116 protein-coding genes, 4 tRNA genes and 2 pseudogenes (1 of these 122 running past the window's edge) are annotated in these 109241 nt (G+C 70.1%); 96 read left to right on the forward strand and 26 right to left on the reverse strand.

The annotated features are described in order from the left end of the window. Nucleotides 1-592 precede the first annotated feature (592 nt). From ACZ5Y0_RS03405 to ACZ5Y0_RS03445, 9 genes are all read left to right on the forward strand, one after another. On the forward strand, nucleotides 593-1561 hold the full coding sequence (locus ACZ5Y0_RS03405) for a complex I subunit 1/NuoH family protein (RefSeq protein WP_469126963.1): 969 nt from the start codon (nucleotides 593-595) through the stop codon (nucleotides 1559-1561). After that, complete coding sequence (locus tag ACZ5Y0_RS03410) at nucleotides 1561-2184, forward strand: NuoI/complex I 23 kDa subunit family protein (RefSeq protein ID WP_469126964.1); 624 nt, start codon at nucleotides 1561-1563, stop codon at nucleotides 2182-2184. The genes ACZ5Y0_RS03405 and ACZ5Y0_RS03410 overlap by 1 nt, the downstream gene beginning before the upstream one ends. After that, nucleotides 2181-2819: an NADH-quinone oxidoreductase subunit J family protein gene (locus ACZ5Y0_RS03415; protein ID WP_469126965.1), complete on the forward strand. Its 639-nt coding sequence runs from the start codon at nucleotides 2181-2183 to the stop codon at nucleotides 2817-2819. Before ACZ5Y0_RS03410 ends, ACZ5Y0_RS03415 begins: the two co-directional genes overlap by 4 nt. Next, nucleotides 2819-3214, forward strand: coding sequence for an NADH-quinone oxidoreductase subunit NuoK (nuoK, locus tag ACZ5Y0_RS03420; protein WP_469126966.1), 396 nt, complete (start codon nucleotides 2819-2821; stop codon nucleotides 3212-3214). The genes ACZ5Y0_RS03415 and nuoK overlap by 1 nt, the downstream gene beginning before the upstream one ends. After that, complete coding sequence (locus tag ACZ5Y0_RS03425) at nucleotides 3211-5205, forward strand: NADH-quinone oxidoreductase subunit 5 family protein (protein ID WP_469126967.1); 1995 nt, start codon at nucleotides 3211-3213, stop codon at nucleotides 5203-5205. Before nuoK ends, ACZ5Y0_RS03425 begins: the two co-directional genes overlap by 4 nt. Before the next feature lie 6 nt (nucleotides 5206-5211). Beyond that, nucleotides 5212-6786: a complex I subunit 4 family protein gene (locus tag ACZ5Y0_RS03430; RefSeq protein ID WP_469126968.1), complete on the forward strand. Its 1575-nt coding sequence runs from the start codon at nucleotides 5212-5214 to the stop codon at nucleotides 6784-6786. Continuing rightward, nucleotides 6783-8300: an NADH-quinone oxidoreductase subunit N gene (locus tag ACZ5Y0_RS03435; RefSeq protein ID WP_469126969.1), complete on the forward strand. Its 1518-nt coding sequence runs from the start codon at nucleotides 6783-6785 to the stop codon at nucleotides 8298-8300. Before ACZ5Y0_RS03430 ends, ACZ5Y0_RS03435 begins: the two co-directional genes overlap by 4 nt. 183 nt (nucleotides 8301-8483) lie before the next feature. Next, nucleotides 8484-9344, forward strand: a complete 861-nt coding sequence (gene htpX, locus ACZ5Y0_RS03440; RefSeq protein WP_469126970.1) for a zinc metalloprotease HtpX — start codon at nucleotides 8484-8486, stop codon at nucleotides 9342-9344. Beyond that, a complete protein-coding gene (locus ACZ5Y0_RS03445; RefSeq protein ID WP_469126971.1) occupies nucleotides 9341-9733 on the forward strand; it encodes a YccF domain-containing protein in 393 nt (130 codons plus the stop codon). Before htpX ends, ACZ5Y0_RS03445 begins: the two co-directional genes overlap by 4 nt. Before the next feature lie 209 nt (nucleotides 9734-9942). On the opposite strand, the gene ACZ5Y0_RS03450 is transcribed toward ACZ5Y0_RS03445, so the two are convergent. Continuing rightward, nucleotides 9943-11199, reverse strand: a complete 1257-nt coding sequence (locus ACZ5Y0_RS03450; protein ID WP_469126972.1) for an APC family permease — start codon at nucleotides 11197-11199, stop codon at nucleotides 9943-9945. 166 nt (nucleotides 11200-11365) lie between these two features. On the opposite strand from ACZ5Y0_RS03450, the gene ACZ5Y0_RS03455 reads away from it, so the two are divergent. Further along, the gene (locus ACZ5Y0_RS03455; protein WP_469126973.1) at nucleotides 11366-11632 is read left to right on the forward strand and encodes a GlsB/YeaQ/YmgE family stress response membrane protein; all 267 of its coding nucleotides are present in this window, start codon (nucleotides 11366-11368) and stop codon (nucleotides 11630-11632) included. 107 nt (nucleotides 11633-11739) lie between these two features. On the opposite strand, the gene ACZ5Y0_RS03460 is transcribed toward ACZ5Y0_RS03455, so the two are convergent. After that, complete coding sequence (locus ACZ5Y0_RS03460) at nucleotides 11740-12228, reverse strand: YajQ family cyclic di-GMP-binding protein (protein WP_062640209.1); 489 nt, start codon at nucleotides 12226-12228, stop codon at nucleotides 11740-11742. A gap of 227 nt (nucleotides 12229-12455) precedes the next feature. On the opposite strand from ACZ5Y0_RS03460, the gene ACZ5Y0_RS03465 reads away from it, so the two are divergent. Beyond that, nucleotides 12456-12537, forward strand: a tRNA-Tyr gene (locus ACZ5Y0_RS03465). A 294-nt stretch (nucleotides 12538-12831) separates the two neighbouring features. Here ACZ5Y0_RS03465 and ACZ5Y0_RS03470 read toward each other — a convergent pair. Then, nucleotides 12832-13110: pseudogene (locus tag ACZ5Y0_RS03470) on the reverse strand (hypothetical protein); the annotation flags it as partial. Nucleotides 13111-13208: 98 nt separating this feature from the next. Here ACZ5Y0_RS03470 and ACZ5Y0_RS03475 point away from each other — a divergent pair. After that, the gene (locus tag ACZ5Y0_RS03475) at nucleotides 13209-13421 is read left to right on the forward strand and encodes a hypothetical protein (protein WP_469126974.1); all 213 of its coding nucleotides are present in this window, start codon (nucleotides 13209-13211) and stop codon (nucleotides 13419-13421) included. 15 nt (nucleotides 13422-13436) lie between these two features. Here the strand turns inward: ACZ5Y0_RS03475 and ACZ5Y0_RS03480 are convergent, their stop codons facing one another. Together ACZ5Y0_RS03480 and ACZ5Y0_RS03485 are read right to left on the reverse strand one after the other, a co-directional pair. After that, nucleotides 13437-14093, reverse strand: a complete 657-nt coding sequence (locus tag ACZ5Y0_RS03480; protein WP_469126975.1) for an NAD(P)H-binding protein — start codon at nucleotides 14091-14093, stop codon at nucleotides 13437-13439. Nucleotides 14094-14164: 71 nt separating this feature from the next. Further along, nucleotides 14165-15427 carry an amidohydrolase family protein gene (locus ACZ5Y0_RS03485; protein ID WP_469126976.1) on the reverse strand — a complete coding sequence of 421 codons (1263 nt, stop codon included), beginning with the start codon at nucleotides 15425-15427 and terminating at the stop codon, nucleotides 14165-14167. Nucleotides 15428-15677: 250 nt separating this feature from the next. Between ACZ5Y0_RS03485 and ACZ5Y0_RS03490 the strand changes: the two genes are divergently transcribed. From ACZ5Y0_RS03490 to ACZ5Y0_RS03515, 6 genes are all read left to right on the forward strand, one after another. Next, a tRNA-Thr gene (locus tag ACZ5Y0_RS03490) sits at nucleotides 15678-15750 on the forward strand. A gap of 46 nt (nucleotides 15751-15796) precedes the next feature. Then, nucleotides 15797-15869: transfer RNA gene (locus ACZ5Y0_RS03495), tRNA-Met, on the forward strand. Between the two features lie 87 nt (nucleotides 15870-15956). Continuing rightward, a complete protein-coding gene (gene rpmG, locus ACZ5Y0_RS03500; protein ID WP_003948671.1) occupies nucleotides 15957-16121 on the forward strand; it encodes a 50S ribosomal protein L33 in 165 nt (54 codons plus the stop codon). A 115-nt stretch (nucleotides 16122-16236) separates the two neighbouring features. Beyond that, nucleotides 16237-16689: an FAS1-like dehydratase domain-containing protein gene (locus tag ACZ5Y0_RS03505; protein WP_469126977.1), complete on the forward strand. Its 453-nt coding sequence runs from the start codon at nucleotides 16237-16239 to the stop codon at nucleotides 16687-16689. A gap of 1 nt (nucleotide 16690) precedes the next feature. Then, on the forward strand, nucleotides 16691-17119 hold the full coding sequence (locus tag ACZ5Y0_RS03510) for a MaoC family dehydratase (protein WP_469126978.1): 429 nt from the start codon (nucleotides 16691-16693) through the stop codon (nucleotides 17117-17119). 147 nt (nucleotides 17120-17266) lie between these two features. Continuing rightward, on the forward strand, nucleotides 17267-18322 hold the full coding sequence (locus ACZ5Y0_RS03515) for a UDP-N-acetylmuramate dehydrogenase (protein ID WP_469126979.1): 1056 nt from the start codon (nucleotides 17267-17269) through the stop codon (nucleotides 18320-18322). Between the two features lie 355 nt (nucleotides 18323-18677). Here the strand turns inward: ACZ5Y0_RS03515 and ACZ5Y0_RS03520 are convergent, their stop codons facing one another. Together ACZ5Y0_RS03520 and ACZ5Y0_RS03525 are read right to left on the reverse strand one after the other, a co-directional pair. After that, nucleotides 18678-19709, reverse strand: coding sequence for an adenosine deaminase (locus tag ACZ5Y0_RS03520; RefSeq protein ID WP_469126980.1), 1032 nt, complete (start codon nucleotides 19707-19709; stop codon nucleotides 18678-18680). A 124-nt stretch (nucleotides 19710-19833) separates the two neighbouring features. Continuing rightward, the gene (locus ACZ5Y0_RS03525) at nucleotides 19834-21060 is read right to left on the reverse strand and encodes a pyridoxal phosphate-dependent aminotransferase (RefSeq protein WP_469126981.1); all 1227 of its coding nucleotides are present in this window, start codon (nucleotides 21058-21060) and stop codon (nucleotides 19834-19836) included. 281 nt (nucleotides 21061-21341) lie between these two features. Here ACZ5Y0_RS03525 and ACZ5Y0_RS03530 point away from each other — a divergent pair. The 12 genes from ACZ5Y0_RS03530 (at nucleotide 21342) to ACZ5Y0_RS03585 (ending at nucleotide 36370) form a co-directional block, all read left to right on the forward strand. Further along, nucleotides 21342-21414: transfer RNA gene (locus ACZ5Y0_RS03530), tRNA-Trp, on the forward strand. 108 nt (nucleotides 21415-21522) lie between these two features. Continuing rightward, nucleotides 21523-21810, forward strand: a complete 288-nt coding sequence (secE, locus tag ACZ5Y0_RS03535; protein WP_073491905.1) for a preprotein translocase subunit SecE — start codon at nucleotides 21523-21525, stop codon at nucleotides 21808-21810. A gap of 79 nt (nucleotides 21811-21889) precedes the next feature. Next, nucleotides 21890-22792 (forward strand): transcription termination/antitermination protein NusG, encoded by a 903-nt coding sequence (nusG, locus tag ACZ5Y0_RS03540; RefSeq protein ID WP_469126982.1) that lies wholly within the window; start codon nucleotides 21890-21892, stop codon nucleotides 22790-22792. 169 nt (nucleotides 22793-22961) lie between these two features. Continuing rightward, on the forward strand, nucleotides 22962-23396 hold the full coding sequence (rplK, locus tag ACZ5Y0_RS03545; protein ID WP_006383482.1) for a 50S ribosomal protein L11: 435 nt from the start codon (nucleotides 22962-22964) through the stop codon (nucleotides 23394-23396). 99 nt (nucleotides 23397-23495) lie between these two features. After that, on the forward strand, nucleotides 23496-24221 hold the full coding sequence (rplA, locus tag ACZ5Y0_RS03550; protein ID WP_356560339.1) for a 50S ribosomal protein L1: 726 nt from the start codon (nucleotides 23496-23498) through the stop codon (nucleotides 24219-24221). A 130-nt stretch (nucleotides 24222-24351) separates the two neighbouring features. Next, the gene (locus tag ACZ5Y0_RS03555; RefSeq protein ID WP_469126983.1) at nucleotides 24352-25266 is read left to right on the forward strand and encodes an SCO4651 family lipoprotein; all 915 of its coding nucleotides are present in this window, start codon (nucleotides 24352-24354) and stop codon (nucleotides 25264-25266) included. A gap of 109 nt (nucleotides 25267-25375) precedes the next feature. After that, nucleotides 25376-26203, forward strand: a complete 828-nt coding sequence (locus ACZ5Y0_RS03560) for an SCO4651 family lipoprotein (protein ID WP_469126984.1) — start codon at nucleotides 25376-25378, stop codon at nucleotides 26201-26203. Nucleotides 26204-26488: 285 nt separating this feature from the next. Continuing rightward, nucleotides 26489-27019, forward strand: a complete 531-nt coding sequence (gene rplJ / locus ACZ5Y0_RS03565; protein WP_469126985.1) for a 50S ribosomal protein L10 — start codon at nucleotides 26489-26491, stop codon at nucleotides 27017-27019. A 111-nt stretch (nucleotides 27020-27130) separates the two neighbouring features. Further along, complete coding sequence (gene rplL, locus ACZ5Y0_RS03570) at nucleotides 27131-27514, forward strand: 50S ribosomal protein L7/L12 (protein WP_152784543.1); 384 nt, start codon at nucleotides 27131-27133, stop codon at nucleotides 27512-27514. Nucleotides 27515-28091: 577 nt separating this feature from the next. Beyond that, the gene (rpoB, locus tag ACZ5Y0_RS03575) at nucleotides 28092-31577 is read left to right on the forward strand and encodes a DNA-directed RNA polymerase subunit beta (RefSeq protein ID WP_469126986.1); all 3486 of its coding nucleotides are present in this window, start codon (nucleotides 28092-28094) and stop codon (nucleotides 31575-31577) included. Between the two features lie 97 nt (nucleotides 31578-31674). After that, on the forward strand, nucleotides 31675-35574 hold the full coding sequence (locus ACZ5Y0_RS03580) for a DNA-directed RNA polymerase subunit beta' (protein WP_469126987.1): 3900 nt from the start codon (nucleotides 31675-31677) through the stop codon (nucleotides 35572-35574). A gap of 313 nt (nucleotides 35575-35887) precedes the next feature. Next, on the forward strand, nucleotides 35888-36370 hold the full coding sequence (locus ACZ5Y0_RS03585; protein WP_469127492.1) for a DUF1707 and DUF4190 domain-containing protein: 483 nt from the start codon (nucleotides 35888-35890) through the stop codon (nucleotides 36368-36370). Between the two features lie 495 nt (nucleotides 36371-36865). On the opposite strand, the gene ACZ5Y0_RS03590 is transcribed toward ACZ5Y0_RS03585, so the two are convergent. Further along, nucleotides 36866-38170 carry a hypothetical protein gene (locus tag ACZ5Y0_RS03590; protein WP_469126988.1) on the reverse strand — a complete coding sequence of 435 codons (1305 nt, stop codon included), beginning with the start codon at nucleotides 38168-38170 and terminating at the stop codon, nucleotides 36866-36868. A 126-nt stretch (nucleotides 38171-38296) separates the two neighbouring features. Here ACZ5Y0_RS03590 and ACZ5Y0_RS03595 point away from each other — a divergent pair, with 126 nt between their 5' ends. The 5 genes from ACZ5Y0_RS03595 (at nucleotide 38297) to tuf (ending at nucleotide 44004) form a co-directional block, all read left to right on the forward strand. Then, nucleotides 38297-39391, forward strand: a complete 1095-nt coding sequence (locus ACZ5Y0_RS03595) for a glycosyltransferase family 2 protein (protein ID WP_469126989.1) — start codon at nucleotides 38297-38299, stop codon at nucleotides 39389-39391. Nucleotides 39392-39644: 253 nt separating this feature from the next. Further along, nucleotides 39645-40016, forward strand: a complete 372-nt coding sequence (rpsL, locus tag ACZ5Y0_RS03600) for a 30S ribosomal protein S12 (protein WP_003948652.1) — start codon at nucleotides 39645-39647, stop codon at nucleotides 40014-40016. A gap of 3 nt (nucleotides 40017-40019) precedes the next feature. Continuing rightward, nucleotides 40020-40490: a 30S ribosomal protein S7 gene (gene rpsG / locus ACZ5Y0_RS03605; protein WP_030788318.1), complete on the forward strand. Its 471-nt coding sequence runs from the start codon at nucleotides 40020-40022 to the stop codon at nucleotides 40488-40490. 39 nt (nucleotides 40491-40529) lie between these two features. Beyond that, nucleotides 40530-42656 (forward strand): elongation factor G, encoded by a 2127-nt coding sequence (gene fusA, locus ACZ5Y0_RS03610; protein WP_469126990.1) that lies wholly within the window; start codon nucleotides 40530-40532, stop codon nucleotides 42654-42656. A gap of 154 nt (nucleotides 42657-42810) precedes the next feature. Next, complete coding sequence (gene tuf / locus ACZ5Y0_RS03615; RefSeq protein WP_363089027.1) at nucleotides 42811-44004, forward strand: elongation factor Tu; 1194 nt, start codon at nucleotides 42811-42813, stop codon at nucleotides 44002-44004. Between the two features lie 99 nt (nucleotides 44005-44103). Here tuf and ACZ5Y0_RS03620 read toward each other — a convergent pair whose 3' ends face one another. Next, nucleotides 44104-44412: a hypothetical protein gene (locus ACZ5Y0_RS03620; RefSeq protein ID WP_469126991.1), complete on the reverse strand. Its 309-nt coding sequence runs from the start codon at nucleotides 44410-44412 to the stop codon at nucleotides 44104-44106. Between the two features lie 180 nt (nucleotides 44413-44592). Between ACZ5Y0_RS03620 and ACZ5Y0_RS03625 the strand changes: the two genes are divergently transcribed. From ACZ5Y0_RS03625 to ACZ5Y0_RS03640, 4 genes are read left to right on the forward strand one after another with little or no spacing between them, the layout of a single operon-like run. Then, nucleotides 44593-45000, forward strand: coding sequence for a hypothetical protein (locus ACZ5Y0_RS03625; protein ID WP_469126992.1), 408 nt, complete (start codon nucleotides 44593-44595; stop codon nucleotides 44998-45000). 1 nt (nucleotide 45001) lies between these two features. Beyond that, entirely contained in the window at nucleotides 45002-46348 is a 1347-nt protein-coding gene (locus ACZ5Y0_RS03630) for a WXG100 family type VII secretion target (RefSeq protein ID WP_469126993.1), read from the forward strand. Nucleotides 46349-46377: 29 nt separating this feature from the next. Next, nucleotides 46378-46902 (forward strand): hypothetical protein, encoded by a 525-nt coding sequence (locus ACZ5Y0_RS03635; protein ID WP_469126994.1) that lies wholly within the window; start codon nucleotides 46378-46380, stop codon nucleotides 46900-46902. Nucleotides 46903-46904: 2 nt separating this feature from the next. Then, the gene (locus tag ACZ5Y0_RS03640; RefSeq protein ID WP_469126995.1) at nucleotides 46905-47378 is read left to right on the forward strand and encodes a hypothetical protein; all 474 of its coding nucleotides are present in this window, start codon (nucleotides 46905-46907) and stop codon (nucleotides 47376-47378) included. Between the two features lie 34 nt (nucleotides 47379-47412). On the opposite strand, the gene ACZ5Y0_RS03645 is transcribed toward ACZ5Y0_RS03640, so the two are convergent. Genes ACZ5Y0_RS03645 through ACZ5Y0_RS03665 form a run of 5 tightly spaced genes read right to left on the reverse strand, consistent with a single transcriptional unit; the run spans nucleotide 47413 to nucleotide 52089 of the window. Further along, nucleotides 47413-48714 (reverse strand): YrhB domain-containing protein, encoded by a 1302-nt coding sequence (locus tag ACZ5Y0_RS03645; RefSeq protein WP_469126996.1) that lies wholly within the window; start codon nucleotides 48712-48714, stop codon nucleotides 47413-47415. Nucleotides 48715-48717: 3 nt separating this feature from the next. Continuing rightward, complete coding sequence (locus tag ACZ5Y0_RS03650; protein ID WP_469126997.1) at nucleotides 48718-49020, reverse strand: YrhB domain-containing protein; 303 nt, start codon at nucleotides 49018-49020, stop codon at nucleotides 48718-48720. Next, a complete protein-coding gene (locus tag ACZ5Y0_RS03655; RefSeq protein WP_469126998.1) occupies nucleotides 49020-50741 on the reverse strand; it encodes a putative T7SS-secreted protein in 1722 nt (573 codons plus the stop codon). The genes ACZ5Y0_RS03650 and ACZ5Y0_RS03655 overlap by 1 nt, the downstream gene beginning before the upstream one ends. After that, nucleotides 50741-51466, reverse strand: a complete 726-nt coding sequence (locus ACZ5Y0_RS03660) for a hypothetical protein (RefSeq protein WP_469126999.1) — start codon at nucleotides 51464-51466, stop codon at nucleotides 50741-50743. Before ACZ5Y0_RS03660 ends, ACZ5Y0_RS03655 begins: the two co-directional genes overlap by 1 nt. A gap of 29 nt (nucleotides 51467-51495) precedes the next feature. Continuing rightward, nucleotides 51496-52089, reverse strand: coding sequence for a hypothetical protein (locus ACZ5Y0_RS03665; protein WP_469127000.1), 594 nt, complete (start codon nucleotides 52087-52089; stop codon nucleotides 51496-51498). A gap of 535 nt (nucleotides 52090-52624) precedes the next feature. Here ACZ5Y0_RS03665 and rpsJ point away from each other — a divergent pair. The 31 genes from rpsJ (at nucleotide 52625) to truA (ending at nucleotide 70178) form a co-directional block, all read left to right on the forward strand. Then, the gene (rpsJ, locus tag ACZ5Y0_RS03670; protein ID WP_003948644.1) at nucleotides 52625-52933 is read left to right on the forward strand and encodes a 30S ribosomal protein S10; all 309 of its coding nucleotides are present in this window, start codon (nucleotides 52625-52627) and stop codon (nucleotides 52931-52933) included. Between the two features lie 16 nt (nucleotides 52934-52949). Next, nucleotides 52950-53594, forward strand: a complete 645-nt coding sequence (gene rplC, locus ACZ5Y0_RS03675; protein ID WP_073491919.1) for a 50S ribosomal protein L3 — start codon at nucleotides 52950-52952, stop codon at nucleotides 53592-53594. Between the two features lie 8 nt (nucleotides 53595-53602). Then, nucleotides 53603-54259, forward strand: a complete 657-nt coding sequence (gene rplD / locus ACZ5Y0_RS03680; protein ID WP_363172336.1) for a 50S ribosomal protein L4 — start codon at nucleotides 53603-53605, stop codon at nucleotides 54257-54259. Next, on the forward strand, nucleotides 54259-54678 hold the full coding sequence (rplW, locus tag ACZ5Y0_RS03685; protein WP_469127001.1) for a 50S ribosomal protein L23: 420 nt from the start codon (nucleotides 54259-54261) through the stop codon (nucleotides 54676-54678). The genes rplD and rplW overlap by 1 nt, the downstream gene beginning before the upstream one ends. A 38-nt stretch (nucleotides 54679-54716) precedes the next feature. Next, nucleotides 54717-55553 carry a 50S ribosomal protein L2 gene (rplB, locus tag ACZ5Y0_RS03690; RefSeq protein WP_366059593.1) on the forward strand — a complete coding sequence of 279 codons (837 nt, stop codon included), beginning with the start codon at nucleotides 54717-54719 and terminating at the stop codon, nucleotides 55551-55553. Nucleotides 55554-55565: 12 nt separating this feature from the next. Beyond that, nucleotides 55566-55847, forward strand: coding sequence for a 30S ribosomal protein S19 (rpsS, locus tag ACZ5Y0_RS03695; RefSeq protein ID WP_363089032.1), 282 nt, complete (start codon nucleotides 55566-55568; stop codon nucleotides 55845-55847). Nucleotides 55848-55888: 41 nt separating this feature from the next. Beyond that, on the forward strand, nucleotides 55889-56236 hold the full coding sequence (gene rplV / locus ACZ5Y0_RS03700) for a 50S ribosomal protein L22 (RefSeq protein WP_006130776.1): 348 nt from the start codon (nucleotides 55889-55891) through the stop codon (nucleotides 56234-56236). After that, nucleotides 56236-57072: a 30S ribosomal protein S3 gene (gene rpsC / locus ACZ5Y0_RS03705; protein ID WP_252545591.1), complete on the forward strand. Its 837-nt coding sequence runs from the start codon at nucleotides 56236-56238 to the stop codon at nucleotides 57070-57072. The genes rplV and rpsC overlap by 1 nt, the downstream gene beginning before the upstream one ends. Nucleotides 57073-57077: 5 nt before the next feature. After that, complete coding sequence (gene rplP, locus ACZ5Y0_RS03710) at nucleotides 57078-57497, forward strand: 50S ribosomal protein L16 (RefSeq protein ID WP_004927269.1); 420 nt, start codon at nucleotides 57078-57080, stop codon at nucleotides 57495-57497. Then, entirely contained in the window at nucleotides 57497-57721 is a 225-nt protein-coding gene (gene rpmC, locus ACZ5Y0_RS03715; RefSeq protein ID WP_003998824.1) for a 50S ribosomal protein L29, read from the forward strand. The genes rplP and rpmC overlap by 1 nt, the downstream gene beginning before the upstream one ends. Then, nucleotides 57721-58008 carry a 30S ribosomal protein S17 gene (gene rpsQ / locus ACZ5Y0_RS03720; RefSeq protein WP_009327090.1) on the forward strand — a complete coding sequence of 96 codons (288 nt, stop codon included), beginning with the start codon at nucleotides 57721-57723 and terminating at the stop codon, nucleotides 58006-58008. Before rpmC ends, rpsQ begins: the two co-directional genes overlap by 1 nt. Before the next feature lie 135 nt (nucleotides 58009-58143). Beyond that, the gene (rplN, locus tag ACZ5Y0_RS03725) at nucleotides 58144-58512 is read left to right on the forward strand and encodes a 50S ribosomal protein L14 (protein ID WP_003998823.1); all 369 of its coding nucleotides are present in this window, start codon (nucleotides 58144-58146) and stop codon (nucleotides 58510-58512) included. Between the two features lie 2 nt (nucleotides 58513-58514). Then, a complete protein-coding gene (rplX, locus tag ACZ5Y0_RS03730) occupies nucleotides 58515-58838 on the forward strand; it encodes a 50S ribosomal protein L24 (RefSeq protein ID WP_033272457.1) in 324 nt (107 codons plus the stop codon). Next, nucleotides 58838-59395: a 50S ribosomal protein L5 gene (rplE, locus tag ACZ5Y0_RS03735; RefSeq protein WP_451526990.1), complete on the forward strand. Its 558-nt coding sequence runs from the start codon at nucleotides 58838-58840 to the stop codon at nucleotides 59393-59395. The genes rplX and rplE overlap by 1 nt, the downstream gene beginning before the upstream one ends. Nucleotides 59396-59400: 5 nt before the next feature. Continuing rightward, complete coding sequence (locus tag ACZ5Y0_RS03740) at nucleotides 59401-59586, forward strand: type Z 30S ribosomal protein S14 (RefSeq protein WP_003948630.1); 186 nt, start codon at nucleotides 59401-59403, stop codon at nucleotides 59584-59586. A 210-nt stretch (nucleotides 59587-59796) separates the two neighbouring features. Further along, nucleotides 59797-60195, forward strand: a complete 399-nt coding sequence (gene rpsH / locus ACZ5Y0_RS03745; RefSeq protein WP_073491923.1) for a 30S ribosomal protein S8 — start codon at nucleotides 59797-59799, stop codon at nucleotides 60193-60195. A 24-nt stretch (nucleotides 60196-60219) separates the two neighbouring features. Next, the gene (gene rplF, locus ACZ5Y0_RS03750; RefSeq protein ID WP_099969705.1) at nucleotides 60220-60759 is read left to right on the forward strand and encodes a 50S ribosomal protein L6; all 540 of its coding nucleotides are present in this window, start codon (nucleotides 60220-60222) and stop codon (nucleotides 60757-60759) included. Nucleotides 60760-60762: 3 nt separating this feature from the next. After that, nucleotides 60763-61146: a 50S ribosomal protein L18 gene (rplR, locus tag ACZ5Y0_RS03755; protein WP_073491925.1), complete on the forward strand. Its 384-nt coding sequence runs from the start codon at nucleotides 60763-60765 to the stop codon at nucleotides 61144-61146. A gap of 43 nt (nucleotides 61147-61189) precedes the next feature. Then, a complete protein-coding gene (gene rpsE / locus ACZ5Y0_RS03760; RefSeq protein ID WP_013001409.1) occupies nucleotides 61190-61798 on the forward strand; it encodes a 30S ribosomal protein S5 in 609 nt (202 codons plus the stop codon). After that, a complete protein-coding gene (gene rpmD, locus ACZ5Y0_RS03765) occupies nucleotides 61798-61980 on the forward strand; it encodes a 50S ribosomal protein L30 (protein ID WP_030788246.1) in 183 nt (60 codons plus the stop codon). The genes rpsE and rpmD overlap by 1 nt, the downstream gene beginning before the upstream one ends. Nucleotides 61981-61982: 2 nt before the next feature. After that, entirely contained in the window at nucleotides 61983-62438 is a 456-nt protein-coding gene (gene rplO, locus ACZ5Y0_RS03770) for a 50S ribosomal protein L15 (RefSeq protein WP_003974249.1), read from the forward strand. Nucleotides 62439-62682: 244 nt separating this feature from the next. After that, entirely contained in the window at nucleotides 62683-63996 is a 1314-nt protein-coding gene (secY, locus tag ACZ5Y0_RS03775) for a preprotein translocase subunit SecY (RefSeq protein WP_469127002.1), read from the forward strand. Further along, entirely contained in the window at nucleotides 63996-64658 is a 663-nt protein-coding gene (locus ACZ5Y0_RS03780; RefSeq protein WP_469127003.1) for an adenylate kinase, read from the forward strand. The genes secY and ACZ5Y0_RS03780 overlap by 1 nt, the downstream gene beginning before the upstream one ends. 103 nt (nucleotides 64659-64761) lie before the next feature. Continuing rightward, nucleotides 64762-65598, forward strand: coding sequence for a type I methionyl aminopeptidase (gene map / locus ACZ5Y0_RS03785; RefSeq protein ID WP_469127493.1), 837 nt, complete (start codon nucleotides 64762-64764; stop codon nucleotides 65596-65598). A 284-nt stretch (nucleotides 65599-65882) separates the two neighbouring features. Further along, a complete protein-coding gene (gene infA / locus ACZ5Y0_RS03790; RefSeq protein WP_004927214.1) occupies nucleotides 65883-66104 on the forward strand; it encodes a translation initiation factor IF-1 in 222 nt (73 codons plus the stop codon). A 71-nt stretch (nucleotides 66105-66175) separates the two neighbouring features. Next, complete coding sequence (gene rpmJ / locus ACZ5Y0_RS03795) at nucleotides 66176-66289, forward strand: 50S ribosomal protein L36 (RefSeq protein ID WP_003998809.1); 114 nt, start codon at nucleotides 66176-66178, stop codon at nucleotides 66287-66289. Nucleotides 66290-66487: 198 nt separating this feature from the next. Beyond that, nucleotides 66488-66868: a 30S ribosomal protein S13 gene (gene rpsM, locus ACZ5Y0_RS03800; RefSeq protein ID WP_020132619.1), complete on the forward strand. Its 381-nt coding sequence runs from the start codon at nucleotides 66488-66490 to the stop codon at nucleotides 66866-66868. A gap of 64 nt (nucleotides 66869-66932) precedes the next feature. Beyond that, the gene (gene rpsK, locus ACZ5Y0_RS03805; protein WP_010354218.1) at nucleotides 66933-67337 is read left to right on the forward strand and encodes a 30S ribosomal protein S11; all 405 of its coding nucleotides are present in this window, start codon (nucleotides 66933-66935) and stop codon (nucleotides 67335-67337) included. Between the two features lie 223 nt (nucleotides 67338-67560). Next, nucleotides 67561-68583, forward strand: coding sequence for a DNA-directed RNA polymerase subunit alpha (locus tag ACZ5Y0_RS03810; protein ID WP_003966937.1), 1023 nt, complete (start codon nucleotides 67561-67563; stop codon nucleotides 68581-68583). Between the two features lie 142 nt (nucleotides 68584-68725). Beyond that, nucleotides 68726-69250 carry a 50S ribosomal protein L17 gene (gene rplQ, locus ACZ5Y0_RS03815; RefSeq protein WP_469127004.1) on the forward strand — a complete coding sequence of 175 codons (525 nt, stop codon included), beginning with the start codon at nucleotides 68726-68728 and terminating at the stop codon, nucleotides 69248-69250. Between the two features lie 73 nt (nucleotides 69251-69323). Further along, the gene (truA, locus tag ACZ5Y0_RS03820) at nucleotides 69324-70178 is read left to right on the forward strand and encodes a tRNA pseudouridine(38-40) synthase TruA (RefSeq protein WP_469127005.1); all 855 of its coding nucleotides are present in this window, start codon (nucleotides 69324-69326) and stop codon (nucleotides 70176-70178) included. A gap of 18 nt (nucleotides 70179-70196) precedes the next feature. On the opposite strand, the gene ACZ5Y0_RS03825 is transcribed toward truA, so the two are convergent. After that, nucleotides 70197-71075, reverse strand: coding sequence for a hypothetical protein (locus tag ACZ5Y0_RS03825; RefSeq protein ID WP_469127006.1), 879 nt, complete (start codon nucleotides 71073-71075; stop codon nucleotides 70197-70199). 74 nt (nucleotides 71076-71149) lie between these two features. Here ACZ5Y0_RS03825 and ACZ5Y0_RS03830 point away from each other — a divergent pair, with 74 nt between their 5' ends. The 4 genes from ACZ5Y0_RS03830 to glmM all read left to right on the forward strand — a co-directional run bounded on the left by ACZ5Y0_RS03830 (nucleotide 71150) and on the right by glmM (nucleotide 75238). After that, complete coding sequence (locus tag ACZ5Y0_RS03830; RefSeq protein ID WP_469127007.1) at nucleotides 71150-72385, forward strand: glycosyltransferase 87 family protein; 1236 nt, start codon at nucleotides 71150-71152, stop codon at nucleotides 72383-72385. 243 nt (nucleotides 72386-72628) lie between these two features. Next, on the forward strand, nucleotides 72629-73072 hold the full coding sequence (rplM, locus tag ACZ5Y0_RS03835; RefSeq protein ID WP_363089041.1) for a 50S ribosomal protein L13: 444 nt from the start codon (nucleotides 72629-72631) through the stop codon (nucleotides 73070-73072). Between the two features lie 44 nt (nucleotides 73073-73116). Beyond that, nucleotides 73117-73629 carry a 30S ribosomal protein S9 gene (gene rpsI / locus ACZ5Y0_RS03840; RefSeq protein WP_356560302.1) on the forward strand — a complete coding sequence of 171 codons (513 nt, stop codon included), beginning with the start codon at nucleotides 73117-73119 and terminating at the stop codon, nucleotides 73627-73629. Between the two features lie 250 nt (nucleotides 73630-73879). Next, the gene (gene glmM, locus ACZ5Y0_RS03845; RefSeq protein ID WP_469127008.1) at nucleotides 73880-75238 is read left to right on the forward strand and encodes a phosphoglucosamine mutase; all 1359 of its coding nucleotides are present in this window, start codon (nucleotides 73880-73882) and stop codon (nucleotides 75236-75238) included. Nucleotides 75239-75337: 99 nt separating this feature from the next. Here the strand turns inward: glmM and ACZ5Y0_RS03850 are convergent, their stop codons facing one another. Both ACZ5Y0_RS03850 and coaA read right to left on the reverse strand, forming a co-directional pair. Then, on the reverse strand, nucleotides 75338-76270 hold the full coding sequence (locus ACZ5Y0_RS03850; protein ID WP_469127009.1) for a DUF389 domain-containing protein: 933 nt from the start codon (nucleotides 76268-76270) through the stop codon (nucleotides 75338-75340). 57 nt (nucleotides 76271-76327) lie between these two features. Continuing rightward, nucleotides 76328-77317: a type I pantothenate kinase gene (gene coaA / locus ACZ5Y0_RS03855; protein WP_469127010.1), complete on the reverse strand. Its 990-nt coding sequence runs from the start codon at nucleotides 77315-77317 to the stop codon at nucleotides 76328-76330. Nucleotides 77318-77448: 131 nt separating this feature from the next. Between coaA and glmS the strand changes: the two genes are divergently transcribed. Further along, entirely contained in the window at nucleotides 77449-79296 is a 1848-nt protein-coding gene (glmS, locus tag ACZ5Y0_RS03860; RefSeq protein WP_469127011.1) for a glutamine--fructose-6-phosphate transaminase (isomerizing), read from the forward strand. An 88-nt stretch (nucleotides 79297-79384) separates the two neighbouring features. On the opposite strand, the gene ACZ5Y0_RS03865 is transcribed toward glmS, so the two are convergent. Together ACZ5Y0_RS03865 and ACZ5Y0_RS03870 are read right to left on the reverse strand one after the other, a co-directional pair. After that, nucleotides 79385-81130 (reverse strand): M16 family metallopeptidase, encoded by a 1746-nt coding sequence (locus ACZ5Y0_RS03865; RefSeq protein ID WP_469127012.1) that lies wholly within the window; start codon nucleotides 81128-81130, stop codon nucleotides 79385-79387. A 14-nt stretch (nucleotides 81131-81144) separates the two neighbouring features. Further along, nucleotides 81145-82104, reverse strand: a complete 960-nt coding sequence (locus tag ACZ5Y0_RS03870; protein WP_469127013.1) for a hypothetical protein — start codon at nucleotides 82102-82104, stop codon at nucleotides 81145-81147. Between the two features lie 218 nt (nucleotides 82105-82322). Here ACZ5Y0_RS03870 and ACZ5Y0_RS03875 point away from each other — a divergent pair, with 218 nt between their 5' ends. The 6 genes from ACZ5Y0_RS03875 to ACZ5Y0_RS03900 all read left to right on the forward strand — a co-directional run bounded on the left by ACZ5Y0_RS03875 (nucleotide 82323) and on the right by ACZ5Y0_RS03900 (nucleotide 88019). Then, nucleotides 82323-82694 carry a holo-ACP synthase gene (locus ACZ5Y0_RS03875; protein WP_469127014.1) on the forward strand — a complete coding sequence of 124 codons (372 nt, stop codon included), beginning with the start codon at nucleotides 82323-82325 and terminating at the stop codon, nucleotides 82692-82694. A gap of 52 nt (nucleotides 82695-82746) precedes the next feature. Then, nucleotides 82747-84183, forward strand: a complete 1437-nt coding sequence (locus ACZ5Y0_RS03880; protein WP_469127015.1) for an NAD(P)H-hydrate dehydratase — start codon at nucleotides 82747-82749, stop codon at nucleotides 84181-84183. 386 nt (nucleotides 84184-84569) lie between these two features. Beyond that, complete coding sequence (gene alr, locus ACZ5Y0_RS03885) at nucleotides 84570-85784, forward strand: alanine racemase (protein ID WP_469127016.1); 1215 nt, start codon at nucleotides 84570-84572, stop codon at nucleotides 85782-85784. A 159-nt stretch (nucleotides 85785-85943) separates the two neighbouring features. Then, nucleotides 85944-87197 (forward strand): alpha/beta fold hydrolase, encoded by a 1254-nt coding sequence (locus tag ACZ5Y0_RS03890; RefSeq protein WP_469127017.1) that lies wholly within the window; start codon nucleotides 85944-85946, stop codon nucleotides 87195-87197. Beyond that, nucleotides 87163-87675 (forward strand): tRNA (adenosine(37)-N6)-threonylcarbamoyltransferase complex ATPase subunit type 1 TsaE, encoded by a 513-nt coding sequence (tsaE, locus tag ACZ5Y0_RS03895; RefSeq protein ID WP_469127018.1) that lies wholly within the window; start codon nucleotides 87163-87165, stop codon nucleotides 87673-87675. The genes ACZ5Y0_RS03890 and tsaE overlap by 35 nt, the downstream gene beginning before the upstream one ends. Before the next feature lie 170 nt (nucleotides 87676-87845). Further along, the gene (locus ACZ5Y0_RS03900; RefSeq protein ID WP_469127019.1) at nucleotides 87846-88019 is read left to right on the forward strand and encodes a hypothetical protein; all 174 of its coding nucleotides are present in this window, start codon (nucleotides 87846-87848) and stop codon (nucleotides 88017-88019) included. Nucleotides 88020-88047: 28 nt separating this feature from the next. On the opposite strand, the gene ACZ5Y0_RS03905 is transcribed toward ACZ5Y0_RS03900, so the two are convergent. Next, nucleotides 88048-88596 carry a hypothetical protein gene (locus ACZ5Y0_RS03905; protein ID WP_469127020.1) on the reverse strand — a complete coding sequence of 183 codons (549 nt, stop codon included), beginning with the start codon at nucleotides 88594-88596 and terminating at the stop codon, nucleotides 88048-88050. Nucleotides 88597-88705: 109 nt separating this feature from the next. On the opposite strand from ACZ5Y0_RS03905, the gene tsaB reads away from it, so the two are divergent. Genes tsaB through ACZ5Y0_RS03925 form a run of 4 tightly spaced genes read left to right on the forward strand, consistent with a single transcriptional unit; the run spans nucleotide 88706 to nucleotide 91236 of the window. Beyond that, nucleotides 88706-89359: a tRNA (adenosine(37)-N6)-threonylcarbamoyltransferase complex dimerization subunit type 1 TsaB gene (gene tsaB, locus ACZ5Y0_RS03910; protein ID WP_469127021.1), complete on the forward strand. Its 654-nt coding sequence runs from the start codon at nucleotides 88706-88708 to the stop codon at nucleotides 89357-89359. Further along, nucleotides 89356-89886 (forward strand): ribosomal protein S18-alanine N-acetyltransferase, encoded by a 531-nt coding sequence (rimI, locus tag ACZ5Y0_RS03915; protein WP_469127022.1) that lies wholly within the window; start codon nucleotides 89356-89358, stop codon nucleotides 89884-89886. Before tsaB ends, rimI begins: the two co-directional genes overlap by 4 nt. Then, complete coding sequence (tsaD, locus tag ACZ5Y0_RS03920; RefSeq protein ID WP_469127023.1) at nucleotides 89879-90982, forward strand: tRNA (adenosine(37)-N6)-threonylcarbamoyltransferase complex transferase subunit TsaD; 1104 nt, start codon at nucleotides 89879-89881, stop codon at nucleotides 90980-90982. The genes rimI and tsaD overlap by 8 nt, the downstream gene beginning before the upstream one ends. Further along, nucleotides 90979-91236: a hypothetical protein gene (locus tag ACZ5Y0_RS03925; protein ID WP_469127024.1), complete on the forward strand. Its 258-nt coding sequence runs from the start codon at nucleotides 90979-90981 to the stop codon at nucleotides 91234-91236. The genes tsaD and ACZ5Y0_RS03925 overlap by 4 nt, the downstream gene beginning before the upstream one ends. A 21-nt stretch (nucleotides 91237-91257) precedes the next feature. Here the strand turns inward: ACZ5Y0_RS03925 and ACZ5Y0_RS03930 are convergent, their stop codons facing one another. Then, nucleotides 91258-93564, reverse strand: a complete 2307-nt coding sequence (locus tag ACZ5Y0_RS03930) for a beta-xylosidase/alpha-l-arabinosidase (protein ID WP_469127025.1) — start codon at nucleotides 93562-93564, stop codon at nucleotides 91258-91260. Between the two features lie 140 nt (nucleotides 93565-93704). Here ACZ5Y0_RS03930 and ACZ5Y0_RS03935 point away from each other — a divergent pair, with 140 nt between their 5' ends. The 3 genes and pseudogenes from ACZ5Y0_RS03935 to ACZ5Y0_RS03945 all read left to right on the forward strand — a co-directional run. Further along, nucleotides 93705-94778 carry a LacI family DNA-binding transcriptional regulator gene (locus ACZ5Y0_RS03935; RefSeq protein ID WP_469127026.1) on the forward strand — a complete coding sequence of 358 codons (1074 nt, stop codon included), beginning with the start codon at nucleotides 93705-93707 and terminating at the stop codon, nucleotides 94776-94778. An 81-nt stretch (nucleotides 94779-94859) separates the two neighbouring features. Further along, nucleotides 94860-95087, forward strand: a complete 228-nt coding sequence (locus ACZ5Y0_RS03940; protein ID WP_469127529.1) for a hypothetical protein — start codon at nucleotides 94860-94862, stop codon at nucleotides 95085-95087. Beyond that, a pseudogene (locus ACZ5Y0_RS03945) lies at nucleotides 95063-95725 on the forward strand (cellulose-binding domain-containing protein); the annotation flags it as partial. The gene ACZ5Y0_RS03940 and the pseudogene ACZ5Y0_RS03945, both read left to right, overlap by 25 nt. Nucleotides 95726-95941: 216 nt before the next feature. Here the strand turns inward: ACZ5Y0_RS03945 and ACZ5Y0_RS03950 are convergent. Next, nucleotides 95942-97102 carry a THUMP-like domain-containing protein gene (locus ACZ5Y0_RS03950; RefSeq protein ID WP_469127027.1) on the reverse strand — a complete coding sequence of 387 codons (1161 nt, stop codon included), beginning with the start codon at nucleotides 97100-97102 and terminating at the stop codon, nucleotides 95942-95944. Nucleotides 97103-97231: 129 nt separating this feature from the next. On the opposite strand from ACZ5Y0_RS03950, the gene ACZ5Y0_RS03955 reads away from it, so the two are divergent. From ACZ5Y0_RS03955 to groL, 4 genes are all read left to right on the forward strand, one after another. Then, nucleotides 97232-98122: a polysaccharide deacetylase family protein gene (locus ACZ5Y0_RS03955; protein WP_469127028.1), complete on the forward strand. Its 891-nt coding sequence runs from the start codon at nucleotides 97232-97234 to the stop codon at nucleotides 98120-98122. Nucleotides 98123-98190: 68 nt separating this feature from the next. Then, a complete protein-coding gene (locus tag ACZ5Y0_RS03960) occupies nucleotides 98191-99135 on the forward strand; it encodes a polysaccharide deacetylase family protein (protein ID WP_469127494.1) in 945 nt (314 codons plus the stop codon). A gap of 381 nt (nucleotides 99136-99516) precedes the next feature. Then, nucleotides 99517-99825 (forward strand): co-chaperone GroES, encoded by a 309-nt coding sequence (gene groES / locus ACZ5Y0_RS03965; protein ID WP_020132158.1) that lies wholly within the window; start codon nucleotides 99517-99519, stop codon nucleotides 99823-99825. A 112-nt stretch (nucleotides 99826-99937) separates the two neighbouring features. Next, nucleotides 99938-101563, forward strand: a complete 1626-nt coding sequence (gene groL / locus ACZ5Y0_RS03970; protein WP_469127029.1) for a chaperonin GroEL — start codon at nucleotides 99938-99940, stop codon at nucleotides 101561-101563. A 208-nt stretch (nucleotides 101564-101771) separates the two neighbouring features. Here groL and ACZ5Y0_RS03975 read toward each other — a convergent pair whose 3' ends face one another. The 3 genes from ACZ5Y0_RS03975 to ACZ5Y0_RS03985 form a co-directional block, all read right to left on the reverse strand. Next, nucleotides 101772-102461 carry an ester cyclase gene (locus ACZ5Y0_RS03975; RefSeq protein ID WP_469127030.1) on the reverse strand — a complete coding sequence of 230 codons (690 nt, stop codon included), beginning with the start codon at nucleotides 102459-102461 and terminating at the stop codon, nucleotides 101772-101774. Nucleotides 102462-102536: 75 nt separating this feature from the next. Next, nucleotides 102537-103310, reverse strand: a complete 774-nt coding sequence (locus tag ACZ5Y0_RS03980; protein WP_469127031.1) for an SDR family NAD(P)-dependent oxidoreductase — start codon at nucleotides 103308-103310, stop codon at nucleotides 102537-102539. A gap of 96 nt (nucleotides 103311-103406) precedes the next feature. Continuing rightward, complete coding sequence (locus tag ACZ5Y0_RS03985; RefSeq protein WP_469127032.1) at nucleotides 103407-104075, reverse strand: MOSC domain-containing protein; 669 nt, start codon at nucleotides 104073-104075, stop codon at nucleotides 103407-103409. A 92-nt stretch (nucleotides 104076-104167) separates the two neighbouring features. Between ACZ5Y0_RS03985 and ACZ5Y0_RS03990 the strand changes: the two genes are divergently transcribed. Next, nucleotides 104168-105064 (forward strand): LysR family transcriptional regulator, encoded by an 897-nt coding sequence (locus tag ACZ5Y0_RS03990; RefSeq protein ID WP_469127033.1) that lies wholly within the window; start codon nucleotides 104168-104170, stop codon nucleotides 105062-105064. A 101-nt stretch (nucleotides 105065-105165) separates the two neighbouring features. Here ACZ5Y0_RS03990 and ACZ5Y0_RS03995 read toward each other — a convergent pair whose 3' ends face one another. Continuing rightward, nucleotides 105166-105492: a WhiB family transcriptional regulator gene (locus ACZ5Y0_RS03995; protein ID WP_469127034.1), complete on the reverse strand. Its 327-nt coding sequence runs from the start codon at nucleotides 105490-105492 to the stop codon at nucleotides 105166-105168. 379 nt (nucleotides 105493-105871) lie between these two features. Here ACZ5Y0_RS03995 and ACZ5Y0_RS04000 point away from each other — a divergent pair, with 379 nt between their 5' ends. The 3 genes from ACZ5Y0_RS04000 to guaB form a co-directional block, all read left to right on the forward strand. Beyond that, nucleotides 105872-106483 (forward strand): response regulator transcription factor, encoded by a 612-nt coding sequence (locus tag ACZ5Y0_RS04000; RefSeq protein ID WP_003948568.1) that lies wholly within the window; start codon nucleotides 105872-105874, stop codon nucleotides 106481-106483. A gap of 676 nt (nucleotides 106484-107159) precedes the next feature. Further along, on the forward strand, nucleotides 107160-107747 hold the full coding sequence (locus ACZ5Y0_RS04005) for a sigma-70 family RNA polymerase sigma factor (RefSeq protein WP_356560271.1): 588 nt from the start codon (nucleotides 107160-107162) through the stop codon (nucleotides 107745-107747). 225 nt (nucleotides 107748-107972) lie between these two features. Next, nucleotides 107973-109241, forward strand: the 5' portion of a protein-coding gene (gene guaB / locus ACZ5Y0_RS04010) for an IMP dehydrogenase (RefSeq protein ID WP_469127035.1). The gene runs 240 nt beyond the window's last position; only the first 1269 of its 1509 coding nucleotides appear in the window; its start codon is at nucleotides 107973-107975; its stop codon lies beyond the right edge, outside the window.

Raw genomic sequence — 109241 nt, forward strand, 5'->3', positions numbered from 1 at the left:
TTTTTTTTCTTTTTCTTTTTTTCTCTTCTCCTTCCTCTCTTACCCTCCCCCATCCCCCCCCCCCCCCCCCCCCCAACACCCCCCCCCCCCCCCCCACCTCCCCCCCCCCCCCCCCCCCCCCCCCCCCCCCCAGGCCCCCCAAGGACCCGCTCCCGACAGGCGGATCCCCGGAGAGCGCCTCTCCGGAGACCCCGGCCGCAGGCGGGACCACTCCCAGCGGGGCCCGCCCCACGCCGGCTCGCCGCAGCTCCGACGCGCCCTGGCATCACGCCCGCCCGGCCTTCGACGACCCGGAACGGGACCGGAAGCCCGGCGAGCCCGAACGGCAGGCGACGACCGAACCGTCCACGCCGAAGCAGCCGCCTGCGCCGAAGCAGCCGCCCTCGTCGGAGGAGCCGTCCACCGAACAGCCGGCACCGGAGGAGACTCCGTCTCCCCTCCCGGACCACAGGGGCGTTACGGACACCTCGAACGCCACGGACGTCAAGGACGTCACGGACGTCAAGGACGCAGCGGACGCCACGCCCGCCCCCGCCCCCGAGAACGACCACCCGGACAACGACACCCCCGTGAACCCCCAGGGAGGCCCGCAGTGAACGACGCTCTCGACGTCGCCCTGCGACTCCTGATCGTCTTCGTCGTCTTCCTCACCTTCCCCCTGATCATCGGTCAGACCGAGCACAAGGTGATGGCCCACATGCAGGGCCGCCTCGGCCCGATGTACGCCGGCGGCTTCCACGGTTGGGCCCAGCTCGTCGCGGACGGCGTGAAGTTCGCCCAGAAGGAGGACATCGTTCCCGCGGGCGCGGACCGCCGCATCTTCCAGCTGGCTCCCGCCGTGGCCCTGCTCCCGTACCTCCTGGTCCTCCTCGCCATCCCCGTCGGTCCCGGCGAGGGCGCCGTCGGCGAGGTCGTCGACGCGGGCATCTTCTTCGTCCTGGCCGTGATGGGCGTCGGCGTCCTCGGCTCCCTCATGGCCGGCTGGGCCAGCGCCAACAAGTTCTCCCTCCTCGGCGGCCTGCGCACCGCCGCCCAGCTCCTCGCCTACGAACTCCCGATGCTGCTCACCGCAGCCTCTGTCGCCATGGCGGCCGGCACGGTGTCCCTCCCCGGCATCGTCGACGCCTTCGAGTGGTGGTGGCTGCCCTGGCAGATCGTCGGCGCGATCGTCTTCTTCGTCGCCGGCCTCGCCGAACTTCAGCGACCGCCGTTCGACATGCCCGTCGCCGACTCGGAGATCATCTTCGGCGCCTACACCGAGTACACCGGCCTCCGCTTCGCCCTGTTCCTCCTCGCCGAGTACGCCGGAATCGTCGTCCTGTGCGGCCTGACCACCGTCCTCTTCCTGGGTGGCTGGCACGGCCCCTGGGGCGCCGACGGCCTCGGCTGGGTGTGGACCCTGCTGAAGACGGCGGTCCTCGCCTTCGTCGTCATCTGGCTTCGCGTCACCTACCCCCGCCTACGCGAGGACCAGCTCCAAAAGCTGTCGTGGACCCTCCTCGTCCCCCTTTCCCTCGCTCAGATCGCCCTCACCGGCGTCGTCAAGGTGGTGATCTCCTAGTGGCCCCCATCCCTGGCTCCGGCCTCGCCAAGGGCCTGGCCGTCACCCTCCGCACGATGACGCGGAAGACCGTCACCGAGCAGTACCCGGACGCCCAGCCCGACCTCCCGCCCCGCACCCGCGGGGTCATCGGCCTGTTCGAGGAGAACTGCACGGTCTGCATGCTGTGCGCCCGCGAGTGCCCGGACTGGTGCATCTACATCGACTCCCACAAGGAGACGGTCCCGGCGGCGACCCCCGGCGGTCGCGAACGCAGCCGCAACGTCCTCGACCGCTTCGCCATCGACTTCGCCCTGTGCATGTACTGCGGTATCTGCATCGAGGTCTGTCCTTTCGACGCCCTGTTCTGGTCCCCGGAGTTCGAGTACGCCGAGACCGACATCCGCGAACTCACCCACGAGCGGGACAAGCTCCGCGAGTGGATGTGGACCGTGCCGGCCCCGCCCGCCCTCGACCCCGGCGCGGAGGAACCGAAGGAGATCGCCGCCGCCCGCAAGACGGCCGAGAAGCTGGCTGCCGCCCAGACCACCCCGGCGACGCGGGCCGCCCCGGCCACCCCGCCCACGCAGACGGACCAGGCCACCCCGGCCGGACCGGACAACCATCAGGGAGGCGAGGCGTGACCCTCGCTCAGGCACCCCACGGCTTCCTCTCCCCGACCGGCGTGGAGATCGCCTTCCTCCTCGTCGGCCTGGTGACCTTCGGCGCCGCCCTCGTCACCGTCACCACCAAGCAGCTGGTGCACGCCGCCCTCTGGCTGGTCGTGGCCCTGGGCGGCCTCGCCGTCGAGTACCTCCTGCTCACCGCGGAGTTCATCGCCTGGGTGCAGGTACTGATCTACGTGGGTTCCGTCGTCGTCCTTCTCCTCTTCGGTCTGATGCTCACCAGGGCGCCCATCGGCCGCTCCCCGGACGCGGACTCCGGCAACCGGTGGGCCGCCCTCACGGTCGCCGTCGCCGCCGCGGCCACCCTCGTCTGGGTGGTCGTCGACGCCTTCCGCGCCACCTGGATCGACCTCGACGGTCCGGCCGCCGGCTCCACCGAGGCCACCGGCGCGAGCCTCTTCCAGAACTGGGTCCTCCCCTTCGAGGCTCTGTCCGTCCTCCTCCTCGCGGCCCTGGTCGGCGCGATCGTCCTGTCCCGCAAGGCGAAGGCGGAGCGAAGCTCTCCCCCAGTGAACTCCCGACCCACCGGCGAGAGTTCCCCATCCGCCCCGGATGCCCGGAAAAATCCGGCCGAGCAGGAAGGCGCCCGCTGATGCACCTCGCCTATCCCGCCGTCCTCTCCGCCCTCCTCTTCTGCACCGGCCTGTACGGCGTCCTCGCCCGCCGCAACGCGATCCTGGTCCTGATGTCCGTCGAGCTGATGCTCAACGCCGTCAACCTCAACCTCGTCGCCTTCGACGTCTGGCTCAGCCGGACCGCCGAGGAGACCCTGCATTCCGGCCAGGCCCTGACCCTGTTCACCATCGCCATCGCGGCCGCCGAGATCGGCATCGGCCTGGCGATCGTCCTCGCCGTCCACCGAAACCGCGGCACCGCGGACATCGACAAGCTCCGCGACACCGCCGAGGGCCACGAGAGCGCCGGGGGCACCGGGTCGGCCGACATCGACACCGCCCCCACGGCCGAGAAGGCTGAGGCCACCGCGTGACCACGACCACCCTCGCCGTCCTCGTCCCGCTCCTGCCGTTCCTCGGCGCCGCCACCGGCCTGCTCCTCGGCCGGACCGCCCCCGGCTTCGTCCGCCCGCTCGCCGTCCTGCCGACCCTCGCCTCCCTGGTTCTGGCCGCCATCGTCGCCGTACGCCAGGGCGGGGGCGCGGCCGTCGACGCGGCCACCGAGCTGACGCCCACCGGGTCCGTCCCGATCGAACTCGCCCTGCACATCGACGGTTTCGCCGCTCTCGTCGCCGTCCTGGTCGGTCTCGTCGCCACCTGCGTGCAGGTCTACTCGACGGGTTACCTGCGCGACGACCCGCGCTACCCCTCGTACGCCGCCCTCGTCTCCCTGTTCACCTCCGCGATGTTCCTCGTCGTCTACTCGGGCGACCTGATCGTGCTGCTGGTCGGCTGGGAAGTGATGGGCATCTGCTCCTACTTCCTGGTGGGTCACTACTGGGAGACACCGGAGGCCCGCGCCGCCTCCATCAAGGCCTTCCTCGTCACCAAGCTCGGTGACGTCCCCTTCCTCATCGGCCTGCTCGCCCTCGGCACCGACGCCGGCTCCTTCCGGGTCACGAAGGTCCTGGGCACGGTCGCGCACGGCGGGCTCGACCACCCGACGCTGATCGCCCTGTTGCTCCTGGCGGGAGTGGCCGGCAAGTCGGCGCAGTTCCCGCTGCACACCTGGCTCCCCGACGCGATGGCGGGCCCGACACCCGTGTCCGCGCTGATCCACGCCGCGACGATGGTCGCCGCCGGTGTCTACTTCGTCGCCCGTCTCCTCCCGGTGTTCGAGGCCTCCCAAGCCGCGATGGTCGTCCTCGCCGTCATGGCCGCGGTCACCATGACCGGTTCGGGTCTCGCCGCGCTCGCCCAGGACGACATCAAGCGGGTCCTCGCCTATTCGACGATCGGCCAACTCGCCTACATGACCGGCGCCCTCGCCGTCGGCGACCGCGGTGCCGCCGTCTTCCACCTCATCTCCCACGGAGCCTTCAAGGCGCTGCTCTTCCTCGCGGCCGGCGTGATCATCCACGCGGCCGGCACCAACTCGCTGGCCGCCATGTCCCGCATGGCCGGCCTGCGCGAACGCGTCCCGGACGCCTTCTGGACGATGACCGTGGCCCTCCTCGCGCTCGCCGCGATCCCGCCGTTCAGCGGCTTCTTCTCCAAGGAGTCCGTCCTCGGCGCCGCCGAGCACGTCTCCACCGGCCACACCGAGCACGCCCCCGCCGCGGCGGGCTGGATCGTCCTCGTCGCGGGTCTGCTCACCGCCGTCCTCACCGCCGCCTACGCGACCCGGCTGTGGCTGCTGGCCTTCCGCGGCCGCGGCGCCGAGGCTCCCGACCACGGTCGTCACCCGCTGCCCATGACCGTGGTGCTGTGGGTGCTCGCGGTCCCGTCCCTCGCCCTCGGCGCGTTCGCCTACCGCTCGCTGCCCGACTGGTTCGACGGCCGCGACCTCGCCCCGACCCTCACCACCTCCGTCCTCGGCACCGGCCTGGCCCTCCTCGGTGGCCTCGTCGTGTACGGCGCCTGGCGGCACACCGCCGCACGCGCCGCCCGTGTCCCGCTCGGCGCGGTCGCCGCGCATCCCGAGGGCGACGCCGGCCTCGTCGAGGCCGAAGCCATCGCGACCCACGCACCCGCCTACGGAGACGTGGCCTCGGCAGCCGACCCGGCAGACCCCGGACGGCTCCTGCTCGGCCCGCTGCACTGTCACGCGGCCACCGGCTTCCACCTGGACGTCGTCTACACCACCCTGTTCGTCCGCCCGGTGCGGGCCGGAGCGAGCCTCGTCCGGTTCCTCGACCGCGAGGTCGTCGACACCTACGTACGCGGCGCGGGCACCTTGCCGCGCTGGCTCGGCACCGCCGTACGGCGAATCCAGACCGGCAACATCCAGACCTATGTGAGCGCGCTGCTCGCCGGCACCGTCGTCCTGGTGGTCGCCGTCCTCCTCGTCGCCACGGGAGCGTGAGCAGGCGTGATCGATATCAGTGAGTCCGTGATGCAGTTCCTTCTGGCGTTGATCGTGGCCGGTCCGCTCCTCGGCGCGGTCGCCGCTCTGCTGCCCGCCCCGCCCGGACTGAAGGGGAAGTCACCCGAGCAGGCCGTCCTGCGGCACGGGGTCACCGTGACCGGCGCGGTCCTCATCGCCGCGATCGTCCTCGCGCTCGGCTTCGACCACACCCAGCCCTCGAAGATGCAGGCCACGACCGACATCAGCTGGATTCCCGCACTCGACGTGCGCATCCACCTCGGCATCGACGGCATCTCCCTCCCCCTTCTGGTCCTGACCGCGCTGCTGACCTTCCTGTGCGCGCTCTACTCGTACTTCAACCTGCCGACGGGCCCCAGCCCGAAGGCCTTCGTCGCGCTTCTGCTCGTCCTCGAGGCCGGCACCCTCGCCACCTTCGCCGTCCTCGACCTGCTGCTGTTCTTCCTCGCCTTCGAGATGGTCCTGATCCCGATGTACTTCCTGATCGCCCGCTGGGGCGGCGCCGGCCGGACCCGGGCGGCCTGGAAGTTCATCCTGTACACGCTGCTCGGATCCGTGGTCATGCTGCTCGGCCTGCTCCTGATCGGGATCAAGGCGGGCACCTTCGACATGGTGGCACTCGCCACTGACAACGGCCGGTCCCTGACCACATCCGTGCAGGTCATCGCCGTTCTGGCGGTCGGGACCGGGCTCGCGGTGAAGACCCCGATGTGGCCCCTGCACAGCTGGCTGCCGGACGCACACACCGCCGCACCGACCGTAGGATCGGTCCTCCTCGCAGGCGTCCTGCTGAAGATGGGTACGTACGGCTTCGTCCGCATTCTTCTCCCGGTCGCCCCCGACGGCTTCCACACCTTCGCGCCCTACCTCGCCGCCCTCGCCGTCGTCGGCATCATCTACGGCTCCCTGGCCTGCCTCGCCCTCGCCAGGCACGGCGCCAAGGGCGACCTCAAGCGCCTGATCGCCTACTCCTCCGTCGGCCACATGGGCTTCGTCCTGCTCGGCATCGCCTCCACGACCCCGACCGGCGTCAACGGCGCCCTGTTCGCCAACGTCGCTCACGGCCTCATCACCGGCCTGCTGTTCTTCCTGGTCGGCGCCCTGAAGGACCGCACCGGCACCACCGACCTGGACACCCTCGCGGCGGAGACCGGGGCGGCCCTCTACGGCAAGGCCCCCCGCCTCGGCGGCCTCCTCGCCTTCGCCGCCGTCGCCTCGCTCGGCCTGCCCGGCCTCGCCGGGTTCTGGGGCGAGATGCTGGCCCTGTTCGGCGCCTTCGACCCCGCCGACGACCTCAGCCGCCCCGCGTTCCTCACCTTCACCGCCATCGCCGCCTTCGGGACGTTCCTCACCGCGGCGTACCTCCTCGTCGTGGTCCGCCGCGTCTGCATGGGCGCCGTCCCCCCGGACGCCTCGCGCCTCACCGACATCCGTACGTACGAGTTCGCGGCCTGGACACCCCTCGTCGTGCTCACCGTCGTCGCCGGCCTCTGGCCCAAGGCACTCCTCGGCCTGACCGACCCGGCCGTGCAGCAACTCCTCGCAGGAGGCAACCGATGAGTCACCTCGCCGCCGCCCCCTCGCTCGTCCAGTCCGTCGACTGGCTCGCCATCGCCCCGCCCACCCTCACGGCGGTCGTCGGGCTCGTCGTCCTCGTCGCCGACCTGTTCGTGCCGGAGAGCCGCAAGCCGCTCCTCGGCTGGTTCTCCGTCACGGGCCTCGCCGCCGCCACGGCCCTCCTGCTGCCACTCCTGGACGGTGACCGCTCCACTTTCTGCCTGACCGGCGACACACGCGTGTGCAGCTACACGACCGACCACTTCACCCTCGTCATCCAGTTCCTGGTGCTCGGCGGAGCGCTGCTGGCCGCTCTCCTGTCGGTCACCGCCCTGAAGGACGAGCGCGGACGGCTCCCCGAGGGAGAGTTCTGGTTCCTGCTGCTGTCCTCCGCCGCGGGGGCCGCCCTCCTGCCCGCCTCCCGCGACCTCGCCACCCTGGTCGTCGCCCTGGAGGTCGCCTCCCTGCCCGCCTTCGCCCTCGTCGGCATCCGGCACGGCGACCGCAGGTCCTCAGAAGCGGCCCTGAAGTTCTTCCTGTCGTCCGTCACCGCGACCGCCGTCAGCCTCCTGGGCATCAGCTTCGTCTACGCCACGACCGGCACCCTCTACCTCACCCAGGTGGCCGACCGCATCCAGGACGTCGACGGACAGCTGCACACCCTCGCTCAGACCGGCGTCGTCCTCACCCTCATCGGGTTCGCGTTCAAGACGGCCGCCGTCCCCTTCCACTTCTGGGTCCCCGACACCTACGTCGGCGCCCCCCTCCCCATCGCCGCCTACCTGTCGGTCGTCGGCAAGGCGGTGGGCTTCTCCGGCCTCATCCTCGTCACGGTCGTCGCCTTCCCGTCGTACGCCGACGTGTGGGGCCCCGCCCTGGCGGCACTGGCCGCCCTCACCATGACCGTCGGCAACGTCGGCGCCCTGCGCCAGCAGGCCACGCGCGCGTACAGCGCCGTACGTCTGCTCGCCTGGTCCTCCGTCGGACAGGCCGGCTATCTCCTCGTCCCGATCGCCGCCGCCGCGTACTCCGACGATCCCGAGCACGCCGTCGGCTCCACCGTCGCCTACGCCCTCATGTACGCCGCCGTGAACCTGGGCGCCTTCGCCGTCGCCGCCCTGGTCGGCCGTGCGCACGACACGAACCGCGTCACCGACTACCGGGGCCTGTACGCGAAGAACCCGCTCTCCGCGCTGACGCTGGCCTTCTTCCTGCTCTGCCTCGCCGGACTCCCGCCCGGCGTCATCGGACTCTTCGCCAAGGTCACCGTCTTCTCGGCCGCCGTCGGCGCCGGCCTCGGCTGGCTCGCCGTCGTCATGGCCGTCAACGTCGTCATCGCCCTGTACTACTACCTCCAGTGGACGGCCCTGCTGTTCCGTGCCCCCGAGGGCGAAACCGGCAGGCACCCCGTCCCGGCGCCCCTCACGGCCGCCATCACCCTCACCGCGGTCCTCGGCGTCGCCCTCTCCGGCGCCCCGCAGCTCGTGCTGCGCTTCGCCGGCACCTCCCTCTTCTGAGCCGGCACCCGGACGGCCCGTGCCCGCCGCCGGGAGCACAAGGGAACCAGGGGCCCTCGTCCGGCGTTGACCAAAACGGGAGGTTCCACTGGACGTGGCACCGCGACACCAGCGGAACCGCAGATCGGAAGAGAAGATCCGCAAGCGAAGGGTTCCCCCGCCGCACGACTTGGAGGGCGTACCGTGCACCGCCGGCACAACGGGCTCAGGACCGCAGTACTCCTCGGGGGACTGTCCGCACTCATCATCGTCATCGGCAGCTTCTTCGGCCGCATGGGACTCGTCGTCGCGGTTCTGATCGCCCTCGGCACCAACGCGTACGCGTACTGGAACAGCGACAAACTGGCCCTGCGCGCCATGCGCGCCCGCCCCGTGAGCGAGTTCGAGGCGCCCGGCCTTTACCGCATGGTCCGCGAACTCTCCACCCAGGCCCGACAGCCCATGCCCCGTCTGTACATCTCCCCGACCGAGGCTCCCAACGCCTTCGCCACCGGCCGCAACCCGCGCAACGCCGCCGTGTGCTGCACCGAGGGCATCCTGCGCCTCCTCGACGAGCGGGAACTGCGCGGCGTCATCGGCCACGAGCTGAGCCACGTCTACAACCGCGACATCCTCATCTCCTCGGTCGCCGGCGCCCTCGCCTCAGTGATCATGTTCCTGGTCAACTTCGCCTGGCTGATCCCCGTCGGCCGGTCCAACGACGACGACGGCCCCGGCATCCTCGGCATGCTGCTGATCCTGATCCTCGGCCCGCTCGCCGCCAGCCTCATCCAACTGGCCATCAGCCGCTCCCGCGAATACGAGGCCGACGCCTCCGGCGCCCAGCTCACCGGCGACCCCCTGGCCCTCGCCGGCGCCCTGCGCAAGCTCGAACTGGGCACCAAGCAGCTCCCACTGCCGCCCGAGCCCCGCATCGAGACCGCGAGCCACATGATGATCGCCAACCCGTTCCGCCCGGGCCAGGGCCTCTCCAAGATGTTTTCGACGCACCCGCCGATGGCGGAGCGCATCGCCCGTCTAGAGAAGATGGCAGGCCACCAGTGAAGACCATCCTGAACGTCATATGGCTCATCCTCAGCGGCTTCTGGCTGTTCCTCGGATACGTGTTCGCGGGACTGCTGCTGTGCGTCACGATCATCGGTATCCCCTTCGGCATCGCCGCCTTCCGCATCGGCGTGTACGCCCTGTGGCCCTTCGGGTACACGACGGTCGAGCGCCGCGACGCGGGAGCCCCGTCCTGCCTCGGCAACGTCCTCTGGCTGGTCCTCGCCGGCTGGTGGCTGGCCCTCGCGCACATCGTCACCGGCATCGCCCTGTGCATCACGATCATCGGCATCCCGTTCGGCCTCGCCAACTTCAAGCTGATCCCGGTCTCGCTGCTCCCGCTGGGCCGCGAGATCGTGCCCACGGACCAGCCGTTCGCCGCACGCTGACCACGGCCAGTGGACCGGAGTTGTCCACAGTCCGCCGGTTCTCCACAGGCCGCTCCGGATGTCAGCGGCAGCCCGCACCATGGACGCATGACGAAGAACGAGCAGGCGAGGACAGCACCGACAGGAGCCCGGGCCCACGCCCGACCGAGCCCGGTGTCCCGAAGACCGGGGCGTGCCCAGACACCGATCGCGTAACGGGCTCGCGCCCCCTACCTCCGTACCGCCCCCACTCGCGCCCGCACCCCGTACGCGACGACACCCACCGCCAGCACACCCGTCCCCGCCGTTACCGAGGTCCCCGGCAGCGCGAACGCCAGGACCAGGCAGCCGAGGAGGCCAACCGCCGGCAGGGCCCGCTTCAGCGGGGCCGCATCCAGGGTCCACGCCGACGCGTTGCCGACCGCGTAGTACGCCAGCACACCGAAGGAGGAGAAACCGATCGCGCCGCGCACGTCCACCGTGGCGGCCAGGAAAGCGACCACGGCGCCCACGGCCAGTTCGGCCCGGTGCGGCACCTGGAAGCGCGGATGCACCGCCGACAGCATGCCGGGCAGATGCCGGTCGCGTGCCATGGCCAGCGTGATCCGGGACACGCCCAGGACCAGGGCCAACAGCGAACCCAGCGCGGCCACGGCGGCCCCGGCCCGGACCACCGGCACCAGCCCCGGCACACCCGCGGCACGCACCGCGTCCGCCAGCGGCGCGGCAGCACGTCCGAGATCCCCGGACCCGAGCACGGAGAGGACGGAGACCGCCACACACACGTAGACGGCCAGCGCGATGCCGAGCGCGAGCGGGATCGCGCGCGGGACGGTGCGCGCCGGATCCCGCACCTCCTCGCCGAGGGTCGCGATGCGCGCGTACCCAGCGAAGGCGAAGAACAGCAGGCCGGCCGCTTCCAGCACCCCGCCGAACCCTCCGGAGGCCCCGATGCCCAGCCGCCCGGCATCGGACTCCCCGGAGCCGAAGCACACGACGACCACGGAAGCGAGGACCGCCAGGACCACCGCCACGATCAGCCGCGTCAGCCAGGCCGACTTGTGGACGCCGCCGTAGTTCACCGCGGTCAGCGCCACCACGGCGGCGACCGCCACCGCGTGCGCCTGCCCCGGCCAGACGTACGCCCCGACCGTCAGCGCCATCGCCGCACAGGAGGCCGTCTTCCCGACCACGAAGGACCAGCCCGCGAGATATCCCCAGAACGGGCCGAGCCGTTCGCGCCCGTACACATAGGTGCCGCCCGAAGCCGGGTACAACGCGGCCAGGCGAGCCGACGACATGGCGTTGCAGTAGGCGATCAGGGCGGCGAGCGCCAGGCCGAGCAGCAGCCCGGAACCGGCGGCGCGGGCGGCGGGCGCGAGGGCGGCGAAGATGCCCGCGCCGACCATCGAGCCGAGCCCGATCACCACGGCGTCCCCGACCCCCAGGGTGCGCCGCAACCCGTCGGCCGATCCGGACTGTGTCATGGGCCGCACCCTACTGAGCCGAGGAACCACTGGGCGCTGCCAGGACGTCGTCCCAGCCAACACAGCACGAACGGGCCGTGGACGACCTGCGGACGATCAGCCTGTCCGGAGCGAGATCACAGCACCGGGACGGTGCGGGCACATCGCGGAAGGGCAGGGTCAGCACATGAGCATCATCAGCTGGATCATTCTGGGGCTGTTGGCCGGGGTCATCGCCAAGGTACTGCTGCCGGGCCGGGACCCGGGCGGCTTCGTCGGCACGACCGTCATCGGCGTCGCGGGCGCGTTCCTCGGCGGTTGGATATCGGCCCGCTGGCTGGAGCACCCCATCACCAAGGACTTCTACGACGGCGCCACCTGGGCCGCGGCGATCGGCGGATCGCTGGTGCTCCTGATCGCCTACCGCATCCTGTTCGGCAATTCACGAGACTGACCCGCCGGACGGACGGGGAGGGCGACCGCTGCCGCGGTGGCGCCCCTCCCGTCCCGCTGCCCTCACCAGGGAGTCCCAGGGAGTCCCGGGGAGTCCCAGGCCAGGTCCTACCGGTAGTTCACGAACTGCAGCGCGAAGTCGAAGTCCTGACCCTTCAACAGGGAAATGACGGTCTGGAGGTCGTCACGGCTCTTGGAGCTGACGCGCAGTTCCTCGCCCTGCACCTGGGCCTTGACGCCCTTGGGGCCCTCGTCGCGGATGAGCTTGGCGACCTTCTTCGCGTTGTCCTGGGAGATGCCCTCCTTGATCTCCGCGAAGAGCTTGTACTCCTTGCCGGAGAGCTGCGGCTCGCCCGCGTCCAGCGCCTTCAGCGAGATCCCGCGCTTGATCAGCTTCGACTGGAAGACGTCGAGGACGGCGTTCACCCGGTCCTCGGAGTTCGCCTCCATGAGGATCTTGTCTCCGGACCACGAGATCGAGGCGCCGACGCCCTTGAAGTCGTAGCGCTGGGAGATCTCCTTGGCGGCCTGGTTGAGGGCGTTGTCGACCTCCTGCCGCTCGACCTTCGAGACGATGTCGAAACTGGAGTCGGCCATGTCCTGTGGCTCCTTGATATCGGGGTGCGTATCGGATGCGTGTCGGCGTCCGTGGGGCTGTCGCCGAGCCCGGCGCAAGACGCGGGCCGCATCCGGACAAGCCTAGCCACCCTGCCCCGCCGGGGCGGTGAGGAATCCAGGTGGCGAAGCACCCCTCCCCATCGGGTATCGTTTACGTCGTTGCCGGAGAGCACCGCCGAAAAGCGGTTCGAACGGCGGCAAAACCCGGCGGTGTGCCCGAGCGGCCAAAGGGAGCAGACTGTAAATCTGCCGGCTCAGCCTTCCCAGGTTCGAATCCTGGCGCCGCCACGCTGAGTGAGACCCCCTCCGATCTGTGGAAACGCAGAGCGGAGGGGGTCTTCTTCCTTCTCAGGGCTCTTCCCCGCCCGACCGGGCTCACCGGTCGCCGGACGGGGGCTCACCCGGCTCCGAGGCCGCCCCCGAGGCCGGCCCTGACGCGATCTGCGACGTCGGCCCTGATGCCTCTCCGGACGTCAGCCCCGACGTCGGCCCTGGCGCCGTCTCCGACGCCGTCTCAGATGTCCCTCCAGACGGCCCCGACGCCGTTCCCGAGGCCTCGGGTGCCGTCCCCGGTGCCGTTCCCGACGCCTCCTCCTCCGGGCTCTTCGCGGCTCTCCTCACCTCCGCCTCCACGGCGTTGCGGGGCCTGTTCTCGTCCTTGGCGTAGTCGGTGAGGGCGGCCTGGGTGTCGCGGGCGAGGTCGCGCCAGGCTCGCCAGGCGGTTTCGTAGGTGTCGGTCTGGGCCTGGGACCAGGGGGCCGCCGTGGGCGCGCCGTAGGTGTCCCGCAGGTGCAGGACCCTGGCGTGGGCCTCGTCGGCCGCGCGCTGTTTCGCCACGAGTTCCTCGAAGGTATGTGCCACGTGTAGCGATGCTAGGGAGAGGACGGCCGTCGCGCGCGCCGAACGGGGCGTGCGTTGTCGCGCGGTACCCGTGTGGCGCACTGGGGCAGACTGATCCCATGTCCAGCCGTCGCAGAACCTGCCCCGAGTGCCGTCGGGAGATCGCCGTGGTTGCCGGACGGTTCGCCCGGCACGACCCTCCCGGCGCGCGGGAGAACGGTCGGCTGACCTCGTGCCCCGGTTCCCGCAGCACGGCCCGACTGGGTGCCGCCCAGCCGTCGTTGGACGGGTACGTGGTGTCCGACATCCCCGGCCAACTGCCCCTGTTCTGAACGCGCTCGCGGCGCTCAGTTGCCCGCGACCGACTTCACCGCCACGGGCACCGGCGTCGACCCGGAGACCAGTTCCAGGGTCAGGCCGGCCGTCGCCGGCGTGTCCAGCAGTTCCGCGAGGACGGAGGCGACGTCGTCGCGCGGGATCGACCCGCGGCCCGTTCGCGCCTCCAGCCGGACGAGGCCCTTGCCCGCGTCGTCCGTCAGTGAACCGGGGCGCAGGATCGTCCAGTCGAGACCGTCCAGGCCCTGGACGTACGCGTCGGCCTCGCCCTTGGCGCGCAGGTAGACGTCGAAGACCTCGTCGCCCCGGCGGTCGGGATCGGCACCGTAGGAGGACACGACGACGAAGCGGCGTACGCCCGCGCGTACCGCCGCGTCCGCGAACAGCACCGCCGCGCCCCTGTCGACGGTGTCCTTGCGGGCCGTTCCGCTGCCCGGACCCGCGCCCGCCGCGAACACCGCGGCGTCCGCGCCCCGCAGGGCCTCCGCGACCGCCGCCTCGGACGCCGACTCCAGGTCCAGGACGACCGGTTCGGCGCCGACGGCCCGCAGGTCGTCGCTCTGTTCGGCCTTGCGGACGATGCCCGCGACCTCGACTCCGCGTGCGGCGAGCAGACGCTCCAACCGCAGCGCGATCTGACCATGACCTCCGGCGATGACAATGCGCATGCCTTCGACCGTACGCCCGGCCGGGCCTTCCGGCGCGCCACCGGAGGCGAACGCCGGAGCGCGGCCCGCGCCTACGACAGCGTTCCGCGCCCCTGCCGCGGCAGCCCCGACTCCGCCGCCGCCGAGTCGCAGTACTCGCGCACCGCGCTCGTCCGCGCCACCACCCGCCCCCGGTGGATGACGATCCGGCTGTACGCCAGCGACAGCGCGCCCGCCAGGCGGTCGCCGCGCACGGCCAGCAGGTCGGCCGGGAAGCCCGCCTCCACGCGGACCTCGGGCAGTCCCAGGGCCGCCCGCGCGGACGTGCTGACGGCGTCGTAGGCGTCCTCGGGGCGCAGGCCGTGGCGGGAGGCCAGGAGGTACGCCGCTTCCAGGGGGTCGCCCCTGCCGACCGGGTTGGAGACGTCCCGCAGGGTGCCGCTGCCGGCCGCGACCCGGACGCCGGCCGCGCGCAGCAGTCGTACGGGAGGCGTGCCGCGGCGGTCCGTGGCGCCGCAGCCGCCCTGGGGCAGGCACACCACCGTCACGCCGGCCGCGGCGAGTCGGTCGGCCGTGCGGGTCGCGGACTCGGCGGGCAGGTGGGCGAGGGCGGCGCACGGGCCGAGGGTGACGCCGGGGCGCAGGCCGCCCGCCATGGCGGCGAACCGGGCCAGCCGGGCCGGGTCGGCGGCGTCGGTGTGCAGGTCGACGGGGCAGCCGTGTTCGGAGGCGACCTCCAGGACGGCCTCCACATAGCCGGTCGGGTCGGGGTCCAGGTCCGGGCAGCCGCCCACCACGGAGGCGCCCATCTTCAGGGCGTCCCGCAGCGTCGCGAGGCCGTCCGCGCCCGCCACCCCGGTCAGCAGGCGGGGCATCGCCACCGTCGCCAGCTCGGCCAACCCGCGCAGCGAGCGCCGGGCCTGGAGGACGGCCGCCAGCGAGCCCAGCCCCTGGACGTCGCCGACGCGGACGTGCGCGCGGGACGCGGTCGACCCGTGCGCGAGTTGCAGCAGCGCGGCCTCCGCGGCCCGGCGCTGGACGTTCTCGGGGGCGTACGAGACGGGGCCGTCGGTGTCCGCGGAGAGGGCGGTGTCGGCGTGGGCGTGGGGTTCGGCGGGGGCGGGGAGGAGGAGGTAGCCACCGAGGTCCACGCGGGTGCCGGCGGTGTGGCCGAGATCTCCCGTCAGGCTGCCGGCGGTGCCGACCGCCTCGATGCGTCCGCGGCCCAGCCGTACGTCCACGGTCCGGCCGTCCGCGAGGCGGGCGCCGCACAGCAGGAGGGCGCCCGGGTCCGGCCGCCCGTCCGGGGAACCCGGCGCACCGGACGGCGGGGGCGGCTGCGACTGGCTGGGCATCGCGCTCCAGGGTCTCGGCGGTGAGTGGCGGCTCGGTGCCCGGGGGGGTCGGACAACATCACGCAGAGTGAGTCGAGCGTAGGGCGGCGGTCCGGAGCTGTCGGGGAGGAGAGCAATAGTCGTACCGGTGTGGTCCGGTGGGCCGGAGGGGCTCAGGTGCCGTGTGCGGCCTGGGCGGAACGGGGCCTGACGGGGCCGGACAAACGGATTTGGGTGAACGGCTGCGGACCGTGTAATGTCTTCATCGCTCGCCCCAATAGCTCAGTCGGTAGAGCGTCTCCATGGTAAGGAGAAGGTCTACGGTTCGATTCCGTATTGGGGCTCTGGTGGGTGAGGTTCCCGTCGCGAGGCGGGACCTGATCCCATCAAAGCGGTGTAGCTCAGTCGGTAGAGCAAGCGGCTCATAATCGCTGTGTCACCGGTTCAAGTCCGGTCACCGCTACTGACAGTAGCCGATTGTGGGGTCGGTCCTTCGATCGGCTACTCTTTCTTGCGTATATGTCCCATCCGTTCGTCAAGGAGCACTCACGTGGCTGCCACCGACGTCCGCCCGAAGATCACGCTGGCCTGCGTGGAGTGCAAGGAGCGGAACTACATCACCAAGAAGAACCGGCGTAACAACCCGGATCGACTGGAGATGAAGAAGCACTGCCCGCGTTGCAATGCGCACACCGCGCACCGCGAAACGCGATAAATCAGGCTCGTACGTGAGGCCGTCCCCGAGTGATCGGGGGCGGCCTCACGTCGTTTGAACGACCAGTACCGGTCAGTAGAGCAGCGACGCAGAGCAACCAGGAGGTGCCGAGCCGATGGCGCTCGACCAGTCCTTCGTCGGGCGGACCTACCCGCCCACCGATCCCTATGAGGTCGGCAGGGAGAAGATCCGCGAGTTCGCGGAGGCCGTGGGGGACACCCACCCGGCCTACATCGACCCGGAGGCCGCCAAGGCACTGGGACACCCCGACGTGATCGCCCCCCCGACCTTCGTGTTCTCCATCACCTTCAAGGCCGCGGGCCAGGTCGTCCGGGATCCGCAGCTCGGTCTGGACTACAGCCGGGTGGTGCACGGCGACCAGAAGTTCGCCTACCGGCGCCCCGTGCGGGCAGGGGACCGCCTCACCGTGACCTCCACCATCGAAGCGATCAAGTCCATGGCGGGGAACGACATCGTGGACGTCCGGGGCGAGGTCCATGACGAGACCGGCGAGCACGTCGTGACCGCCTGGACCAAGCTCGTCGCCCGCGCGGCGGAGGTGGGCTGACATGACCGCGAAGATCTCCTACGACGACGTCGAGGTCGGCACCGAGCTGCCGGCCCAGTCGTTCGGCGTGACCCGTGCCACCCTCGTCCAGTACGCGGGTGCCTCCGGGGACTTCAACCCGATCCACTGGAACGAGAAGTTCGCCAAGGAGGTGGGCCTGCCGGACGTCATCGCACACGGCATGTTCACCATGGCCGAGGCGATCCGGGTGGTCACCGACTGGACCGGTGACCCGGGTGCGGTCGTCGAGTACGGCGTCCGCTTCACCCGGCCCGTCGTCGTCCCCAACGACGAGCAGGGCGCGACCATCGAGGTCAGCGGCAAGATCGGCGCCAAGCTCGACGACAACACGGTCCGCGTGGACCTGACGGCGACCAACGGCGGCCAGAAGGTCCTGGGGATGTCACGGGCGGTCGTACGACTGGCCTGAGGCGGGCCGGCCGGAGCAGGGCCGTGCGGCCCGGAGATGTCCTGACCCGAGACCGGTGGGACAAGGGGCGTCCTCCCTTGAGGGCGCCCCTCAGTCATGATGCGAGCGCGGACGGGGCTGTCGGTGACGTCTCGTAGGCTTGGGCGCGTGCTGGAACTCCACGACGCCCCGCTCGCCCCGCTGACCACCTTCCGGCTGGGCGGCCCCGCCACCAGGCTGGTGACCGCGACGACCGACGCCGAGGTGGTCGCCGCCGTGCGCGAGGCCGACGCCGACGGCACCCCGCTGCTCGTCATCGGCGGCGGCTCCAACCTCGTCATCGGCGACCGCGGCTTCGCGGGCACCGCCCTGCGCATCGCCACCAGCGGCTTCGACCTCGTCGGTACGACGCTGGAACTGGCCGCCGGTGAGGTGTGGACCGACGCCGTCGCCCGCACCGTCGAGGCCGGCCTGGCCGGCGTCGAATGCCTGGCCGGCATCCCCGGCTCGGCCGGCGCGACCCCGATCCAGAACGTGGGGGCGTACGGCCAGGAGGTCTCCGCCACGATCACCGAGGTGATCGCCTACGACCGCCGCGCCGACGAGACGGTCACCCTCAGCAACGAGGAGTGCGCCTTCTCCTACCGGCACAGCCGCTTCAAGGCCGACCCCGAGCGCTATGTCGTGCTGCGCGTCCGCTTCGCCCTGGAGGACGCCGACGGGCTGTCCGCGCCGGTCAAGTACGCCGAGACGGCACGCGCGCTGGGCGTGGAACCCGGCGACCGGGTGCCGCTGGCGCAGGCCCGCGACACCGTGCTCAAGCTGCGCGCCGGCAAGGGGATGGTCCTGGATGCCGAGGATCACGACACCTGGTCCGCCGGGTCCTTCTTCACCAACCCGATCCTCACCGACGCCGACTTCGCGGTGTTCCGCGCGCGCGTGAAGGAGCGGCTCGGCGAGGACGCCGTACCGCCCGCCTACCCGGCGGGGGAGGGGCGCACCAAGGCCTCCGCGGCCTGGCTGATCGACAAGGCCGGCTTCACGAAGGGGTACGGCGACGGGCCCGCCCGCATCTCCACCAAGCACACCCTCGCCCTCACCAACCGCGGCGAGGCCACCACGGAGGACCTGCTGACCCTGGCCCGCGAGGTCGTGGCCGGGGTACGCGAGGCGTTCGGCGTCACGCTGGTGAACGAGCCGGTGATGGTGGGGGTCGCGCTGTAGGGGCGGGCCGTGGACGCGGTGCCCCCGTGGTGGGGGGCGCCTGCGGGCCGAGGGTCTCCGATCCGTGGCCCCGGCGACCGCGGGCGCCCCCTGCCACGACGGTGGGCGCCCGGTGCCTCTCCTGGTTCTCCCGCGGCACGGCTGTTTGCCGGCCGGGGCGGCTGGAATGCGGCCGACACCCCCGCGCGGGCCCCCGACGGTCCCCACGATCGGCGCCACCTTCCTGTCCCCCGACAGCGGCGTGCCGCGTGGCGAAGGCCGAGACGGCACGCGCGCGGGCCGCGGCGGCGGGTGCCGGCCGATGGACGCTCGCCGGCCCGGCGAGCCCCCGACACCGTCCGGTGGCCGCCGCTCGTCACGAGGCCAGCCAGTCGTCCACCCCCGTCAGCAGCTTCTCCTGTACGTCCTTCGGGGCCGCCGAACCCTGGATCGACTGGCGGGCCAGTTCGGCCAGTTCCTCGTCCGTGAAGGCGTGGTACCGGCGGGCCAGCTCGTACTGGTCGGCCAGCCGGGAGCCGAACAGCAGCGGGTCGTCGGCCCCCAGGGCCATCGGAACACCGGCCTCGTAGAGGGTGCGCAGCGGCACGTCCTCGGGCTTCTCGTACACGCCCAGGGCCACGTTCGAGGCGGGGCAGACCTCGCAGGTGACACCCCGCTCCGCGAGCCGCTTCAACAGCCGCGGGTCGTCCGCCGCCCGCACCCCGTGCCCGATCCGCGTGGCGTGCAGGTCGTCCAGGCAGTCCCGGACCGACGAGGGCCCGGCCAGCTCGCCGCCGTGCGGGGCCGACAGCAGGCCGCCCTCCCGGGCGATGGCGAAGGCGCGGTCGAAGTCCCGCGCCATGCCCCGGCGTTCGTCGTTCGAGAGTCCGAAGCCCACCACGCCCCGGTCGGCGTACCGCACGGCCAGCCGGGCCAGCGTGCGGGCGTCCAGCGGATGCTTCATCCGGTTCGCCGCCACCAGCACCCGCATTCCGAGCCCGGTCTCCCGCGACGCCGACTCCACGGCGTCCAGGATGATCTCCAGCGTCGGGATCAGTCCGCCCAGCCGCGGCGCGTACGACGTCGGGTCCACCTGGATCTCCAGCCAGCCCGACCCGTCCTTCACATCCTCCTCGGCGGCCTCCCGCACCAGCCGCCGGATGTCCTCGGGCCCTCTGATGCAGGAGCGCGCCGCGTCGTACAGCCGCTGGAAACGGAACCAGCCCCGCTCGTCGGTCGCCCGCAACTGGGGTGGCTCGCCACTGGTCAGGGCCTCGCTCAGCGTCTCCGGCAGATGCACGCCGTACTTGTCGGCGAGTTCCAGCACGGTGCCGGGCCGCATCGACCCGGTGAAGTGCAGGTGCAGATGGGCTTTCGGCAGCTCAGAGACATCACGTACACGCTCCATTCCGGAATCCTGCCGTACGCCGAGGCCGTCCGGGTAGCCGTTTCCCCGAACGTGGTCCTGCTCGCACACAGCGGCGGGCCGCCTCCCGAGGGAGACGGCCCGCCGACCGCTCAGGGGAGCGGGATCAGTCCCTGGCCTCCGCCAGCAGCTTCTGGATCCGGCTCACGCCCTCGACGAGGTCCTCGTCACCGAGCGCGTACGACAGCCGCAGATAGCCCGGCGTGCCGAAGGCCTCGCCCGGGACGACCGCGACCTCCGCCTCCTCCAGGATGAGCGCCGCCAGCTCGACGGAGTCCTGCGGGCGCTTCCCGCGGATCTCCTTGCCGAGCAGAGCCTTCACCGAGGGGTAGGCGTAGAACGCGCCCTCGGGCTCCGGGCAGAGCACGCCGTCGATCTCGTTGAGCATGCGCACGATCGTCCGGCGGCGGCGGTCGAACGCCTCCCGCATCTTCGCCACAGCCTCCAGGTCACCGGAGACGGCGGCCAGCGCGGCCACCTGGGCGACGTTCGAGACGTTCGAGGTGGCGTGCGACTGGAGGTTCGTCGCCGCCTTCACGACGTCCTTCGGGCCGATGATCCAGCCCACCCGCCAGCCCGTCATCGCGTACGTCTTGGCGACACCGTTGACCACGATGCACTTGTCGCGCAGCTCGGGCAGGATCGCCGGCAGCGAGACGAACGTCGCGTCGCCGTAGACGAGGTGCTCGTAGATCTCGTCGGTGAGCACCCACAGGCCGTGCTCCACGGCCCAGTGGCCGATCGCCTCGGCCTCGGCCTCGCTGTAGACGGCGCCGGTCGGGTTGGACGGCGAGACGAAGAGGACGACCTTCGTCTTCTCCGTGCGCGCCGCCTCCAGCTGCTCGACGCTGACCCGGTAGCCGGTCGTCTCGTCCGCGACGACCTCCACCGGGACACCGCCGGCCAGCCGGATCGACTCGGGGTACGTCGTCCAGTACGGCGCCGGGACGATGACCTCGTCGCCCGGGTCGAGGATCGCGGCGAAGGCCTCGTAGATGGCCTGCTTGCCGCCGTTGGTGACCAGGACCTGCGACGCGTCGACCTCGTAGCCGGAGTCGCGCAGCGTCTTCGCGGCGATCGCGGCCTTCAGCTCGGGCAGACCGCCGGCCGGCGTGTAGCGGTGGTACTTCGGGTTCTTGCAGGCGTCGACCGCGGCCTCGACGATGTAGTCGGGGGTCGGGAAGTCGGGCTCACCGGCGCCGAAGCCGATCACCGGCCGCCCGGCGGCCTTCAGGGCCTTGGCCTTGGCGTCCACGGCGAGGGTGGCGGACTCGGAGATCGCACCGACCCGGGCGGAGACCCGGCGCTCGGTGGGAGGGGTTGCAGCGCTCATGACCCCATGTTTTCAGACGGGAAACCCGCCCGGCACACGGGTTTCACGGACTGAACAAGGACGGGCCCCGCTGGGAACATCCGTGCTGATCCGGGCGATGGCCTGGTGATCTTCCGGCTTTTCCCCCTCGGCCTCCGGCCTCGGGGGCCCTCACGGGCACTTTCCGTTCGACGGGGCGCCCCGGAACACGTACACTCCTACGTCGTTGGCCTTCAACAGCCGTGCCACAACCGGTGCACATCGAGCATCCGGTCGGATGCGGTACGTTGGGGAACGCACAAAGGGTCGTAGCTCAATTGGTAGAGCACTGGTCTCCAAAACCAGCGGTTGGGGGTTCAAGTCCCTCCGGCCCTGCTACACACTTCTTCGCCAGGATGTGTGCGCATGTACGTACAGAAATGCACCGCCGTGCGGCTCAGACCGGGCGCGGCACGGCCACGACCCGGGAACAGGTGAGGACGAATGGCGGACGCCGTGGGCTCCATCGACACGCCTGATGCCCAGGACGAGGTGCCTGAGGCGCAGAAGAAGTCCCGCAAGGGCGGTAAGCGCGCCAAGAAGGGCCCGCTGAAGCGGCTCGCGCTCTTCTACCGCCAGATCGTCGCGGAGCTTCGCAAGGTCGTCTGGCCGACGCGGGGCCAGCTGTCGACGTACACCATGGTCGTGATCGTCTTCGTGGTCATCATGATCGGTCTGGTGACCGTGATTGACTATGGACTCGACCACGCCGCGAAGTACGTATTCGGCTGAGCCGAGAGCGAAGGGCGCCGGGTGATCGGCGCCCCTTTCGCGTGTTCCACCCCTATGTATCCAGGAAGAAGCAGCCACCGTGTCTGACCAGAACCTGAACGACGCCATCGAGCCGGACGAGTCGGCTGACGACGAGCTCGACATCGTCGAGGGCGCTGACGAGGACCTGGACGAGTTCGAGGCTGCCGATGCCGAAGCGGGCGAGCCCGCGGAGGACGCCGCGCTGCACGTCGAGGACGAAGCCGACGAGGACGCCGCCGCGGACCACGCCGCCGCCGAGGTCGACGAGGACGCCGCCGACGAGGACTCCGAGGACGGCGAAGCCGCCGCGGAAGAGGCCGAGGAAGCAGAGCCGGCCGAACCCGTCGACCCCGTCACCGCCCTGCGCGAGGAACTGCGCACCCTGCCCGGCGAGTGGTACGTCATCCACACGTACGCCGGTTACGAGAACCGCGTGAAGACCAACCTGGAGCAGCGCGCCGTCTCGCTGAACGTCGAGGACTTCATCTTCCAGGCCGAGGTGCCGCAGGAAGAGGTCGCGCAGATCAAGAACGGCGAGCGCAAGACCATCCGTCAGAACAAGCTCCCCGGCTACGTGCTGGTGCGCATGGACCTGACGAACGAGTCCTGGGGCGTCGTCCGCAACACCCCCGGCGTCACCGGCTTCGTGGGCAACGCCTACGACCCGTACCCGCTGACCCTGGACGAGATCGTCAAGATGCTCGCCCCGGAGGCCGAGGAGAAGGCCGCCCGCGAGGCCGCGGAGGCCGAGGGCAAGCCGGTTCCGCAGCGCAAGGTCGAGGTCCAGGTCCTGGACTTCGAGGTCGGCGACTCGGTCACCGTCACCGACGGCCCGTTCGCCACGCTCCAGGCCACGATCAACGAGATCAACGCCGACTCCAAGAAGGTCAAGGGTCTCGTCGAGATCTTCGGTCGCGAGACCCCGGTCGAGCTGAGCTTCGACCAGATCCAGAAGAACTAGCCCCTTCTGGAACACACGCCTCCGAACAGGTCAGGTGGCCGCTCGCGCGGTGCCTGACCTGCTCGGTTTTTGGCCGCGCAAAGATACCCGTTATCGTTGTGCGGTATGCCTCCATCCGGATCATCCGGACCGGACGGCTGAAAACTCTCACTAGGACCCGGAGAGAGCAATGCCTCCCAAGAAGAAGAAGGTCACGGGGCTCATCAAGCTCCAGATCAACGCCGGTGCGGCCAACCCCGCGCCGCCGGTCGGCCCCGCGCTCGGCCAGCACGGCGTCAACATCATGGAGTTCTGCAAGGCCTACAACGCGGCGACCGAGTCGCAGCGTGGCTGGGTGATCCCGGTGGAGATCACGGTCTACGAGGACCGCTCCTTCACCTTCATCACCAAGACGCCGCCGGCCGCGAAGATGATCCTCAAGGCCGCGGGTGTCGAGAAGGGCTCGGGCGAGCCGCACAAGACCAAGGTCGCCAAGATCACTCAGGCGCAGGTCCGCGAGATCGCCACGACCAAGCTTCCCGACCTCAACGCCAACGACCTGGACGCCGCGTCGAAGATCATCGCCGGCACCGCCCGTTCCATGGGCATCACGGTCGAGGGCTGAGTCCCAGCCCCGTAGCACCTTCGTAGTCGCGGCCCAGGCCGCACGTGGCAGGGCCTGCTCGGCCCGTACCACGACTCCTCAGAACCCCCAGGAGCAGTAGTGAGCAAGCGCAGCAAGTCTCTCCGCGCTGCGGACGCCAAGATCGACCGGGAGAAGCTGTACGCCCCGCTCGAGGCCGTCCGTCTCGCCAAGGAGACCTCCACGTCCAAGTTCGACGGCACCGTCGAGGTCGCCTTCCGTCTGGGTGTCGACCCGCGCAAGGCCGACCAGATGGTCCGTGGCACCGTGAACCTGCCGCACGGCACCGGCAAGACCGCCCGGGTCCTGGTCTTCGCGACCGGTGACCGTGCTGCGGCCGCGGAGGCCGCGGGCGCCGACATCGTCGGCTCCGACGAACTGATCGACGAGGTCGCGAAGGGCCGTCTGGACTTCGACGCCGTCGTCGCCACCCCGGACCTCATGGGCAAGGTCGGCCGCCTCGGCCGCGTGCTCGGTCCGCGTGGTCTGATGCCGAACCCGAAGACCGGCACCGTCACCCCCGACGTGGCCAAGGCCGTCACGGAGATCAAGGGCGGCAAGATCGAGTTCCGCGTCGACAAGCACTCGAACCTGCACTTCATCATCGGCAAGGCGTCGTTCGACGACACGCAGCTGGTGGAGAACTACGGTGCGGCTCTGGAGGAGATCCTCCGTCTCAAGCCGTCCGCCGCCAAGGGTCGCTACATCAAGAAGGCCGCGATCAGCACCACGATCGGCCCCGGCATCCTGGTCGACCCGAACCGCACCCGGAACCTCCTCGTCGAGGAGGACCCGGCCGCGGTCTGAACCTGACGGTTCGCCCCAGTCGGCGACGAGCCCCGCAACCTTCCGAGGTGCGGGGCTCGTCCCTTTCCCCGTACGGCTGTCGGTGCCGTGCGTTACCGTGCGATTCCGGGGACTAGTCGGGGGAGTGGTTATGAAGGGCACGAGTGCACGCCGGGCGGGACTCACGATCGTCGCGGCGACCCTGCTGACCGGGGTGGCGGCCTGTGGCCCGGGGGGCGCAGAGCGGTCCGCCGGGGACGAGGAGTCCTCATCCTCCTCCGGTGGGGGCGGCACCCGTGTCAGCTCCGTAGCCGCCCTGCGCACCGCAGAGAGGTCCACCGAGAACGCCGACTCCGCCAAGGTCGAGTCGACCACCACCATGGGTTCGCTGATGGCGATGACGGCCGACGGCGCCCTCGGCTGGGGCGACGGTCTCACCGGCACTCTCACCATCACCTACACCGGCGGCGCCATGGCCGACACCATGCGGCAGATGGGTTCCGCCTCGATGGAGGCCCGCTATCTGCCCGACGCGTACTACGCGCGCATGGGTGACGAATTCGCCGAGCAGACCGGCGGCAAGCACTGGATCAAGTACCCGTACGAGACCCTGGAGACCCTCGGCGGCGGCTCCGGGGCGTATCTCAAGGACCAGATGGAGAACTCCACCCCCAACCAGTCGGTGAAGCTCCTGCTGGCCTCCGGGGACGTGCGCAGGGTCGGCGAGGAGAAGGTGCGCGGCGAGCGGACCACGCACTACTCGGGCACCGTCGAGGTCGCCGACCTCGCCACCCGCAACTCCAGTCTCACCGAGAGCCAGCTCGCCGACCTGAAGAAGCAGCTGGATCAGGCCGGTGTCACCACGGAGACCGTCGATATCTGGGTCGACGACGAGAACCTGCTGGTCAAGAAGGTGGAGAGGGGCCAGTCGACGAACGGCGCGTACAGCCAGACCGCCTACTACAGCGACTACGGCACCCCGGTCGACACCGAGGTGCCACCGGCCGCCGACACCACGGACCTCTCGGAGCTGCTCGAGCAGCAGGGAGCCGGCTCCACGCCCTGAGGCCGGACCGCCGGGAATTCACAGGACCTCATCCACGCCTCTGGGATACCTTCACACCCTCGCTGTGAATCGACCAGGTGTTCACTGTGTGCTGGGTGGGGGAACGTACATGAGATTTTCCGTGGGTGTCCTCGGGCTGTCCGCCCTGCTCGTCACGGGCTGTGCGGCGGCGTCGGAGGGTACGACGGACGGACGTGACCGGACGGCCGCGGCCGCGGCCGTCGGGAGGGCCGCGACGAAGACGGAGCAGATCGGCTCCCTGCGTTACCGGATGACCGGCCGGATGCCGGAGGAGGGCCGGATCAGGGCCGAGGCCGCGATGGCCACGAAGCCGCCGGCCATGAGCCTGAGGACGACCGTCCTCGGCGGACCCGACAAGGGTGTGGGCGAGGTCCGCCTCGTCGACGGAGTGGTGTACGTCGGCAGCGACGAGGCCACCGAGGACGGCAAGCACTGGATGAAGTTCGGGGCGCCCGGCAGCTCCGGCACCCCGAGCGGCGTCAAGGTCGACACCGCCCCGATGGCCGACAAGGTCCGCCGCAACCCGGCCCACGAGAGCACCTTCCTCACCGCGGCCGAGGACCTGAGGACGAGCGGCGCCGAGACCGTCGACGGCGTCACCACGACCCACTACGAGGGCACCGCCACCGTCGAGGAGATCCGCGCCTCCTACCGGGACGAGGCCAAGAGCGTCCGCCAGCGGCGCGAGCAGTCCCTCGCGCAGTACGAGAAGCTCGGCGTCGACGAACTGGACATGGACGTCTGGATCGACGAGGCCGGCCGCACCAAGCAACTGCGGCTCCAGGGCTTCGGCCGGCGCGGCCAGCTCGACCTCACCATCACCTTCCTCGACTTCGGCAAGCCGGTCACCGTGCAGGCCCCGCCCGCCTCGGACACCCTCGACCTGGCCGAGGAGATGAAGAAGGCCGGGCGCTGAGCGCCTTCACGGGCGGATTTGCTTGACGGCGACCCGTTCACGTACGCTCCTACAGAAGCCAAAGACCGCTGGTCGTTGCCGTGCGCTCGTCAGAGAGTGCGGTGGCCGAAGGATCCGCTGATATGCGGACGACCCGCGTAGGTGACTGTGGAAGTGCTCCCGGACCGTGATCCGCTCGCGGATCTCGTTCGGTCGAGCTCTCGCCCCGTGCGCCTGCGCCGGGGCGTTTCGTTTGTCCCAGCCCCTTCCGAGCGGTCGTCAACACCCGGAAGGAGGCCGACGCTCATGGCAAGGCCCGACAAGGCTGCCGCGGTAGCCGAGCTCGCGGAGCAGTTCCGCAGCTCGAACGCCGCCGTGCTGACCGAGTACCGGGGTCTCACCGTGGCGCAGCTCAAGACGCTGCGTCGTTCGCTCGGTGAGAACGCCCAGTACGCCGTGGTGAAGAACACGCTGACCAAGATTGCGGCCAACGAGGCCGGGATCTCGACGCTCGACGACCTGTTCAACGGTCCGACGGCAGTTGCCTTCGTCACCGGTGACCCGGTGGAGTCGGCGAAGGGTCTTCGTGACTTCGCCAAGGACAACCCGAACCTCGTCATCAAGGGCGGTGTCCTTGACGGCAAGGCGCTGTCCGCCGACGAGATCAAGAAGCTTGCGGACCTCGAGTCCCGCGAGGTTCTGCTCTCCAAGCTGGCGGGTGCCTTCAAGGGCAAGCAGTCCCAGACTGCTCAGCTCTTCCAGGCGCTTCCCTCGAAGCTCGTCCGCACCGTGGACGCTCTTCGTGCCAAGCAGGCAGAGCAGGGCGGTGCCGAGTAATTCGGCTCGCGCATTGACCGCCGCCTGAGGCAGCGGTCTTAGCGGGCCGAACGTACGCCCGCCGAACAAGTACATCCGGCACCTGCCGAATTAGTGGAAGGATCGCCCACCATGGCGAAGCTCAGCCAGGAAGACCTGCTCGCGCAGTTCGAGGAGATGACCCTCATCGAGCTCTCCGAGTTCGTGAAGGCCTTCGAGGAGAAGTTCGACGTCACCGCCGCCGCCGCGGTCGCCGTCGCCGGCCCCGCCGGCCCGGGCGCCCCGGTCGAGCAGGAGGAGGAGAAGGACGAGTTCGACGTCATCCTCACCGGTGCGGGCGACAAGAAGATCCAGGTCATCAAGGTCGTGCGTGAGCTGACCTCGCTGGGTCTCAAGGAGGCCAAGGACCTCGTGGACGGCGCTCCGAAGCCGGTCCTCGAGAAGGTCGCCAAGGACGCCGCCGAGAAGGCCGCCGAGTCCCTCAAGGGCGCCGGCGCCTCGGTCGAGGTCAAGTAACACCCCGCGGTCGGCGACGACCGCAGCGAAGGCCGAAACAGCCCCTCCAGGGGCTGTAACGCTGACGCACCGAGGAGCGATCATCCATTCGGGTGGTCGCTCTTCGGCGTTCCCGAGGGCCCGGCCACGGTTACCTTGCACCCGAGTTCGCGAGGGGTATGGTGATCTTCGTCGTGTCTCCGGACGCCCCGCGTTCGGGCATGGGGGCCTTGACGAACCGCACACGGCGCGCAATTCTCAGGACGCGTCGTCACAAGGATCCGTATCCGAGGCATGGATCGACGACGAAGAGGGCAGTATCACCGTGCGTTAGAGGGCAACCGGACCGAGGGCGTTGAGCACTACGAGGGTCGCGAAAAACCCGCACTGGACATCAGTGTGCCAAGTGGCTACACTGACCCTTTGCGCTGCCTGTTAGCTGTCCCCTGCCCGTCACCAGGGGAATACCCTCGCCCGAGCATCATGATCGGACCACTTCTGACCCGGCCTGTCGGCCGATTCGGGGAAGTCCGACTCGGTGTGTGGGGGAGGAGCCGGTACGCGCGTAGTGAGTCCGAGCCCTCGGAAGGACCCCCTCTTGGCCGCCTCGCGCAATGCCTCGACCGCGAATACGAACAATGCTGCCAGCACTGCCCCGCTGCGCATCTCCTTTGCAAAGATCAAGGAGCCCCTCGAGGTTCCGAACCTTCTCGCGCTGCAAACCGAGAGCTTCGACTGGCTGCTCGGCAACGAAGCATGGAAGGCTCGCGTCGAGGAGGCTCTCGAGAACGGTCAGGACGTCCCCACCAAGTCCGGCCTCGAGGAGATCTTCGAGGAGATCTCCCCGATCGAGGACTTCTCCGGGTCGATGTCGCTGACCTTCCGCGACCACCGTTTCGAGCCGCCGAAGAACAGCATCGACGAGTGCAAGGACCGTGACTTCACGTACGCGGCCCCGCTCTTCGTGACGGCCGAGTTCACGAACAACGAGACCGGCGAGATCAAGTCCCAGACGGTCTTCATGGGCGACTTCCCGCTCATGACCAACAAGGGCACCTTCGTCATCAACGGCACCGAGCGTGTCGTCGTGTCGCAGCTGGTCCGCTCGCCCGGCGTCTACTTCGACTCCTCCATCGACAAGACGTCCGACAAGGACATCTTCTCCGCCAAGATCATCCCGTCCCGGGGTGCCTGGCTGGAGATGGAGATCGACAAGCGCGACATGGTCGGTGTCCGCATCGACCGCAAGCGCAAGCAGTCCGTCACCGTCCTCCTGAAGGCTCTCGGCTGGACCACCGAGCAGATCCTCGAGGAGTTCGGCGAGTACGAGTCGATGCGCGCCACCCTGGAGAAGGACCACACCCAGGGCCAGGACGACGCGCTCCTGGACATCTACCGCAAGCTGCGTCCGGGCGAGCCCCCGACCCGCGAGGCCGCTCAGACGCTGCTCGAGAACCTCTACTTCAACCCCAAGCGCTACGACCTCGCGAAGGTCGGCCGCTACAAGGTGAACAAGAAGCTCGGCGCCGACGAGCCGCTGGACGCCGGCGTGCTCACCACCGACGACATCATCGCCACGATCAAGTACCTGGTGAAGCTGCACGCCGGTGAGACCGAGACGCTCGGCGAGTCGGGCCGCTCGATCATGGTCGAGACCGACGACATCGACCACTTCGGCAACCGCCGCATCCGCAGCGTCGGCGAGCTGATCCAGAACCAGGTCCGTACGGGTCTCGCCCGTATGGAGCGGGTCGTGCGTGAGCGCATGACCACTCAGGACGTCGAGGCGATCACGCCGCAGACCCTGATCAACATCCGGCCGGTCGTCGCCTCCATCAAGGAGTTCTTCGGCACCAGCCAGCTGTCCCAGTTCATGGACCAGAACAACCCGCTGTCGGGTCTGACGCACAAGCGTCGTCTCAACGCGCTCGGCCCGGGTGGTCTGTCCCGTGAGCGGGCCGGCTTCGAGGTCCGTGACGTTCACCCGTCGCACTACGGCCGCATGTGCCCGATCGAGACGCCGGAAGGCCCGAACATCGGTCTGATCGGCTCGCTCGCCTCGTACGGCCGGATCAACCCGTTCGGTTTCATCGAGACCCCGTACCGCAAGGTCACCGGCGGTGTCGTCACCGACGAGGTCGACTACCTCACGGCCGACGAGGAGGACCGGTTCGTCATCGCGCAGGCCAACGCGCTGCTCAATGACGAGTTCCAGTTCGAGGAGGCCCGCGTCCTGGTCCGCCGTCGTGGCGGCGAGGTCGACTACGTCCCCGGCGACGACGTCGACTACATGGACGTCTCCCCGCGCCAGATGGTGTCGGTCGCGACCGCCATGATCCCCTTCCTTGAGCACGACGACGCCAACCGTGCCCTCATGGGCGCGAACATGATGCGTCAGGCCGTCCCGCTCATCAAGAGCGAGTCGCCGCTCGTCGGCACCGGCATGGAGTACCGCTCCGCGGTCGACGCCGGCGACGTGGTCAAGGCCGAGAAGGCGGGTGTGGTCCAGGAGGTCTCCGCGGACTACATCACCACCGCCAACGACGACGGCACGTACATCACGTACCGCCTGGCCAAGTTCGCCCGTTCCAACCAGGGCACCTCGGTCAACCAGAAGGTCATCGTCAACGAGGGCGACCGGATCATCGAGGGCCAGGTCCTGGCCGACGGTCCGGCCACCGAGAACGGTGAGATGGCCCTGGGCAAGAACCTGCTCGTGGCGTTCATGCCGTGGGAGGGTCACAACTACGAGGACGCGATCATCCTGTCGCAGCGCCTCGTGCAGGACGACGTCCTCTCCTCGATCCACATCGAGGAGCACGAGGTCGACGCCCGTGACACCAAGCTCGGCCCCGAGGAGATCACCCGGGACATCCCGAACGTCTCCGAGGAGGTCCTCGCCGACCTCGACGAGCGCGGCATCATCCGTATCGGTGCCGAGGTCGTCGCCGGCGACATCCTGGTCGGCAAGGTCACGCCCAAGGGTGAGACCGAGCTGACCCCGGAGGAGCGCCTGCTGCGCGCGATCTTCGGTGAGAAGGCCCGTGAGGTCCGTGACACCTCGCTGAAGGTGCCGCACGGCGAGATCGGCAAGGTCATCGGCGTCCGCGTCTTCGACCGTGAAGAGGGCGACGAGCTGCCGCCGGGCGTGAACCAGCTGGTTCGTGTCTACGTGGCGCAGAAGCGCAAGATCACGGACGGTGACAAGCTCGCCGGCCGCCACGGCAACAAGGGTGTCATCTCGAAGATCCTGCCGATCGAGGACATGCCGTTCCTGGAGGACGGCACCCCGGTCGACATCATCCTCAACCCGCTCGGTGTGCCGTCCCGAATGAACCCGGGACAGGTCCTGGAGATCCACCTCGGCTGGCTCGCCAGCCGCGGCTGGGACGTCTCCGGCCTCGCGGAGGACTGGGCGCAGCGCCTCCAGGCGATCGGCGCCGACACCGTCGGCCCCGGCACCAACGTCGCCACCCCGGTGTTCGACGGCGCCCGTGAGGACGAGCTGACCGGTCTGCTCCAGCACACCATCCCGAACCGCGACGGCGAGCGCATGGTGCTCCCGTCCGGCAAGGCCCCGCTGTTCGACGGCCGCTCCGGCGAGCCGTTCCCGGAGCCGATCTCGGTCGGCTACATGTACATCCTGAAGCTCCACCACCTGGTCGACGACAAGCTGCACGCCCGCTCGACCGGTCCGTACTCGATGATCACCCAGCAGCCGCTGGGTGGTAAGGCCCAGTTCGGTGGCCAGCGCTTCGGTGAGATGGAGGTGTGGGCGCTGGAGGCTTATGGCGCCGCGTACGCCCTCCAGGAGCTGCTGACCATCAAGTCCGACGACGTCACCGGCCGCGTGAAGGTCTACGAGGCCATCGTCAAGGGCGAGAACATCCCCGAGCCCGGCATCCCCGAGTCCTTCAAGGTGCTCATCAAGGAGATGCAGTCCCTGTGCCTCAACGTGGAGGTGCTGTCCTCGGACGGCATGTCCATCGAGATGCGCGACACCGACGAGGACGTCTTCCGCGCGGCGGAAGAGCTCGGCATCGACCTGTCCCGGCGCGAGCCGAGCAGCGTCGAAGAGGTCTGACGGGAGTCCGGTGGGGCCTCTCCAGCAGAGGCCCCGCCGACCCCGCGACCCCCGTTTCAGACCACAGACTTACAACCCTGAGAGGGATTGACGCATAGTGCTCGACGTCAACTTCTTCGATGAGCTCCGGATCGGTCTGGCCACCGCTGACGACATCCGTCAGTGGAGCCACGGCGAGGTCAAGAAGCCCGAGACCATCAACTACCGCACGCTCAAGCCCGAAAAGGACGGACTCTTCTGCGAGAAGATCTTCGGTCCGACCCGGGACTGGGAGTGCTACTGCGGCAAGTACAAGCGTGTCCGCTTCAAGGGCATCATCTGTGAGCGCTGCGGCGTCGAGGTGACCCGCGCCAAGGTGCGCCGCGAGCGGATGGGCCACATCGAGCTGGCCGCTCCCGTCACGCACATCTGGTACTTCAAGGGTGTCCCGAGCCGTCTGGGCTACCTGCTCGACCTGGCTCCGAAGGACCTCGAGAAGGTCATCTACTTCGCCGCGTACATGATCACGTACGTCGACGAGGAGCGCCGCACGCGTGACCTGCCCTCGCTGGAGGCGCACGTCTCCGTCGAGCGGCAGCAGATCGAGAACCGCCGGGACGCCGACCTGGAGGCCCGCGCCAAGAAGCTCGAGACCGACCTGGCCGAGCTGGAGGCCGAGGGCGCCAAGGCCGACGTGCGCCGCAAGGTGCGCGAAGGCGCCGAGCGGGAGATGAAGCAGCTGCGCGACCGCGCCCAGCGCGAGATCGACCGTCTCGACGAGGTGTGGACCCGCTTCAAGAACCTCAAGGTCCAGGACCTCGAGGGCGACGAGCTGCTCTACCGCGAGCTGCGTGACCGCTTCGGCACCTACTTCGACGGTTCGATGGGTGCCGCGGCGCTTCAGAAGCGCCTGGAGTCCTTCGACCTCGACGAAGAGGCCGAGAAGCTCCGCGAGATCATCCGTACCGGCAAGGGCCAGAAGAAGACCCGCGCGCTCAAGCGCCTCAAGGTCGTCTCGGCGTTCCTCCAGACCAGCAACAGCCCCAAGGGCATGGTGCTGGACTGCGTGCCGGTGATCCCGCCGGACCTGCGTCCGATGGTGCAGCTGGACGGTGGCCGCTTCGCGACCTCCGACCTGAACGACCTGTACCGCCGTGTCATCAACCGCAACAACCGCCTGAAGCGCCTTCTCGACCTCGGTGCGCCCGAGATCATCGTGAACAACGAGAAGCGCATGCTCCAGGAGGCGGTCGACGCCCTCTTCGACAACGGCCGCCGCGGCCGCCCGGTGACGGGCCCCGGCAACCGTCCGCTGAAGTCCCTCAGCGACATGCTGAAGGGCAAGCAGGGCCGATTCCGTCAGAACCTGCTCGGCAAGCGTGTGGACTACTCCGCGCGTTCCGTGATCGTCGTGGGTCCGCAGCTGAAGCTGCACCAGTGCGGTCTGCCGAAGGCGATGGCGCTGGAGCTGTTCAAGCCGTTCGTGATGAAGCGCCTGGTCGACCTGAACCACGCGCAGAACATCAAGTCGGCCAAGCGCATGGTCGAGCGCGGCCGCACCGTGGTGTACGACGTCCTCGAAGAGGTCATCGCCGAGCACCCGGTGCTGCTGAACCGTGCGCCCACCCTGCACCGCCTCGGCATCCAGGCCTTCGAGCCGCAGCTGGTCGAGGGCAAGGCCATCCAGATCCACCCGCTCGTCTGCACCGCCTTCAACGCGGACTTCGACGGTGACCAGATGGCCGTGCACCTTCCGCTCTCCGCGGAGGCGCAGGCCGAGGCCCGCATCCTGATGCTGTCCTCGAACAACATCCTCAAGCCGGCCGACGGCCGCCCGGTGACGATGCCGACCCAGGACATGGTCCTCGGTCTGTTCTTCCTCACCACCGACGGCGCCCTGCGCGACGTCAAGGGCGAGGAGCGCTCCTTCTCGTCCGTGGCCGAGGCGATCATGGCGTTCGACGCCGGCGAGCTCTCGCTGCAGTCGCGCGTGGACATCCGCTTCCCGGTGGGCACCATCCCGCCGCGCGGCTGGACCCCGCCGGCGCAGGAGGAGGGCGAGCCGGAGTGGCAGCAGGGTGACTCGTTCCGGCTGCGGACGACCCTGGGCCGTGCGCTCTTCAACGAGCTGCTGCCCGAGGACTACCCGTTCGTCGACTACGAGGTCGGCAAGAAGCAGCTCTCGGAGATCGTCAACGACCTCGCCGAGCGCTACCCCAAGGTCATCGTGGCGGCGACGCTCGACAACCTGAAGGCTTCCGGCTTCTACTGGGCGACCCGTTCCGGCGTCACCGTGGCCATCTCCGACATCGTCGTCCCCGACGCGAAGAAGGAGATCGTCAAGGGCTACGAGGCGCAGGACGAGAAGGTCCAGAAGCAGTACGAGCGCGGTCTGATCACCAAGGAAGAGCGCACGCAGGAGCTCATCGCGATCTGGACCAAGGCGACCAACGAGGTCGCCGAGGCGATGAACGCGAACTTCCCGAAGACCAACCCCGTCTCGATGATGGTCAACTCGGGTGCCCGCGGAAACATGATGCAGATGCGTCAGATCGCCGGTATGCGTGGTCTGGTGTCGAACGCGAAGAACGAGACCATCCCGCGTCCGATCAAGGCCTCGTTCCGTGAGGGCCTGTCCGTGCTGGAGTACTTCATCTCCACCCACGGTGCTCGTAAGGGTCTGGCGGACACCGCCCTGCGTACCGCCGACTCGGGTTACCTCACCCGTCGTCTGGTGGACGTCTCGCAGGACGTCATCATCCGCGAGGAGGACTGCGGCACCGAGCGCGGCCTCAAGCTGGCCATCGCCGAGCGCGGCGAGGACGGTGTGCTGCGCAAGGCGGACAACGCCGAGACCAGCGTGTACGCGCGCTGCCTCGCCGAGGACATCGTCGTCGACGGCAAGGTGCTCGCCCCGGCGGGCGTCGACCTCGGTGACGTCCTCATCGACCAGCTGGTCAAGGCCGGCGTCGAGGAGGTCAAGACCCGCTCGGTCCTGACCTGCGAGTCCGCCGTCGGCACCTGCGCCATGTGCTACGGCCGTTCGCTGGCCACCGGCAAGCTGGTCGACATCGGTGAGGCGGTCGGCATCATCGCCGCCCAGTCCATCGGTGAGCCCGGCACCCAGCTGACGATGCGTACCTTCCACACCGGTGGTGTGGCCGGTGACGACATCACCCAGGGTCTGCCGCGTGTCGTCGAGCTCTTCGAGGCCCGTACCCCGAAGGGTGTCGCCCCGATCTCCGAGGCCTCCGGCCGCGTGCGGATCGAGGAGACCGAGAAGACCAAGAAGATCGTCATCACGCCGGACGACGGCAGCGACGAGACGGCGTTCCCGATCTCGAAGCGTTCCCGTCTGAAGGTCGAGGAGGGCGAGCACGTCGAGGTGGGCCAGCAGCTCACCGTGGGTACGCAGAACCCGCACGACGTGCTGCGCATCCTGGGTCAGCGTGCCGTCCAGGTCCACCTGGTCGCCGAGGTCCAGCGGGTGTACAACTCGCAGGGTGTGTCGATCCACGACAAGCACATCGAGATCATCATCCGGCAGATGCTCCGCCGCGTGACGATCATCGAGTCCGGCGACGCCGAGCTGCTGCCCGGCGAGCTGGTCGAGCGGTCGAAGTTCGAGACCGAGAACCGTCGTGTGGTGCAGGAGGGCGGTCACCCGGCCTCCGGTCGTCCGCAGCTCATGGGTATCACCAAGGCCTCGCTGGCCACGGAGTCCTGGCTGTCGGCGGCGTCCTTCCAGGAGACGACCAGGGTGCTGACGGACGCGGCGATCAACGCCAAGTCCGACTCCCTGATCGGCCTCAAGGAGAACGTCATCATCGGTAAGCTCATCCCGGCCGGTACGGGTCTGTCCCGCTACCGCAACATCCGGGTCGAGCCGACCGAGGAGGCCAAGGCCGCGATGTACTCGGCCGTCGGCTACGACGACATCGACTACTCGCCGTTCGGCACCGGCTCCGGCCAGGCCGTCCCGCTGGAGGACTACGACTACGGTCCGTACAACCAGTAAGGCGTACGTCTGACGTACCGAAGGGCGGTCACCCGTGAGGGTGGCCGCCCTTCGGCATGCTCGGCGGCCGTGAGCGGCGCTGTGGCCGTCCGCAGGCTTCGCCCGGCCCCCGGCCACCCCTGCCGGATCCCCGGTCCGCTCACGGCCTCTCACGACTTTCTCCGCGCACGGAGCGCGCGACGCGAGTGCGGGGGAACCATCGCGGGACGCCGAGCGTAGGAGAATGATGGGAGGCAGTTCACGCCAAGCGGGGGAGGTGTCCGTGTCGTATCCGTCGCCATGGCAGCCGTGGCAGGGCCAGAGCAGTCCGTCGATGCTGGCCGCCCACGCGGACCGGGAGCGCACCGTCGACGTGCTCAGGGCGGGTTTCGCCGAGGGCCGTCTCCAGCAGGTGGAGTTCGAGCGCCGAGTGGCGCGGGCGTACGAGGCCCGCACGGTCGGGGAGCTGTCCCTGATCGTCGCCGACCTGCCTCAGGGCCCCGTCGCGGCCCAGCTCACCGCCCCGCAGCCGCAGGGCTACCCGATGCAGGTTCCGCGGACCTTCCTGGCCGCCCCGCCGCCGACGAACGGCAAGGCGGTCGGCTCCATGGTCTGCGGGGTCCTCACCACGATGACGATGGGCCTCACCGGCATCCCCGCGGTGATCCTCGGGCACTCGGCCAGAGCCGAGATCCGTCGCACCGGAGAGGGCGGCGAGGGCTTCGCCATGGCCGGCCTCATCCTGGGCTGGCTGTCGGTGGCCGGCTGGGCGGTCTTCCTGGCGGTCCTGTTCATGGCGGCGGTCGCCTCGAGCTGAGCTGAGGCGCGGCGCCGTCGGCCCGCTCCCGTGGCGGGGCCTCTCCTGGCCCCGGGCTTCGGCGCGACGCTGTGGGACGTACGGCGGGGGGCCGGGCCGGCCGCGCCGTGCGGTGGCGTACGGCGGGGGACGGGGCCGCGCCGCCGCTGGCTCCGTGCGCCGCTCCCACCGCGCTGCGATCCCGGCACGTGACGAAACCTCGCGACCCTCGGCGGGGACGCGCGGGCGCGGCGGTCTCCGTCCCCCCGCCCCGTATCGGATCTCCCGCTCGAAGGCCGGGCGGCGGCCCGCTCAGCCCGGACATCTCCCAGATCAGCACCTCGGCCGACGGCGGCCTCGGCCCCCACTCGGCCTCCCGTCGGCGGGCATCGCGAGGGCCTGTCCGGGCGGGACCTCCGTCGGACCGTCCCGCGAGGGCTTCCGTCGGGCCGTCCCGGCGAGGGCGAGGCCCCGTCGGGCCGTCCCGCGAGGGCCCGAGTTCCGTCGACCGTCCCGCTACGGGATGCCCAGCTCGAACATGACGTAGTGCGCGTACCACCCCGAGGCGACGGCCGCCGTGGTGAAGAAGACCGTCAGGCTCGGCCACTTGAGCCGGTTCATCGCCGCCGCGGGGGCCAGGAGCAGCGGGAAGCAGGGCAGCAGATAGCGCGGGGTGTTGCCGAACATCTGCTGGGTGCCCAGCACGGTCACCACGCTCGCCAGCGTGTACGCGACCAGCACCAGGGGCGGCTTCTTCCGCAGCATCAGCGCGATCAGGAACGGCAGCGCCAGCACCACCTGCACGGCGATGAGGTCGGGGACGGAGAAGGCGAACAGGTAGTTGTGCCGGCCGACGGCCGTGTTGCCCAGCACGTCGAGGGTGTAGGCACCGAAGTCGAAGTAGTGCGCCCACCCCTCCCGCTGGAGGGTGAAGTACGCCGTCGGATCGCCCATGCTCAGGCCGACCCAGGCGACGTAGGTGAGCAGGCCGAGCGGCGCGGCGACCATGGCGTACACCGGTCCCGCCACCCCGTGTTCGCGTCTGCTGTCACGCCGGGCGAGTGTCACCAGCGCGGCGAGCCCGACCGCGCCGATGAGCGCGGCGGACGTGGGCCGGTTGAGTCCTGCCACGAAGGCGAGGAGCCCGGCCGCCAGCCAGCGGCCCCTCATCACGCCGTAGCAGCACCAGGCGGCGATGGCGACGAACAGTGACTCCGAGTACACCGCCCACTCGACGCCGGCGCCCGGTACGACCGCCCACAGCCCGGCGGCGATCGTGCCGGCCCGGACGCCGGCGAGCGTGGCGACGACGGCGTAGATCCCGGCGGCGGCGACGAAGGACGCGAGCACCGAGACGATGATCCCGGACCCGAACAGACCGAGACCGGTGATCTCGGACATCCCTCGGATCAGCCCCGGGTACAGCGGGAAGAAGGCGACGGAGTTCTGCTTGACCGTGAACAGTCCGCCCGGGTCGAGGCGTTCCAGGGGCCGCGGGTCGTACCCCTTCTCGGCGACCTGGAGGTACCACCAGCCGTCCCAGGTGGCGAGCACGTCCCACCAGTGGGCGCCGCCGCCGAAGCGGGGCTGCTTCTCCCGGTAGTCGCCGGCGGCCTCCAGCAGAAACGCGAAGACGGTCAGCCCGACCAGCTTCGTGACGCCGTACAGGAGCAGTGGGGCACGGTACGGTCGTAGACCATCCGGCAGCGAGAGACGGCGCGGCACCCGCGGCCGCTCCTGCCGCCCGTCGGGCTCACGGGGCACGCCGGGCTCGTCGGGCATCGCGGAGTCCGTCGCCGCGTCGCTGCGGGCCGTGCTCATGACTGGGGTCCCCCCTCGGCAGACCGGCCGGAGCCAGGCGCGTCAGCGCTGTCCGGATGATCGTGAAGTGTGGTCATAAGATCGCAACAGCGTCGCACATGTGCGTCACGGCTTGGGGGAGGACGGGTGCCTGAAGCACCGGACACCACGGCGGCGGCGACCGTCCTGTCGGTCGTCATCCCGATGTACAACGAGGAAGAGGTCCTTCCCGCGCTGGTGAGCAGGTTGCGCCCGGTCCTGGCCGAGCTGGCCGTCGACTACGAGGTCGTCGCCGTCGACGACGGCAGCACCGACCGCACCGCCGAGCTGCTCGCCGCGTTCCGCCTCGGCTGGCCCGAGTTGCGCGTCATCGGCCTGCGCCGGAACTCGGGCCACCAGGCCGCCCTGACGGCGGGCCTGGACCGGGCGCACGGCGCCTATGTGGTGAGCCTCGACGCCGACCTCCAGGATCCGCCCGAGAAGATCCCCGAGATGCTGGCACTGGCCCGCGCCGGCGGCCTCGACATCGTCTACGGCATCCGGGCCGACCGGGCCAGTGACACCGGCTTCAAGCGGTGGACCGCCGGCCTGTACTACCGGCTCGTCCGCCGCCTGGCCGGCCCTTCGGTGCCGGCGCAGGCCGGTGACTTCCGGCTGCTCAGCAGGGCTGCCGTGGATGCCCTCAAGGCCCTGCCCGACCAGCAGCGCGTCTACCGCCTCCTGGTGCCCTGGCTCGGTTTCCCCAGCGGCCGGATCACCTACGAGCGGGCCCCGCGCCCGGCCGGCCACAGCAAGTACCCGCTGGGCCGGATGATCCGCCTCGCGGTCGACAGCGTCACCGGCTTCTCGGCGGCCCCGCTGCGCATCGCCACCTGGCTCGGCGGGTTCGCCTTCCTGGTCTGCCTGGCCCTCATGGTCTACACGCTCAGCGCCCACGCCCTGGAACACACCGTTCCGGGCTGGACCTCCCTGTTCACCGGCGTGCTGTTCATCGGCGCGGTCCAGCTGGTCTGCGTGGGCCTGCTCGGGGAGTACGTGGGGCGCATCTACACCGCCGTACAGAACCGTCCGACGTACTTCGTCGGGCACGACACGGCGCAGGGAGCGGCCGGTACCCGGTGCCCGGAACCCGGTCCCGCGCCCGGTGCCGGACATGACGCGGCTCACGCCGGGGTGCCGATTCCCTCGCCCGCGGAGGCCGGACCCCCGGTACCACAACGGTCCCCCGGGGCGCGGACGTGACCCCGGTGTGTCGGCGGCGCCGCTTCTGTTTTGACCGGAGTGATTGCGCTGGGTACGCTCAGACCTTGTGCCTGGGGTGTGCCCTGGCCCTCGTGCGTGCCTTCAACCGCGCAGGGGCCTAAGGAGCGGCCACCGCAAACCGCGTCTTTTTCCGTCTCGCGGCGGAAGCCCGCGGATTCGACACACCCGACCGCGTGGGTCGGCGATGTTCCAGGTTAGCTGTACAAATCGGCACACAGAAACCGGAGAAGTAGTGCCTACGATCCAGCAGCTGGTCCGCAAGGGCCGGCAGGACAAGGTCGAGAAGAACAAGACGCCCGCACTCGAGGGTTCCCCTCAGCGCCGTGGCGTCTGCACGCGTGTGTTCACGACCACCCCGAAGAAGCCGAACTCGGCCCTGCGTAAGGTCGCGCGTGTGCGTCTGACCAGCGGGATCGAGGTCACCGCTTACATTCCGGGTGAGGGACACAACCTGCAGGAGCACTCCATCGTGCTCGTGCGTGGTGGCCGTGTGAAGGACCTGCCGGGTGTTCGCTACAAGATCATTCGCGGCTCCCTCGACACCCAGGGTGTCAAGAACCGCAAGCAGGCCCGCAGCCGCTACGGCGCCAAGAAGGAGAAGTAAGACATGCCTCGTAAGGGCCCTGCCCCGAAGCGCCCGGTCATCATCGACCCGGTCTACGGTTCTCCTCTTGTCACGTCGCTCATCAACAAGGTGCTGCTGAACGGCAAGCGCTCCACCGCCGAGCGCATCGTCTACGGCGCCATGGAGGGCCTGCGCGAGAAGACCGGCAACGACCCGGTCATCACGCTGAAGCGCGCTCTCGAGAACATCAAGCCGACCATCGAGGTCAAGTCCCGCCGTGTCGGTGGCGCGACCTACCAGGTTCCGGTCGAGGTCAAGCCGGGCCGCGCGAGCACCCTGGCGCTGCGCTGGCTCGTGGGCTACTCCCGCGCCCGTCGCGAGAAGACCATGACCGAGCGCCTGCTCAACGAGCTTCTCGACGCGTCCAACGGCCTCGGCGCCGCTGTGAAGAAGCGCGAGGACACCCACAAGATGGCCGAGTCCAACAAGGCCTTCGCGCACTACCGCTGGTAGTCGCTACCCACATCGAGACCGAGAGAAGACTGAAGCCTTATGGCTACCACTTCACTTGACCTGGCCAAGGTCCGCAACATCGGGATCATGGCCCACATCGACGCGGGCAAGACGACCACCACCGAGCGGATCCTGTTCTACACCGGTGTGTCCTACAAGATCGGTGAGGTCCACGACGGCGCTGCCACCATGGACTGGATGGAGCAGGAGCAGGAGCGTGGCATCACGATCACCTCTGCTGCCACCACCTGTCACTGGCCGCTGGCCGACGTCGACCACACCATCAACATCATCGACACCCCGGGTCACGTCGACTTCACCGTCGAGGTGGAGCGTTCCCTCCGGGTGCTCGACGGTGCCGTGACGGTGTTCGACGGCGTCGCCGGTGTCGAGCCCCAGTCCGAGACGGTGTGGCGTCAGGCGGACCGCTACGGCGTTCCCCGCATCTGCTTCGTCAACAAGCTCGACCGGACCGGTGCCGAGTTCCACCGCTGCGTCGACATGATCTCTGACCGCCTCGGCGCTCAGCCGATCGTCATGCAGCTCCCGATCGGTGCCGAGGCCGACTTCAAGGGCGTCGTCGACCTGGTCACGATGAAGGCGTTCGTGTGGTCCGCCGAGGCCACCAAGGGCGAGATGTACGACATCGTCGACATCCCGGCCACGCACACCGAGGCTGCCGAGGAGTACCGCGGCAAGCTCATCGAGGCCGTCGCCGAGAACGACGAAGAGATCATGGAGCTGTACCTCGAGGGCACCGAGCCCACCGAGGAGCAGCTGTACGCCGCGATCCGTCGTATCACCATCGCGTCCGGCAAGTCCAAGGACACCACGGTCACCCCGGTGTTCTGCGGTACCGCGTTCAAGAACAAGGGCGTCCAGCCCCTGCTCGACGCGGTCGTGCGCTACCTCCCCTCCCCGCTCGACGTCGAGGCCATCGAGGGCCACGCCGTGAACGACCCGGAGGAGATCGTCAAGCGCAAGCCGTCCGAGGACGAGCCGCTGTCGGCGCTCGCGTTCAAGATCATGAGCGACCCGCACCTCGGCAAGCTCACCTTCGTCCGGGTCTACTCGGGCCGCCTGGAGTCCGGCACCGCCGTGCTGAACTCCGTCAAGGGCAAGAAGGAGCGCATCGGCAAGATCTACCGCATGCACGCGAACAAGCGTGAGGAGATCGCGGCGGTCGGCGCCGGCGACATCGTCGCCGTCATGGGTCTGAAGCAGACCACGACCGGTGAGACGCTGTGCGACGACAAGGCGCCGGTCATCCTGGAGTCCATGGACTTCCCGGCCCCGGTCATCCAGGTCGCGATCGAGCCCAAGTCCAAGGGTGACCAGGAGAAGCTGGGTGTCGCCATCCAGCGTCTCGCGGAGGAGGACCCCTCCTTCCAGGTCCACTCGGACGAGGAGACCGGCCAGACCATCATCGGTGGCATGGGTGAGCTGCACCTCGAGGTGCTGGTCGACCGTATGCGCCGTGAGTTCAAGGTCGAGGCCAACGTCGGCAAGCCGCAGGTCGCGTACCGCGAGACCATCCGCAAGGCGGTCGACCGGCTCGACTACACGCACAAGAAGCAGACCGGTGGTACCGGTCAGTTCGCCAAGGTGCAGATCGCGATCGAGCCGATCGAGGGCGGCGACGCCTCGTACGAGTTCGTGAACAAGGTGACCGGTGGCCGTATCCCGAAGGAGTACATCCCTTCGGTGGACGCCGGTGCGCAGGAGGCCATGCAGTTCGGCATCCTCGCCGGTTACGAGATGACCGGCGTGCGCGTCACCCTGCTCGACGGTGGCTACCACGAGGTGGACTCCTCCGAACTCGCCTTCAAGATCGCCGGTTCGCAGGCGTTCAAGGAGGCCGCGCGCAAGGCCAGCCCCGTGCTGCTCGAGCCGATGATGGCCGTCGAGGTCACCACGCCCGAGGACTACATGGGTGAGGTCATCGGCGACATCAACTCCCGCCGTGGCCAGATCCAGGCCATGGAGGAGCGTGCCGGCGCCCGCGTCGTGAGGGGCCTCGTGCCTCTCTCGGAGATGTTCGGCTACGTCGGAGACCTCCGCAGCAAGACCTCGGGTCGCGCAAGCTACTCGATGCAGTTCGACTCCTACGCCGAGGTTCCGCGGAACGTCGCCGAGGAGATCATCGCGAAGGCCAAGGGCGAGTAACGCACTCCGTTCACACGCCGTAGGCTTAACTCCGGAGCCTCTAGGGGCAAACGGCCGCAAATGCGGCCGTTCGCCCCTGGGCCCGGGCATCCAGCAAAGATCACCTGGCGCCGATGAAGTAAGGCGTACCAGAACCACTCCCAGGAGGACCCCCGTGGCGAAGGCGAAGTTCGAGCGGACTAAGCCGCACGTCAACATCGGCACCATCGGTCACATCGACCACGGTAAGACGACCCTCACGGCCGCCATTACCAAGGTGCTGCACGACAAGTACCCGGACCTGAACGAGGCCTCGGCCTTCGACCAGATCGACAAGGCTCCCGAAGAGCGCCAGCGCGGTATCACCATCTCCATCGCGCACGTCGAGTACCAGACGGAGACGCGTCACTACGCGCACGTCGACTGCCCGGGTCACGCGGACTACATCAAGAACATGATCACCGGTGCTGCCCAGATGGACGGCGCCATCCTCGTGGTCGCCGCCACCGACGGCCCGATGCCGCAGACCAAGGAGCACGTGCTCCTGGCCCGCCAGGTCGGCGTTCCGTACATCGTCGTCGCCCTGAACAAGGCCGACATGGTGGACGACGAGGAGATCCTGGAGCTCGTCGAGCTCGAGGTGCGTGAGCTCCTCTCCGAGTACGAGTTCCCGGGCGACGACCTCCCGGTCGTCAAGGTGTCCGCTCTCAAGGCGCTCGAGGGCGACCCGGAGTGGGCCCAGACCGTCCTCGACCTGATGCAGGCCGTCGACGAGTCGATCCCGGAGCCGGAGCGCGACGTCGACAAGCCGTTCCTCATGCCGATCGAGGACGTCTTCACGATCACCGGCCGCGGCACGGTCGTCACCGGCCGTATCGAGCGTGGTGTCCTGAAGGTCAACGAGACCGTCGACATCATCGGCATCAAGACCGAGAAGACCACCACCACGGTCACCGGTATCGAGATGTTCCGCAAGCTGCTCGACGAGGGCCAGGCCGGTGAGAACGTCGGTCTGCTGCTCCGCGGCATCAAGCGCGAGGACGTCGAGCGCGGCCAGGTCATCATCAAGCCGGGTTCGGTCACCCCGCACACCGAGTTCGAGGCGCAGGCGTACATCCTGTCCAAGGACGAGGGCGGCCGTCACACGCCGTTCTTCAACAACTACCGCCCGCAGTTCTACTTCCGTACGACGGACGTGACCGGCGTCGTGACCCTCCCCGAGGGCACCGAGATGGTCATGCCGGGCGACAACACCGAAATGAAGGTGGAGCTGATCCAGCCCATCGCCATGGAGGAGGGCCTGAAGTTCGCCATCCGTGAGGGTGGCCGGACCGTGGGCGCCGGCCAGGTCACCAAGATCAACAAGTAAGCTTGTTGTCTTGACCTGGTAGCTCCGACTGCGAGCACCTGAGAGGGCCCGTACGACTCCGGTCGTACGGGCCCTTTCGCGCGCCCGCGGCGGTGGCCGTCAGGCATCCACCAGCACCACGAGCAGGGCCAGGAGCGCCACCGGAAGCACGGTGATCACCAGTGCCGCACAGGCCGCCAGGACGCGTGGCGTCCGCAGGGAACGGCGGTGGGGCAGCGCCCAGGCCAGCGCGAACAGGGCCAGGGCCGTGCAGATAGAACCTCCGTACTGGTCCATGCCGTGATGGGCCCGGACCACGCCGTACTCGAGCGCGAGCAGCGGCAGACCGGGCAGGGAAGCCGCGAGGGGGGCCTTCCACCAGGTCTGGTGGGGGGTGTGGGGCCGCGTCACTCCGGTCCTCGTCGTCATGGCTCCCATCCCATCGGTGCCGGACGCCGGGATCATCGGGATCCGTACCCATGTTCCCCGTATCGCTGTACCCACGTTGCTAGCCTGATCGCCGTACGCCAACTGAGCACACGGGGGTTGACAGTCATGGCGCGGTCGGCAGGAGAGCCGTACATCATCGGTGGCGGGGGAGCGGATCCCGTGGGGACGCGGTTGAACCAGATCCCGCTCGATCCGGGGGGTCCCTCCCCGGGCGGCCCGTTCCCGGGCGGCGGCCAGAGGGACCTGGCGTCGTCTCCCGCGCAGAAGCAGGCCGCGGCGAAGGCCATCGAGGACCACATCGAACCGGACACGCGGAAGGCCGGCGACTGGGCGCAGACCGAGACGAACGCGGCGGTCAAGGCGTTCGGGCCGAAGGACGGCGACGGGTGGATCACGTCGGGGGCTCTGAAGACGGCCCACGAGACGTGGGAGGAGCAGGTGAAGAACCTGATGAGCCGGCTCTCTTCGGAGAAGGCGGCGTTGCGCAGCACCAACGCCCTTCTCCAGAGCACGGACCTCGGGGTCGGGGCGGGCGTTCGCCGGATCTCACCGATCGAGGGGTACTGACATGCCGACGTACCACGAGATCATGAAGACCGACCTGTCCACGCTCACGACGGCCGCCGAGCGCTGGGACGGCATGGCCGCGGAGTTCCTCGAGCAGGAGACGGCCTACCGGCGCGATGTGCACGGCATCTCCATGGGCGGATCCTGGGTGGGCCTGAGCGCCGACGCGGCCAACAAGCGCTTCGACATCACGCTCAAGGAGTTCCGGAACGCCCAGGTCGAGGCCAAGGCGATCGCCTCGCTGCTGCGGGACGCCCACACGCAGTTCGTCGACCTGCGCGGCAAGCTCCGGTCGGCCCGTCAGGACGCCGTCGACGCCGGGATGAAGGTGTCCGACCAGGGCGTGGTCACGTTCGACACGGGACAGCTGAGCAAGGGCGAGTACACCGCCTATGTCCACGATCCCGACTACCAGGACAGCTGCCGCAAGGCCGCCGTCTCCTGGCAGCAGCGGATCGACCAGCTCGTCAGGGACGTGGCGGAGGCCGACAAGGGCGTCGAGGTCGCGTTCGCGGCGGTCGTGGTCGACAACGACGTCGCCGACGGCACTCTCAACGGCTTCAACGGCAGGGCCTACGGAGACATCGAGCGGTACGAGGCCGAGAAGGCGGCGGCCGAGGCGGGCCTCACCATCGACGGATGGGTGTCCTCCCACGAGTTCACGGTGACCGGCCCCGGAGCCGGCCTCACCTTCACCGGGCCCAAGTACGGCAAGGAGGGCTCGATCAAGGCCTACGCCGACCTCTTCCACCTGACCGCGCAGGGCACGCTGACCAACGGGCCGTGGAAACTCTCCGGGATCGCCGATGTCTACGGCGGAGCCAGAGGCACCGTGAACTACGGATTGACCGACAAGGGCCTCGTCGCCAAGGCCGAGGCGTCCGCGGGCATCCGCGCCCTGGCCGAGGGGCGCGTCGAGTACGGGCCGTACGGGGGTGCCTACGGGCGCGCCGAGGGATTCGCCGGCGGCGAGATCGGGGGCTCCCTCAAGGCCACCAAGGAGGAGGCCACCGTCGGCGGGAAGGCGTTCTACGGAGCGAAGGGCGGCGTCGCCGGCGGCGTGGAAGTCTTCGGGATCAGCGTCGGCGGGTCTGCCGAGGGATGGAAGGGGCCCGGCGCCGAGGCCTACGCGGGCTGGAAGAAGGACGAGGTCACCGGGGTGTGGAAGATCGGCGCGACGGCGGGCGCTTCGCCCGCCGTCGGCGGCAGCCTCGGCCTGGAGATCACCGTCGACCCGGACAAGGTGTCCCGGTCCTTCGACGCCGCGGCCGACGCGGTGGGCGACGGGCTCGGTGTGATCAGCGCCGGCGCCGGCTCGGTCAAGGACTCCGTCGGCAGCTGGTTCTGATGTACTCCCGCGTGGAAGGAGGGCCCTCGATGCCCGCGACACTGCCGGTGCCGATCCGGTTCCGCCTGCCGGACGGGTGGCTCCCGGTCCGTCCCGAGCGGGGGGACGGGTGGGGAGACACCCAGCAAGTGGCCTTCGCCGCCGTGCACCCGCGGCCGGACGCCGGGTTCAGCGCCAACATCGCCATCGACGGCGAGATCCCGCCGGACACGGCGACGCTGGCCGATCTCGCCGACGCCTCCGTCGAGTACCTGCGTCGGATCGCCGCGTCGGTGTCGGTCGCCGCTCGCCGCGAGGTCGGCTCCGCCGAGGCGCCCGCCCTGACGCAGCGGCTGACCTTCTCGGCCGTCGCCGGCGACACCCGCCGCGACCTCGTCCAGTCCCAGGTGTACCTGTCCCTGTCGGACGTGGACGACCCGCACAAGCGGGCGGTGATCCGGGTGGCCCTGACGGCCACGGCGGGCCAGCACGACGCCGTACTGCCGGACTTCCAGGAGTTCCTGCGCACGGTGCGGCCGGACGTGCGGGGTCCGGACACCGGAACGGAGTCCTAGCGATGGGCCTCTGGAGCAGGTACCGGGACAGGCGCACCGGCACCCGGTACCCGGACAGCGCCCTCGCTCCGCTGTCCGCCGCGCAGGTCCGCGACGCCCTGCTGGCGATCAACGCGACCGGTGTGCCGTTCCTGGTGCGAACCGCACATCCCGAGGAGAAGGCCGACCTGGTGGCGGAGTGGACGGTTCCGGAACTGCGCCTGCGGCTCAGGACACGGTTGCGGCTCGTCCCGGACAGCCATGAGGTGCGCACCCTCGACGAGCGGTGGGACCGGTCGCCCGAGAACGGCGCCAAGCGGTACGGACGGGGACCGGCGACCAAGGTCGCCCGTCGATGGAGCTACGAGCGGGGGCCGGACGGACGAAGGCGCAGGGTCGAGACGTTCCGCTTCGACTCACGGGACATGCGCAACCCCCTGGTGGAAGCCGTCCTCGGCGCGGGGTGGACCTGGCGGGGGGTGCTGTCCAGGTGGTGAGGGGCAGGTCCCGGAGGACCTGCATCCCCGGGGCTCAGCGGTAGCGGATCACGTGCAGCCGGTGGACCCCCGTCGCGTCCAGGGCCGCCGGGGCGCCGGTCGCGCCGTCCACCAGGATGACGCCGTCCGCGGTCTTGACGGCGTTCACCAGCCATCCGACGGCCTCCCGTGACCGGCCGTCCGTACGGCGGACCCAGACCAGCGCTCGCGCGTCGGCGGGCAGGGCCGACAGGACTTCCAACGCACCCGGCCAGTCCTCGTGCTCGGAGACGGACAGGACGGGACCCAGCGCCGAGAGCGTCGGCTCGAACCAGGGGGCACGGCCGGGCCGGGGCGGCGCGGGGAGGTCCGCCGAGCCGGGGTCCTCGCCCGCGTCCCAGCGGGCCAGCCAGGCCCAGGGGTCCGAGTTGGGCAGGCCGAACGGCGCGGTCGCGTCCTTGGGGACGACGACCGTCGAATCGAGCAGAGCGTCCTGCCAGTGACCGTCGGTCAGGAAGCGTTCGGTGTTGCAGGAGAAGACCCAGCCACGCCGGGTCTCGTCCTGGGCCGTCGGCGCAGCGAGGCCGACCTGCCCCTGGTAGGCGTCGTCGAGCCAGAGGCGCGCCTTGTCGACCGCCGAGGCGAAGTCCGCCGCCGGCCGCTCCCACGGCAGCCGCCGGGGCGCCTGCGCGGCGGGCAGGGCCCGGAGCAGGAGCAGCTCGCGCACGAACGACGTGTCGAGCCGGGCGAGTGACGACGTCACCCCGTCCAGGAGGGTGACCTGCCCCTTGTTGTTGTGCGCGTAGAGCAGGTTGCCGGTCGCCTCGTGGCCACCGATCTCACGACGCACCCAGACCACGCCCCGGGTGTCCGGACCCGGCTCGGCGACGGCCTTCACCACGTCGTCCCAGCTGTCGACGGGGATCCGCGCGAACTCGGGAAAGTAGCGGCGCGCGAGCCGCGCCATCCAGCCCGGCGCCTCGTCGGACGGACGCCACGGCAGGGCAGCCGACGGGGCGCCACTGATCATGCTGTGCAGGGTGACCGTGCAGCCGCGGGAGTTGATCCGGCGGGACTGGCCGGTGACCCGGAACGCGGCCTCCTCGGGCGAGGAGGCCGGGGCCAGGTCTTCCAGGGGACGGCTCGGCGCGGGGTGGAACGGGGCGCCGCCGTCCTTCGGCACCACCACGGAGGCCGCCAGCATCGGCGTCTGCGGATAGCCGGGCTGCGGCACCACCCGGCAGGACATCAGCCAGGCGGTCGCGGTTTCGTGGACGGGGTGCGGGGCGGCGAGCTGGACGAGACCGCCGTAGGTGGCGGCGAGCCAGGCAGCGGCGCGATCGTGCGGGACAGTCACGGCCTATCCCTTCTTGGGGGGCCAGTTGCCGGCGGCACGCATCTCCATGTACATCGCCACCGGAGGGAACGTGGGGGCGAAGTGGGCGGGCGTTCCGTCGTGGGGGACCACCACGACGGATGTGAAGGGAGCCTGCGCGGAGTCGCCGGTCTCGATGTGCTCCTTGAAATCGAAGCGCACGGTCCAGCCGTAAGGGAACTCGATGGCGGTTTCCGGGAGCATGACGATGGAGTCCGGACGGTCCGGATATCCCGCGTTCCTCAAGAAGTGGGCTCCCGCCAAAACGGCTTCTTCTTTGGTCACCATTATTTGACTCCGTCGCGATAAGGAATGTGCCCGATGGAGGAGACGTTTTTCTCCAACATTCCGAGCTGCCCGCTCTGACCGTCGAGGAACACGACGCCGTGTTTGGTGTTCACGGCGTTGAAGACGTGTGCCGTGCCGTCCGGGCGGCTGATGTACACGGCGCTGCGGGAACCCTCGCCGCGGGCCTGGAGGTCCTTGACGATGTCATCGTAGCCGTTGACCATGTCGTAGTGGCCCTTGGCCCGGTTCGTCAGACCGAGCTGCTCGGGCGGGATGTGGTCGCCCGCCTGCTTGGGGGCGGCGCTGACCTCCGCGCCGTCCATCCGGCGGTCCACCGCGACGACATTGTGACTACAGTTGTCCGTGTATCCCGGCATACCGGTGTTGTTGACGTCTTTCAACCAGGGGTATTCGCTGTCCAGGAAATCCTTGGCCGCCTGCGGATCCACGGAATCATAATGGATGGCCTTTTCGCTGACATGATCCGTGGACTTCGCCAGTCCGCTCCAGTCCTTCGGTGCGGACCCGGCCGCCTCGTCCCCGTATTTCATCCCCTTGGACGCCAGGTTCGACGCACCCGCCTCAGCGCTGTCCTTGAGACCGGTACGCAGTGCTGTGCGCCCCAGTCCCGCACCCTTGGTGCCGATCAGCTCCGGGAGGAGGCGGCCTATGAATTCGGAGGGGTCCTTCTGGAAGCCGTCGACGGCGGCCTGGACGACTCGTTCGGGGTGGGCGGCCGTGGAGACCAGGCCGGAGAGCGTCATGCTGACGTTCTGGAGGTACGCGGCCGGGTGCGTGAGGTTGTAGGGGTCGACGGGGTTGAGGCCGCGGACGAAGTTGAGCAGGCCGGCGGTCCCCTTGAGGGCGCCGCCGATGACATGGGTCAGTTCGGTGTTGAGGGCCTGGTAGCCGTCGATCATGTTGTCGCCGAGCCGGTCGAGCGGCGGGGGCTCGGCGGGGGCGTGGGCGAGGGCGGCCTTGACCTGGCTCTGCGCGTCGGAGGCGGCGGAATTGCGCTGCTTCCTGGCCCGGGCGAGCTTCTCGCGTGCCGCCCGGATGTCCTCGATACCCGGATCGTGGAACGGCGCCGGCTGCGGCCCGGGATCCTGGTCCGCCTTGATCTTGGCGTTGTAGGCGTCGACCTTCTTGTTGTAGGCCTCGACCGCTTCCACGGACGCCTTCTTGCCCTGTTTGTAGAGTTCGACGGCCTCCTTGGCCTGTCCCTGCGCCCACTTGACGGTCTCGGCGTACGAGTCCAGCGCCCCGGCGGCCGTTTCGCAGGCGTCGGCCGCGTGCAGCCATTTGGTGGGGTGTACACCGAACTTTTCACGGAAGGCGCTGCCGCCCTCGCCCTTCCAGCCTGAGGAGTCGACCTTCTTCATCCCGGTGCCGACCTTGTCGAAGGCGGCCTGGAAGTCCTTGAGGTGTTTGGCGCTCTCCCGGATCCTCGCGGGATTGCCGTGGACGAGTTCGTCGGCCTCCTCGGTCTCGCCCAGTTGCTGCTCGCCGGGCATGGCGCCGAGGTCGGCGGCCAGTTCGTCGCCGAAGTCCTCCACCGCGTCGGCCGCGTCGTGCAGGCCGACGTGGTCGAGTCCGTCACCGGCCTTGTCGGTGACGTAGTCGATGCCCTCGCCGAGCTTCTTCTTGCCCTCGTCGATGAGGTCCTCACCGACCTGGAGGCCGGAGTTGAGGCCGTCCCTGATGTCGCCGACGATGCCCATCAGCGATCACCCGCGGCCTGCTGCTGGGCGGCCTGGGCGCGGGCCTCGGGTGAGGGACCGAAGGTGTCGTCGAGCATCTTGTCGTACTCGGCGTCGGAGACCCCGAAGGTCTCGTGGAGGTTCTCCGGGTTGAGGCCCACAGGGCCCATGGTGTGCGAGGTCATCACGTCGCGGCCCGCATCCTTCCAACCCTGCTTGCTGTTCGCGAGGGCCTGGTCGAAGGACTCCTTGCTGTAGTCGACGTCCCCGCCGAACACGCCGGAGGTGGCGATGTCGCCCCAGCCCATCTGTGTGACCTCGTCCTCGGAGGCGTACGGATTGCCGATGGCGGCGTTGGTGACCACCTTGAAGGTGCCCTCGACGTACTCCTCGGTCTCGTGGAGGGTGCCCGCGGCCAAACCGGTCTTGACGGCGAACGCGTTGCCCTCGTTGATCAGGGAGCGCACCCCCCACTCCCATCGCTCGCAGAACGAACCGAACGTCGTGGTCAGGCCCTCGTGCCCGAGATCCAGCCCGTTCAGGGCGATGTCACCGAAGCCGCGTCCGGCACCGGCCGTACCGACCATGCCCAGCTCCTTCAGCTCACCCAGCGCCTCCGTCAGGCCTTTGGCGACCAGATCCAGGCCCTGGGCCTTCAGATCCGGCACACCGCCGCCCCGAACCGGCACCCAGCCGCCGTCCACGGGCATCCCACCGCCGCTCACCGGCACGCTCTCAGTGCTCACGGGGACCTCCACCGTCGCTCACCGGCACCTCACCGTCGCTCACCACGCACCCCCTGCTCACGGTCCACGGCCACCTCGTCCGGTACGACGCCCAGCACCGGCGGAAACACCACACCGTCCGGCCCGTCCGCGCAGTCCAGCGCCACTCCGCAGGCCACGCCCGCGGCGGGCACCGCCACATCCAGCAGGCGCGCGCCCAGAATCGTCTGGTAGATCCACTCGCGGTGGTACTCGCCCCGCGCTCGGGCGTAGCGGGCCAGCGCCTGCCCGTCGGAGAAGGCCAGGATGAACCGGACGCCGTTCCAGTCGGCGGTCAGCAGGCCCCGCTGTCCGTCCGGTCCGGGGCCGTCACCCAGCGGCACCAGCACCGGCGTCGCGCGGAACTCCTCCAGCAACCCGGCGAACCGCCGCCGACGGACCTCGACCTCAGGGTCCTCGGTCACCGCACCGGACGCCGGCTCAGACACCACCGGCGTCGGCCGGGTGTCCGGCTCCGCCGACGGAACCCGCTCGGCGGCCGGATCGCCCGGCGGGACCGTCATCTCCGCATAGTCCGCGAGCCGTGACCTGGGGACGGTGTTCCTCCCCGGCGGCTCGCTCCCTGTGCCCCCGTGTTCAGACATGGCGACGATTATGGCGGCCACGGGCCAGGGACGGAGCCCGGGTCAGGCGTTTTGTCGAGGTCACGCACAACGCTCCTACGTGACCTGCACACCGGGCGCACGCGCCCTCGCCCCGCCTCGCGTTTGACCTGCGTCACGTTCGGGGTATTCTCTCCGGCTCGATTGGCGGAGGGCCTGCCCCATATGGCAGACTGTCCGAGTTGCTCGGCCGAGTGTTGATGCTGCGCGCCTCCCGCCGGGAGGACCGGAAGCGAGTCCCACAGTACTCGTCGCCCTAACTGCCTCACGGCAGCGCTGGGGCGGACGTACGGGAATCTTCCGGGAAGCGTGGGCGCGACACCGACCAGGCACCCGGTGGGCCTTCCGCCCTCGGTCTGCGGTTCCGGTAGGGCCGTGCGCATTCCCCGCAGGGATGTTCGAACGTGGGACATCCGTGTCAGCGGGAGAGCGACACGCCCGACCGCGTGGGTCGGAGGAAACGGTAAGGGGCCGACCAGGTCCAGAGCGTTAGAAGAGACAGGACTACTGAGTAGCCATGGCGGGACAGAAGATCCGCATCCGGCTCAAGGCCTACGACCACGAGGTCATCGACAGCTCGGCGAAGAAGATCGTCGAGACGGTGACGCGTACTGGTGCGTCGGTCGCGGGCCCGGTGCCGCTGCCCACTGAGAAGAACGTGTACTGCGTCATCAAGTCGCCGCACAAGTACAAGGACTCGCGCGAGCACTTCGAGATGCGCACGCACAAGCGCCTGATCGACATCCTCGACCCGACCCCCAAGACCGTTGACTCTCTGATGCGACTCGACCTCCCGGCCGGTGTCGACATCGAGATCAAGCTCTGAGGCCGGTGATCTGAAGATGACCAAGCAGATCAAGGGCATCCTGGGCGAGAAGCTCGGCATGACGCAGGTGTGGGACGAGAACAACCGTGTTGTTCCCGTCACCGTCGTCAAGGCCGGCCCCAACGTCGTCACCCAGGTCCGTACGAACGACGCCGACGGCTACGAGTCGGTCCAGATCGCCTTCGGCGAGATCGACCCGCGCAAGGTGAACAAGCCCCTCAAGGGCCACTTCGCCAAGGCCGACGTCACTCCCCGCCGCCACCTCGTCGAGATCCGTACCGCTGACGCCAGCGAGTACACCCTCGGCCAGGAGATCACCGCCGAGGTGTTCGAGGCCGGCATCAAGGTCGACGTGACCGGCAAGAGCAAGGGCAAGGGCTTCGCCGGTGTCATGAAGCGTCACAACTTCAAGGGCCTCGGCGCCGGACACGGCACCCAGCGCAAGCACCGCTCCCCCGGTTCCATCGGTGGCTGCGCCACCCCGGGCCGCGTGTTCAAGGGCCTCCGCATGGCGGGTCGCATGGGCAACGAGCGGGTCACCACCCAGAACCTGACCGTCCACGCCGTTGACGCGGAGAAGGGTCTGCTGCTCATCAAGGGCGCGGTTCCCGGTCCGAACGGCGGCCTCGTCCTGGTCCGCACCGCGGCCAAGGGGGCCTGAGGTAACCGATGAGCACTGTTGACATCCTTTCGCCTGCAGGCGAGAAGACCGGTAGCGTCGAGCTCCCCGCGGAGATCTTCGGCGTGGAGAAGGTCAGCATTCCGCTGATCCACCAGGTCGTCGTCGCGCAGAACGCCGCTGCCCGTCAGGGCACGCACAAGACCAAGCGCCGCGGTGAAGTCCGCGGTGGCGGCAAGAAGCCGTACCGCCAGAAGGGCACCGGCCGCGCCCGTCAGGGTTCGACCCGCGCGCCGCAGTTCGCCGGCGGTGGCGTCGTCCACGGCCCGCAGCCGCGTGACTACTCGCAGCGGACCCCGAAGAAGATGAAGGCTGCCGCTCTGCGTCACGCCCTCACCGACCGGGCCCGTCACAACCGCATTCACGTCGTCACCGGCGTGATCGAGGGCGAGACTCCGTCCACGAAGTCCGCTCGGACGCTGTTCGGCAAGATCTCGGAGCGCAAGAACCTGCTCCTGGTCGTCGACCGCGCCGACGAGGCCGCGTGGCTGTCCGCCCGCAACCTGCCCCAGGTGCACATCCTGGAGCCGGGCCAGCTGAACACGTACGACGTGATCGTCTCGGACGACGTGGTCTTCACCCAGGCCGCTCTCGAGTCCTTCGTCGCCGGCCCGAAGGCCAACGACACCGAAGGGAGTGACGCCTGATGGCTACGCGTCACCCGAGCATCGCCCCCAAGGCTGCGAAGGCCGCCAAGGCCGCGCGACTGGCCAAGGCCCGCCGCCACGCCGCCGAGGGCAAGAACACCGTCGTCACCGCGCCCAGCAAGGCGTACACGGACCCCCGTGACGTGCTGCTGAAGCCGGTCGTGTCGGAGAAGAGCTACGCGCTCCTCGACGAGAACAAGTACACGTTCATCGTCGACCCGAACGCCAACAAGACCCAGATCAAGCAGGCCGTCCAGGCGGTCTTCTCGGTCAAGGTCACCGGGGTCAACACGATCAACCGCCAGGGCAAGCGCAAGCGCACCAAGACCGGTTTCGGTCAGCGCGCGTCGACCAAGCGTGCGATCGTGACCCTCGCTGAGGGCGACCGTATCGACATCTTCGGCGGTCCGACCGCGTAAGCGGGTCGGATCGTCCGATATCGGACGAGGACTGAGAAATGGGAATCCGCAAGTACAAGCCGACTACGCCGGGCCGTCGTGGCTCCAGCGTCGCCGACTTCGTCGAGGTCACGCGGTCCACGCCGGAGAAGTCGCTGGTCCGCCCGCTGCACAGCAAGGGCGGCCGTAACAACGCCGGTCGTGTGACCGTTCGCCACCAGGGTGGCGGACACAAGCGCGCCTACCGAGTGATCGACTTCCGTCGTCACGACAAGGACGGCGTGCCGGCGAAGGTCGCGCACATCGAGTACGACCCCAACCGCACCGCGCGCATCGCGCTGCTGCACTACGCGGACGGCGAGAAGCGCTACATCCTCGCGCCGCGCAACCTCCAGCAGGGTGACCGCGTCGAGAACGGTGCCGGGGCCGACATCAAGCCGGGCAACAACCTGGCCCTCCGCAACATCCCGGTCGGTACCACGATCCACGCGATCGAGATCCGTCCCGGTGGCGGTGCCAAGTTCGCCCGCTCCGCCGGTGCCTCCGTGCAGCTGCTCGCGAAGGAGGGCACCATGGCCCACCTCCGCATGCCGTCCGGTGAGATCCGCCTGGTCGACCAGCGCTGCCGCGCCACGGTCGGCGAGGTCGGCAACGCCGAGCAGAGCAACATCAACTGGGGCAAGGCCGGCCGTAAGCGCTGGCTGGGCGTCCGCCCGACCGTTCGTGGTGTGGCGATGAACCCGGTTGACCACCCCCACGGTGGTGGTGAGGGCAAGACCTCCGGTGGTCGCCACCCGGTCAGCCCCTGGGGTCAGAAGGAGGGTCGTACTCGTTCGCCGAAGAAGGCTTCGAACAAGTACATCGTCCGCCGCCGCAAGACGAACAAGAAGCGCTAGGAGCGGGTTTAGATGCCGCGCAGTCTCAAGAAGGGGCCCTTCGTCGACGACCACCTGATCAAGAAGGTGGACGTACAGAACGAGGCAGGCACCAAGAACGTCATCAAGACCTGGTCCCGTCGCTCGATGATCATCCCCAGCATGCTGGGTCACACGATCGCGGTGCACAACGGCAAGACCCACATTCCGGTGTTCGTCACCGAGTCGATGGTCGGCCACAAGCTCGGCGAGTTCTCGCCGACGCGCACCTTCCGGGGTCACGTCAAGGACGACCGGAAGTCGAAGCGCCGCTAAGGCGGGGTGGAATGACCATGACAGACACTGGAAGGACAACCATGGAAGCCAGGGCCCAGGCGCGGTACATCCGCGTCACGCCCATGAAGGCCCGCCGAGTGGTGGACCTCATCCGTGGCATGGACGCCACGGAGGCTCAGGCGGTCCTGCGTTTCGCCCCGCAGGCCGCGAGCGTGCCGGTCGGCAAGGTGCTTGACAGCGCCATCGCCAACGCCGCGCACAACTACGACCACACCGATGTCGACAGCCTCTTCATCTCCGAGGCCTACGTCGATGAGGGCCCGACCCTGAAGCGGTTCCGTCCGCGTGCCCAGGGCCGCGCCTACCGGATCCGCAAGCGGACCAGCCACATCACCGTGGTCGTCAGCAGCAAGGAAGGAACCCGGTAATGGGCCAGAAGGTTAACCCGCATGGGTTCCGGCTCGGCATCACCACGGACTTCAAGTCCCGTTGGTACGCCGACAAGCTGTACAAGGACTACGTCAAGGAAGACGTCGCCATCCGTCGGATGATGACGTCCGGCATGGAGCGCGCCGGCATCTCGAAGGTGGAGATCGAGCGCACCCGTGACCGTGTGCGTGTGGACATCCACACCGCTCGTCCGGGCATCGTCATCGGCCGCCGTGGCGCCGAGGCCGACCGCATCCGCGGCGACCTCGAGAAGCTCACGGGCAAGCAGGTCCAGCTGAACATCCTCGAGGTCAAGAACCCCGAGACGGATGCCCAGCTGGTCGCGCAGGCCGTCGCCGAGCAGCTCTCCTCCCGCGTCTCCTTCCGCCGCGCCATGCGTAAGAGCATGCAGTCGGCGATGAAGGCCGGCGCCAAGGGCATCAAGATCCAGTGCGGTGGCCGCCTCGGTGGCGCCGAGATGTCCCGCTCGGAGTTCTACCGCGAGGGCCGTGTGCCCCTGCACACGCTCCGCGCGAACGTGGACTACGGCTTCTTCGAGGCCAAGACGACCTTCGGCCGCATCGGTGTGAAGGTCTGGATCTACAAGGGCGATGTCAAGAACATCGCCGAGGTCCGTGCCGAGAACGCCGCTGCCCGCGCCGGCAACCGCCCGGCCCGTGGCGGTGGCGGCGGCGCCGACCGCCCGGCCCGTGGTGGCCGTGGCGGCGGTGGCGAGCGGCGCGGTCGCAAGCCGCAGCAGGCTGCCGGTGCCGAGGCCCCCAAGGCCGAGGCCCCCGCCGCCGCTCCGGCTGAGAGCACCGGAACGGAGGCCTGACCGACATGCTGATCCCCCGTAGGGTCAAGCACCGCAAGCAGCACCACCCGAAGCGCCGTGGTCAGGCCAAGGGTGGTACGACGGTCGCGTTCGGCGAGTACGGCATCCAGGCCCTCACGCCGGCGTACGTGACCAACCGCCAGATCGAGGCGGCTCGTATCGCCATGACCCGCCACATCAAGCGTGGCGGCAAGGTCTGGATCAACATCTACCCGGACCGCCCGCTCACGAAGAAGCCTGCCGAGACCCGCATGGGTTCCGGTAAGGGTTCGCCGGAGTGGTGGATCGCGAACGTGCACCCGGGTCGGGTCATGTTCGAGCTGTCCTACCCCAACGAGAAGATCGCCCGTGAGGCCCTCACTCGCGCAGCCCACAAGCTGCCGATGAAGTGCCGGATCGTCAAGCGCGAGGCAGGTGAAGCGTGATGTCGGCCGGTACCAAGGCGTCCGAGCTGCGCGAACTGGGTGACGAGGAGCTTCTCGCGAAGCTCCGCGAAGCCAAGGAAGAGCTGTTCAACCTCCGCTTCCAGGCGGCGACCGGTCAGCTCGAGAACCACGGTCGGCTGAAGGCCGTCCGCAAGGACATCGCGCGGATCTACACCCTGATGCGTGAGCGCGAGCTGGGCATCGAGACGGTGGAGAGCGCCTGATGAGTGAGAACAACGTGACTGAGCAGACTGCAGAGGCCCGCGGCTTCCGCAAGACCCGCGAGGGTCTCGTCGTCAGCGACAAGATGGACAAGACCGTCGTCGTCGCCGTCGAGGACCGCGTCAAGCACGCGCTGTACGGCAAGGTCATCCGCCGTACCAACAAGCTCAAGGCCCACGACGAGCAGAACGCTGCGGGCGTCGGCGACCGTGTCCTCCTCATGGAGACGCGTCCGCTGTCCGCCACGAAGCGCTGGCGCGTCGTCGAGATCCTCGAGAAGGCCAAGTAGGTAGTTCCCGCAAGGGAACTCCCACCAGTACGCCTGCGGGCAACCCCGCAGGACAGTTCCGCCAGGCTCGGCAGGGGCCGCACCTCGTGAAGAGGCGGCCCCTGCCGGGAACCGGCAGACAAACAGGAGATAGACGTGATCCAGCAGGAGTCGCGACTGCGTGTCGCCGACAACACTGGTGCGAAGGAAATCCTTTGCATCCGTGTGCTCGGTGGCTCCGGTCGCCGCTACGCGGGCATCGGTGACGTCATCGTCGCCACCGTCAAGGACGCGATCCCCGGTGGCAACGTGAAGAAGGGTGACGTCGTCAAGGCGGTCATCGTTCGCACCGTCAAGGAGCGCCGCCGTCCGGACGGCTCGTACATCCGCTTCGACGAGAACGCCGCCGTCATTCTGAAGAACGACGGCGACCCTCGCGGCACCCGTATCTTCGGCCCGGTCGGCCGTGAGCTGCGCGAGAAGAAGTTCATGAAGATCATCTCGCTCGCGCCGGAGGTGCTGTAAGCATGAAGATCAAGAAGGGCGACCTGGTCCAGGTCATCACCGGTAAGGACAAGGGCAAGCAGGGCAAGGTCATCGCGGCCTTCCCCCGCGAGGACCGCGTCCTGGTCGAGGGTGTCAACCGGGTCAAGAAGCACACCAAGGCCGGCCCCACCGCCAGCGGTTCCCAGGCCGGCGGCATCGTGACCACCGAGGCCCCCATCCACGTGTCCAACGTTCAGCTGGTCGTGGAGAAGGACGGCAACAAGGTCGTCACGCGTGTCGGTTACCGCTTCGACGACGAGGGCAACAAGATCCGCGTTGCCAAGCGGACGGGTGAGGACATCTGATGGCTACCACCACCACTCCGCGTCTGAAGACGAAGTACCGCGAGGAGATCGCGGGCAAGCTGCGTGAAGAGTTCCAGTACGAGAACGTCATGCAGATCCCCGGTCTCGTCAAGATTGTGGTCAACATGGGTGTGGGCGACGCCGCCCGCGACTCGAAGCTGATCGAGGGCGCGATCCGCGACCTCACCACGATCACCGGTCAGAAGCCGGCCGTCACCAAGGCCCGCAAGTCCATCGCGCAGTTCAAGCTGCGCGAGGGTCAGCCGATCGGTGCTCACGTCACGCTCCGTGGCGACCGCATGTGGGAGTTCCTGGACCGCACCCTGTCGCTGGCGCTTCCGCGCATCCGCGACTTCCGCGGCCTGTCCCCCAAGCAGTTCGACGGCCGTGGCAACTACACCTTCGGTCTCACGGAGCAGGTCATGTTCCACGAGATCGACCAGGACAAGATCGACCGCGTCCGGGGTATGGACATCACCGTGGTCACCACGGCGACCAACGACGCTGAGGGCCGCGCGCTCCTTCGTCACCTCGGCTTCCCCTTCAAGGAGGCGTGAGCGAGATGGCGAAGAAGGCTCTGATTGCCAAGGCTGCTCGTAAGCCCAAGTTCGGAGTACGCGGCTACACGCGCTGCCAGCGCTGCGGCCGTCCGCACTCCGTGTACCGCAAGTTCGGCCTGTGCCGCGTGTGCCTTCGTGAGATGGCTCACCGTGGCGAGCTGCCGGGCGTGACCAAGAGCTCCTGGTAATCCCGGTAATTCGGGATTCCTGAGCTCTCGGTAAGTAAAGGGCAGTGTCAGGTGCCCACCCCTTCATGGCTTAGGCTAGGAGGGTTGGGCGCCTGACGCCCGTACGACTTACTACGCCGTAGGTCCACCGCGCCGCACCCGTCCCGTCTCGGATCGGGGAGAGGGATGGCGCACCAGGAAACCCCGGCGAGAGAGGCCACAGGCCAACTCATGACCATGACTGATCCGATCGCAGACATGCTGACGCGTCTGCGGAACGCGAACTCGGCGTACCACGACTCCGTGACGATGCCGGCATCGAAGATCAAGTCTCACATCGCGGAGATCCTCCAGCAGGAGGGCTTCATCACGGGCTGGAAGATCGAGGACGCCGAGGTGGGCAAGAACCTCACCCTCGAGCTGAAGTTCGGTCCGAACCGTGAGCGCTCCATCGCGGGCATCAAGCGGATCTCCAAGCCCGGTCTCCGGGTTTACGCGAAGTCCACCTCCCTGCCCAAGGTGCTGGGCGGCCTCGGCGTGGCGATCATCTCCACGTCGCACGGTCTCCTCACCGACAAGCAGGCCGGCAAGAAGGGCGTAGGCGGAGAAGTTCTCGCCTACGTCTGGTAGCGGAAGGGAACGGAGGAAACAGCTATGTCGCGCATTGGCAAGCTCCCTATCACGGTTCCCGCCGGCGTGGACGTCACCATCGACGGCCAGACGGTTTCGGTCAAGGGCCCCAAGGGCTCGCTGACCCACACCGTCGTCGCGCCGATCGAGATCGCCAAGGGTGAGGACGGCGTTCTGAACGTCACCCGCCCCAACGACGAGCGTCAGAGCAAGGCCCTGCACGGCCTGTCCCGCACGCTGGTGGCGAACATGATCACCGGCGTGACCCAGGGTTACGTGAAGAAGCTCGAAATCAGTGGTGTCGGTTACCGCGTGACCGCCAAGGGCTCGAACCTCGAGTTCGCGCTCGGTTACAGCCACCCGATCACCGTCGAGGCCCCCGAGGGGATCACCTTCAAGGTGGAGACCCCGACCCGATTCCAGGTCGAGGGCATCGACAAGCAGAAGGTCGGCGAGGTTGCGGCCAACATCCGCAAGCTGCGCAAGCCCGACCCGTACAAGGCCAAGGGTGTCAAGTACGAGGGCGAAGTCATCCGCCGCAAGGTCGGAAAGGCGGGTAAGTAAGCCATGGCATACGGGCAGAAGATCCTGAAGGGCGACGCCTACAAGCGCGCCGCGATCAAGCGCCGTCACATCCGGATCCGCAAGCGGATCGCCGGTACGTCGGAGCGCCCGCGTCTGGTCGTGACTCGCTCCAACCGCCACATCGTGGCGCAGGTGATCGACGACCTGAAGGGCCACACCCTGGCTTCGGCGTCCACGCTGGACACGTCGATCCGCGGTGCGGAGGGCGACAAGTCGGCGCAGGCCAAGCAGGTCGGCGCCCTGGTCGCGGAGCGTGCCAAGGCCGCCGGTGTCGAGGCCGTCGTTTTCGACCGTGGTGGTAACCAGTACGCCGGGCGCATTGCCGCTCTGGCGGACGCAGCCCGCGAGGCCGGACTCAAGTTCTGAGTCCTGGTTCCGTAGCTAGCGGAGACAGAGAGAGGTAATTCCAATGGCTGGACCCCAGCGCCGCGGTGGCGGTGCCGGTGGCGGCGAGCGGCGGGACCGGAAGGGCCGTGACGGTGGCGCAGCTGCCGCCGAGAAGACCGCGTACGTTGAGCGCGTTGTCGCGATCAACCGCGTCGCCAAGGTAGTGAAGGGTGGTCGTCGCTTCAGCTTCACCGCGCTGGTCGTGGTGGGCGATGGTGACGGCACCGTCGGTGTCGGTTACGGCAAGGCCAAGGAGGTGCCGGCCGCCATCGCCAAGGGTGTTGAGGAGGCCAAGAAGCACTTCTTCAAGGTCCCCCGTATCCAGGGCACCATCCCGCACCCGATCACGGGTGAGAAGGCGGCGGGCGTCGTCCTGCTCAAGCCGGCGTCCCCCGGTACCGGCGTTATCGCCGGTGGCCCGGTGCGTGCCGTGCTCGAGTGCGCCGGCGTTCACGACATCCTGTCGAAGTCGCTCGGTTCGTCGAACGCGATCAACATCGTGCACGCGACCGTGGAGGCCCTGAAGGGCCTGCAGCGTCCCGAGGAGATCGCGGCTCGCCGTGGTCTGCCGCTCGAGGACGTCGCTCCCGCGGCCCTGCTGCGTGCGCGTGCCGGGGCTGGTGCTGCGTAATGGCTCAGCTCAAGATCACGCAGACGAAGTCGTACATCGGCAGCAAGCAGAACCACCGTGACACCCTGCGTTCGCTCGGGCTCAAGCGCCTGAACGACGTGGTCGTCAAGGAGGACCGCCCCGAGTTCCGCGGAATGGTGCACACCGTCCGCCACCTCGTGACGGTCGAGGAGGTCGACTGATCATGGCGGAGAACAACCCGCTCAAGATCCACAACCTCCGTCCCGCCCCGGGCGCCAAGACCGCCAAGACCCGTGTGGGTCGTGGTGAGGCGTCGAAGGGTAAGACGGCCGGTCGTGGTACCAAGGGCACGAAGGCCCGTTACCAGGTTCCGGAGCGCTTCGAGGGTGGGCAGATGCCCCTCCACATGCGTCTTCCGAAGCTCAAGGGCTTCAAGAACCCGTTCAAGACCGAGTTCCAGGTCGTGAACCTCGACAAGCTGGCGGCGCTGTACCCGGAGGGTGGCGAGGTCACCGTCGAGGGTCTCGTCGCCAAGGGTGCCGTTCGCAAGAACAGCCTCGTCAAGGTCCTCGGCCAGGGCGAGATCTCCGTGGCGCTCCAGGTGACGGTCGACGCCGTCTCCGGGTCCGCCAAGGAGAAGATCACCGCCGCAGGCGGAACCGTCACCGAGCTCGTCTGAACACCACAGGCGCCTCGATGACTTGAGCGATCCCGACCGGGGATACCCCACAAATGGGGTATCCCCGGTTGGTCGTTCCTAGGGTGGCAGTGTCGCCGGTAAGGTGACCTGCACTGCCCTCTTTCACATGGTGCTTCAGATGGGGCACCTTGGGCGGCAGTCGACCGTTACACATGTCGTTGTCTTATTGGAACCTCAACACCGTCACCCTTGACGCAGACGCGCGGGGGTCGCAGGAGGCACCGTGCTCACCGCGTTCGCCCGGGCGTTCAGGACGCCCGACCTGCGCAAGAAGCTGCTCTTCACGCTCGGCATCATCGTGGTCTACCGGGTCGGCACGCACGTCCCGATTCCGGGCGTCGACTACAAGAGCGTCCAGACCTGCGTGGACGAGGCATCCGGCAACCAGGGCCTCTTCGGTCTGGTCAACATGTTCAGCGGCGGCGCGCTGCTGCAGATCACGATCTTCGCGCTGGGCATCATGCCGTACATCACGGCGAGCATCATCCTTCAGCTGCTGACCGTGGTGATCCCGCGTCTGGAAGCGCTCAAGAAGGAGGGCCAGTCCGGTACGGCGAAGATCACGCAGTACACCCGGTACCTCACCGTGGCGCTCGCCATCCTTCAGGGCACCGGCCTGGTGGCCACCGCCCGGAGCGGCGCGCTGTTCTCGGGCTGCTCGGTGGCCGGCCAGATCGTCCCGGACCGCGCGATCTTCACCACCATCACGATGGTCATCTGCATGACCGCCGGTACGGCCATGGTCATGTGGCTCGGTGAGCTGATCACCGACCGCGGCATCGGCAACGGCATGTCGATCCTGATGTTCATCTCGATCGCCGCCACCTTCCCCTCCGCGCTGTGGGCCATCAAGAAGCAGGGCACGCTGGCCGGCGGCTGGATCGAGTTCGGCACGGTCATCCTCGTCGGCCTGGTCATGGTCGGCCTGGTGGTCTTCGTCGAGCAGGCCCAGCGCCGCATCCCCGTGCAGTACGCGAAGCGCATGATCGGCCGCCGCTCCTACGGTGGCACGTCGACGTACATCCCGCTGAAGGTGAACCAGGCCGGTGTGATCCCGGTCATCTTCGCCTCGTCGCTGCTCTACATCCCGGCACTGATCGTCCAGTTCTCCAACTCGCAGGCGGGCTGGGCGACCTGGATCACGCAGAACCTGGCGGACACGGCGGCGCCCGCGCACATCACTCTGTACTTCTTCCTGATCGTCTTCTTCGCCTTCTTCTACGTGGCCATTTCCTTCAACCCCGAGGAAGTCGCCGACAACATGAAGAAGTATGGTGGCTTCATCCCGGGCATCCGGGCTGGCCGACCGACCGCTGAGTACCTGAGCTACGTACTCAACCGGATCACCTGGCCGGGTTCGCTGTATCTGGGGCTCATCGCTCTCGTGCCGACGATGGCGTTGGCTGGTTTCGGGGCAAACCAGAACTTCCCGTTCGGTGGCACCAGCATCCTGATCATCGTGGGTGTGGGGCTCGAGACGGTGAAGCAGATCGAGAGCCAGCTCCAGCAGCGCAATTACGAAGGGTTCCTCCGCTGATGCGTATCGTCCTCGTCGGGCCGCCGGGTGCCGGTAAGGGAACGCAGGCCACTCGCCTTGCCGAGAAGCTGCGCGTACCCCACATCTCCACGGGCGACCTGTTCCGCGCCAACATCAGCCAGCAGACGGAACTCGGGAAACTCGCGAAGTCCTACATGGACGCCGGCAACCTCGTCCCCGACGAGGTCACCATCGCCATGGCGAAGGACCGCATGGAGCAGCCGGACGCCGAGCGCGGCTTCCTGCTCGACGGTTTCCCGCGCAATGTCTCGCAGGCCGAGGCGCTGGACGAGCTCCTCACCACCGAGGGCATCGTGCTGGACGCGGTACTGGACCTGGAGGCCCCCGAGGAGGAGGTCGTCAAGCGGATCGCCGGCCGGCGCATCTGCCGCAACGACTCCTCGCACGTCTTCCACGTGACGTACAAGAAGCCGTCGAAGGACGGCGTCTGCGACGTCTGTGGCGGGGAGCTGTACCAGCGCGACGACGACTCCGAGGAGACCGTCCGCACGCGGCTGGAGGTCTACCACACGCAGACCGAGCCGATCATCGACTACTACAAGGCGCAGGGCCTGGTCGTCACGATCGAGGCCATGGGCCCGGTGGACGAGGTCACCGGCCGCGCGCTGGCGGCACTGAAGCGCGAGGACGGCGGCCAGTAGGTTCGGCCCCGGTACGGCCGTGGAGTCCTCCGGGACGCCACGGCCGTACTGTTGTGTACGTATGTCATCGACCGACCTGAGTGACGGAGAGCGCAGGCCCCCCATGGTGCAGATCAAGAGCCCCGAGCAGATCGCCAAGATGCGTGCGGCGGGCCTGGTCGTCGCCGCCATCCACGCGGCGACGCGGGAAGCGGCGGTGCCGGGGGCGACGACGAAGGACCTCGACGAGGTCGCCCGCAAGGTCCTCGCCGAGCACGGCGCGAAGTCGAACTTCCTCGGCTACGGCGGTTTCCCCGCGACCATCTGCACCTCCGTGAACGACGTCGTCGTCCACGGCATCCCCTCCGACGAGGTCGTCCTCAAGGACGGGGACGTCATCTCGATCGACTGCGGCGCGATCGTCGACGGCTGGCACGGCGACGCCGCCTACACGGCCTTCGTCGGCTCCGGTCACGCCCCCGAGCTGATCGAGCTCTCGCGGGTGACCGAGGAGTCGATGTGGGCCGGCATCGCGGCGATGAAGCCGGGCAACCGGCTGGTCGACGTGTCGCGGGCCATCGAGACGTACATCCGTCGCCAGCCGAAGCCGGGCGGCGGACGCTACGGCATCATCGAGGACTACGGCGGCCACGGCATCGGCACCGAGATGCACATGGACCCCCATCTGCTGAACTACGTCGACCGCAAGCGGGGCAAGGGGCCCAAGCTGGTTCCCGGCTTCTGCCTGGCCATCGAGCCGATGGTGTCGCTGGGGACGCCGCGCACGGAGGTTCTCGCGGACGACTGGACCGTCATCACGACGGACGGCACCTGGTCGTCGCACTGGGAGCACTCGGTGGCGCTGACCGAGCAGGGGCCGCTTGTGCTGACCGCTGTGGACGGTGGCAGGGCGAAGCTGGCCGAGCACGGGATCACGGCCGCGCCGGACCCGTTGGGCTAGAGGCGCCGGGCGGGGGTTCGAGGTGTCTCGCCCCCGCCGCCCCTTCCCGCCCCGACCCGGGGGCCGCCCCCGGATCCCCTTCCTCCCCTCGACGGGCCTCGTCCTCCATCGCGACGGGCTCAGGCCGCTTAAAAATCTCCTGAGCGGGGCAGACTTCCCCGATTCGTGTTTCCGGGTGCGCTGACGTAGACTGACTCGTCGGCTCTTGTGCACCCGCATGTCTGTATGCGCCCGTAAGGGAACGCCCAGGAGTCGATCAAGGTAGTCGATTCGAAGGGCGAAGCGTGGCCAAGAAGCAAGGTGCCATCGAGATCGAGGGCACTGTCGTCGAGTCTCTTCCGAACGCCATGTTCAGGGTTGAGCTCCAGAACGGCCACCAGGTCCTGGCGCACATCAGCGGCAAGATGCGCATGCACTACATCCGCATCCTCCCTGACGACCGGGTCGTGGTGGAGCTGTCTCCGTACGACCTGACGCGTGGCCGGATCGTCTACCGGTACAAGTAGATCTTGCCCAGGCCCCTCCGTGCGTTCCCGCACGGGGTGACCGGCAACTGACCCGGAGAACCTCACATCCCATGAAGGTCAAGCCGAGCGTCAAGAAGATCTGCGACAAGTGCAGGGTGATCCGCCGTCATGGTCGGGTCATGGTGATCTGCGAGAACCCGCGCCACAAGCAGCGCCAGGGCTGATCGCACGTCCCACCCTCTGCTCACGCAGAGCTTCGCGCGACGCGAGCTGAATTGTTCATACGCAGAACCCAGACCTTGGTCTGACACCCCCGGTTCGGAGGCCGGGGACCCAGTCCGTACCAAATCTTCCCAGGGAAGAGGCCGGCGGCTGGGAGGCGGTTCTGCGGAAGACCTCCGAAGATCACCAGGAGCCATTGAATGGCACGCGTTTCCGGTGTTGACATCCCGCGCGAAAAGCGCGTGGAGGTCGCCCTCACCTACGTGTTCGGCATCGGCCGGACCCTGTCCCAGGAGACGCTGGCTGCGACCGGCGTCGACCCCAACACCCGCGTTCGCGACCTCTCCGAGGAGCAGCTCGTCGCGATCCGCGAGTACGTGGACGCCAACATCAAGACCGAGGGTGACCTCCGTCGCGAGATCCAGGCCGACATCCGCCGCAAGGTCGAGATCGGCTGCTACCAGGGTCTTCGCCACCGTCGGGGTCTGCCCGTCCGCGGTCAGCGCACCAGCACGAACGCTCGTACCCGCAAGGGCCCGCGTCGCGCCATTGCCGGCAAGAAGAAGCCGGGCAAGAAGTAGTCCTCAGCGGACGCTTATCAGCGGTCTTCGCTGTAGGACCGACCACCTCCCGTAGGAGTAATAGATGCCCCCCAAGGGTCGTCAGGGCGCTGCCAAGAAGGTGCGCCGCAAGGAAAAGAAGAACGTCGCGCACGGCCAGGCGCACATCAAGAGCACGTTCAACAACACGATCGTGTCCATCACGGACCCGGCCGGAAACGTGATCTCGTGGGCCTCCGCCGGCCACGTCGGTTTCAAGGGCTCGCGCAAGTCCACGCCGTTCGCCGCGCAGATGGCCGCCGAGTCGGCTGCCCGTCGCGCGCAGGAGCACGGCATGCGCAAGGTCGACGTGTTCGTCAAGGGTCCGGGCGCCGGTCGTGAGACCGCCATCCGTTCCCTCCAGGCCACGGGCCTCGAGGTCGGCTCCATCCAGGACGTCACCCCGACCCCGCACAACGGCTGCCGTCCGCCGAAGCGCCGCCGCGTCTGACGCACGGGCTCACGGCGGTTCGGTCGTCGGCCGGGGGTGCGGGGGTCGCTCCCCGCACGGCTCGGCACGGCTGCCGTCCGCCGAAGCACCGCCGCGTCCGACGCACGGATGCTTGCCGGACTGAGGTTGTCGGGCGGTACGGCCCTCACGGGTCGTATCGCCCGTACCCTTGTCTCATATCAGGGCGTCAAATAGCGGGCGCCCCTGACAGAAGGAACGCAACATGCTGATTGCTCAGCGTCCCTCGTTGACCGAAGAGGTCGTCGACGAATTCCGCTCCCGGTTCGTGATCGAGCCGCTGGAGCCGGGCTTCGGCTACACCCTCGGCAACTCCCTCCGCCGGACCCTCCTGTCCTCGATCCCGGGTGCGGCGGTCACGTCCATCCGCATCGACGGCGTGCTGCACGAGTTCACCACCGTGCCGGGCGTCAAGGAGGACGTCACCGACCTGATCCTCAACATCAAGCAGCTGGTCGTCTCCTCGGAGCACGACGAGCCGGTCGTGATGTACCTGCGCAAGCAGGGCCCGGGTCTGGTCACCGCCGCCGACATCGCGCCCCCGGCCGGTGTCGAGGTGCACAACCCCGACCTCGTCCTCGCCACGCTCAACGGCAAGGGCAAGCTCGAGATGGAGCTGACGGTCGAGCGCGGCCGCGGTTACGTCTCCGCCGTGCAGAACAAGCAGGTCGGTCAGGAGATCGGGCGCATCCCGGTCGACTCGATCTACTCGCCGGTTCTCAAGGTCACGTACAAGGTCGAGGCGACGCGTGTCGAGCAGCGCACCGACTTCGACAAGCTGATCGTCGACGTCGAGACCAAGCAGGCGATGCGTCCGCGCGACGCCATGGCCTCCGCCGGTAAGACGCTGGTCGAGCTGTTCGGTCTCGCCCGCGAGCTGAACATCGACGCCGAGGGCATCGACATGGGCCCGTCCCCCACTGACGCCGCCCTCGCCGCTGATCTCGCCCTGCCGATCGAGGAGCTGGAGCTCACCGTTCGGTCGTACAACTGCCTCAAGCGTGAGGGCATCCACTCCGTGGGTGAACTGGTCGCGCGTTCCGAGGCCGACCTGCTCGACATCCGCAACTTCGGTGCGAAGTCGATCGACGAGGTCAAGGCGAAGCTGGCCGGCATGGGCCTCGCGCTCAAGGACAGCCCGCCCGGATTCGACCCGACCGCCGCCGCCGACGCCTTCGGCGCGGACGACGACGCGGACGCCGGGTTCGTCGAGACCGAGCAGTACTGATCCGTTTCGGCTGCGGGACCGCTCTGGCGGTCGCGCAGTTCCCCGCGCCCCCTGGGGCGCGGGGTCTCCGACGGGCGACCGCCCGCTCGGATACTGACTTCGGTACCTGATACGGCCGGGGCAGACACTGAGGAGAAAGACCATGCCGAAGCCCGCCAAGGGTGCCCGTCTGGGCGGCAGTGCCGCGCACGAGAAGATGCTTCTCGCGAACCTCGCGAAGCAGCTGTTCGAGCACGGCCGCATCACCACCACCGAGGCGAAGGCCCGCCGTCTGCGGCCGTACGCCGAGCGTCTGGTCACCAAGGCGAAGAAGGGTGACCTTCACAACCGCCGCCAGGTGCTCCAGGTCATCTCGGACAAGAGCATCGTGCACACGCTCTTCACCGAGATCGGCCCGCGCTACGAGAACCGTCCGGGTGGCTACACCCGTATCACCAAGATCGGTAACCGCCGTGGCGACAACGCGCCCATGGCTGTCATCGAGCTGGTCGAGGCGCTGACGGTGGCGCAGCAGGCGACCGGTGAGGCCGAGGCCGCGACGAAGCGTGCGGTCAAGGAAGACTCCCTGAAGAAGGACGAGGCCGCCGAGGCCAAGTCCGACGAGGTCGTCGAGGACGGCGCCGAGGCCAAGGCCGAGGGCGCGTCCGAGGAGTCGAAGGACGCCTGAGGCTCTGCCTTGCGTTTGAGCGGGTCCGCCCTCCGGGGCGGGCCCGCTCTCGCGTTGTTGAGAGGATCTAGGGGTGAGTGACGAAGTACAGCCCGGGTTCGTACGGGTGCGGCTGGACCTGTCCTACGACGGGACGGACTTCTCCGGGTGGGCCAAGCAGGCCGGCGGGCGGCGGACCGTGCAGGGCGAGATCGAGGACGCCCTGCGGACCGTCACGCGGTCCAGGGAGACGTACGAGCTGACCGTGGCCGGGCGCACCGACGCGGGTGTGCACGCGCGGGGGCAGGTCGCGCACGTCGATCTGCCGAGCGAGGTCTGGGTGGAGCATCACGCCAAGCTGCTCAAGCGGCTCGCCGGGCGGCTCCCCAAGGACGTACGGGTGTGGGCGCTGCGGGAGGCGCCCGGTGGCTTCAACGCGCGGTTCTCCGCGGTCTGGCGGCGCTACGCCTACCGGGTCACCGACAATCCGGGCGGGGTCGACCCGCTGCTGCGCGGGCATGTCCTCTGGCACGACTGGCCCCTCGACGTCGACGCCATGAACGAGGCCGCCGCGCGGCTGCTCGGGGAGCACGACTTCGCCGCCTACTGCAAGCGGCGGGAGGGGGCGACCACGATCCGCACGCTCCAGGAGCTGAGCCTGGTGCGCGGTGACGACGGGATCGTCACGGCGACCGTGCGGGCCGACGCCTTCTGCCACAACATGGTGCGCTCGCTGATCGGTGCGCTGCTGTTCGTGGGGGACGGGCACCGGGGTCCGGAGTGGCCGGGGAAGGTGCTGGCCGCGGGCGTACGGGACTCGGCGGTGCATGTCGTGCGGCCGCACGGCCTGACGCTGGAGGAGGTCGGCTATCCGGCCGACGAACTGCTGGCCGCGCGCAGCAGGGAGGCGCGGAACAGGCGGACGCTGCCCGGGGCCGGGTGCTGCTGACCCGCCCCGGGGAGTGGGTCACTGGTTCGCCGCCGCCGATGCCTGGGTCTCGCCGCGGCGGCGGATCTGCTGGAACGCGAACTGCGCGAGGCCGTCTCCGGCGGCGAAGACCTGGGTGTCCTTCGTCGTCACGTCCTTGCCGTCGGTGAAGCCCGTGATCGTGAAGTAGGCGTAGCGGCCGTAGGAGTTGGTCGTCGAGCGGCAGATCGCGCCGGCGCAGAAGGACTTGGCACCGGTGCCGGACAGCGCCTTGATGATGCTGCTCTTGTCGGCCTGGCCCTTGGCCTTGAGTGCCTGGGCCTCGGTGTCGAAGACGGCCACGCCGACCGTCACGGCGACGCTGTCCTTGACGTACGTGACGCGCATCAGGCGGGTGCAGCCGTTGGCGGTCAGCACCGGGGGCAGGGTGCCCTGGGCGGCGGTGACGCAGTTGGTGGTGTCGGCCTTCGCGGCCTTCTTGTAGACGGCCGAGCCCATCGTCAGCTGTCTGCCGGGGAACATGATGTCCGGGCCGTTGGGCGCGCTGTCCTTGGCCTTGCTGGAGACGAACTCCTTCGGGTCCAGCGGCGGCGGGGCACTGGTCGGGGCGAAGGACGGGGTGGCGGACGCGGTCGGCAGGCCGGCGGTGGCGGGCAGCGAGGAGGCCGGCCGGTTGGACGCCTCGTCACCGCCGTTCGCCGACACGACGGCCATGGCCACGGCGGTGCCCACGCCCAGCGTCGCGAGCACGCCCCCGCCTATCAGCAGCAGCCGGCGGCGCTTGTTGCGCGACTCCGACGCCTCGGCGAGCGCGGCCCAGTCCGGCGCCGGGTCCGTGGCGCCGCTGGTCCACGGCTGCTGGGAGTTCGGCTTCCACGGATCCCACTGGGACGGAGGTCCCCCCTGCCCATAGCTCATGGGCCGCATCTTAGACGGGGCCGGAGGTGTGCTGTTCCGCCTCAACCGGCTCCGCTGCCCCTAGCGTTCGGGGAATGAGTACGGGCAAAGACGACATCTCAGGGTGGTTGGTGCGGCGTTCCCCCTGGCCGCCGTGGCTGGGGCTGGTGGCGGTGCTCGGGGCTCTCGCGGGGCATGTGGCGCGGGCCACCCCGGACGGCGGCATGGACAACGCCATCGTCGTGCGGGCGGCACACGCCTGGCTGGCGGGACGCTCCCCGTACGACGACCCGCACTTCCTGTATCTGCCGGGGGCCGTCCTCGCCGCGGTGCCGCAGGCGCTGCTGGCGCCGGAGGTGCTGCGGGTGCTGGTGCCGCTGACGGTCGTGGCCTGTCTGGGGGGCGGCTGGGTGTGCGCGCTGCGGCTGCACCGGGTGCCGCTGGACAGCCGGCTCGCGGTGCTCGGGCTGACCGTGCTCGCGGCCGGCTTCGCGCCCTTCGGGCACCTGGTGCGGCTGGGCAACTGGACGGCGACGGCGGTCCTGGCCCTGCCGCTGGTGCTGCTGCTGGCGAGCCGGGGCCGCTGGACGGCGGCGGGCGCGGTGCTCGGCGCCGCCCTGGCGCTGAAGCCGCTGCTGGCGCCGCTGGCGCTGCTGTTCCTCTTCGCGGGCCGCTGGAAGGCGCTCGCCGTCCTGGCCGCGGTCCCGGCGCTGGTCTCCGGCGCGTGCGCCCTGCTGCTGCCCGACCCGGCCGGCTTCTTCACCCGGACCCTGCCCTTCCTGCTGCACGGACAGGACGCCTTCGTACGGCTCTACGAGGCCTCCCCGGGTGCCGTGCTGCCGCGGCTGGGGGTGCCGGGGTACGCCGCCCGGGCGCTCGCGCTGGCGGCCTGTGCGGCGGGGCTGGTCGCGGCGTACCGGCGCTGGGCCGGTGCCGATCCCGGTCCGTTGAGGCTCTCCGAGACCGCGGCGGGGCTGATGCTCTCGGTGTTCCTGGTCTCACGGCCGTCGTACGACCACTATCTGGTGGTCGTGGTGCCGCTGCTGCTGGCCGGCCTGCCGTACGTGGGCTCGGTGGCGCGGGGTCCGTGGTTCTGGCTGGCGATGGTGCCGCAGCTACCCGGTCTGAGCTGGCCTTATCTGGAACAGGTGCAGCGCCGGGCCTTCAAGGACGCGGTGACGTTGTGCGCTCTGACGGTCACGCTGGCCGTCCATTCGGCCCGTCCGGGGGCGTCCCGTGGGGGAGAGGTGGGGGACGGGGCCGGTGCTCGGTGCGCAAGCGGGGGCCTGGCGGCGGCGACCCCCGGCGACGATCACATTTACACTGGGTGAGAAGAGCAGGGGATCCCGGCGTTCAAAGGCCTCGTTTTGACCAGGTCGAGTCGCCGAAGGTATCCTGCATCTTCGTTGTGTATTGGCTTGCTCATTCTCACGGGACGGGCCCTTACACCGGTCCACCGGGCCGATGACCAGCGACCTGCACGCGGTATGCGTCACCGCAGTGCGGTCAGGGCTGTCGTGATCGTCTTCGGTGACCTTGTCAGGACCACTCACTCGAAGCGAAGGCTACGAACCGTGCGTACGTACAGCCCCAAGCCCGGCGATGTGACGCGCCAGTGGCACGTCATCGACGCTCAGGACATCGTCCTGGGTCGTCTCGCCAGCACCGCCGCCTCCATCCTGCGCGGCAAGCACAAGCCGATCTACGCCCCTCACGTCGACACCGGTGACTTCGTCATCATCATCAACGCCGACAAGGTGCACCTGTCCGGCAACAAGCGGACCCAGAAGATGGCGTACCGCCACTCCGGCTACCCGGGTGGTCTGCGCTCCGTCCGTTACGACGAGCTGCTGGACAAGAACCCCGAGAAGGCCATCGAGAAGGCCGTCAAGGGCATGCTCCCGAAGAACACGCTGGGCCGTCAGATGCTCTCGAAGCTGAAGGTCTACAGGGGTGACCAGCACCCGCACGGCGCGCAGCAGCCGCAGCCGTTCGAGATCACCCAGGTCGCGCAGTAAGTCCGGCCACACCACCCCAAGCTGAAGAGAATCTGAGGAGAACCGTGGCCGAGACCACTGCCGAGCAGCCGCTCGAAGAGCTTGACATCGACAGCTACACCACCGAGTCCGAGGTGCCCGTCGAGGGCGAGTACACCTCGGAGTCGCTGGCCGGCCGCTTCGGCGACCCGCAGCCGGCCGCCGGCCTGGGCCGTCGCAAGAACGCCATCGCCCGTGTCCGGATCGTTCCGGGCACCGGCAAGTGGAAGATCAACGGTCGCACCCTCGAGGACTACTTCCCGAACAAGGTGCACCAGCAGGAAGTCAACGAGCCGTTCAAGGTCCTCGAGCTCGAGGGTCGCTACGACGTCATCGCCCGCATCGCCGGTGGCGGTGTCTCCGGCCAGGCCGGTGCGCTCCGTCTCGGTGTCGCCCGCGCGCTGAACGAGGCCGACGTCGACAACAACCGCGGTGCCCTGAAGAAGGCCGGCTTCCTCACGCGTGACGACCGTGCGGTCGAGCGCAAGAAGGCCGGTCTCAAGAAGGCCCGCAAGGCCCCGCAGTACAGCAAGCGTTAAGCTTCGCTGCCTGCTCGTACGGGTTGCGGGCCGATCGGCCCGCTCCTACGTACTCCGAACGCCCCGGCGGCACGCCACAGTGCCGTCGGGGCGTTCGTTTTCTCGCAGCTGTGGGCGTATAACGACACAAGGTGCTCAAAGGCTTGTGTGATCGGATGTTCAAGGCATCACTTGCCTGGACGCGGGAGTCGCCGCTGATCCACCGACGCGCCGCACGGCTTTCGAAACTGACGCTTCCTCAGGAGGACAAGTGGGACGACTCTTCGGCACGGACGGCGTGCGCGGTGTCGCCAACGTGGATCTCACGGCCGAGCTGGCGCTCGGACTCTCCGTCGCGGCGGCGCACGTGCTGGCCGAGGCGGGCACCTTCGAGGGCCACCGGCCGGTGGCGGTCGTCGGACGGGACCCGCGTGCCTCCGGGGAGTTCCTGGAAGCGGCCGTCGTGGCCGGCCTGGCCAGCGCGGGTGTCGACGTCCTGCGGGTCGGTGTGCTGCCGACGCCCGCGGTCGCCTACCTGACCGGCTCGCTCGGTGCCGACCTCGGCGTGATGCTCTCCGCCAGCCACAACGCCATGCCGGACAACGGTGTCAAGTTCTTCGCCCGCGGCGGCCACAAGCTCGCCGACGAGCTGGAGGACAGGATCGAGGCGGTCTACGACGAGCACCGCACCGGCGCTCCCTGGGACCGTCCGACCGGCGCCGGCGTCGGCCGCGTGCGCTCGTACGACGAGGGGTTCGACCGCTACGTCGCCCACCTGATCGCGGTCCTCCCGAACCGGCTCGACGGGCTGAAGATCGTCCTCGACGAGGCCCACGGTGCCGCCGCGCGTGTCTCGCCCGAGGCGTTCACGCGGGCCGGCGCCGAGATCGTCACGATCGGCGCCGAGCCGGACGGGCTCAACATCAACGACGGCTGCGGCTCCACCCACCTGGACAAGCTGAAGGCCGCCGTCGTCGAGCACGGGGCCGCTCTCGGTATCGCGCACGACGGTGACGCCGACCGCTGCCTCGCCGTGGACCACACCGGCGAGGAGATCGACGGGGACCAGATCCTCGCCGTGCTCGCGCTCGCGATGAAGGAGCGGGGCGCCCTGCGCTCGGACACCGTCGTCGCGACCGTCATGTCCAACCTCGGCTTCAAGCTGGCCATGGAACGCCAGGGCATCTCGCTCGTCCAGGCCGCCGTGGGCGACCGGTACGTGCTGGAGGAAATGAAGCAGCACGGGTACGCCCTCGGCGGTGAGCAGTCCGGGCACGTGATCATCCTCGACCACGCGACCACCGGTGACGGCACGCTGACCGGGCTGATGCTGGCGGCGCGGGTCGCCGAGAGCGGACGGACGCTCCGGGAGCTGGCGTCCGTCATGGAGCGGCTGCCGCAGGTGCTGATCAACGTCCCCGACGTGGACAGGTCGCGGGTCGCCAGCTCGGCCGACCTCGCGGCTGCCGTCGGCGAGGCGGAGCGGGAGCTGGGGGCCACCGGGCGGGTTCTGCTCCGGCCCTCCGGGACCGAGCCGCTGGTGCGGGTGATGGTGGAGGCGGCGGACATCGAGCAGGCTCGGTCCGTCGCGGGGCGGTTGGCCGACGCCGTGAAGTCGGCGCTCGGCTGATCGCGCGGGCCGGGTGCGGGGCGGGGGTTCCGCGAGTCGCGGACCGCGATCCGTCGTGGTCGCCCGCGCGGTTCCCCGCGCCCCTGGGGCCGGGGCTTCTCACCCGTCGCTCTTTCGCTGCCGGGACCACAGCCACTTCTGTGCCAGCAGGGTCAGGGTTCCCGCCAGGATGATGCCCAGCAGGTTCAGCAGGAGTTGCTCCGAGGAGCGCAGGGTCTGGTTGGTGTCGCCGTAGGTCAGGGCCACGGCCGCGTTGGCGGCGGCCGGGACCGTGGTGACCGAGATGGCGACGCCGACCAGGGCGCCCGACTTCGCCGAGGTGAGGGAGAGGGTGCCGGCGGCTCCCGCGAGGACCGCCACCACGAAGGAGAACCAGTCCGGGGCGTAGACGAAGCCCGTGTTCGGGCGGTCGCCCTCCAGCTGGCCCTTGGTGAACAGGCCCACGGCGTCCATGAAGACGCTGAAACCCGCCGTCACGGTCATCGCCACGGCGAAGCCCACCAGCAGGGCGATCAGGGAACGCAGGGCCAGGCGCGGGGCGCGCTGCACGGCGGCCGTGCAGATGCCCGCCAGCGGGCCGAACTCCGGACCCACCGCCATCGCGCCCACGATCAGGATCGCGTTGTCGAGCACCACGCCGCAGGCCGCGATCATGGTGGCCAGGGTGATGAAGGCGATGTAGGTGACCGAGAGGGTGGACTCCTCGTGCGTCGCGTCCACGAGGTGCTCCCACAGGACCGCGTCGGCGCCCTCGCCCGGAGCGTCGGCCTCGGCCTTGTCGGCGCGCCGGGACAGTGACAGGTCGATGTTCTCCACGGCGATCGAGCCGGTCTTCTCCAGGCCCAGTTCCTGGAGTCCGCTGAGGAGTCGGTCGCCCGCCTCGCGGGCCACGTCGCACATCACGACGTCACCCTCGGGGTCGCGGGCCGCGCCCGGCATCACCAGGAGGTGGGTGGCGCCGACCGTGTTCTCGATCAGGCGGACCGCGTCGGCGGTACTGTCGGGCGGGGTGATCAGGCGCAGGTGCAGCATGGCGCCCTTTCTAACAGGCTCAGATCACGGCTTGCCCAGGTGTGCCGCGTACCGCGGTCACAGCTTGCGCAGGCTCAGCCGTTGCACCTTGTGGTCCGGGCCCTTGCGCAGGACGAGGGCGGCCCGCCCGCGGGTGGGAGCGATGTTCTCCACCAGGTTGGGCTTGTTGATGGTGCGCCACATCGTGCGGGCGTAGTCGAGGGCCTCGTCCTCGGAGACCTGGGTGTACTTCCGGAAGTACGAGTGCGGGTCCTGGAAGGCGGTCGCGCGCAGCTTGCGGAAGCGGTTGAGGTACCAGCGCTCGATGTCCTCGACGCGGGCGTCGACGTACACGCTGAAGTCGAAGTAGTCGGCGAGCCCGACGCGGGTCCGCCCGTCCTTGCCGGGGAGCGCGGGCTGGAGGACGTTCAGGCCCTCGACGATGAGGATGTCCGGGCGACGGACCGTGAGGCGCCGGTCGGGGACGATGTCGTAGATCAGGTGGGAGTAGACGGGGGCGGTGACCTCGTCCTTCCCGGCCTTGATGTCGGCGACGAAGCGGGTGAGGGCGCGCCGGTCGTAGGACTCGGGAAAACCCTTCCGCGACATCAGGCCGCGGGACTCCAGCTCCTTGGTGGGCAGCAGGAAGCCGTCGGTGGTGACCAGCTCGACGCGGGGGTGTTCCGGCCAGCGGGAGAGGAGGGCTCGCAGCAGGCGGGCGACGGTGGACTTGCCCACCGCCACCGAGCCGGCGACTCCGATCACGAACGGGGTGCCGGACTGGGAACCCTGTTCGCCGAGGAAGGTGTTCAGGGCCGAGCGCAGGCCGTCGGTCGCGCCCACGTAGAGGTTCAGCAGCCGGGACAGCGGGAGGTAGATGTCACGGACCTCGTCGAGGTCGATGACGTCTCCGAGGCCGCGCAGCTGCTCGACCTCCTCGGCGGTGAGGGGCTGCGGCGTCTTGTCACGCAGCGCGCTCCACTCGGAGCGGGTGAGGTCGAGGTAGGGAGTCGCCTCCGGCCTGTGCCGGTGGGCGCTCCGGGGTATCGAGGAGACCGGAGGAATCACAGTCCATTGTTAACGGAGTTCGAACGGGATGACAGGTGGGATCCGTCACCCCTGCGTACCCCCGTGGGAATTTCCGAATTCGGGCACGTGGAGGCCCTTTCGGGGTGCTCTCCCGCCGTACGCTGCCGGTCATGTGTGGAATCGTGGGATACGTGGGGTCTCAGTCGGCACTCGAGGTCGTCATGGCCGGGCTGAAACGGCTGGAGTACCGGGGGTACGACTCGGCGGGTGTCGCCGTGCTGGCGGACGGGGGGCTCGCCACCGCCAAGAAGGCGGGCAAACTCGTCAATCTGGACAAGGAGCTGGCGGCCCGGCCGCTGCCGACCGGGACGACGGGCCTCGGGCACACGCGGTGGGCCACGCACGGCGGGCCCACCGACGTCAACGCCCATCCCCACCTCGACAACGCGGGACGCGTCTGCGTCGTGCACAACGGGATCATCGAGAACTTCGCCCTGCTGCGTGCCGAACTGGCCGAGCGCGGGCACGAGCTGCTCTCCGAGACCGACACCGAGGCCGTGGCCCATCTGCTCGCCGAGGAGTACTCCGGCACCGGCGACCTCGCGGAGGCCATGCGGCTGGTGTGCCGACGGCTGGAGGGGGCGTTCACGCTGGTCGCCGTACACGCCGACGAGCCGGACGTGGTGGTCGGGGCGCGCCGGAACTCGCCGCTCGTGGTGGGCGTCGGAGAGGGTGAGGCCTTTCTCGCCTCGGACGTCGCCGCGTTCATCGCGCACACCCGGTCGGCGATCGAGCTGGGTCAGGACCAGGTGGTGGAGCTGCGCCGGGACGGGGTGACGGTCACCGGGTTCGACGGCCGTCCGGCCGAGGTGCGGTCGTACCACGTCGACTGGGACGCGTCGGCCGCGGAGAAGGGCGGTCACGACTACTTCATGCTGAAGGAGATCGCCGAGCAGCCCAAGGCTGTCGCCGACACCCTGCTCGGCCGGATCGACGTCTCCGGGGCGCTGACCCTCGACGAGGTGCGGATCCCGGCCGCCGAGCTGCGGGAGGTCGACAAGGTGGTCATCGTCGCCTGCGGTACGGCCTTCCACGCGGGGCTGATCGCCAAGTACGCCATCGAGCACTGGACGCGGATCCCGTGCGAGGTGGAGCTGGCCAGTGAGTTCCGGTACCGGGACCCCATCCTGGGGGCGCGGTCGCTGGTGATCGCGATCTCGCAGTCCGGCGAGACCATGGACACCCTGATGGCGCTGCGGCACGCCCGCGAGCAGGGCTCCAAGGTGCTGGCGATCTGCAACACCAACGGGTCGACGATCCCGCGCGAGTCGGACGCCGTGCTGTACACCCATGCCGGGCCCGAGGTGGCCGTCGCCTCCACCAAGGCGTTCCTGACGCAGCTGGTGGCCTGCTATCTCGTCGCGCTGTACCTGGGCCAGGTGCGCGGTACCCAGTGGGGGGACGAGATCCGGGCCGTGGTGCGGGATCTGGCACGGATCTCCGGGGAGGTCGAGCGGGTGCTGGAGACCATGGAGCCGGTGCGGGAGCTGGCGCGGTCGCTCGCCGGCAAGGACACCGTGCTGTTCCTCGGGCGGCACGTGGGCTACCCGGTGGCGCTGGAGGGGGCGCTGAAGCTGAAGGAGCTGGCGTACATGCACGCCGAGGGCTTCGCGGCCGGTGAGCTGAAGCACGGGCCGATCGCGCTCATCGAGGAGGACCTGCCGGTCGTCGTGGTGGTGCCGTCCCCGCGGGGCCGGTCCGTGCTGCACGACAAGATCGTGTCCAACATCCAGGAGATCCGGGCGCGGGGCGCGCGGACGATCGTGATCGCGGAGGAGGGGGACGAGGAGGTCGTGCCGTACGCCGACCATCTCGTGCGGATCCCCGTGACGCCGACGCTGTTGCAGCCGCTGGTGGCGACGGTGCCGTTGCAGGTGTTCGCGTGCGAGCTGGCCACGGCGCGGGGCAACGACGTGGACCAGCCGCGGAACCTGGCGAAGTCCGTCACGGTGGAGTGAGACGGGGCCGCCGTCCCACCGGAGGACGCGCCGTTCGAGGTGACGGCTTCCGGCGGTGGGACGGCGGGGACGGGACCGGTCCCGCCGGTCAGCCGCGTGCCTGTCTGCGGCGCAGGTTCGCCGTGCGGGCCCAGCGGAGCAGGGCCAGCTCCAGGGCGATGATCCCGAGCGTGCCGGTGATGGGCGGTATGCGGCCCTCGTCGATCCGGTCGGCGATCAGGTACACGCCGAGCGCCGCCCAGGCCACGGCCAGCACGGCCAGCAGGACGGCGAGGGCGGCCCAGCCCCAGCCGCTCGCTCTACGCCGCTCGGCGGCGGGCTCCGGGGACCGCCGGCGCGGCTGCGGGATCTCCTGCGGGTCGCGGGCCGGCATGGCGACGACGGACTCCGCGGGGACCGCCGCGTCCAGGGCCGCGACGCGTTCGGCGGTGACGCCCTCGAAGAGGGTCGGCTCGACGGAGACCGCGAAGCCGTCGTGTCCGGTGAGGGCGCGGGCGCCGTCCGGGCGGGTGGTCATCGCGGCGCAGGAGTCGTAGCGGACGGTGACCGGGCCCTTGGGGGTCGTCAGGGTGACGCCCTCGGTGCCGATGACCAGCGTGACCTGGTCGTCCTCCCTGGACGGGTGCCGGGTGCCGGTGACGCTGGTCGGGGAGAACTGGGGGGCCAGGGTGAACCCGGCCCAGTCCACACCCCGGCCGGGCACCTGGAGCAGGGCGGCGTCCCAGGTCTGCCGGGCCACCTCGTGCAGGTCGGCGACCGTGACCGCGTTCAGCTCGGCCTTGTGCTGCTCGGGGGAGAGGATGGGGTGCCCGAGCAGCAGGTTCAGCGCGTACGACGGGAGGCTGGCGGCGCCGAGGTCGGGGGTGTCGTACATCTTGAGGAGCTTGCCGCGCACGGAGTCCAGTTCGGACTGCTCGATGCGGCCCGCGCGCAGCCGGGCGAGGGTGTCGACGAAGCCGCCGACGACGGCGTCCTGCTTGTGCGGCAGGGAGTCCGCGTGGGCGGTGAGCGTGGCGAACTCGGCGTCGCGCGGTGAGTAGTCGGCCTCCGCGGTGTAGGAGTAGCCGCCCTCCTGGCGCAGGTCGTGGAAGAGGGCCCGGCCGAGGACGTCCGCGAAGACGGAGGACGCGGTGGAGCGGCGCAGCACCGAGGTGAGGACGACATGGCCGTCGTCGCCGTGGATGTAGGCCGGGGTGACGGGCAGCGCGCTGGTCGCGGCCGGGGCGGGCAGGCGGGTGCCGGCGGGGAGGCTGAGGTCGAGGCCCTCCGGTACCCGGTCGCTGGTGATCCACAGCACGGCGTTGTCCCGGGTGAAGCGGGTCTCGGCCCAGTGCCGGACCCGGTCCGGGGTGAGGCCCCAGGTGCCCAGCTCGTCGTAGCTGGACAGGCCGTAGCCCTGGGCGCCGTAACGCCACAGCGCGAGCGCGGAGTTGGGGCCGCTGCCGCGGCTCGCCGCCTCCGTGCGCAGGATCTCCTTCTCGGTCTCCAGCCGGTCCATCGGCAGGTCCCGCAGACCCGCGCACACGCTGTTGAGGTAGGTGACGACCTCCTCCTCGCCACCGGTGACGTGGAAGAGGGTGTACGCGTTCGCCGTCGCGCCGTTGTAGTGCAGGTCGGACAGGCCGAGGCGGTGCAGGGCGAGATGCTCGACGAGGTGGGTGATCCCGGCGGTGGCCAGGGTCTCGTCGGCGCGGCCCACCCGGAAGAAGAGGCCGGCGGTGACCTCCTTGCCGGAGCGGGCGGCGTGGAGGGTGGGGATGCCCTGGGTGGTGGTGTGCGAGAGCAGGCCGTCGAGGGCGGCGAGGCCGCTCTGGTCGTGCAGGTCGGTGGTCATGTTCCGGTGCCCCCTCAGGCCTGTGTCGCGAGCTTGCGGAACTTCAGGAACGATCCCCTGGGGTCGCCCGTGTACTGCCACGGGAACTCCGAGGCCCGGTCGCCCAGGAAGGCGAAGTGCGGGGCCGCGTCGGCGAGGTGGCCGCCGATCGAGAAGGCGAACGCGAAGGCGCTGTGCGCGCCGACGGAATACCAGTCGGGGCGGTAGCCGGGGTGCAGGACCGAGACCTGGGCGGCGAAGCGCAGGTCGTCGCGGACCGGCGCACCGCGCATGTAGTCCGTGCCCTGCGGGCCGTCCAGGTCCAGCCAGTGTTCGATGTGGGCGAGGGCCACCACGGTCGCGGAGGTGGAGCCGTCCGGGGCGGCGGTCGCGCACTCACGGGCGAAGCCGTGCGCTGCCTCCCAGGAGCCGCCCCACTTGGGGCAGACCTGCTGGAGCAGCTGCGTCTGCGCGCGGTAGTGGTGGGGGTGGTGGGCGGAGAGCCGGTCGTAGCGGCGGCGCGCCTCGGCCTGACCCAGCTGGAGGCCGCGCGCGGTGGTCAGCCGCACCGTCCAGGCGGGGGCGTACGCCGGCTGCTGCGCGCACACCTCGATCAGCAGTTGTTCGGCCCGGCGCAGCCAGGAGTGGAACTCGGTGAACTGCTCCCGCGAGACGTGCTGTGCGCGGGCGCCGCTGCGGATGTCCCAGCCGATGTGGACGTACCGCTCGGCGAGCAGGGTGCGCGGCAGCGGGTCGGCGGGACGTTCGGCGACCGCCCGCTCCAGGACGGTCTCGACGCCGGGGACCTCGGCGAGGACGGACGACACCGTGGAGATCTTGTCGACGGAGTCCAGCGCGCCGACGAAGGTCCGGATCGCCGGCCAGTCGCCGGCCCGTGCCGCCGTGCGCAGTGGGATCAGCTCGGGTGTGTTGTCGTACGGGTCGAAGGTCGGTCCCGAAGAGCCCGTGGATGTGCCGCTGGTGGTACTGCTCATGCCCCCGCCCCCTGGCGATGCCGTCCGCGCGCGCCGACTGGCCCCCCAGGGCGCGGGCGGTGAAGTGATGGTGCGACGTGTCCGTGTGTCGTACCTGTGACTGCTGATGTCTGTGACTGCGTGATCGGGTGTGATCAAGTCGCCGCAGGCTAGCAGTCGCCTCCGACAATCGTGTGGGCGACGGGGTCGGACGGTTCCCCCGCCGTAGGGTGCTCGGCATGAGCATCATCGGGGTCGGCATCGACGTGGCCGAGATCGACCGGTTCGCGGCATCGCTGGAACGTACGCCGGGACTGGCCCAACGTCTGTTCCTGGAAAGTGAGTTGTTGCTGCCGAGCGGGGACCGGCGGGGCGCCGCCTCGCTCGCGGCCCGGTTCGCGGCGAAGGAGGCTCTCGCCAAGGCGTTGGGTGCTCCCGCGGGTCTGCTGTGGACCGACGCGGAGGTGTACGTGGAGGACAGCGGGCGGCCGCGGCTGCGGGTGCGCGGGAGCGTCGCCGCGCGGGCCGCGGAACTGGGCGTGCGGTCCTGGCATGTGTCGCTGAGTCATGACGCCGGTGTCGCTTCGGCGGTGGTGGTCGCGGAGGGGTAGGAGGGCGGGGCGGGTCCGTGTCCGGCGGACCGCCCGGTGTTTGACTGGGTGTATGCGTACTGCCTATCGCGTGACAACGGTCCGGGCCGCCGAGCGGGACCTGATGGCGCGGCTCCCGGAGGGGGCCCTCATGCAGCGTGCCGCCGCCGGGCTCGCCGCCGCCTGTGCCGATCTGATGGGGCGGGTGTACGGACGCCGGGTCGTCCTCCTCGTCGGGAGCGGCGACAACGGGGGTGACGCCCTGTACGCCGGAGCCCGGCTGGCGCGGCGCGGCGCGGGGGTGACGGGTGTACTGCTCTCGCCCGGGCGCACGCACGCCGGCGGGCTGGCCGCTCTGCGGCGGGCCGGTGGACGGACCGTGGCGCCGCAGGACGCCGACGGGCCGCTCCGGCGGGCCGACCTCGTCCTGGACGGCATCGTCGGGATCGGCGGCCGCGGCGGCCTGCGCGCGGACGCGGCGCGGCTCGCCGCGCTGGCCGAGGGGTCCCGGGCCGTCGTCGTCGCCGTCGACCTGCCCAGCGGCGTCGAGGCCGATACCGGGGAGGTGCGGGGCGCCGCCGTGCGGGCCGACCTCACCGTGACGTTCGGGACGCACAAGCCGGGCCTGCTGGTCGATCCGGCACGCGAGTACGCCGGGTCGGTACGGCTCGTCGACATCGGCCTTGACCTGCCCGGCGAGCCGGAACTGGAGGCTCTCCAGCACGCCGACGTGGCCCGGCTGTTGCCCGTGCCGGGCGCCGGGAGCGACAAGTACCGGCGCGGGGTCGTCGGGATCGCCGCCGGGTCCGCGCGCTATCCGGGCGCGGCCGTGCTGGCGGTCGCCGGCGCGCTGCGGGGCGGAGCGGGCGCCGTGCGGTACGTCGGGCCCGCCGGCCAGGCCGTGCTCGCGCGCTACCCCGAGACGCTCGTCTCCGACCAGGGGCCCCAGCGGGCCGGGCGGGTGCAGGCCTGGGTCGTCGGGCCCGGCGCCGGGGACGACGCCGGCACCGTGGCACAGGTGCTCGCCTCCGACGTGCCCGTGCTGATCGACGCGGACGGGCTGCGGCTCGCCGAGGTGAACGCGGTGCGCGGGCGTACGGCGCCGACGCTGATGACTCCGCATGCCGGGGAGGCGGCGGCGCTGCTGGGGGTGGCGCGGGAGGAGGTCGAGGCGGGGCGGCTGGCAGCGGCGCGGGAGTTGGCGGGGCGGTACGGGGCGGCCGTGCTGCTGAAGGGGGCCACGACGCTGGTCGCGCGAGCGGGGGGCGGGGGCGCGGTGCGGGTGAATCCCACGGGGACGGCGTGGCTGGCCACGGCGGGGAGCGGAGACGTGTTGTCGGGGGTGGCGGGGTCCCTGCTGGCGGCCGGGTTGTCGGCGGTGGACGCCGGGAGTGTGGGGGCGTATCTGCACGGCCTGGCGGGACGGGTCGCGGCCGAGGGGGCACCGGTGGGGGCGCACGAGGTGGCGGAGGCGGTGGCGGGGGCCTGGCGGGATGTCGTACGGGGGTGAGGCCGGGGGGACTCGGCCCCGCCGCCCCGTCCCGGTCCGGACCTGGGGTCTGCGCTGCCAGACCCCGCTGTCGGACCTGAACGGGCCCCGTCCTCGAACGCCGGAGGGACTGGACGGCCCGGCGGCCGCACGTGCCGGGCGGGTTGGGTGACGCCGGGCGGGTTGCGTGAGGCCGGGCGGGCCGGACGGCGCCGGGCGGGCTGGACGGCGCCGGGCGGGCTGGACGACGGTGGGCGGCGCCGGGCGGCGAGGGGCACTTCTCGCCCTGCCGGGTGGGACGACCGGGGGACGCGGGCCGGTAGTGCGGGGGCCGAGCCGCGGGCGGCGGTCAGGTGACCCGGCCCGCCTCTCCGGGTGCGTCCGGGGGCTCTGAGAGACTGGGCGCGATGAGTGAGACTGCACAGCCGACCACCGCCCCGCAGCGTGCCCGTGCCGAGATCGATCTGGCCGCGCTGCGGGCCAACGTGCGCGCCCTGCGCGCGAAAGCGCCCGGCGCGGCGTTCATGGCCGTGGTGAAGGCCGACGGATACGGCCACGGCGCGGTCGCCTGCGCCCGTGCCGCCGTCGAAGCGGGCGCCGGCTGGATCGGCACCGCCACGCCGGAGGAGGCCCTCGCGCTGCGCGCCGGGGCGGGTCTGCCGGCGGACGTCCGGATCATGTGCTGGCTGTGGACGCCGGGCGGCCCCTGGCGGGAGGCCGTCGAAGCGGACCTGGACGTGTCCGTGAGCGGCGTGTGGGCGCTGCGCGAGGCCGCCGAGGGGGCGAGGCTCGCCGGGCGGACCGCCCGTGTGCAGCTGAAGGCCGACACCGGCCTCGGGCGCAACGGATGCCAGCCCGCCGACTGGCCCGAGCTGGTCGCCGAGGCGCTGCGCGCCGAGCGCGAGGGCCTCGTGCGGATCACCGGCCTGTGGTCCCACCTCGCCTGCGCCGACGAGCCCGGCCACCCCTCGATCGCCGCCCAGCTCACCCGCTTCCGCGAGATGCTGGCGCACGCCGAGGAGCGGGGCGTACGGCCCGAGGTGCGGCACATCGCCAACTCGCCGGCCGCGCTCACCCTCCCCGAGACCCACTTCGACCTGATCCGGCCGGGTATCGCCATGTACGGCGTCTCGCCGAGCCCCGAGCTGGGCTCCTCCGCCGACCTGGGGCTGCGCCCGGTGATGACGCTGGCGGCCTCGCTGGCCCTGGTGAAACACGTGCCGGGCGGTCACGGCGTCAGCTACGGCCACCACTACACGACCCCCGGCGAGACCACCCTCGGCCTGGTCCCCCTCGGGTACGCCGACGGCGTCCCCCGCCACGCCTCCGGTGCCGGTCCCGTCCTCATCGGCGGCAAGTGGCGTACGGTCGCGGGCCGGATCGCGATGGACCAGTTCGTCGTCGACCTCGGCGGCGACCGGCCCGGCCCCGGCGAGGAAGCCGTGCTCTTCGGACCCGGCGACCGGGGGGAGCCCACCGCCGAGGACTGGGCGCAGGCCGCCGGCACCATCGCGTACGAGATCGTCACGCGCATCGGATCACGCGTTCCCCGCGTCTATGTGAACGAGACCGACGAGGCGAACGAGGCGGACGGGGCGGACGGGGCGGACCGCACTTCGTGAGCGCGCGTCCCTGAGCGCGCCCCCGCACCCATTCACGCGCATGCGATGTGCGTGTATGAGCATGCGGTTCATGTGAACGAGGAACCGGACGGACACCCGCGCGGGGGGCTCCCTGGCCCCCGGCGACACCCGGCGACACCCGGCGAAGAGGAGCGGTACGTGAGCGAGAGCAGCGCGGAGGCGGTGGCGAGTACCGCCTCGGCGGTCATCGACGTCGCCTCCGCCACGGGGGCCGGCGGGTGGCGCCGGACCACCGGCATCGCGGGCGCCGCGATAGGCGTGATCGCCGCGGGCGCCGCCGCCGGAGTCGCCCTGGAGCGGATGACCGTCGGGCGGGGCATGCGGGCGAAGGCCCGCCTCGCCCTCGACGCGACCGGCCCGTACGGCGCGCTGCGCGGCACCCCCGGCAAGGCGTACGCCGACGACGGCACCGAGCTGTACTACGAGGTCGACGAAGCGGAGCCGCAGGGCGGACCGGCGAACCGGCGGCGCCGGCTGTTCGGCCGCAAGTCGCCGCTCCCCGTCACCGTGGTCTTCAGCCACGGCTACTGCCTCACCCAGGACTCCTGGCACTTCCAGCGGGCGGCCCTGCGGGGCGTCGTACGCACCGTGCACTGGGACCAGCGCAGCCACGGCCGGTCCGCGCGCGGTGCCGCCCAGCTGCGGGACGGCGAGCCGCTCACCATCGACCAGCTGGGACGCGACCTGAAGGCCGTCATCGACGCGGCCGTGCCCGAGGGGCCGATCGTGCTCGTGGGGCACTCGATGGGCGGGATGACCGTCATGGCGCTGGCCGCGCAGTTCCCCGAACTGATCCGCGAGCGGGTCGCCGCCACCGCCTTCATCGGTACGTCGTCCGGCCGGCTCGGCGAGGTCAACTTCGGGCTGCCGGTCGCCGGGGTGAACGCGGTGCGGCGGGTGCTGCCGGGTGTGCTGAAGGCGCTGGGGCAACAGGCCGCGCTGGTGGAGAAGGGGCGGCGGGCCACCGCCGACCTGTTCGCCGGGATCATCAAGCGGTACTCGTTCGCGTCGCGGGACGTGGATCCGGCCGTCGCCCGGTTCGCCGAGCGGATGATCGAGGGCACACCGATCGACGTGGTCGCCGAGTTCTACCCGGCCTTCACCGACCACGACAAGACCGAGGCGCTGGCCTGCTTCACCGGCATGCCGGTGCTGATACTGGCCGGCATCGGGGACCTGGTGACCCCCAGCGAGCACAGCGAGGCCATCGCCGGCCTGCTGCCGGACGCCGAACTGGTCCTGGTCCCCGACGCCGGGCACCTCGTGATGCTGGAGCACCCGGAGGTGGTCACCGACCGCCTCGCCGACCTGCTCACCCGCGCGGGTGCCGTACCGGCAGGCGTTACCGTGGGCAGTTATGGAAGCACCAGCAGCAGCGCGCAACCCGGCTGAGACAGACCTGACCGTCACCTCCCCCGAGCAGATGCGGGACCTGGGCCGGCGCCTGGCCGGACTGCTGCGCGCGGGCGATCTCGTGATGCTCAGCGGGGAGCTGGGCGCGGGCAAGACGACGCTGACGCGCGGCCTCGGCGAGGGACTCGGCGTGCGGGGCGCGGTCACCTCACCGACGTTCGTGATCGCCCGGGTCCACCCGTCCCTCGGGGACGGTCCGCCGCTCGTCCACGTCGACGCCTACCGCCTGGGCGGCGGGCTCGACGAGATGGAGGATCTGGACCTCGACGTGTCCCTGCCCGAGTCCGTGATCGTCGTGGAGTGGGGCGAGGGCAAGGTCGAGGAACTGACCGAGGAGCGGCTCCAGGTACGCATCCACCGAGCCGTGGGTGACACCACGGACGAGGTCCGGCGGGTGACGGTCATGGGTCTGGGCGAGCGGTGGGCGTCGGCGGACCTGAGCGCGCTGGGGACCTGAACCGGCCGGCGGACCGAGCGCGCGACGGTGGCGGGGCGGTGGGCGCACCCGAGGGTTCCGACATGACGTCGGCAAGATGTTGCGTTCGGTGTCCTGGGCGTGGTCACATGGTATCCATCCCTTGGTTAGGTCTGCCTAACTAGGTCCGCCCCGGCCCTCAGGAGGCGTCCATGTCCGCCATCGAGCCCAAGGCCCCGCGGCGGCCGTCCGCCCTCGCCGGGGTGTCCATGCGCGACCTGCTGGCGTCCTGTGCCGCCGCGCAGGCGGTCTCCCGCCCGCCGTGCGAGCCGGAGCCGACGGCCGCGGCGGAGAAGCGGCATGCGCGGCACCGGAAAGCCGCCTGACCGGTCGTGCTGGACACCGACCTCGCCGCTAGCGGATCACGACGACCCGCTGCCCGATCGTCGCGAAGTTCCAGATCGCTTTCCCGTCCGCCCGCGAGGCGCGGATCCCGCCCGTCTTCCCGGCCGGGTCGGGGGCCGGTGTGGAGCCGTCGACGGCCGCGCTGAAGCCGATCGACACGCCCTTGACCTCGGTGAAGCGCACCACGTGCTCGACGGGGGTGCCGTCGGTGCCGGTGACGGCGCGCGAGCGGGAGGTGACGGCGTAGGTGCCGGGGACCGGGTCGACGCTGCCGGGAGCCACCCGGAAGGTGCGCTGGGCCTCACCGTCCGCGTCCACCAGCCACACCCGGTCGTCGTCCACCGAGTACACCACCCGCTCACCCCTGCCGGAGCGGACCGGCAGCGCGGTGGGGTGCCCGGTGTCGCGCGGCGCCTTCGTCGTCGTGGCGGAGGCGCTCGGCCGCGGTTCGGCCAGATCGGCCGGCACGTTCGCCGAGGCCTGGAGGGCGAGGAACCCGACGGTCGCGACGGCCGCGGCGGTGAGCGCGGCCACGAAGATCGAGCTGCTGCCTGCCACCGCGACCACCTCTTCGTCGTGCGTCCGTGCCTCGCGGCGACGTTAGCAGCCGGTGGGCCGCGTACCCGGGCGGCGGTGCCCAGGGCCCGCGGAGCCGTAGGCTGTTCGCGTGCTCTTGCTCGCTCTGGATACCGCCACCCCCGCCGTCACCGTCGCCCTGCACGACGGTACGGACGTCCTCGCCTCGGCCGGCCAGGTGGACGCGCGCCGGCACGGTGAGCTGCTGCTGCCGGCCGTCGACCGTCTCCTCGCCGCCGCGGGGCACCGGCTCGACGCCGTCACCGAGATCGTCGTCGGCATCGGCCCCGGCCCGTACACCGGGCTGCGTGTCGGCCTGATGACCGCCGACACCTTCGGGCTCGCGCTCGGCGTGCCCGTGCACGGCCTGTGCACCCTCGACGGCCTCGCCTACGCCGCCGACCTCGAAGGCCCCTTCGTCGTGGCGACCGACGCCCGCCGCAAGGAGGTCTACTGGGCGCGCTACGCCGATTCCCGCACCCGCCTCACCGAGCCCCGCGTCGACCGGCCGGCCGACATCGCCGAGGAGGTGGCGGGACTGCCCGCGGTCGGCGCGGGCGCGCTGCTCTACCCGGACACCTTCCCCGCGGCGCACGAGCCGGAGCACGTGTCCGCCGCCGCCCTCGCCTCCCTGGCCGCCGAGAAGCTGGCCGCGGGCGAGGAACTCGCGGCGCCCCGCCCGCTCTACCTGCGCCGGCCCGACGCCCAGGTCCCCAAGAACTACAAGGTGGTCACCCCCAAGTGACCGAGCCCGTGACTCCCGCGCTGCGCGAGATGCGCTGGTGGGACATCGATCCCGTACTCGAACTCGAGAAGGCCCTCTTCCCCGAGGACGCCTGGTCGCGCGGCATGTTCTGGTCCGAGCTGGCGCACTCGCGCGGCCCCGAGGCGACCCGCCGGTACGTGGTGGCCGAGAACGGCGACCGCATCGTCGGCTACGCGGGCCTCGCCTCCTCCGGCACCGCGGCCGACAGCGGCCCCGCCCCGGGCGCGGACGTCCAGACCATCGCCGTCGCCCGCGACCACTGGGGCACCGGGCTGGGCGGCCGGCTGCTGGCCGAGCTGCTGCGGGCCGCGACCGCCTTCGAGTGTGCCGAGGTCATGCTGGAGTGCCGCGTGGACAACCTCCGGGCGCAGAAGTTGTACGAGCGCTTCGGCTTCCAGCCCATCGGCTTCCGGCGGGGCTACTACCAGCCGGGGAACGTGGACGCCCTGGTGATGCGCCTGACCGATCCATCGACATCAGTACAAGGAACCGAGATCAATGGCTGACGAACCGCTCGTCCTCGGCATCGAGACCTCCTGTGACGAGACCGGCGTCGGCATCGTCCGCGGCACCACCCTGCTGGCGGACGCCGTCGCCTCCAGCGTCGACGAGCACGCCCGCTTCGGCGGGGTCGTGCCGGAGGTGGCGAGCCGGGCGCACCTGGAGGCGATGGTCCCGACCATCGACCGGGCACTGAAGGAGGCGGGGGTCAGCGCCAAGGACCTCGACGGCATCGCCGTGACGGCGGGCCCCGGCCTGGCCGGCGCGCTGCTGGTCGGCGTGTCGGCGGCGAAGGCGTACGCGTACGCCCTCGGCAAGCCGCTGTACGGCGTGAACCACCTGGCCTCGCACATCTGCGTGGACCAACTGGAGCACGGCCCGCTGCCGGAGCCGACGATGGCCCTTCTGGTGAGCGGCGGCCACTCCTCCCTGCTGCTGTCCTCGGACATCACCTCCGACGTCCGCCCGATGGGAGCGACGATCGACGACGCGGCCGGCGAGGCCTTCGACAAGATCGCCCGTGTGCTGAACCTCGGCTTCCCCGGCGGCCCGGTCATCGACCGGTACGCGCGCGAGGGCGACCCGTCCGCGATCGCCTTCCCGCGCGGTCTGACCGGGCCGCGCGACCCGGCGTACGACTTCTCCTTCTCCGGGCTCAAGACGGCGGTCGCCCGCTGGATCGAGGCGAAACGGGCCGCGGGCGAGGAGGTGCCGGTGCGGGACGTGGCGGCCTCCTTCCAGGAGGCGGTGGTGGACGTGCTGACCCGCAAGGCCGTCCGCGCCTGCCGTGACCAGGGCGTCGACCACCTGATGATCGGCGGCGGCGTCGCGGCCAACTCCCGGCTGCGCGTCCTGGCCCAGGAGCGCTGCGAGGCCGCCGGAATCCGGCTGCGGGTGCCCCGGCCCAAGCTGTGCACCGACAACGGCGCGATGGTCGCGGCGCTCGGCGCGGAGATGGTGGCCCGCAACCGGTCCGCCTCCGACTGGGACCTGTCGGCGGACTCGTCCCTGCCCGTGACCGACCCGCACGTACCCGGCCGCGCGCACGACCACGATCACGACCGTGTGCACGAGGTCAGCAAGGACAACCTGTACTCATGACCGTGGCGTTGATGTGGGAGGCCCGCGCGGCCGACGGCCGGGGCGCGGAACTGCTGGCGTGGGCGCGGGAGCAGCGGCTCCCACGCCCTCCCGTGCGCCGTGAGACCTTCCGCGCCCCACGGGACCGGGTCCTCGTCATCACGTGGTGGGACGCGGACATCGACGCGGACCTCCCGGAACTTCCGGAGCCGGACGGCGAGTTGGTCACACGTGCCGTGCACCGGTGGCGGTTCGAGGCGCTGGACGAGGAGTGACCGGCCCGCTGACCCGGACGGCTACCCCGCCGCCGACACCCGGGTCTCGCAGCGCAGCCGCCGGTCCGGCCCCAGGACCCGTACCGGCCCCGTGAGGCTCAGCCATGCCGTATGGCGTACGTCCGCGCTGGACGTCCCCAGCCGCAGCTCCAGGTCGCCCGGTTCCACCACGCGCCGCCCCGCGCGGTCGGTGAAGGCCGACAGGTCGGTGTGGAAGTGGAAGGTCACGCGGGCCGAACCGCCCGCGGGCAGTTCCAGCCGCTGGTAGCCGATCAGCCGTACGTCCGGGCGGGTCACGCCGGCCACCGGGTCGTGCAGGTAGAGCTGGACGACGTCGGCGCCCGCCCGGTCGCCGGTGTTGCGGACGGTCAGCGACAGGTCGTACGAGCCGTCCGTGCCGAGGCCGGTCGCGGGTGCGTCGACGTCCTCCCAGGCGAACGTGGTGTACGAGCGACCGTGTCCGAAGGGGTACAGCGGGGTCGGGTCCAGGTTGCTGACCTCTCCGGCCAGGCCCAGGGGCGGCTGGAGGTAGGTCCACGGCTGGCCGCCCGTCGCCCGGGGCACGCTCACGGGCAGGCGGCCCGAGGGGTTGACGCGGCCGGTCAGCACTCCCGCGAGGGCCGGGCCCCCCTCCTCGCCGGGGAAGAACGCCTGGACGACGGCGCCCAGACGGCCGTGCCAGCGGCCCAGCGCGTAGGGGCGGCCGGTGAGCAGGACCAGGACCACCGGAACGCCCGTGGCCACCAGCGCGTCCAGCAACGCGCCCTGAACGCCGGGCAGCCGCAGGTCCGCCACATCGCAGCCCTCGCCCGAGGTGCCCCGGCCGAACAGGCCGGCCCGGTCGCCCAGGACCGCCACGCACACGTCCGCCTCCGCGGTCCTGGACACGGCCTCCTCGATGCCGGTGCTGTCCGGGTCGGACACCGGGCAGCCCTCGGCGAACGTCACCTTGGCGTCGGGGAGTTCGGCGCGCAGGGACTCCAGCAGGGTCGGGATCTCGATGCCCAGCTCGGTCTCGGGGTGGTGGGTGAGCACGTGGGAGGGGAAGGAGTAGCAGCCGAGCATCGCCAGGGCGTCCGCCGCCCTCGGGCCGACGACCGCGATCCGGATGTCGGGGGCGAGGGGGAGCAGGCCGTCGGGGTTGTCCAGCAGGACCACCGACTCCTCGGCCAGCCGGCGGGCCACCGCGCGGTTCGCCGCCGAGTCGAGGTCGACCCGCTCCGGGGTCTGCGGCCGCCAGTCCTCGTCCAGGAGACCCAGCTCGCACTTCTGGAGCAGGACCCGGCGGGCGGCCCGGTCGATCAGGTCCGCGGAGACCTCGCCCTCGCGTACGGCCGCGATCAGCACGTCGCCGTAGTACTTCACCGTGGGCAGCTCGACGTCGATGCCGGCGTCCAGCGCCAGGTGGGCGGCCTGCGTGGGCGTGCCCGCCACCCGGTGCAGGGTCTGGAGGAAGCCGATGCCGAAGTAGTCGGCGACCACCGTGCCCGTGAAGCCCCATTCCTCGCGCAGGAGTCGGGTGAGCAGTTCCGGGTCGGCGGAGGCCGGGACGCCGTCGCGTTCGGTGTAGGCCGCCATCACCGAGCGGGCGCCGCCCTCGCGCAGCGCCATCTCGAACGGCGGCAGGGTCACGTCCGCGAACTCGCGGGTGCCCGCCCGCACGGGGGCCAGGTTGCGGGCGCCCACGGAGGAGGCGTAACCGGCGAAGTGCTTGAGTGTGGCGACGATCCCGGCCGATTCCAGACCGCGCACATAGGCCGTGCCGACCGTGCCGACCAGGTACGGGTCCTCGCCGATGGTCTCCTCGACGCGGCCCCAGCGGGGATCGCGCACGACGTCCAGGACCGGGGCGAGGCCCTGGTGGACGCCGACCGCGCGCAGGTCGTGGCCGATGTGCCGGGCCATCTCCTCGACCAGTGGCGGGTCGAAGGCGGCACCCCAGGCGAGCGGCACCGGGTAGGCGGTGGCGCGCCAGGCGGTGAAGCCGGCCAGACATTCCTCGTGGGCCACCGCGGGGATGCCGAAGCGGCCCGCGGCGGTGATGCGGCGCTGGGCGCGGGCCAGCGCGCGGGCGCCGAGCGCCGGGTCCACGGGGGCCGTGCCGAAGGAGCGGGTCAGCTGGCCGAGGCCCCTGGTGATCAGCTCGTCCCAGTCGTAGTCGGCCGTCATGGTGTGCTGGTGCGGGGCGACTCCGTCGCCGTCCGTCTCGGCGCCGACCCACACGCCGTACAGCTGGGCGGTCTTCTCCTCGAGGGTCATCCGGGAGAGGAGGTCGTCGACGCGGGTGGCCGCGGGCAGGGCGGGGTCACGCCAGGGGGTGGTGGTCATGAAGCTCCTGTCAGAGGTCGGTGAGCCACCAGAGCTGATTCCAACCGGACGAATGTTTCGAGTGTTATCTCGAATGTTCCGGGAACCTATGGCGTCCCCATGGGTTCGTCAAGAGGGACTGCGGGGATACGATCGCCGCCATGACACCCTCGGAGCCCACGGAGACACGGACGGAAGACCGGCCGACACGCCGACCCGCGGCGCGGACCGCCACCCTCGCGGAGATCGCCCGCGAGGCCGGGGTCTCGGCGCCGACTGTTTCGAAGGTCCTCAACGGCCGTGCCGATGTCGCCCCCGCCACCCGGGCCCGCGTCGAGGGGCTCTTGCGTGCCCACGGCTACCGGCGGCGCCGGGCCGAAGCGAGCCGCTCGCCCCTGATCGACCTGGTCTTCCACGAGCTGGAGAGCGCCTGGGCGATGGAGGTCATCCGAGGTGTGGAGAACGTGGCGCGGGAAGCCGGGCTGAGCGTGGTTCTCAGCGAGAGCGCCGGGCGGCTGGTACCCGGACGGAGCTGGGCCGACCAGGTCGCCGCGCGCCGCCCGCACGGCGTGGTGCTCGTGCTGTCCGGGCTCGACGAGTCCCAGCGGGCGCTGCTGACCAGCCGGTCCATCCCGTTCGTGGTGATGGACCCGGCGGGCGACCCCGGCGCCGACGTGCCGTCCATCGGGGCCACCAACTGGCAGGGCGGACTCGCCGCCACCCGGCACCTGGTCGAACTGGGTCACCGGCGGATCGGGGTGATCAGCGGGCCCCCGCAGATGATGTGCAGCCGGGCCCGGCTCGACGGCTACCGCGCGGCCCTGGAGACGGCCGGGCTGCCGTTCGACCCGGCGATGGTCAAGACCGGCGACTTCCACCACGAGACCGGCTACCGGCTCGGCCGCGAGCTGCTCGCCCGCCCCGACCGGCCCACGGCCGTGTTCGCGGGCAACGACCTCCAGGCGCTAGGTCTCTACGAGGCCGCCCGCGAACTGGGGCTGCGCATCCCCGAGGACGTCAGCGTGGTCGGTTTCGACGATCTGCCGGTGGCCCGCTGGGTCGGCCCGCCGCTGACGACCGTACGGCAGCCGCTGACCGAGATGGCCGAGGCGGCGGCCCGGCTGGTGCTGGAGCTGGGGCGCTCCGAGGAGGAGCTCACGGCGACCCGGGTGGAGCTGGCGACCAGTCTGGTGGTGCGGGCGAGCACGGGAGCGCCCCCGCCGGCCGGAGGGTGACGTATTGACGGGTGGGGAGGACGCCTCCACACTCCCCCGAAGGCAATCGGTTGCACGGCCGAAACTTTCGGAGGCACCCTCATGAGAACCTCCAGTCCGCCCCTGGCGACGTCCGGTCCGTCCACCAGGGCGCCCCTTCCGTCGTTCCGGGCCCGACTCGCCGCTCTGCTCGCCGGGGCGGCCACCGTCGGCGCGCTGATCACCACCGGCGCCACCACCGCCCACGCCGCCGACGCCCCGCTGCGGGACCTCGCCGCCGCCAAGGGCAAGGTGATGGGGACGGCGGTCACCGGCTCCAGGCCCACCTGATCCTCGGTCAGGTGCCGTCCACCCTCCAGCAGAACATCCAGCGCTTCGCCGACCTCGGTGTGGATGTGGCGATCACCGAGCTGGACATCCGGATGCAACTGCCCTCGGACGGCGCCAAGCTCACCCAGCAGGCCGCCGACTACAGGGCCGTCACGAACGCCTGCCTGGCGGTGACCCGCTGCGTCGGTGTCACGGTGTGGGGCTTCACCGACGCGGACTCCTGGATCCCGGACACCTTCCCGGGGCAGGGCGCGGCGACGCCGTACGACGAGGACTACGCGCCGAAACCGGCGTACCGCGCGATCGCCGAGGCGCTCGGTGGGACCGCGACCGAACCGCCCACGGGTGCCTGCACCGCGGCCTACAGCGTCACCAGCCAGTGGAACACCGGCTTCACCGGACAGGTGAGGATCGCCTGCTCGGGGGCGGCGCTGTCGTCGTGGAAGGTGAGCTGGAACTTCGGGGCCGGTCAGCGGGTCACACAGGCGTGGAACGCGACCTGCGCACAGACGGGCGTGGTCGTCACCTGTTCGCACGCCTCGTACAACGGGACGGTTCCCGACGGTGGTTCGGTGACCTTCGGGTTCAACGGATCGTGGACCGGGAGCAATCCGGTGCCCACGGTGACCCTGGGGTGAAGGTGACCCGCCGACCCCAGGGCCCTCCGGAAGGGATCCCGCTCGGCCGCTGTCCCTGACGGTCCACCGATCGGCCCGGCGCCGGTCACCACCTGCCCCCGGTGTCCGCGGCGACCTGCTCCAGCGGCCGTACGGTGCGGACGCGCCCGGAGGCCGAGGGGCCGCGCGGCTGACCGGCGGCGAACGGGAACGCGAACTGCTGCCGCGCCGGGCCGCTCAGGCCGGGTGACCGACGAGCATCGTCGGCGCCCCCGCGACCCGCGTGAGGAACACGGTCGCCGCGTTCGGGCCCTGCGGCTTGACCTTCTTGCGCAGTTCCTCCGGCTCCACCGCCGAGCCGCGCTTCTTCACCGTCAGGACCCCCACCCCCCGCTGCCGCAGCAACGCCTTCAGCTTCTTCACGTTGAAGGGCAGCTGGTCGGTGATCTCGTAGGCGGTGGCGTACGGCGTCGGCCGGAGCGTGTCCGCGGTGACGTAGGCGATGGTCTCGTCGACGAGCCCGCCGTCCAGTTCCCGCGCGACCTCGGCGACCAGATGGGACCGGATGACGGCGCCGTCGGGCTCGTACAGGAAGCGTCCGACCGGCCGGACCCGTGGATCGGGCAGCCCGGTGCCGAGCAGGGTGCGCGGGCCGGGGAGGAGGGTGGCGCGTACGGCGCCCGGCTCGGTGCCGAACCACAGCACGGCCTCCTTCACGTCCCCCCCGTCGGAGATCCACTCGGCCTCGGCCCCGGCGGGGACGACGTCGTGCGGGATGCCGGGCGCCACCTTGAGCGCACCGTGCGAGGCCTTCGTCGCCGCCCCGATCGCCCAGGACAGCGGCGGCGAGTAGGCCTCCGGGTCGAAGATCCGCCCCCGGCCGCCCCGCCGCGCCGGATCGACGAACACCGCGTCGTACCCGCCCGTGTCGACCTCCGTGACGTCCGCCTCCCGCACGTCGATCAGGTCGGCGAGCCCCAGCGCCTCGGCGTTGGCCCGTGCGACGGCCGCCGTCAGGGGGTCGCGGTCCACGGCGAGCACCCGGATCCCCGCCCGCGCGAGCGCGATGGCGTCGCCGCCGATCCCGCAGCACAGGTCGGCGACGGAGGTCACGCCGAGCGCCTTCATCCGCTCGGCCCGGTAGCCGGCGACGGTCGCCCGGGTGGACTGCTCGACCCCGTTCGGCGTGAAGAACATCCGCTCCGCGTCCTCGGCCCCGAACTTCGCCGCCGCCCGCTGCCGCAGCCGGGCCTGCCCGAGCGCGGCCGAGACCAGCTCGGCGGGGTGGTCACGGCGCAGCCGGGTGGCGACGGCCAGTTCGTCGGCGGGGGCGGTGCCGCGCACGGCGTCGAGGAGGGCGCGGCCCTCGGGGGTGAGGAGCGGGGCGAGGTCGTTCACCGGCTCATTGTGGGCCAGTCGGTGGATGGTGCGCCTCCGGCGGCGGTGTCGGGCGGGGTTGCGCGGAGGTGACTGCGAGGATCCGGCGCCATGGGATCAGGATCAGTCGTACAAAATGATAAAAAGGGGATGTGTCGGGTGGGTGTCGGAGTCGGCCTCACCGCCCTCGCCATGGCCGCCCTCGCCTCCGGTTGCGCGCCCGACGCCACCGGCACCCGTCCGGCCCCCGGCCAGCAGCCACCCCAGGGACAGCCCGCCCGCTCCCTGCACACCTACGCGGCCAAGCTGCGCGCCGCGCACGCCGCCCGGGCCGCCGCCACCAGACGCTGGGGACTCGAGAAGGTCCCGCTGACACCCCCCGCGCCGCCCACGACGAAACCGGCGATCACCACCCGCGAGGGCTTCGAGGTCGAGGACCACGAGGAACTGGACCTCCCGCCCGTCTTCACCACCATCCCCACGAAGGACAGGGTCGTCTTCCTCACCATCGACGACGGCGCCGAGAAGGACCCGGCGTTCCTGCGCATGATGAGCGACCTGAAGATCCCCTACACGGCATTCCTCAGCGACTACCTCGTCAAGGAGGACTACGGCTACTTCAAGAAGATGCAGGACGCGGGGGTGACCCTGAACAACCACACCCTCCACCACCCCTACCTGCCCGCTCTCTCCTACAGCCGCCAGAAACGCGAGATCTGCGGCATGCAGGACGTCATCGAGAAGCACTACGGCAGACGCCCGGAACTCTTCCGCCCGCCCTTCGGGAACTACAACCGCGACACCCTGCGCGCCGCGAAGACCTGCGGCGTGAAGTACGCCCCGCTGTGGAGCGAGGAGGTCTTCGTCGACCACTGGGACTACCGCGAGTGGGACCGCGACCTCCACCCCGGCGACATCGTCCTCACCCATTTCCGGGGGCACGCCGACTGGAAGGGCACCATGCCCGACATGATCCGCCGCTTCCTCAACATGGTCACCGACAAGGGCTACGCGGTGGCCCGGCTGGAGGACTACCTGTGAGGAGTCGGGGGGCGGCGGGCCCGGTGGCCGGAAGGCGGCCGCCGACCGCCACACTGCTCGCGCCCGCCATGGTCCTCGCCGTGGCGCTGACGGGCTGCGCCCCGTCGGTCGGCCCGCTCGAGCCCCCGGGCCGCAACGCGCCGGAGCACGGGGGATCGGCGGGGCCGCGGGCGGAGCGAGACGTCCGGTCGCCGGCACGGGCGGCGGTGGAGGGGCCGCCGTCGACGGGCCGCGCGGCGGAACGGGGTGTCCGGTCGGCGGGGCGGGCGCCGGGGCCGAGCCCGGGGACCGACCAGGATGTACGCGCGCGGACCCCGGCCCCGGACCAGGCGTACCGCCGCTGGGGACTGGTCGCCCCGCTCGCCCCCGCCCCCCGCCCCGCCCGCCCTGCGCCGACCGCCGCCCCCGCGGGCAGCCCGGCCCGCCCCGCCCTCCCGCCGGTCGTCGACCGGATCCCGACCCGCGACAAGGTCGTCTTCCTCACCTACGACGACGGCGCCGAGCGCGACCCCCGCTTCGTCGCCATGGTCCGCGAGCTGCGCCTCCCCGTCAGCATGTTCCTCACCGACAGCGTGGTGGGTCCCGGCTACGCCCACTTCGCCCGGCTGCGGTCGGTCGGAGCGGGGCTCCAGAACCACACCCTCGACCACGCCGCCCTGCGCGGCCTGCCCTACGCCGGCCAGCGCGCCGAGATCTGCGGTCAGCAGAACAAGCTCAAGTCCCGATTCGGCCTGCGCCCCCGTCTGTTCCGCCCGCCGTACGGGACGTACGACCGGACCACCCTGCGCGCGGCCGCCGACTGCGGCATCACGGCGGTCGTCCTGTGGCGGGCGTCGATGGGCCCCACCGACCTCTCCTTCGCCCACGGCTCACACCGGCTGCGCCCCGGAGACGTCGTCGCCGTGGACCCCGACGAGGCGGAGGGCCCGAGCCTGCGGGAACGCACGACAAGACTGCTGCGACGGGTCCAGGAACAGGGCCTGACGGTGGGCCGTCTGGAGGACTACCTGTGAGGGTCACCCGTGCGCGCCCGTCCGGTCGGGTTCCCGGCCCGTCCGGAGGTGCCCCTCGGTGAAGCACGGGGCGAGAGTCCCGGGGTGGAGGCCCTCAGGGCCGGAAGCGGGGAGCATGAGGGAGGCAACCCCTCGCCACACCGGCACCGGACGACGGCGCCGGACGGCCCCACCCGCACCCCGATTTCGACGGAAGCGCCGCACCGCACTGGCACTCCGCTTGACCGAGTGCTAACCGCGGTCATAGTCTCAGGACTGGCACTCCCCACTGGAGAGTGCCAACTACGCGACGGGCAGGTCCGGCACCCGCGACGACGGATCCACCTGGTCGCCACCTCAGACAGTTAACCCCGTGAGATCTCCGAAGGGGGAGGTCGGATCGTGACGACCACCAGCTCCAAGGTTGCCATCAAGCCGCTCGAGGACCGCATTGTGGTCCAGCCGCTCGACGCCGAGCAGACCACGGCCTCTGGCCTGGTCATCCCGGACACTGCGAAGGAGAAGCCCCAGGAGGGCGCCGTCCTCGCCGTGGGCCCGGGCCGTTTCGAGAACGGCGAGCGCCTGCCGCTCGACGTCAAGGTCGGCGACGTCGTCCTGTACAGCAAGTACGGCGGCACCGAGGTGAAGTACAACGGCGAGGAGTACCTCGTCCTCTCGGCCCGCGACGTGCTCGCGATCATCGAGAAGTAATTCACCCAGTTTTGCAGTGAACTGCGCCCCTGGCCCCCGCGTCTTTGTGAAGCCGGGTGCTGGGGGCGCGGTTCGTTTCTCCCACGTTTTCCGAGAGGGCTGAACCGCTCCCATGGCGAAGATCCTGAAGTTCGACGAGGACGCCCGTCGCGCCCTCGAGCGCGGCGTCAACAAGCTTGCCGACACGGTCAAGGTGACGATCGGCCCCAAGGGCCGCAACGTCGTTATCGACAAGAAGTTCGGCGCCCCCACCATCACCAACGACGGTGTCACCATCGCCCGCGAGGTCGAGCTGGACGACCCGTACGAGAACCTCGGCGCGCAGCTGGTGAAGGAGGTGGCGACCAAGACCAACGACATCGCGGGTGACGGCACCACCACCGCCACCGTGCTCGCCCAGGCGCTGGTCCGCGAGGGCCTGAAGAACGTCGCCGCCGGCGCGTCGCCCGCCCTGCTCAAGAAGGGCATCGACGCCGCGGTCAAGGCCGTCTCCGACGAGCTGCTGGCCTCGGCCCGCCCGATCGACGAGAAGTCCGACATCGCCGCCGTGGCCGCGCTGTCCGCCCAGGACCAGCAGGTCGGCGAGCTGATCGCCGAGGCGATGGACAAGGTCGGCAAGGACGGCGTCATCACCGTCGAGGAGTCCAACACCTTCGGCCTGGAGCTGGACTTCACCGAGGGCATGGCCTTCGACAAGGGCTACCTGTCGCCGTACTTCGTGACGGACCAGGAGCGCATGGAGGCCGTCCTCGAGGACCCCTACATCCTCATCAACCAGGGCAAGATCTCCTCCATCGCCGACCTGCTGCCGCTGCTGGAGAAGGTCATCCAGACCAACTCCTCCCGGCCGCTGCTGATCATCGCCGAGGACCTGGAGGGCGAGGCGCTCTCCACCCTGGTCGTGAACAAGATCCGCGGCACGTTCAACGCCGTCGCGGTGAAGGCTCCCGGCTTCGGTGACCGTCGCAAGGCGATGCTCCAGGACCTGGCGGTCCTCACCGGCGCCACGGTCATCTCCGAGGAGGTCGGCCTCAAGCTCGACCAGGTCGGCGTCGACGTGCTGGGCTCCGCCCGCCGCGTCACCGTCACCAAGGACGACACCACGGTCGTCGACGGTGCCGGCAAGACCGAGGAAGTCCACGGCCGCGTCGCCCAGATCAAGGCCGAGATCGCGAACACCGACTCCGACTGGGACCGCGAGAAGCTCCAGGAGCGCCTCGCGAAGCTGGCCGGCGGCGTGTGCGTGATCAAGGTCGGCGCCGCCACCGAGGTGGAGCTGAAGGAGAAGAAGCACCGTCTCGAGGACGCCATCTCCGCGACCCGCGCCGCGGTCGAGGAGGGCATCGTCTCCGGTGGTGGCTCCGCGCTCGTCCACGCCGTGAAGGTCCTCGAGGGCAACCTCGGCAAGACCGGCGACGAGGCCACCGGTGTCTCCGTCGTCCGCAAGGCCGCCGTCGAGCCGCTGCGCTGGATCGCCGAGAACGCCGGCCTGGAGGGTTACGTCATCACCTCCAAGGTCGCCGAGCTGGACAAGGGCCAGGGCTTCAACGCCGCGACCGGCGAGTACGGCGACCTGGTCAAGGCCGGCGTCATCGACCCGGTCAAGGTCACCCGCTCCGCCCTGGAGAACGCCGCCTCCATCGCCTCCCTCCTCCTCACGACCGAGACCCTGGTCGTCGAGAAGAAGGAAGAGGAGGAGCCGGCCGCCGCTGGTCACAGCCACGGCCACTCCCACTGACGCACGTCAGCAACCGAGGCCCGGCCCCCGAAAGGGACGCCGGGCCTCGGCGCGTCCGCTCACACGACAGCGGGCCGCGTCCGTGCGGACATGTCCGTCCGGCCGCTGGGCGGGTGGTGTCCGCCACGAGGCTGACGGGGACGAGGAGAGGCGGCCGGTTCCCCGGCCGCCTCTCCTCGCACACCTCTCGGCGGCGGATCCTCGCGGGCTACTCCCCGAGTACCCCCAGTTGCTCCATCAGACCCGCGCGGTCGTACTGCCACCAGCCCTCGCAGATCATCCCGTCGCGGAACCGCTGCCAGGTCATGCCGGTCATGGTGACATCCTGCCCGGTGGCGGGGATGCCGACGAAGTCGCCCTTGTGCCGGGCGGTCCAGGTCCAGCGGGTGCACACGCTGTCCTCCTGGGCGATCTGGTCGTCGACCCGGAAGGAGAAGTCGAAGGCCCGCCGCCACCCGGCGAATTCCTCGCGTGCCGCCCGCACCCCCTCGCGCCGCGGGCCGGAGGGATCGTGGTCCACGTAGTCGTCGGTCACCCGATCGAACAGGCGGTCCGTCTCCATGGTCCCGGCCTGCTCGAACCACTCCCGCGCCGTCTCGCAGTTCAGCTGCTCGTCGCGCACCACTTCCAGATCGGTGAAGGTCGGCAACTCGTCACAGAGCGCGACCATGTCCTGGAAGATCTTGTCGGTCTCCGGGAGGTTCGAGTTCCGCATCGCCTCCTCGTACGACGGGAACTCCACGATCTCGACGAAGTGCGACGCGTCCGACCGGTCCTTCCCGACCAGCGCATGCGTCGCCGTCCGCTTCCCCTTGGTCTGTTCGACCCACGTGTCCATCAGCCGGTTCATCTCGTCGAACCGGCTCGTCCTGCAATCGATGAGCTGTACGAACGTCATCGCGCCGCCTCCGGCCCCCCTGGGTCCGGCCCTGTCACGCCCATTTTCCCACCGGAACCGCGCGGTCGCCGTCCACTACTGAGGCCCGTACTTCCGCCCGGTCCGTGAGCTGACCCCGCCCAGCAGCGACCGGGGTGTCACCTTCACCAGACCCATCAGCACCTTGTACCGCGGATCGGGGATCGACACCGACCTCCCGCGCGCCAGGTCCGCCAGCGCCGCCGCGACCAGCTTGTCCGCGTCCAGCCACATCCAGCCGGGGATGTTGTCGGTACCCATCCCGGCGCGCTCGTGGAACTCGGTGCGCACGAACCCCGGGCACAGCGCCATCAGCCGCACCCCGCTGCCCGCCAGGTCCTTCGCCGCCCCCTGCGTGAACTGCACGACCCACGCCTTGGACGCGCCGTACGTCCCGCGCGGCACGAAGGCCGCCACCGAGGCCACGTTGACGACACCCCCGCGCCCACGCTCCCGCATCACCTCGGCCGCCGCCGACGTCAGCCGCAGCACCGCCTCGCAGTGCACCTTGAGCATCTTCAGCTCGTCGGCCATCGATACGTCGAGGTAGCGGCCCTTGTTGCCGAAACCGGCGTTGTTGATCAGCAGGTCGACGGGGTTCCTGCGGTCGCCGAGCCGGGCGGCCACCGCCTCGATGCCCTCGTCCGTGGCCAGGTCGGCAGTCAGCACCTCCGCCTCGATGCCGTGCCGGTCGTGCAGTTCGGTCGCCTGCTCGCGCAGCCGCTGGGTGTCCCGGGCGACGAGGACGAGGTCGTGCCCGTCCGCCGCGAGCCGCCGCGCGAACGCGGCACCGATACCCGCGGTCGAACCCGTAATCAGAGCCGTTGTCATGGCAGAAGGTTAGTGACCCGGAGTCCGGGCGTCCGCTCCGCGCACACGGCCTGCGGAATGTGGAGAAGCCGTGTGCGCGCTCACGGTGACGGCGGATCAGCCCCCGTACCTCTCGACGTACTTGCGGGCGGCCGCCAGCGACTCCGGGTGCAGTGCCTCGCCCGCCGCCAGCAGCCGGGGCAGCAACTCCCGGTGGGTGGTGGTGGCCTGGAACTCCATCCGGGCCGTCACCTCGTGCTCCGGCAGGTGGACGATCTCGACCGCGTCCCCCGCGCGTATCTCTCCCGGCACGATGACGCGCAGGTAGGCGCCCGTCGCGGCCTTCCGCGTGAACCGCTTGACCCAGCCCTTCTCGCCCACATGGCCCTGGAAGGTGCGGCAGGGAATCCGCCCCGCCGTCACCTCCAGGACGACCTCCGGGCCGATCCGCCAGCGCTCACCGATCCGCGCCCCGGACACGTCCAGGCCGGTGGTGGTGAGGTTCTCGCCGAACGCGCCGTTGGCGAACGTGCGCTCCAGCTCGCGCTCCCAGTCGTCCAGGTCCTCGCGCGCGACGGCGTACACCGCCTGGTCGTTCCCGCCGTGATGGCGCAGGTGGCACACGGTGTCCCCGGCCAGGCCGCTCCCCCCGACGCCCTTCGGGCCGGGCGCGGCCACCCGCACCGGCCCCTCGACCGGCCGCTTGTCGATTCCGGTCAGCCTTTCCGGATGATCGGTGTACGACACGGCCTTCGGACGGCCCACATTGACGGACAGAAGCCTCATGGCGGCACGCTAAGCGACCGACGGTCAAAGTGTCGACGCATTATCGGCCCCCGTACCCAAGGCTCACTTATGCGACTCGCTATGCTCGAAGAATGATCGAGGCCCGTCATCTGCGCGTGCTGCGCGCCGTCGCCGCCACCGGGTCCTTCTCGGCGGCGGGGCGCGAGCTGGGCTGCACCCAGCCCGCGATCAGCCAGCAGATGAAGGCCCTGGAGACATCCGTCGGCACCCCCCTGCTGGTGCGCAGCGGCCGCCGGATGCGGCTGACCCAGGCGGGCGAGGCCCTCGTACGGCACGCCGCCGGGATCCTCGCCGGACTCACCGCCGCCGAGGAGGAGATCGCCGCCATCGCCGGCCTGCGTGCCGGGCGGGTCCGTCTCGTCTCCTTCCCCAGTGGCAGCTCCACCCTCGTCCCGACTGCGCTGGCCGCCCTGCGTGCCGCGCACCCCGGCACCCGCGTCTCCCTGGAGGAGGCGGAGCCGCCCGAGTCGGTCGACAAGCTGCGCGCCGGCGACTGCGACGTCGCCCTCGCGTTCCGCTACGTGGACGCGCCGAGCGCCGAGGAGTGGCCCGACCTGGTCGTCCGCCCCCTGCTGACGGACCGGCTCGTCGCCCTCCTGCCCGAACGCCACCGGCTCGCGCGCGCGGACTCCCTCGCCATCGGCGAACTCGCACGCGAGCCCTGGATCGCCGGCTGCCCGCGCTGCCGCGGCAGGCTGGTGGAGGTGTGCGAGACAGCAGGCTTCACCCCCCGCATCGACTTCGCGACCGACGACTATCCGGCGGTGGTCGGCCTGGTGGGCGCAGGCCTCGGCGTCGCCGTCCTGCCCCAGCTGGCGATCGAGTCGGTGCGGCCGCGGGGCGCGCGGGCGGTGACCCTTGAGCCGGCGGTACGGCGGGAGGTCGTCGCGCTCACCCTCCCCGACCTGGCCCAGGTGCCCGCGGTGGCGGCGACGCTGGAGCAGCTGGGGCGGGCGGCGGCGCGGTAGCCGCACCGTCGGCAGGGGTCGTGGCAGACGGCGGCGGCTCCGCAACAGAACGAGGGCACGCGCGTGTGCGGATGCCCTCAGCTAGGTGAAGAAACGTTCCTTCAGGTGTTCGAGACACCGCCCGGGCCGGCCGACGACGACACCAGACGGTTGCGCGCCCGCCCCATGAGCTCCTCGCGCTCGTCCTCGGTCAGCCCGCCCCACACGCCGTACGGCTCCCTCACCGCCAGCGCGTGCGCCGCGCACTGCGCGCGTACCGGGCACCTCATGCAGACCTCTTTGGCCGAGTTCTCGCGAGCGCTCCGCGCCGCCCCGCGCTCGCCCTCGGGATGAAAGAAGAGCGAGCTGTCCACACCGCGGCAGGCAGCCAGGAGCTGCCAGTCCCACAGGTCCGCGTTCGGTCCGGGAAGGCGGGAGAAATCTGCCATTGCGTGACCCCTTGTAGCCGTGCTGAGCGGATACGGTGCCCACGACCGTACAACTACGATCTAAGGAGATGAAAATATGACTCATTGCGAATCTAGCCTCAGACACCAGTAAATGGGAAGAAATAGGGCTGAACGGGGCACGGGTTGTGGGGAAAGCTTGAGGGTCCGCGCGGCTCTCCCTGCCGTATCCGGCCCCTCACGTAGAGTGCCGAAGAATGCACGCGGCCCCGTAACTCTTTCGAGTGACCATCGTTGAGAGTGCGGTGGCGGTTGAAAACACAAACGCTCGGGCAAGCGTCCGAGACGGTCGACCGCACAGGTGACGATACGTACCAGCCTGGAGGCACAAGGTGACGCGCATCAGCTGCGGAGGGCGGCCATGACTTCCGTCCTCGTCTGCGACGACTCCCCGCTTGCCCGAGAGGCGCTCCGCCGCGCGGTCGCGACCGTGCCCGGTGTCGAGCGCGTGACGACGGCGGCCAACGGCGAGGAAGTCCTCCGCCGCTGGGGCGCCGACCGCTCGGACCTGATTCTGATGGACGTGCGCATGCCTGGCCTGGGCGGTGTCGAAACCGTCCGGCGGCTGCTGTCCGCCGACCCGGGCGCGCGCATCATCATGCTGACCGTCGCCGAGGATCTCGACGGCGTCGCACTCGCGGTCGCCGCCGGCGCCCGCGGCTATCTGCACAAGGACGCCTCGCGCGCCGAACTGCGCGCGACGGTCACCCAGGCCCTCGCCGACCCCACGTGGCGGCTCGCCCCGCGCCGACTGCGCTCGGCCGAGATGGGCGCCGCGCCCACTCTCACCGCGCGCGAGATCCAGGTCCTGGAAGGCATGAGCCACGGCCGCTCCAACGCCGAGATCGGCCGGGAGCTGTTCCTCTCCGAGGACACCGTGAAGACCCACGCCCGCCGGCTGTTCAAGAAACTCGGCGCCTCGGACCGTGCGCACGCCGTGGCGCTCGGCTTCCGGTGGGGACTGGTCCGCTAGGGCGGGTCCGACAGTTCCCGCCGGACGCGCGACGCCTGGTGCGGCACTACGCCGCGTTGTGGGATCACCCGAGTACATCCGGTACGCGGACGGTCCTCGGCCCCGCGGCGCACCGCACCGGACGCCGGGCACTGATCCGACGCGCATTGTCGGACATGCCCCTAGGGCCGCCGTCGCTGCCTGATCCCGGACCGGTCATGCCGGGGAGCCGCTTCTGGCGAGCGGCGGCACGTGCTGGACGCCGGTGCGCGGGGTCCGGCGCGTGAGGCCGTCGGCGTCGTCGGCGGGGGAGCGCGTGCGGCGCGGTGCCGGGCGGTCCGGGGCCTTCGGAGCCAGGGCCGTGCGAACCGTACGACGGACTTTTCGAGCGAGCCGAGCCCAGTGGACAGGAGCGCGGGAATGGATGAAGTTCCCTGCTCGCGCGGGGTGCGAGGCTTGCGGGAATGTCCCGTCGGCCGGGCGGTGGCCGGGGGCCGCACAGGGCCTCGCCGGATGCCCGCTGCTCGTTTCGCCGCGGATGCCGCATCCTTGAGGTGTGGAGTTCCTCGGGGACGAGTCGGTCGAGCGGGAGGGGAGGGCGCAGGGGATGAGTTCCGGCGCACCTGCTCATAACGCTTCGGTGCACAACGAAGGGCACGGTGCCGCGGCCGGTCCGGCCGCAGTGCACCATGGACCGATGCGCGAAGACGAGGCGGTCCGTGCCCCTGGGGCGATCGGCGGACTCGTGCATCGCGCCGTGGACGGCGACGAGCAGGCCACGCACGACCTGCTGGCCCATGTCCACCCCCTCGCCCTGCGCTACTGCCGCACCCGGCTGTCCCGTCTCCCCGGCGACGCGCGCCACTTCGTGGAGGACCTGGCGCAGGAGGTCTGCGTGGCCGTCCTGCTCGCCCTTCCGCGCTACAAGGACACGGGCCGTCCCTTCGAGGCCTTCGTCTTCGCCATCGCCGCCCACAAGGTCGCCGACCTTCAACGCGCGGCGATGCGCCACCCCGGCTCCACGGCGGTTCCCTCCGACGAGATGCCGGAACGCCCCGACGACTCCCTCGGGCCGGAGGAGCGGGCACTGCTGAGCAGCGACGCCGAATGGGCGAAGAAACTGATGGCCAACCTGCCCGAGAACCAGCGGGAATTGCTGCTGCTGCGCATCGCGGTGGGCCTCACGGCGGAGGAGACCGGCCAGATGTTGGGAATGTCACCCGGGGCCGTACGGGTGGCCCAGCACCGCGCACTGAGTCGGCTGCGGGCCCTCGCCGAGCAGTAGACCCGTCGTCGTTCCTCCGCCGGAGGCGCGACTGCCGGTTTCCACGCGGACGGCCGGAGACGCCTACGCTGGACAGGGTCGGCGGCCGCTTTCGCCGAACAGACCGCGCGCCGCCACCGTAGGAACATACGAAGCCCGGAGTCACGTCGGAGCGTGGAATTCCGGGGGTGCGCTTCCCGTTAGCATGGACATCCGCACCGATCAAGGCCATTTGGGGAAGGTGTCATGACTGCCAACGTCGACGGAGTGCCCGGAAAATTCGCGACGCTCGGGCTGACCTACGACGACGTGCTGCTGCTGCCGGGCCCGTCGGACATGGCTCCCGACGAGATCGACACCGCCTCGTACGTCTCCAGGAACGTGCGGGTGAACATCCCGCTCCTGTCCGCCGCCATGGACAAGGTCACCGAATCGCGCATGGCGATCTCGATGGCCCGCCAGGGCGGCGTCGGCGTTCTGCACCGCAACCTCTCCATCGAGGACCAGGCCAACCAGGTCGACCTCGTGAAGCGCTCCGAGTCCGGCATGGTGGCCGACCCGATCACCATCCACCCGGACGCCACGCTCGGTGAGGCCGACGCCCTGTGCGCCAAGTTCCGCATCAGCGGCGTTCCGGTGACCGACGGCAACAAGAAGCTGCTCGGCATCGTCACCAACCGCGACATGGCCTTCGAGACGGACCGCGCACGCCGCGTCCGCGAGGTCATGACGCCGATGCCGCTGGTCACCGGCAAGGTCGGCATCTCCGGCGTCGAGGCCATGGAGCTGCTGCGCCGCCACAAGATCGAGAAGCTGCCGCTCGTCGACGACGCGGGCGTCCTCAAGGGCCTGATCACGGTCAAGGACTTCGTCAAGGCGGAGAAGTACCCGCTCGCCGCGAAGGACGCCGAGGGCCGCCTCCTCGTCGGTGCAGCGGTCGGCGTCGCCGGTGACGCCTTCGAACGCGCCCAGGCCCTCATCGAGGCGGGCGTCGACTTCATCGTCGTCGACACCGCGCACGGGCACTCCCGCCTGGTGGGCGACATGATCGCGAAGATCAAGTCCAACCACACGCGCGTGGACGTCATCGGCGGCAACGTCGCCACCCGGGACGGCGCCCAGGCCCTCGTCGACGCGGGCGCGGACGCCATCAAGGTCGGTGTCGGCCCCGGCTCGATCTGCACGACCCGTGTCGTCGCCGGCATCGGCGTCCCGCAGGTCACCGCCATCTACGAGGCCGCGCTCGCCGCGAAGGAGGCCGGTGTCCCGGTCATCGGCGACGGCGGCCTCCAGTACTCCGGCGACATCGCCAAGGCCCTCGTCGCGGGCGCCGACACCGTGATGCTGGGCTCGCTGCTCGCGGGCTGCGAGGAGTCGCCGGGCGAGCTGCTGTTCATCAACGGCAAGCAGTTCAAGTCGTATCGCGGCATGGGTTCCCTGGGGGCCATGCAGACCCGCGGCGAGCGCAAGTCGTTCTCCAAGGACCGCTACTTCCAGGAGGGCGTCGCCTCCGAC

Source organism: Streptomyces sp. NPDC033216 (assembly GCF_055577115.1).

Coding starts and splice junctions, on each gene's coding strand:
- nuoK (WP_469126966.1), top strand. CDS start 2,819: ATGCACCTCGCCTATCCCGCCGTCCTCTCCGCCCTCCTCTTCTGCACC.
- ACZ5Y0_RS03435 (WP_469126969.1), top strand. CDS start 6,783: ATGAGTCACCTCGCCGCCGCCCCCTCGCTCGTCCAGTCCGTCGACTGG.
- ACZ5Y0_RS03450 (WP_469126972.1), bottom strand. CDS start 11,199: ATGACACAGTCCGGATCGGCCGACGGGTTGCGGCGCACCCTGGGGGTC.
- ACZ5Y0_RS03455 (WP_469126973.1), top strand. CDS start 11,366: ATGAGCATCATCAGCTGGATCATTCTGGGGCTGTTGGCCGGGGTCATC.
- ACZ5Y0_RS03460 (WP_062640209.1), bottom strand. CDS start 12,228: ATGGCCGACTCCAGTTTCGACATCGTCTCGAAGGTCGAGCGGCAGGAG.
- ACZ5Y0_RS03475 (WP_469126974.1), top strand. CDS start 13,209: ATGTCCAGCCGTCGCAGAACCTGCCCCGAGTGCCGTCGGGAGATCGCC.
- ACZ5Y0_RS03480 (WP_469126975.1), bottom strand. CDS start 14,093: ATGCGCATTGTCATCGCCGGAGGTCATGGTCAGATCGCGCTGCGGTTG.
- ACZ5Y0_RS03485 (WP_469126976.1), bottom strand. CDS start 15,427: ATGCCCAGCCAGTCGCAGCCGCCCCCGCCGTCCGGTGCGCCGGGTTCC.
- ACZ5Y0_RS03505 (WP_469126977.1), top strand. CDS start 16,237: ATGGCGCTCGACCAGTCCTTCGTCGGGCGGACCTACCCGCCCACCGAT.
- ACZ5Y0_RS03510 (WP_469126978.1), top strand. CDS start 16,691: ATGACCGCGAAGATCTCCTACGACGACGTCGAGGTCGGCACCGAGCTG.
- ACZ5Y0_RS03520 (WP_469126980.1), bottom strand. CDS start 19,709: ATGGAGCGTGTACGTGATGTCTCTGAGCTGCCGAAAGCCCATCTGCAC.
- ACZ5Y0_RS03525 (WP_469126981.1), bottom strand. CDS start 21,060: ATGAGCGCTGCAACCCCTCCCACCGAGCGCCGGGTCTCCGCCCGGGTC.
- secE (WP_073491905.1), top strand. CDS start 21,523: ATGGCGGACGCCGTGGGCTCCATCGACACGCCTGATGCCCAGGACGAG.
- rplK (WP_006383482.1), top strand. CDS start 22,962: ATGCCTCCCAAGAAGAAGAAGGTCACGGGGCTCATCAAGCTCCAGATC.
- ACZ5Y0_RS03555 (WP_469126983.1), top strand. CDS start 24,352: ATGAAGGGCACGAGTGCACGCCGGGCGGGACTCACGATCGTCGCGGCG.
- ACZ5Y0_RS03560 (WP_469126984.1), top strand. CDS start 25,376: ATGAGATTTTCCGTGGGTGTCCTCGGGCTGTCCGCCCTGCTCGTCACG.
- rplJ (WP_469126985.1), top strand. CDS start 26,489: ATGGCAAGGCCCGACAAGGCTGCCGCGGTAGCCGAGCTCGCGGAGCAG.
- rplL (WP_152784543.1), top strand. CDS start 27,131: ATGGCGAAGCTCAGCCAGGAAGACCTGCTCGCGCAGTTCGAGGAGATG.
- ACZ5Y0_RS03585 (WP_469127492.1), top strand. CDS start 35,888: ATGCTGGCCGCCCACGCGGACCGGGAGCGCACCGTCGACGTGCTCAGG.
- ACZ5Y0_RS03590 (WP_469126988.1), bottom strand. CDS start 38,170: ATGAGCACGGCCCGCAGCGACGCGGCGACGGACTCCGCGATGCCCGAC.
- rpsG (WP_030788318.1), top strand. CDS start 40,020: ATGCCTCGTAAGGGCCCTGCCCCGAAGCGCCCGGTCATCATCGACCCG.
- fusA (WP_469126990.1), top strand. CDS start 40,530: ATGGCTACCACTTCACTTGACCTGGCCAAGGTCCGCAACATCGGGATC.
- ACZ5Y0_RS03620 (WP_469126991.1), bottom strand. CDS start 44,412: ATGACGACGAGGACCGGAGTGACGCGGCCCCACACCCCCCACCAGACC.
- ACZ5Y0_RS03630 (WP_469126993.1), top strand. CDS start 45,002: ATGCCGACGTACCACGAGATCATGAAGACCGACCTGTCCACGCTCACG.
- ACZ5Y0_RS03635 (WP_469126994.1), top strand. CDS start 46,378: ATGCCCGCGACACTGCCGGTGCCGATCCGGTTCCGCCTGCCGGACGGG.
- ACZ5Y0_RS03640 (WP_469126995.1), top strand. CDS start 46,905: ATGGGCCTCTGGAGCAGGTACCGGGACAGGCGCACCGGCACCCGGTAC.
- ACZ5Y0_RS03650 (WP_469126997.1), bottom strand. CDS start 49,020: ATGGTGACCAAAGAAGAAGCCGTTTTGGCGGGAGCCCACTTCTTGAGG.
- ACZ5Y0_RS03655 (WP_469126998.1), bottom strand. CDS start 50,741: ATGGGCATCGTCGGCGACATCAGGGACGGCCTCAACTCCGGCCTCCAG.
- ACZ5Y0_RS03665 (WP_469127000.1), bottom strand. CDS start 52,089: ATGTCTGAACACGGGGGCACAGGGAGCGAGCCGCCGGGGAGGAACACC.
- rpsJ (WP_003948644.1), top strand. CDS start 52,625: ATGGCGGGACAGAAGATCCGCATCCGGCTCAAGGCCTACGACCACGAG.
- rplC (WP_073491919.1), top strand. CDS start 52,950: ATGACCAAGCAGATCAAGGGCATCCTGGGCGAGAAGCTCGGCATGACG.
- rplD (WP_363172336.1), top strand. CDS start 53,603: ATGAGCACTGTTGACATCCTTTCGCCTGCAGGCGAGAAGACCGGTAGC.
- rplW (WP_469127001.1), top strand. CDS start 54,259: ATGGCTACGCGTCACCCGAGCATCGCCCCCAAGGCTGCGAAGGCCGCC.
- rplB (WP_366059593.1), top strand. CDS start 54,717: ATGGGAATCCGCAAGTACAAGCCGACTACGCCGGGCCGTCGTGGCTCC.
- rpsS (WP_363089032.1), top strand. CDS start 55,566: ATGCCGCGCAGTCTCAAGAAGGGGCCCTTCGTCGACGACCACCTGATC.
- rplV (WP_006130776.1), top strand. CDS start 55,889: ATGGAAGCCAGGGCCCAGGCGCGGTACATCCGCGTCACGCCCATGAAG.
- rpsC (WP_252545591.1), top strand. CDS start 56,236: ATGGGCCAGAAGGTTAACCCGCATGGGTTCCGGCTCGGCATCACCACG.
- rplP (WP_004927269.1), top strand. CDS start 57,078: ATGCTGATCCCCCGTAGGGTCAAGCACCGCAAGCAGCACCACCCGAAG.
- rpmC (WP_003998824.1), top strand. CDS start 57,497: ATGTCGGCCGGTACCAAGGCGTCCGAGCTGCGCGAACTGGGTGACGAG.
- rpsQ (WP_009327090.1), top strand. CDS start 57,721: ATGAGTGAGAACAACGTGACTGAGCAGACTGCAGAGGCCCGCGGCTTC.
- rplX (WP_033272457.1), top strand. CDS start 58,515: ATGAAGATCAAGAAGGGCGACCTGGTCCAGGTCATCACCGGTAAGGAC.
- rplE (WP_451526990.1), top strand. CDS start 58,838: ATGGCTACCACCACCACTCCGCGTCTGAAGACGAAGTACCGCGAGGAG.
- ACZ5Y0_RS03740 (WP_003948630.1), top strand. CDS start 59,401: ATGGCGAAGAAGGCTCTGATTGCCAAGGCTGCTCGTAAGCCCAAGTTC.
- rpsH (WP_073491923.1), top strand. CDS start 59,797: ATGACCATGACTGATCCGATCGCAGACATGCTGACGCGTCTGCGGAAC.
- rplF (WP_099969705.1), top strand. CDS start 60,220: ATGTCGCGCATTGGCAAGCTCCCTATCACGGTTCCCGCCGGCGTGGAC.
- rplR (WP_073491925.1), top strand. CDS start 60,763: ATGGCATACGGGCAGAAGATCCTGAAGGGCGACGCCTACAAGCGCGCC.
- rpsE (WP_013001409.1), top strand. CDS start 61,190: ATGGCTGGACCCCAGCGCCGCGGTGGCGGTGCCGGTGGCGGCGAGCGG.
- rpmD (WP_030788246.1), top strand. CDS start 61,798: ATGGCTCAGCTCAAGATCACGCAGACGAAGTCGTACATCGGCAGCAAG.
- rplO (WP_003974249.1), top strand. CDS start 61,983: ATGGCGGAGAACAACCCGCTCAAGATCCACAACCTCCGTCCCGCCCCG.
- ACZ5Y0_RS03780 (WP_469127003.1), top strand. CDS start 63,996: ATGCGTATCGTCCTCGTCGGGCCGCCGGGTGCCGGTAAGGGAACGCAG.
- map (WP_469127493.1), top strand. CDS start 64,762: ATGGTGCAGATCAAGAGCCCCGAGCAGATCGCCAAGATGCGTGCGGCG.
- rpmJ (WP_003998809.1), top strand. CDS start 66,176: ATGAAGGTCAAGCCGAGCGTCAAGAAGATCTGCGACAAGTGCAGGGTG.
- rpsM (WP_020132619.1), top strand. CDS start 66,488: ATGGCACGCGTTTCCGGTGTTGACATCCCGCGCGAAAAGCGCGTGGAG.
- rpsK (WP_010354218.1), top strand. CDS start 66,933: ATGCCCCCCAAGGGTCGTCAGGGCGCTGCCAAGAAGGTGCGCCGCAAG.
- ACZ5Y0_RS03810 (WP_003966937.1), top strand. CDS start 67,561: ATGCTGATTGCTCAGCGTCCCTCGTTGACCGAAGAGGTCGTCGACGAA.
- rplQ (WP_469127004.1), top strand. CDS start 68,726: ATGCCGAAGCCCGCCAAGGGTGCCCGTCTGGGCGGCAGTGCCGCGCAC.
- ACZ5Y0_RS03825 (WP_469127006.1), bottom strand. CDS start 71,075: ATGAGCTATGGGCAGGGGGGACCTCCGTCCCAGTGGGATCCGTGGAAG.
- ACZ5Y0_RS03830 (WP_469127007.1), top strand. CDS start 71,150: ATGAGTACGGGCAAAGACGACATCTCAGGGTGGTTGGTGCGGCGTTCC.
- ACZ5Y0_RS03850 (WP_469127009.1), bottom strand. CDS start 76,270: ATGCTGCACCTGCGCCTGATCACCCCGCCCGACAGTACCGCCGACGCG.
- glmS (WP_469127011.1), top strand. CDS start 77,449: ATGTGTGGAATCGTGGGATACGTGGGGTCTCAGTCGGCACTCGAGGTC.
- ACZ5Y0_RS03865 (WP_469127012.1), bottom strand. CDS start 81,130: ATGACCACCGACCTGCACGACCAGAGCGGCCTCGCCGCCCTCGACGGC.
- ACZ5Y0_RS03870 (WP_469127013.1), bottom strand. CDS start 82,104: ATGAGCAGTACCACCAGCGGCACATCCACGGGCTCTTCGGGACCGACC.
- ACZ5Y0_RS03875 (WP_469127014.1), top strand. CDS start 82,323: ATGAGCATCATCGGGGTCGGCATCGACGTGGCCGAGATCGACCGGTTC.
- ACZ5Y0_RS03880 (WP_469127015.1), top strand. CDS start 82,747: ATGCGTACTGCCTATCGCGTGACAACGGTCCGGGCCGCCGAGCGGGAC.
- alr (WP_469127016.1), top strand. CDS start 84,570: ATGAGTGAGACTGCACAGCCGACCACCGCCCCGCAGCGTGCCCGTGCC.
- tsaE (WP_469127018.1), top strand. CDS start 87,163: ATGGAAGCACCAGCAGCAGCGCGCAACCCGGCTGAGACAGACCTGACC.
- ACZ5Y0_RS03900 (WP_469127019.1), top strand. CDS start 87,846: ATGTCCGCCATCGAGCCCAAGGCCCCGCGGCGGCCGTCCGCCCTCGCC.
- tsaD (WP_469127023.1), top strand. CDS start 89,879: ATGGCTGACGAACCGCTCGTCCTCGGCATCGAGACCTCCTGTGACGAG.
- ACZ5Y0_RS03925 (WP_469127024.1), top strand. CDS start 90,979: ATGACCGTGGCGTTGATGTGGGAGGCCCGCGCGGCCGACGGCCGGGGC.
- ACZ5Y0_RS03930 (WP_469127025.1), bottom strand. CDS start 93,564: ATGACCACCACCCCCTGGCGTGACCCCGCCCTGCCCGCGGCCACCCGC.
- ACZ5Y0_RS03935 (WP_469127026.1), top strand. CDS start 93,705: ATGACACCCTCGGAGCCCACGGAGACACGGACGGAAGACCGGCCGACA.
- ACZ5Y0_RS03940 (WP_469127529.1), top strand. CDS start 94,860: ATGAGAACCTCCAGTCCGCCCCTGGCGACGTCCGGTCCGTCCACCAGG.
- ACZ5Y0_RS03955 (WP_469127028.1), top strand. CDS start 97,232: ATGTGTCGGGTGGGTGTCGGAGTCGGCCTCACCGCCCTCGCCATGGCC.
- ACZ5Y0_RS03960 (WP_469127494.1), top strand. CDS start 98,191: ATGGTCCTCGCCGTGGCGCTGACGGGCTGCGCCCCGTCGGTCGGCCCG.
- groL (WP_469127029.1), top strand. CDS start 99,938: ATGGCGAAGATCCTGAAGTTCGACGAGGACGCCCGTCGCGCCCTCGAG.
- ACZ5Y0_RS03975 (WP_469127030.1), bottom strand. CDS start 102,461: ATGACGTTCGTACAGCTCATCGATTGCAGGACGAGCCGGTTCGACGAG.
- ACZ5Y0_RS03980 (WP_469127031.1), bottom strand. CDS start 103,310: ATGACAACGGCTCTGATTACGGGTTCGACCGCGGGTATCGGTGCCGCG.
- ACZ5Y0_RS03985 (WP_469127032.1), bottom strand. CDS start 104,075: ATGAGGCTTCTGTCCGTCAATGTGGGCCGTCCGAAGGCCGTGTCGTAC.
- ACZ5Y0_RS03990 (WP_469127033.1), top strand. CDS start 104,168: ATGATCGAGGCCCGTCATCTGCGCGTGCTGCGCGCCGTCGCCGCCACC.
- ACZ5Y0_RS03995 (WP_469127034.1), bottom strand. CDS start 105,492: ATGGCAGATTTCTCCCGCCTTCCCGGACCGAACGCGGACCTGTGGGAC.
- ACZ5Y0_RS04000 (WP_003948568.1), top strand. CDS start 105,872: ATGACTTCCGTCCTCGTCTGCGACGACTCCCCGCTTGCCCGAGAGGCG.
- ACZ5Y0_RS04005 (WP_356560271.1), top strand. CDS start 107,160: ATGCGCGAAGACGAGGCGGTCCGTGCCCCTGGGGCGATCGGCGGACTC.